The sequence below is a fragment of the Shewanella sp. ANA-3 genome (assembly GCF_000203935.1).
GTDB lineage: Bacteria > Pseudomonadota > Gammaproteobacteria > Enterobacterales > Shewanellaceae > Shewanella.
Genome location: NC_008577.1, coordinates 1,035,769 through 1,151,111, shown reverse-complemented (window position 1 = coordinate 1,151,111; position 115,343 = coordinate 1,035,769). Strand labels below are relative to the sequence as shown.

Sequence of the window (115,343 nt, the reverse complement as noted above, 5' to 3'; positions counted from 1 at the left end):
GCTTGGGACTCGGCTAATCCAGCTAGATAGTTACCCCCAGCTTTATCCATCGCCGCGATAAGCTCGTCGGCGTGTTCGCCTAATTCCTGGCGCAGCCAAGCCAACTTATTGGGAGAAAGGCAAAAACGCATTAATTGCATACTTCGTCCTTGAGCACTGAAATACTCGCAGCGAGCACCTTGGTACTCGCGCAACTCGGGTTAGCTGACTCAATAATGGCCAGCAATAAAGGATGAAAAATGGATCAGCTCCGCAGCTTTTGGAATCCCGTCATCAGCAGCACCGCCACCGCGCCCGCTGCAATACCAAAGAGCGCGTTGAGCACACTCGGCGTCAGTAACCCAAGTACAGGGCCGACGACGGCAATGGTTTCCACAAATTGCTCGGCATGGTGAATTTGCTCGCCGACCCAATGTAATCCATGGGTCAGAATGCCGCCGCCCACCATAAACATGGCGGCAGTACCAATAATGGTTAAGCTCTTCATCAACACGGGAGCCGCGCTAAGCAAGCCAAAACCCAACTTACGATTAAAGCGAGTGAAGCTCGACTCGCCCTGACACTGGCTCAGATATAGACCCGCATCGTCCATTTTGACAATCGCCGCCACCAGACCATAAACACCTATAGTCATCACAATACCGATAATCGCGAGGGTAAAAAATTGCGTCGTCAGCGACTTATCCGCGACTATGCCTAAGGTGATGGCGATAATTTCTGCCGACAGCACAAAGTCGGTGCGGATCGCGCCCTTCACCTTTTCCTTCTCATAGGCCGCGAGATCGCTTATCTCCGGTAAGTCAGATTCGCCCTGCTCCGCATGTTTGTCTTTTCGATGGCTATAGCTGTGGTGCAATTTCTCAAAGCCTTCAAAACATAAAAACAAGCCGCCGAACATCAATAAGGGGGTCACAGCCCAAGGAATAAAGGCGCTGATCAACATGGCTGCGGGCACTAAAATCAATTTATTGCGAAACGAGCCTAAGGCGACCGCCCAAACCACGGGTAATTCACGGTCAGCACTCACACCTGTGACTTGCTGGGCGTTTAAAGCCAAATCGTCCCCTAATACCCCAGCGGTTTTCTTGGCCGCGACCTTACTCATCACCGCCACGTCATCCAAAATGGATGCAATATCGTCGAGTAAGGTTAATAAACTCGCCCCAGCCATACATGCTCCCTTAAATAAATAATGCTGTTCTTATCAATTCTGCTTTCGCCAATTCTGCTTTCACCATAGTAACTTAGTTAGATTAAGCCCGCCTAGCGAATCGTCAATAGCCAAATGGGCTTTATCTTAGGCGCATCACTCATTTTAACGAGTTCACTTAGTGATTAAATCTGTAAGCACTGTAAACAGGACACTGCACGAGATCACCGCCCAAGATCACAGCTACAGTGCAATAGCACCACACACTTTGATGGAAAAGAGTATACTAAGCCCAGAATTTTTTACTCATTTGCCATTACAGGATGTCAACATGACTCAAGATGAAATGAAAAAAGCCGCTGGCTGGGCTGCTCTCAAATACGTTGAGAAAGACAGCATTGTGGGTGTAGGCACAGGCTCAACCGTCAATCACTTTATCGATGCCCTCGCCACCATGAAGGCCGATATTGAAGGTGCGGTATCAAGCTCAGAAGCCTCAACCCAAAAGATGAAAGCCCTTGGCATCCCAGTTTATGACTTAAACAGCGTCGATAAATTATCTGTGTATGTCGATGGTGCCGATGAAATCAACGGCCATATGGACATGATCAAAGGCGGCGGCGCGGCATTAACCCGCGAGAAAATCGTTGCGGCTGTGGCTGAAAAGTTTGTCTGTATCGTGGATAACACTAAACAAGTGGATATTTTGGGTAAATTCCCACTGCCCGTTGAAGTGATCCCAATGGCGCGCTCTTACGTGGCCCGTGAACTGGTCAAACTCGGCGGCGACCCTGTGTACCGTGAAGGCGTTGTCACGGATAACGGCAACGTGATCCTCGACGTTTACAACCTTAAGATCATCAATCCTAAGGAATTAGAAGAGAAGATCAACGCCATCGTCGGCGTAGTCACCAACGGCCTGTTCGCAAAACGCGGCGCCGATGTGTTATTGGTTGGCACCCCTGAAGGTGTAAAAACCTTTACCGCTTAAGGCAAGGTGAGTCAAAAGACTCCCATGCGAGAAACAAAAATGCCGGTGCAGTTGCACCGGCATTTTTTATGACCCTAGGGCTATTAAGCGATTACCACACTCGAGCCACTAAGCCCTTGAGGTAAAAACCTTCTGGGAAGGCGCTGCCAATCGGGTGATCGCTCGCCTGGCTTAAACGCTCAATAAATTGGATCTCACGTTTGGCATCTAATGCTGCATCGGCAACGATTTTTTGGAACAGATCCGCAGGCATTAATCCCGAGCAAGAGAAGGTCAACAGCACCCCGCCCGGATTTAATAATTGCAGCGCAATCATATTGATATCTTTATAGCCGCGGCAGGCGCCATTGAGCTGCGACTTATTGTCGGCAAACTTTGGCGGGTCGAGTACGATCACATCGAAGGTTTTACCCTCATCGCGGTACTGGCGTAGCAACTTAAACACATCGGCTTCGTTGTAATGCACATTGTCATCATTTAAGCCATTGACTCGCATGTTCAAACGCGCGGTATCGAGGGCAAGCGCCGATACATCGACGTTTTCAATGCTAGCAGCGCCGGCATTAGCGGCATACAGACCAAAGGTACCCGTGTAGCAAAAACAGTTCAGAACCGATTTGCCCTTCACAAACCGCGCCGCCATGGCACGGTTGTCGCGCTGGTCGAGGTAGAAGCCAGTCTTATGACCCTTAGTCACATCGACGGCAATCTTAATACCGTTTTCTTCAATAATGACGGGCATCTCAGGCAACGTGCCATGGAGTAAGCCCATGGTAGAGGCTAAGCCTTCTTTCTTACGGGAATCGACGTCAGAGCGCTCGTAAATCGCGCAATCGGGATACAGCTCGGCGAGCACATCAACAATAGTGTCACGCCATACATCGGCGCCCATGCTCAGCAATTGGCAGACCAACACATTGGCGTATTTATCAATAGTAATACCGGGCAAACCATCGGACTCAGCGGCAATTAAGCGGTAACCGGTTAAGCCTTGCTCACGAATGAGATCGTCGCGGCCCGCTTGGGCACGCAGAATACGGCGCTTAAAAAACTCACGGTCGATTTCTTCTTCGCGATCAAAAGTCCAAATCCGCACTTGGATTTGAGACTCAGGAGACCAGGCGCCACGGCCCAACCAATGACCATCATGGGCAACCACATCGACGGTCTCGCCCGCTTCGGGCTTACCTTTAACGTTGTGGATCCCGTTGGAAAAGACCCAAGGATGACGACGCTCAAGGGACTTTTCGCGACCGGGTTTAAGTTTGATTCTGACTGCCATAGTACCGCCTTAAAAAAGTACCGCCTTGCTAAATTGAACCGCCACAACAAACTGCGTTAAGTTCGTCAGGCGCCGTCTTCAAAAAATGGAAGCGGATAATATACCTAATATCGTTTGAGCGCGAGCCATCCACCGTAAACAACACACGTCCACCGTCAACCACGCGCGATAGTGCCGCGCTAAGTGATGGCGATCATAGCTTAGTTTTCGCCGTAAAACCCAGTTGTCACAGCCGATTTTTGGCAAGCCAGCGCGATTATAGATGAGATAAACAACATTGCGCTGAAAGATATTCTCCTCCCTTAAGGTCTTATTCCAGTAACAGGACTTAAGCAAAAGCTGCATAAGCAACTAGGCTTATTCCTGTATTTATCCATCCGCTTTATATGCTGCCTATTGGTGCTGTCGTTATAAAAGCAAGCTAATCAACAAGATACTCATATCGTCAGATATGCAAAGGAAGAGACCATGAATAAGAAAGCCCAAACCGCACTTTCAGGTGTAGCACTTGCTATGGCCATGGCTGGTATGGCAAGCCAAGTCAATGCAGCAGAACCCATGACCAGCGCCGACAGTAGCGACCTCGTCCACTGTTATGGCGTGAATACCTGTAAAGGCCATAACGATTGTAAAACTGCAGACAATGCCTGCGCCGGCCACGCCAGCTGTAAAGGCAGTGGATTTGTGGCTATGCCATCCAAAAGTTGTGGCGATGTCGGCGGCAAAGTAGCCGATGATTGGGTGGGCAAAATCGCCAATACCGAGCTAGTGCACTGCTATGGCATTAATACCTGTAAAGGCCATAACGACTGCAAAACCGCAGACAATGCCTGCGCAGGACACGCCAGCTGTAAAGGCAGTGGTTTTGTAGCCACCCCAGCCAAAGCCTGTGGCGACTTAGGCGGAAAAGTCGGCGCTTAAGACAAATAGGTGTTTATCGATAAAGAAGCGGTCGGAATGTGGGCCGCTTAAGCCATTCAGTCAGCATAAGGTTTATACATGGATAAGCAGAGTCTCACTCACCTCACCCTAGGTTTTGGTTTAGGACTGCGAACCCAACACTTCGATCATGTGCTTAGGCATCAGCCCGAGGTCGACTGGTTCGAAATACTCTCGGAAAACTTTATGGTCGCGGGCGGAAAACCCCGCTATTACCTGAGTGAGATTGCCGAGCGTTATCCGCTGGTGATGCACGGCGTATCTTTATCCATAGGCAGTACAGATCCGCTGAATATGGATTATCTTAAGGCGCTAAAACAACTCGCGAATGAAGTGCAGCCCCAATGGATTTCGGATCATATTTGCTGGACCTCTATTCACGGCATCAATAGCCATGACTTACTGCCCCTACCCTACACCGAAGAAACCGTGAGACACGTGGCCGAGCGCATCGGCATAGTGCAGGACTTTTTAGGCCGCCGTATTCTGATGGAGAACGTCTCCAGCTATTTGTCCTACCAAGATTCCACCATGAATGAATGGCAATTTGTTAACGCGGTAGCCGAGGAGGCCGATTGCCTATTGCTGTTAGATATCAACAACATCTACGTCAGTGCCCGTAACCATCAGTTTCCCCCTGAGGATTATCTGCTGCAAATCGCACCTAATCGGGTGCAACAATTTCACTTAGCGGGCCACTCGGATTACGGCGACTATGTTATCGACACCCATGATCACGACGTTTGCCCCAGTGTGTGGGAGCTGTATCGGCGGGCATTAACCCGCTTTGGCGGTGTGAGCACTATGATCGAGCGCGATGCCAATATCCCCGAATTTGATGCATTGGAAGCCGAATTGGCGATTGCCCGTAACATCGCCCGCACCACGTTAGGCGAGTCACATCCTCTGGTCCACAGACCGCGGCAGGAGACGGTGGCATGAGTCAACTTCGCGAGATCCAACAGCAATTTATGGATTATCTGCTGGCAAGTGCCGCCCAAACGCCGATACCAGAAACTATAGAGAAATCCTTTAGCGACAAGGTTGCCGAGCAAGGCGGCGTTGGCCGTGATATACGGATGCAGATTTACGCCAATGCCTATCGCATTCGCTTAACCGAAGTCCTCGATACCGACCATGAAATACTCGGTCTGTATTTAGGCGATGACTTATTCGCGCGGATGGCCAATGGCTATATCGCCCACCAGCCCTCACGTTTAACCTCGCTACGCCAATTTGCCGATGCCCTGCCCGACTACTTAGCCAGCGACGCTTTTTTTAGTCAGTATCCGATTATCAGCGATATCGCCAGATTCGAGCGCCGCCTACTCAACGCCTTCGATGCCAAGGATGAACAACGCGCAAGCTTTGCGGCGCTGCAATCTTTACCTGCCGATGCTTGGCCCTATTGCCAACTGCGTTTTCACCCTAGCGTGCAGCTATTTGAATGTGCCAGCAATGCGGTAGAAACCTGGCAAGCCTTAAAGCATCAACAAGTCCCGCCCGCGCCCGATTATCAAGGTAAACGCGCATGGCTACTCTGGCGCGGCGAGAGCCGTTTAACGGAGTTTATCTCCCTTGCAGAATACCAATTAGCCTTGATTCAAGGATTTATTCACGGGGCCAATATTGCCGAGCAATGCGAATTGATGCTGAACTTTTTTGCGCCAGAAGAGGCCATGCAGCAGCTGTTACAAGCACTGCAAGCTTGGTTTCAGTTGGGCTTGATATTGAGTGTTCAGCCGAACGATTAAAGTTTGAGATGCTAACGCCGCAGTGCTAATTCCACCATCACGGGCGCATGGTCGGTGCTATAGGCATCACGCTCATATTCCGGCCTGACTAAGTGTCTATCACAGGTCTGATAATCCACCACCTGCGCCAAACTGCGGCTATCGCTGGCATCAAACTCATTGGAAAGCAACACATAGTCCAGCACAGATCCTTTTGGGCCATAGTAATGGGTGGGGGCCCTATGCTCTCGATAATGGACGGCGTTATCAACTACATTGGCTTCGATAAACAGCTCATAGGCATCTTGTAATCGATAGTGGCCAAACACTTGCGCTAACGCCGCATCGGATAAATGCCCAAGCCCAGCGGCTTTAATATCGTTACTGTGCAGCGCTTCGCCTTGGAGCGTTAACGCATCTAACGCGCCTAAGGACAAACTATCGTTAAAATCCCCCATCAGGATCACCGGATATTTGGCACTCTGCCTTCTGGCGAGTATGGCATGGAACAGCAATGCCGCCTCGGCGCCCCGCTGCATGGTCGAGGCCCAGCGCCCGAGGGCCTGTTCGGTTAATAACTTAGTCTCGGCGTGTAACTTAAGATCCGACGGCGCATTTAACGACAAGCCCAAAGGATGCGGCTCAAGAGCCAATCCTGCCCGCTTAGATTTAAAATGCACCACATAGCAATCACAGGGGCCAATCTGCGGCACCGCCACCGTCGCCCGTAACACTTTACGGCTAAAGCTAAATTCGCTCGACAGCCCCATCGCCGCCACTAAGTTCGCCTCAGGCTCGATAGCGTGTACCTCAAGGATAGGGAAGCGAGACGCCAGTGCCACCACAGGGCTTTGGTAGATATAGTCACTGACCAAGGTCGCGCTATCGACCACCGCAAAGTGAGTGAGTCCCTGCTGCAACGCAAGCTGGCGTAACGGTTCGGGGCTAAAGACCTCCTGAAACCCGACAATATCCGGATGATGTTGATTCAACAACTCGCTAAACCATTGGCACTTTTTCTGCCATTGGCCGTGGCTATAGATATTCTCAAAGTCGTAAAAGGCTGAGGGCGGCTCGATAAAGTTAAATAGATTCACGGTCGCAATTTTAATATTCGATTGCGTTGACTCAGTTAAACTCGACAATTCTGGGGAATGCTGCGCCACGGTATTATTCCTCTTTAGCCAAATCATGCACTCAACAGCGCCTTTAACGGATTTGCGCGTCAAAATACCTCTTTACCCAACAACTTAGGCAAGAGATGCCATCTTAAGGCGTGATACCCAAGGTTATACCTAAATCGATTGGGTCATCAATCACAGCATGCTCATTGCCACCAGCGACCTAGGCAGGAAAGTCCATAAAACCAACAACAACCCCACTCGCAGAGAACATTTAGTCACCAAGGCACAACAAGATTAAAACTAACCAACTCAATTCACCCAAAAATAAAAACCATATTCAAACGTAAACATGACGAATTGGCGTTCGGGTTTGACTTTGCGTTTTCGCGGTTTAGAATCTAGCCACTTTTATCATTGCGGAGACCCACTGTGGGCACACACATAAGTGACAGTAGATGCCCTGTCCAAGTGACAGGATTAAACACCTAGCACTAGCCCGCAATGTTTTTGCTGCTACCTGCTAGGCAGGGTAGTAGCGTGACGCTTTCTCACTCCACTCCCATATATTCAATTTAAGCCTTTACTCATGGCCAATCATGCCCGTGCATGTGCTCGGCTATTGGTTTTATCCGGCCTTGCGCTGGAGCTAGAGTGCTGGCCATTGAATATATCTTCACACATGTTTTGCCCCAGTAGGCTTCCCTTACTTTGGGAGTTTACCTATGGCTTATATCAAGCACACATCCACCTTAGCTCGGCAACCTTTGGCTCTATTTGGGCTATGCCTTAGCGTCACGGCGAACGCTTCTTTGTTGGACCTTGATGATCCTGGCATCGCCGAGCGCTGCGAGCTGCAACTCGGCTGGCAACAACCTAGGTCCGATCACTCTGCGACAACGCTCAAAACGGCGGCGACCTGCAACCAAGGACAATGGGAATGGCACTTAGGTTTTGAACATCAACATCTAAGCGTTGAAGATCAAGCAGACAGCAGCAATAGCGAACAGCAAACCGAGCTGGGCATTAAATTGCCCTTGCACGTTGGCACGGGCCCTTGGCAGAGCGCGCTGGCCATGAATCTGCAACACCATCATCAAGACCATCACCCCATTAGCGCAGAAGTGCTCGGCATTATGGGATATCAGATGGCGGAGCGGGATTTACACCTCTATAGCAATTTAGGCTTTTATCAGCATGCGGCTCAGTCGCCGCAACTCATCGCAGGCATCGCCATTGCCTTAGCGCCAAGCGAAGATCAGCAATGGGTCGGCGAAATTTATCGCAAGGCACCCGAGGCACACGCCTACCGGCTTGCCTATCAATGGTTACTCAAAAGACAGTTGCAACTCGAATTCAGCCTAGGTAACGACCTTAAGGGAAACGCCCAGCAATTCGGTGCAGATATCACTTTTTTCTTTGGCTAATAGCTCGTTGGGAGAATGACCTATGAACATGAACAACAACCAAAAAAACACTAAGCAAATCATCTTAGCCCTGCAAATCATCCTAGAACAACGCGACAGCGCGAGCATGGTCGCCTTGGCCAAAGAGCGCCATCCCGCGGATATTGCCGCCGCGCTCAGCACCTTTAGTCAGTCGCAGCAATTAGTATTTTTGCAACTGGCACCGGCAAAAGTTGCCGCCGATTTACTGCGCTATTTAAGCGATGAGCAGCAAGCCGCATTAGTGCAACAGCTTGATAAAGCCACACTATCGTCGCTCTTGCTGACGATGGCGGCGGATGAGCGCGCCGATCTCTACAATCTGCTCGAACCTGAGCAGCAACAACTCTTCTTGCCCGTGTTAGCGCAGGCTAAACGGGAAGATCTGCGCACCTTAGCCGCCTACGATAAAACCAAGGTCGGTGCAGCGATGACATCGGACTACACCTTGCTCAATAGTCGACATACCGCCACCCAAGCGATTGATATGCTTCGCACGGAAACCGCCGACAAAGAAACCATATATCAAGCCTATGTGGTTGATATGTTGGGGCGCTTAATTGGTACCGTCTCGCTACGGCAATTACTACTGGCCCAGCCAGAAGAACGGGTGGTCGATTTCATGAAACCCAACCCCATTGCCTTAGATGCTAACGCCCAATGCCAAGAAGCGGTGCAGATGATCGCCCATTACGATCTGCTAGCTTTGCCCATCATCAATGGCAAGGGGCAATTAGTGGGGATTGTGACCTATGACGATGCGATGGATATTGCCAGCTCACAGGCCGATCTCGAGTTCACCAAAACCGCGGCCATAGGCAATATCGAGCACAATTTAAAGACCGCAAGCATAGGACTACTCTACCGTAAGCGCGTGGTCTGGTTGGTGATTTTGGTCTTTGGCAATATCTTCTCAGGGGCGGGCATCGCCTTTTTCGAAGATACGATTTCGAGCTATGTGTCTTTAGTGTTCTTCCTGCCCTTACTTATCGACAGCGGCGGTAATGCTGGCTCACAATCCGCGACCTTAATGGTGCGAGGCTTAGCCACGGGCGAAGTGATACTCAAGGATTGGCTCTCATTGCTAGGGCGCGAGTTAGGGGTTGCGGGATTACTCGGTGCCAGCATGGCACTGGCGGTGTCCTTGCTCGGTTTCTGGCGCGGCGGCCCTGAAATTGCCCTCGTCGTCGCACTGACCATGCAAATTGTGGTGCTCATTGGCAGCTTGATTGGTATGTCACTGCCCTTTTTACTCAGCAAGTTAAAAATGGATCCCGCTTCAGCCAGCGCGCCACTTATCACCTCAATAGCCGATATCATTGGTGTGCTGGTTTACTTTAGTATTGCCACTCTGATACTCGACTTACCGACGGCATAGGTAAATTGAGACTTAAAGTGCCGTTGCTCAATACACTCACCCAAAGGATAACGGCACAGCTCTAGGCTCAAGATTGATGATGGGAATACAAGGTATTCAGCAATAACTGACTTGTATTCCCTCATTATTAAGCATTTATTTGCTCAAGCTCATAAATCCACTGTTCTTTTATCAATGAAGCTTGGGCATACACTAATATTTAACCACCAGCAGCTTGCGATTTATTTCAACCTCGCTGGGGTTGCACCATAAAATTAATAAGCTGTCGCCATAACAATAACTAGAGGTTTATATGTGGTTTAACGCTCAACTCAAGTCTGAAAATAACGCTCTCAAGCAACAGCTCATTCAATTACAACAGCAGCATCAACAAGAATTAGATGAACTAAAAACCATCATCCATGAACACGAAACAATGAAACAACAGTCACGCCAAGCGGCCGATCTGTTTACCGAGGTCATAGCCTGTCAAAATCAGGGCGGCGAAATGTTAAATGCGATCCGAGATGGCTTAGCGGGCAGTGCGACTCAACTCACCGAAGAAAAGGATTCTCTCTCCGAACTTGATGCCATTTTCGATCAAACTAGGCTCGCCATTGCGAACTTAGGCCAAAGGGCACATGAGATAAACACTCAGGCTAGCCAAAGTATGGAAGCCGTGACCGCTCTTAATGGCACGACAGCGTCCATCAACCAGTTTGTTTCTGCCATTCAAGGGATCTCAGAGCAAACCAACCTACTTGCCCTCAATGCCGCCATTGAAGCTGCCCGCGCGGGCGAAGCAGGCCGCGGTTTTGCCGTGGTCGCCGACGAAGTTAGGCAACTAGCGAGTAAGGCTCACGAGGCCAGCAGCCAGATTGAAAAGTTGGTAAAACAGATAGTTACCCAAGCAAGCGAGATTAAAAATATTGTTCATACCAATCAATCCAGTGCCAGCGATATTGCCGCCTCATCGACACAAATCGGCCACGTGGTTGAGGATGTCCTTCAGCGGTCACATAAAATGCAGCAGGTGATCCATAATGCGGCAACCACCTCTTTCCTAAACACCACTAAACTCGACCATGCAGTCTGGAAGAGTAATGTTTACCAACTAATTGAAAAACCAAAGCATGATCATAGCGTTAATTCACATACCGAATGTCGCTTAGGCCAATGGTATTTCAAAGGATTTGGCGCGGAAAATTATCAGCATTTAAGCAACTTTAAAGCCCTAGATACTCCCCATAAGGCGGTACACGATGCGGGTAAAGCGGCGTTGGCAGCGAGACAAAAAGGCAACTTGTCCGACATGGTTAAACAACTCCATGTGATGGAAGACGCCAGTATGCGGGTAGTCCAGTGCATAGACCATTTGATGCATGATGTGTATCAGCGTTAATGGATTTTAGTCCCCCAAAGAGCACTCGCTGCTCTTTGGGTTTATTTATCCTGTAAAAGGCAAATTAGTAGCTTAGCCGAGATACTTTTTTCACATTGCTATTTACAAAATAATCTCGGTTAGCTATTGATAGCCGTACACTTATCATCTTTAATTCATTCAGAGCACGCCGTGAGACTCTAATATAACGTTCTAATTTTTTTAGGGTTATTAATGAAATTTTTCACAGGCCTACTGCTATTACTCACCGTTGGCGCCTTTCCCTTGCGCGTAGCAGCCACACTGAATATTTATACCGAAGAATGGGCCCCCATTAGTTTTTCCGTCGACGGCAAACCCGATGGTTTAGCGGTACAAGTGGTGCAAGAAATCCAAAAGCGTGTGAATAATCAGGATCCCATCAAGGTGGTGCCCTGGGCACGCGGCTGGAAAATCATGACGGAACAAGCTAATACAGTGCTGTTTACTATGACTCGTACCCCCGAGCGAGAACAGCTGTTTAGTATGATAGGCCCAGTCGCCGTTGGCACGACAAACTTCTACGCACTCAAAAACAGTCAACTCAACATTAGCTCGATTGATGATGCTAAACAGGCTAAAGCCGTAGGAGTGTATCGCTCCTCCGTTGAGGAACAATTATTAATGGAGCATGGTTTGACGAATCTCGCTCCCTCATCGACACCACTACTGAGCGCTAAGCAACTGATGAAGCGCCGAATCGATCTCTGGTGCAATGCCAATCTTACCGCCCCAAGTATTCTCGCCGAAGCGGGTGCGAGTATTGATGATGTCAAATCCCTCTACACTATCAGTGCGAATCATCTATACATTGCCTTTTCGAAGGGAACGCCAAGTGAAGAAATCGATAAATGGAAAGAGGCACTTATCAGCATTAAGGCCGATGGCACCTTTGCACAAATCTATCACCACTGGCTGCCCAATGATGCGCCGCCAATGGAAACCGAGCGCATTGGGCAATAAATTTGAGCGTAAGTTTTTGAACGCAAAAACAAAGGCCGGATAACTTAAGTTATCCGGCCTTTTGATGACAGAGGCTTATGGCTTATTTAGCCAATACGCGCTGATGCAGCTCTTGCACTGAGGTCACGTTAGTGCGGTCGTCCGCAGCGTGTGCCATACAAGTGGCGAATGCTGCGTTCATGGTCGTGGTGTAGTTCACTTTGTAACGCAGTGCACCGCGACGTAATTGACGAGAGTCTTCAATCGCTTGACGGCCTTCGGTGGTGTTCACGATATAGGTGTACTCACCGTTCTTGATGCGGTCAAGAATGTGTGGACGGCCTTCGTGTACCTTGTTCACTAAGCGTGGGTTGATACCCGCTTCACCTAGGATAACCGCGGTACCGTGGGTGGCATCAATTTGATAACCCAGCTCAATCAACTTAGCGGCTAAGTCGGCAACACGTTTCTTGTCGCTGTTACGCACAGACAACAGAGCACGACCAGACTTAGGCACTTCAGAAGTCGCACCTAACTGCGCCTTAGCATAGGCTTCGGCGAAGGTATCGCCCACGCCCATCACCTCACCTGTTGAGCGCATTTCAGGGCCTAACAGTGGGTCAACGCCAGGGAACTTGTTAAATGGCAGTACCACTTCTTTCACTGAGTAGAAAGGTGGGATCACTTCTTGAGTGAAGTTTTGCGCCTTCAAGCTTTGACCCGCCATCACACGGGCGGCAATCTTAGCTAACGGTACACCTGTCGCTTTCGATACGAATGGCACGGTACGCGCTGCACGTGGGTTAACTTCAATCATGTAGATTTCGTTATTCTTCACGGCAAACTGTACGTTCATCAGACCGACAACACCCAGCTCCATCGCAAGCTTACGCACTTGTACGCGCATTTCGTCTTGGATAGCTTGGCTTAAGGTGTAAGGAGGCAGTGAACAGCCAGAGTCACCTGAGTGAACACCCGCCTGCTCGATATGCTCCATGATCGCGCCGATAACTACAGTTTCACCGTCACATACGGCGTCGATATCCACTTCGATAGCATCGTCTAGGAAGTGGTCTAACAGTACTGGCGAAGCGTTAGATACGCTTACCGCTTCGTTGAAGTAACGCAGTAAATCCTGTTGGTCGTACACGATTTCCATCGCGCGGCCGCCCAGTACGTAGGATGGACGAACAACTAATGGATAACCGATACGCTCAGCGGCAATCACAGCACCTTCAACTGTGGTGACTGTATCGTTTTCAGGTTGCTTCATTTCCAAGCGTTGAATCGCTTGCTGGAAACGCTCACGGTCTTCTGCACGGTCAATCGCATCAGGGCTAGTACCAATAATGGGCACACCTGCCGCTTCAAGGGCACGAGCCAGTTTCAGCGGAGTTTGACCACCGTACTGTACGATAACGCCCTTTGGCTTCTCGATACGGACGATTTCTAATACGTCTTCTAGGGTAACAGGCTCGAAGTACAGACGATCTGAAGTGTCATAGTCGGTAGAAACGGTTTCAGGGTTACAGTTAACCATGATAGTTTCATAACCGTCTTCACGCAGGGCTAATGCCGCGTGCACACAACAGTAATCGAATTCGATACCTTGACCGATACGGTTTGGACCGCCACCTAACACCATGATTTTCTCACGGTCTGATGGGTTCGCTTCACACTCTTCCTCATAGGTTGAGTACATGTAAGCAGTATCAGTAGCAAATTCAGCCGCACAGGTATCTACGCGCTTGTACACTGGGTGGATGTCGAAACGGTCACGCAGTTTACGGACTTCAGTCTCGTTTACGCCAAGGACCGCCGCCAGACGCGCATCGGCAAAGCCTTTACGCTTAAGCTTACGCAGCAGCTCTTCGTTAAGACCGGCTAAACCACCTTCGGCCACTTGGCCTTCCAGCTTAATCAGCTCTTCAATCTGAACTAAGAACCATGGGTCGATGTTGGTTAAACGGAAGATTTCATCCAGGGTTAAACCCGCACGCATCGCATCGGCGATGTACCAAATACGGTCACAGCCTGGCTCTTTCAGCTCGAGGCGAATACGCGCTAGTGCATCGGCTTTGGTTAAGTCAGTGATTGGGTCAAAACCGTGACGGCTCACTTCTAAACCGCGCAGGGCTTTTTGCAGTGACTCTTGGAAAGTACGGCCAATCGCCATGACTTCGCCCACTGACTTCATCTGAGTGGTTAAGCGATCGTTTGAGCCAGCAAACTTTTCAAAGTTAAAGCGAGGTACTTTAGTCACGACGTAGTCGATAGCTGGCTCGAATGACGCTGGCGTACGGCCACCAGTGATGTCGTTCATCAGCTCATCAAGAGTGAAACCGACCGCTAACTTGGCGGCGATTTTCGCAATCGGGAAGCCCGTTGCTTTAGACGCCAGTGCCGATGAACGTGATACGCGTGGGTTCATCTCGATGATAACCATACGGCCATCTTTCGGGTTGATACCAAACTGTACGTTCGAACCACCAGTTTCAACACCAATCTCACGCAGTACCGCCATAGAGGCGTTACGCATCAGTTGGTATTCTTTGTCAGTCAGGGTCTGCGCTGGGGCAACGGTAATAGAGTCACCGGTGTGCACGCCCATTGGATCAAAGTTTTCGATAGAACAGACGATGATGCAGTTGTCGTTACGGTCACGAACCACTTCCATCTCGTATTCTTTCCAACCAATTAAGCTCTCGTCGATGAGTAGCTCTTTAGTTGGCGATAAATCTAAACCTTGAGAACAGATTTCTTCGAACTCTTCCTTGTTGTAGGCGATACCACCGCCCGAGCCACCCATAGTGAATGATGGACGGATAATACAAGGGAAACCAACGAGGTCGAGTACACCATAGGCTTCTTCCATGCTGTGGGCGATGCCCGCGCGTGGGCACTCTAAGCCGATGCTCTTCATGGCTTTGTCAAAGCGGCTACGGTCTTCTGCTTTATCAATCGCATCGGCGGTTGCACCGATCATTTCAACGTTGAATTCAGCCAGTACGCCTTTGGCTTCAAGCTCAAGGGCGCAGTTCAGCGCGGTTTGACCGCCCATGGTTGGCAGAATCGCATCAGGACGTTCTTTCGCGATAATGTTACGTACCACTTCCCATTGGATTGGCTCGATGTAAGTGGCATCGGCCATTTCAGGGTCGGTCATAATGGTGGCAGGGTTAGAGTTCACCAGAATGACGCGGTAACCTTCTTCACGCAGGGCTTTACAGGCTTGAGCGCCTGAATAGTCGAATTCACACGCCTGACCAATAACAATTGGGCCTGCACCTAGGATAAGAATACTCTTTATATCTGTACGTTTTGGCATTGCTTCTCTCTTCTCCTAGCTTGCGTATTACTTAGCGTTCTGACGGTATTGTTCAATAAGCTCGATAAAGTGATCGAACAGTGGGGCCGCATCGTTCGGACCTGGGCTCGCTTCAGGGTGACCTTGGAAGCTGAACGCAGGTTTGTCCGTTAGATGGATACCTTGCAGTGAACCATCGAACAGTGACTTGTGGGTCACTTTGATATTGGCAGGTAATGTGGCTTCATCGGCAGCAAAACCGTGGTTTTGGCTGGTGATCATCACGTTACCTTTTTCGATATTGCTCACTGGGTGGTTAGCACCGTGGTGACCAAACTTCATCTTTAAGGTTTTCGCGCCTGATGCCAATGCCAGTAACTGGTGGCCTAAACAGATACCGAAAATCGGCGTATCAGTTTTCAGGATTTGTTGAATCGCTTCAATCGCGTAGTCGCATGGCTCTGGGTCGCCAGGACCGTTAGAGAGGAACACACCGTCTGGGTTCATCGCTAACACGTCAGCAGCCGATGTTTTTGCCGGAACAACGGTGACGTCACAGCCACGGTCAACCAACATACGCAGGATGTTTTGCTTAACGCCATAATCGTAGGCAACGACTTTGTACTTCAGCGCTTCGGCAGGTGTATCTTCAGGCAAGCCGCCCACTAAACGCCAGCTACCCTTGCGCCATGGGTAAGCTTTGTCAGTCGTCACTTCTTTTGCTAAATCCATGCCCTTTAAACCTGGGAAGGCTTTAGCCGCAGCCAGTGCTTTCGCTTCATCTAAGTCAGCACCTGCCATGATGCAACCCGCTTGGGCACCTTTTTCACGGAGGATTCGAGTTAATTTACGAGTATCGATATCTGCGATGCCAACAACATTGTTCGCTTTGAGATAATCACTGAGGGTTTGCTGATTGCGGAAACTACTTGCTACGAGTGGAAGATCGCGAATGATTAAACCACAAGCATGAACCCCATTGGATTCGACGTCTTCATTATTGGTACCAGTGTTACCAATGTGGGGGTAGGTTAAAGTTACTATTTGGCGTGAATAAGAGGGATCAGTTAAAATTTCTTGGTATCCTGTCATGGAAGTGTTAAAAACAACTTCACCAACAGAGAGACCATCGGCACCAATTGCTGTGCCAGTGAATACGGTTCCATCTTCGAGTACGAGTAAGGCAGACTTTGTCAACGCGACCTCCATAAAGAGCCAAGCCACTGAAATATAATGTTTTTATGCTATGTTAAGATACCAATTTCCGCTTATTTACGAAATTTTGACAAATTCCAGCGAGTTTACAGGATAAATCCAAACTCGTCTACACCTTGGTATCTGAGTGCAAAAAAAAACGCCAATATGGCGTTTTTTCTGTTAATTCAAACCTAATACCTGCTGCATATCATACAGACCCGGTTTTTGCTCCACTAACCAATGGGCGGCACGCATAGCGCCATTTGCAAAGGTCATACGACTAGAGGCTTTATGGGTGATCTCTAAACGCTCACCGATATCGGCAAACATGGCGGTATGCTCACCGACTAAGTCGCCCGCGCGCACAGTCGCAAAACCGATAGTTTCACGGTCGCGCTCGCCAGTGATCCCTTCGCGGCCATAAACAGCGCATTTTTCGAGATCACGACCTAAGGTCTTAGCAATCACTTCACCCATTTTTAGTGCCGTGCCAGATGGCGCGTCTTTCTTATATCTGTGGTGACCTTCGATAATTTCGATATCGGTGTAATCGCCCATGACCTCTGCGGCCAACTCGAGCAATTTCCACATCAGATTGACACCCACAGACATATTCGGCGCCATCACTACCGGCGTTTGCTCGGCAAAGGCATTGATCTGTTCTTTTTGAGCATGATTGAAACCAGTTGTGCCGATCACCATGGCTTTCTTATGACGCACACACCAGTCTAAATGGACAATACTGGCCTCTGGCGCAGTAAAATCAATCAGCACATCAAAGTCATCGGTCGCATAGTCGAGCGAATCCATGATAATGACATTTAACTTACCCACACCCACGAGTTCGCCCGCATCCACGCCGACTAAGCTTGAACCGGGACGCTCGATAGCCGCGCCTAAGCGAATGTGCTCTTGATGATAAGCCGATTCAATAAGAGTCCGTCCCATGCGTCCACCCGCACCGACAATTGCAACTCTCACTTGTCCACCCATTTCAATCTCCTCAAACCTGTTCATCACTTCCATACAAAAACGCCTAAGACTGGCTTAGGCGTTTCAATCACATTAGACGATGTCTAATAACTCGACTTCGAATACTAACGTTGAGTATGGAGGAATAGAAGCACCCGCACCACGCTCACCGTATGCTAAGTGATGTGGAACGAATAACTTTAACTTGGTACCAACTGGCATCAGTTGCAGAGCTTCAGTCCAGCCAGCGATAACGCCAGATACTGGGAATTCAGCTGGTTGACCACGAACAACAGAGCTGTCGAACACGTCACCATTGATGAAAGAACCATGGTAGTGAGTACGTACTGTGTCTTCGTAGGTTGGTTTTGCACCGCTACCTTGAACTAATACTTCGTATTGCAGACCAGAGTCAGTCACGATCACGCCTGCACGCTTAGCGTTTTCAGCTAAAAAGGCTTCGCCTTCGGCAGAAGCTTCTGCTGCAGCTTGCTCTTGAGCCGCTTGAATGCGACGGCTGATCTCAGTGAATGCAACTTGCATATCTTGCATAGATACAGCGCTTTCAACGCCAGCAAATGCATCGGCTAAACCTGCTTGAACGGCAGCAATATCCACACCTTCAAAAGAATTAGCAGCCAGTTGCTCGCCCATTTGACGACCTACACCATAGCTTGCTTGCTGTTCAACAGTACTGAATTTATCAGACATAATTAACGACTCTCAATGTTCAATGGAATTTTGCGCGCCAGTTTATCATAGTTCCACGCCCTATGCTGATAAACTGACTGCTTATTTAACTTTGGCGGCGATTTTACGTAACCGATGCGTATTTATCCAGCAATAGCGCCTAATTGCGGCAAGATAAGGCCTGCATCTAAACGAGCGCCACGCCCTAAATCGCTATTTCGGCAACACGCATTGGTTTTTAACACTTGCCTTTGCGCTCTGATACAAAGGCTGCATTTGCCCCTGTAATTGCTCGAGTTGGGCGATACGATTGCTGTTGGATGGATGCGTTGATAACAGCTCTGGCCCTTGGCTACCACCCGCTTTCGACATATTGTGCCACAGCACCACGCTCTGCGCTGGGTCGAATCCCGCCCTCGCCATCAGCTCCAGCCCCATCACATCTGCCTCACTCTCCTGAGCGCGACCAAAGGGTAAAATCACCCCGACCTGCGCCCCCAGTCCTAAGGCAGACATATATAAGTCACGGTTTGAGACTCCACTCGCGCCAAGGGCTGCATCGGCGATTTGCATCCCCATGCCCGTCATCTGCGCCCGAGAGACCTGTTCATTACCGTGTTGGGCTAATACGTGGGCCACTTCATGGCCTAATACGGTCGCCAGTTGGTCCGGAGTACTCGCGACGTTAAGTAAGCCGGTATACACACCAATGTGTCCGCCAGGCAATGCAAAGGCGTTAACTTGCTCGGAGTTGAACAAGACGACATCCCACTTCTGGCTTTGATCGGGCAGCACTGCAGTGACGCGATTCGCCACGCAATTTACATACTGAGTCAGCTTTTTATCGCTACTGATCTTTTGCTGCTTTTTCATTTCTTCAAAAGAAGCATCCCCCATTTGCTGCATTTGCGATGCCGAATACAGCAAGGTTTGACCCCTCCCCGTGGGCGATTTAGTGGTCGCGCAGCCCGATAATCCTAACGTGAGTCCAACCGCCACTAAGGCGAGTGTTGTTGCTTTCATAGGGAACTCCTTAATCCGAACGAGGCCGAACCTAGCTAATCATGATTAAGATTTTACTGAGATAGCAAGCAGAAGCCAAACGACATTCAGAACTTGCCTTAAAGCCGAGTGAGCTTTGAGCCCGTTAAGGTGCAATATAGTCTCCCCTTAACATGGCATAGAGGTATTCATCGCCCCATGCGCCCTTAAAGAAGATATTTTTGACATAATGGGCTTCGCGCCGAAAACCGAGTTTTTCGAGTAATCGACAGCTGGCAAGATTTTGAGTATCGGTTATCGCAATAACACGATGCTTATCTAATTCCACAAAGAGGTAATCCAGTAATGCGCTGACTGCCTCAAACGCAACCTGCTGACCTTGATACTCAGGCGCAATCGTAAAGCCGATTTCCATTTGCTGCTCATCAATAAAATACAGCGCCAAATCGCCCACTAAGGTGGCAGGCGTTACAAGCGATGCCGCAGTGACAATCGCCAATTGAAACCAAGTGTCCGCCGCGCCAAATTGTGCGTAATCCATGTTCTCGAATAACGCGACAGCATCGCTATAAGAGTAATCCGTCCAGCTTTGATATTTGGCGACCTTAGGCTCGGCTCGATAGGCAGTAAAAGCCTCGAGATCCGCTCGCTGAAATGGCCGAAGCCTAAAACGTTGAGTGATTAACCCGTGATTGACCATGTGGTGAAGTGCGTTACTTATCGCTAATGTCGACGCCATGCCGGATCCTTTAATCAGAGTAAGCCTCTAATGTGAGTAAGCTTCTAATATGAATAAGCACACAGGTAAACAGCAGCCAATAAGTGCTAGCAATTTATGGATAGCAATTTATGGATAGCAGCACAGGCTCTCTCAACGCTTACCTTTAAAGGCTTTTACACTGTGCTTATTAAGACTGCGACGATTTGCCTGTTTATCCCGAGGTGGGCGCTTAGGTGCCACTTTATTATCAGTACCGCCCTCTCTGGCTCTTTCGCTCGGCTTATCAGTCACAGGAAAGTCCGCCAATGATGCTAACGGTAACTCACGCGCCGTCAAGTTGCGGATCGCGGTTAAGCTTAGCATTTCACCATGACACACCAAAGAGATGGCGAGCCCATTAGCGCCCGCCCTTGCGGTGCGGCCAATGCGGTGCACATACACAGGCGCACTCGTGGGTAAGTCTAAGTTGATCACCACAGGCAAGGCATCGACATGAATCCCACGGGCCATTAAATCCGTCGCCACCACCACTTGAATGCGATGGGCTTTAAAGTCGGCCAAGGTCTGACTGCGCACAGTTTGATCTTTTTCGCCGTGCAGCGCAGCAGCATTTATCCCCGCCTTAAGTAGCCGTTTCGCTATCGCATCCGCATCGTCGCGGGCACTGATAAACACCAGCACCTGCGGCCATCGATACTGTTTGAGTAATGCAATCAATGCCTGCGCCTTGCTGCCCTTATTGACTAAATACAGTCGCTCTTCGATGTCGGCGGCGACAGCATTGCGCGTACTGGCCTCAACCCGTTGGGGATTATTGGTCAGCAATTTACCCGCCAAAGAATCTAAAGCCTCTGGCAAGGTGGCAGAAAACAGTAAGGTTTGCTTACGCTTAGGCATCATTGCCATCAGCTTTTGCACATCTGGCCAAAATCCCATTTCCAGTAAGCGGTCGGCTTCGTCTAACACTAGGTATTTAATCGAGTCGAGACTGATATGGGACTGTGTGCATAAATCCAATAACCGCCCAGGGGTTGCCACGATAAGCTGCGGTTTAGCGGTGAGTTCAACTAATTGTTCTTCCTGCGCTATGCCGCCACAGAGAAGCTGAATATTCAAAGGGACAGGTGATAACTGAGTCGCCAGCGCTTGCAGTGCCATAGTTACCTGCTGCGCTAACTCCCGTGTCGGCACGAGCACTAAAGCCTGCGCCTTGCAGGCCGAGGATGACACTGACTCGAGTTGTTGATGGATGGCTTGCAGCAAGGGCAAACCAAAAGCCAAGGTCTTACCGCTACCGGTTTGCGACAGCGCTAACACATCTCGCCCCGCAAGAATCGCCGGAATCGCTAATTGCTGCACCCGTGTCGGATGCTTGAGCCCGGCAGGCAATACCGAACATAACGCCGAATTGATGCCAAGCTCAGCAAAGGTTAACGACTCAGGAGAAGGCTCTGGGGAAGTAGAAGGCTTAAGAATGGTCATCGCAACACCAATAAAAACATGGGAGCGAAAGTTTACGCAGAGTTGGCGTTGAATACCAATGTTGTTTCGGCTTTGACTAAAGCCTTGGGATAGTTGTTTCGTCATATCCAGTGACGTATCGAATTACCAACTATCGACAAGCAATCATTGAGTTAAAGGTTTTTAAATCAAAGTCGTGGGTCTTCAACCCACACCCGACCAAGCGAAGTTACATGCATTAGAGACTAGCTTCGTGCTTATTCGAAAATCGCTAACGCTTCCGATGGTACATCCTGTACCCCGAAAGCTAACTCGGCATCCATGCCTCGCTCACGCGATTTCCTTCAACGCCCTTCAGCAACTTCGCAGGGGAAGGTGTATACCTCTTGTTTTGTGTTCGGCTGTAAATTTTTCAAAAGAGAATAGCTTACTCGTCCCGAACATTTGATTTTTATAAACCTAAAGTGTGCACAAAGTGATCAATGTTGATTTTTTGGTACAACGTTCTGATATAGGCTATGTTTGTTTACTGAGTCAAACTATGAGGCCAATAAGATGGATTTTATTGAACGTATAAATGTTTTAGCAAAACGTATTCCACAAATTCAAAGCAATTTGCAGACTGAGGAAGCTACAAAAAACGCCTTAATTATGCCTTTCTTAGATAAAGTATTAGGATGGGATGTATACGACCCAACGGAAGTTATTCCAGAGTTTACTGCTGATACGATAAACAAAAAGGGTGAAAAAGTTGATTACGCTTTAATGAAGGATGGAGAGGTTCAAATACTCATCGAATGTAAGAAATATGGTGAAAAGCTTACAATTAAACATGCTTCGCAATTATTTAGATATTTTTCAGTTACTAATGCCCGTCTTGCAATACTTACTAACGGTTCAGAATATCAAATATTTACTGACTCCGATGCTCCAAATAAAATGGATGAAAAGCCATTTTTGAAATTTGATTTAGAAGATATAGATGAACATATTATTCCAGAAGTTAGGAAACTCGCTAAATCTGTATTTAATATTGATTCTATTGTAAGTAGCGCTGGAGAGTTAAAGTACCTCAGTCAAATTAAGAAAATTGTGGCTGAGCAATTCAAAGAGCCAGAGGAGGAGTTTGTAAGATTTTTTGCTTCAAGAACGTATGAAGGTACTTTAACACCAAAAGTGAAGCAACAATTTCATGATATAACGCAAAAAGCTTTGATGCAGTTTTTGAGTGATAGCATTAATGAAAGAATAAAAACAGCATTAAATAATGATAAGTTAACTGAGGTACCACAAACCGATGTACCTTCAACTCCCGAGGAAGAAAAGAATAAAGTAATAACGACAGAAGAAGAGGTTGAAGGTTATAACATTATCAAAGCTATCCTAAGACAGAAGGTTGATTTGAGTCGTGTTGTTGCTAGGGATACACAAAGTTATTTCGGTATATTGCTTGATGATAACAACCGTAAACCACTCTGTAGATTACATTTTAATGCAAAGCAGAAATATCTAGGCCTTTTAGATGCTGAAAAGAATGAAACAAGGCATCCAATTAATAACTTAGATGAGATATTTAACTTTAGTGAGCAATTGATGAATACAGTCAACTTTTATGAGTAGTCAATGTCTACTCGAAATGTGATGTGTATACCATCCCCTCGGAGTTGCCGCAGGGCGAATAGGCAAATTGCGTGAGTCTCGCCATGGATGGCGAGCTAGCTTTCGCAGGTGCAGGGACGCATCCTTCGGAAGCGATAGCAAATTTGGCAATGAGCACAAGGGGCTTTCAACTCCGTTGGGGACGCCGGGGGATATCCAAAAGGGGAACAGGCGCTTTTCCCCTTTTGGTCGGGTGTGGGGTGAAGCCCCACGACTTTGACTTTGCTTTAAAGCCAACGAAATCTCAAACTAGATTTGAGATATAAAAAAGCCCCGCTAGTGTTAAACACTGCGAGGCTTTATTTATCTAGTGCGCAGCTAACATAACAGCGGCGCCAGCAAACCTAATTAGCTATTCAGGTCTTGGAAAAACTTCTTCACGCCATCGAAAAAGCCTTCAGCCTTTGGGCTGTGCTTCTTTGATTCGCCAGTTAATGTTGCCTCAAACTCACGCAGTAATTCCTTCTGACGCTCGTTTAGGTTGACAGGCGTTTCCATCACGACTTTGCAGAGCAAGTCGCCCACGGCATGACTGCGAACCGATTTAACCCCTTTACCACGTAGACGGAACATACGGCCCGTTTGCGTTTCGGCTGGGATCTTCAGGCTGACTTTGCCGTCCAGTGTTGGCACTTCAATCTCGCCGCCGAGCGCCGCTTTGCTGAATGAAATTGGCACTTCGCAGTAGAGGTTGTTGCCATCACGCACGAAAATAGCATGTTCACGTACTGTGACCTGAACGTATAAATCGCCCGGTGGCGCACCAAACTCGCCCGCTTCACCTTCACCCGCTAAGCGGATACGGTCGCCAGTGTCGACACCCGCTGGGATCTTAACTGACAGCGTTTTGGTCTTCTCGACACGGCCATCACCATGGCACTTAGAGCAAGGATCTTTAATGATCTTGCCGCGACCATGACAGGTTGGACATGGCTGTTGTACGGTGAAGAAACCTTGGCGCATTTGCACTTGGCCTTGACCATGACAGGTGCCACAGGTGGTCGCCGAAGAGCCTTTTTTCGCCCCGCTGCCGTCACACACATCACAGCTGGCTAAGGTTGGAATACGCAGTTCTTTGGTGAGGCCTTTGACGGCTTCTTCCAGTGATAACTCTAGGTTGTAACGTAAATCTGAGCCGCGGGCCGCTTGGCGTTGACCGCCACGGCGTCCACCGCCGAAAATATCGCCAAAGACATCACCGAAAATATCGCCGAAATCTCCCGCGCCGCCGTAGCCACCACCGCCGCCGCGATTCGGATCCACACCCGCATGACCAAATTGGTCATAGGCCGCTTTTTTGTTGGCATCGGTAAGGATTTCGTAGGCTTCTTTAACTTCTTTAAAGCTCGCCTCGGCAGCTTTGTCGCCAGGGTTGCGATCGGGGTGAAACTTCATCGCCAAACGCTTGTAGGCTTTTTTAATTTCACGTTCGCTGGCGTCACGACCAACGCCTAATACTTCGTAATAATCTCGCTTTGACATAATCTCATGCTTCTCAGCTTAAGTTGAACGAACGGGCGTTAGGGTTTCCCCGTAACGCCCGCCTAGAAATTAACTATTTGAAATCAATCAATTTGATTGAGAGCAAATGTTATTTCTTGTCGTCTTTCACTTCTTCAAATTCAGCATCGACAACGTCATCGGCAGTCGCGTTAGACTGTTTTGCAGCACCTTCTTGTGCGCCGCCTTGAGTTTGAGCTTTAGCCTGAGCAATTTCCATCAGCTTAGCAGACGCTTCAATCAGCTCTTGAGTCGCTTTCTCAATGGCTTCTTTGTCGTTGCCTTTAGTTGCAACTTCAACTGCGCTCATTGCCGCTTCAATCTTAGCTTTGTCGTCTGCTGGCAGTGCATCGCCCGCTTCTTCAACTTGTTTCTTAGTTGCGTGAACTAAGCCGTCAGCTTGGTTGCGAGATTGCACTAACTCTTCAAACTTCTTGTCTTCTTCAGCGTGTGCTTCAGCGTCACGTACCATTTGCGCCACTTCTTCTTCGCTTAAGCCTGAAGAAGCTTTGATGGTGATGTTTTGTTTCTTACCGGTTTTCTTGTCGGTGGCAGAAACATGCAGAATACCGTCAGCGTCGATATCGAACATCACTTCGATTTGTGGCATGCCACGTGGTGCTGGCTCAATACCGTCAAGGTTGAACTGACCTAATGACTTGTTCGCGCTCGCTTGCTTACGCTCACCTTGCAGTACGTGAATGGTTACTGCACTTTGGTTGTCATCGGCTGTTGAGAACACTTGCTGTGCCTTAGTCGGAATAGTCGTGTTTTTCTCAATCAGCTTGGTCATTACGCTGCCCATGGTTTCGATACCCAGAGACAGTGGTGTTACGTCTAACAGCAGAACGTCTTTCACGTCGCCTGACAGTACGCCCGCTTGAATCGCGGCACCTACGGCTACGGCTTCGTCAGGGTTTACGTCTTTACGAGGTTCTTTACCGAAGAAGTTAGAAACCGCTTCTTGAACCTTAGGCATACGGGTTTGACCGCCCACTAAAATCACTTCGTTAATGTCTGATACTGATAAGTCAGCGTCAGCCAGTGCCACTTTTAATGGCTCTAAGGTACGAATGATTAAGTCTTCAACCAGTGACTCTAACTTAGCACGGGTGATTTTCACCACTAAGTGCTTAGGACCTGTTGCATCGGCAGTGATGTATGGCAGGTTCACTTCAGTTTGGTTGGTGCTTGAAAGCTCAATTTTCGCCTTTTCAGCCGCTTCTTTCAGACGTTGCATTGCTAATGGATCTTTACGCAGATCTAAGCCTTGCTCTTTCTTGAATTCGTCAGCTAAGTAGTTGATTAAACGGTTGTCAAAGTCTTCACCACCTAAGTGAGTGTCACCGTTAGTCGCTAATACTTCGAAGGTTTGGTCGCCGTCGTTGCTGTCGATTTCGATGATAGAGATATCGAATGTACCACCACCTAAGTCGTACACGGCAACGATGTTGTCACCTTGCTTCTTGTCGATACCGTAGGCCAGTGCGGCAGCCGTTGGTTCGTTGATAATACGTTTAACTTCAAGACCCGCGATGCGGCCCGCATCTTTAGTGGCTTGACGTTGTGAATCGTTAAAGTATGCAGGAACGGTAATTACCGCTTCTGTCACTTCTTCACCTAAGAAGTCTTCTGCAGTTTTCTTCATCTTTTTCAAGATTTCAGCAGAAACTTGTGGTGGAGCCATTTTGTTGCCACGTGATTCAACCCACGCATCACCGTTGTCGGCTGCAATGATTTTGAATGGCATGATGTTCACGTCACGTTGAACTTCGTCGTCTTTGAAGCGACGACCGATCAGACGCTTAATCGCGAAGAATGTGTTATTTGGGTTAGTTACAGCTTGGCGTTTTGCTGGCTGACCCACGATGGTCTCATCATCGGTGTAAGCGATGATAGACGGGGTTGTGCGATCGCCTTCAGCATTCTCTAATACGCGTGCTTTGCCACCATCGAGGACAGCTACACAAGAGTTTGTTGTGCCTAAGTCGATACCAATAATTTTACCCATGAGGTCCTCCGAAAAATTTCTGTCTAACTAAATTTATAAGTTGGTTTTGATATGGGGCCGGACGGTTTTTTTTCAAGTCCACTGTTAGCCACCTTCTCTGCCTTAACACCTATATTGGGACAGGGAATTTAATTACAAGGGCCGATAAAAAATTTTTCTGATTTATCTTTTCAAAGTGCGCGACTGTATAAAATATTCAAAACCGCAAAATCCGCTTGCTTATCAGCAATAGCTGTTATTCAATCTGCGCACATTGAGTGATGTTTAAGCGCATAGGGTAATAGTGTGAAATCTTCAAATTTGGCATATGTGTACGGCATGGCCGCGGTATTCCTCTGGTCGACGGTGGCAACCGCCTTTAAGATTGCCCTCGGATTTTATAGCCCATTGCAGCTGGTGTTTGTGGCGGTACTCACCTCAATCATCGCCCTAGGTGCTATTCTCGCTTGGCAGAAAAAACTGCCACTCCTTAAAGCGCAGCTCCTGCGTCGCCCGGCGTTTTATCTGGTTACCGGGCTGATAAACCCTTTTCTGTATTATGTAGTGCTGTTTAAAGCCTATTCACTGTTACCCGCCCAGCAGGCACTCTCACTCAATTACACTTGGGCGGTATTGCTGCCGCTGTTAGCTGCGCCGCTCTTGAAACAACATTTGCGTAAGAGCGATATGATTGCGGCACTGATCGCCTACTCAGGGGTCTTCATTATCGCCACCGGCGGCGATGTCAGCGGTTTTCGCTTCGACAGTCCGCTCGGGATTGGTCTTGCATTAACCAGCACTTTGCTCTGGTGCCTATATTGGATTGTGAACACTAAAGATCAAGGCGACCCCGTCGTCAGCCTACTATTGAGCTTTTTAATTGGTTTACCTTTTATTACCGTGACACTGCTGCTGACCGATACCCTACCCAGCTTTAGTTTGAGCGCCGTGATGGCGGGGATGTATGTTGGCTTATTTGAGATGGGCATTACCTTCGTGCTGTGGTTAATGGCACTTAAAACCGCGACTCGCACGGCCAATATCAGTACCTTAGTATTCTTATCGCCAGTAATGTCGATTGGCTTTATTGCCTGGATTCTGCAAGAGACTATCGCCACCGCAACGTATATCGGATTAGGTTTTATTTTGAGTGGCATGATGTTGCAGCAGTTATTCCCGCGCTATCTGGAGCGCAAAACCAAGCTCAATGCCAAGCTTGCAGACTGAGTAAGGCATATCGGGCATAGATAATTTATGCCCGAGCTAACATTTTAACGCCGCAGAAAGGGCTACTATGGCGGACTTTTATTGCCCCTAGACTTTTATTGCACCTAATTGGGGCGCGAGGACGAGAGCATGACACCAGCCGTACAAATGGCAAAGAAAGCCAAAATTCCCTTTGAAATCTTAGAATACAGTCACGACCCACACTGCGCCGCCTACGGCGAAGAAGCCGCCAATGTGTTAGGGCTCGCCCCCGCGCAGGTATTTAAAACCTTACTGGTCGCGACCGATAAAGCCCATCCGCCGCTTGCTGTTGCGCTCGTTCCAGTTGATCATCAACTCAATTTAAAAGCCGTCGCTAAATGTTTAGGCCTGAAGAAACTGCAAATGGCCGATGCGGATTTAGCGCAAAAATCCTCTGGCTACCTCGTTGGCGGCATTAGCCCCCTAGCTCAGAAAAAACAGCTGCCAACGCTGATCGATGCGACGGCTCAGCAATTCGATAAAATCTATGTCAGTGCCGGCCGCCGCGGCCTTGAAATCTGCCTTGCGGCGAATGACTTAGCGAAATTATGCCGCGGATCATTTGCGGATATTAAAACCCTTTAAGGCAAAACATCAGATATTGCTAAAATATGCTGAGAGCGTCACAGCATTTATCCTCAACAGAGTTGAAAACTGCAGCATATCCGTCTATAAATTGAACTGTACGCAGACGACTAAGGATAGTCAGATGGAAAAATCAACTCAATGGAATCAAGAAGATGGCATAAGCCCTATCGGTTGGGTCGCCATGCTCATTTGTATTGCCCTGTTTATCTATGAGCATTTTTTCGGAAATGGTTTCACAACCATGGTGGTGATGCTCTATTGCACTTTTTTACTCCCCTCGGTACTGATCACCCGCAGAGTGCAGGAGAAGTATTTTTTGTATACCTTGGAGTACATTAGAGCCTTTCGTAAGTTCACCACTGCGATGTCGGTAGCATTTCTGTGCCTATGGTTAATTGCCACTTACACCCCGCTTATCCATTAACCGAGATATTTGCCAACAAAAAAAGCCGCTATTGCGGCTTTTTTAATGGAACGATTTGATAAAACGATAAGGACTAAGCGCGGCTAGTGTAATCACCCCATGCTAACCACTTATAGGTGGTCAGCGCCTCAAGCCCCATAGGACCACGGGCATGGAGTTTTTGTGTGCTCACGGCCACCTCCGCACCCAAGCCAAATTGGCCGCCATCGGTAAAGCGGGTACTGGCATTCACATACACAGCAGCCGAATTCACTTCGTTCATAAAATGCGTTGCCACGTGGATATCATCGGTGAGAATCGCCTCAGAGTGCCCACTGGAATAGGTACGGATATGGGCAATGGCTGTATCTATATCGCTCACCACTTTAATGCCTAAGGTCAAAGACAGCCATTCGGTCGCAAAGCTTTGCTCTGTTGCTGGGGAAATATCAAAACCCAGCCCATCGAGCAGCGCATAGCTTTGTTCACACACCGAAAAACGCACACCTAAGCGGTGTAAGTACTCGGCAATTTGCGGCACAAAGCGCTCGGCAACCGCGGTATCCACCAGCAAGGTGTCTAACGCATTACACACCGTGGGGCGCTGCACTTTTGCGTTAGCAATCACCTCGAGTGCGCGCTCAAGATCGGCATGTTTATCGACATACAGATGGCAAATCCCTATGCCGCCTAAAATCACCGGAATCGTCGCTTGCTCGGCGCAAAGACGCTGCAGTGCTTGTCCGCCACGGGGGACTATCATATCGACATATTGGTCGAGCTTGAGTAGACCTGTGACTAAGGCTCTATCGGGAGAATCAATCAGCTGCACCGCATCGACTGGCAGACCTTGGCTCGCAATCGCGCCACGGATCACTTCACTAATCAGTTTGTTAGATTCGAGCGTCTCTTTTCCGCCGCGCAAAATCACTGCGTTACCGGTTTTCAGTGCCAATACCGCAATATCGACCGTCACATTCGGCCGCGCCTCATAAATAACCCCAATTACCCCCAGCGGTACGCGGCGGCGCGTGAGCCTTAACCCATTGTCCAACACGCGGCTGCCAAACTCTTCGCCAACGGGATCGGCAAGACGCACCACATCGCCGATATCACCGATAATCCCCGCCAGACGCGACTCGTTAAGCAACAATCTATCGATCATCGCATCATTCAAGCCTTCAGCCTTAGCAGCGGCAACATCTTTGGCGTTAGCCGCAAGAATCGCCTGAGTGTTCTGCGTCAGGGCCTCGGCAATCGCCTCGAGTAAATCCGCTTTCTGTACGGCGCTTAGATTGGCCAAGGCATAGCTGGCTTGCTTAGCCTGACTGCCCAGTTGTTGTAAATATTGCGCTTGATTAGTTTGACTCAAAACAGACCTCGCTTATAAGACGACCATGTCGTTGCGGTGCACTATTGCGTCACCATAATCGTAACCGAGCACTGACTCGATTTCGTCGGAATGTTTACCCGCAATTAACCCTAAGGCCTCACCACAGTAGCGGGTGATGCCTCTGGCAATGATTTTGCCTTTTTGGTCAACCAATTGCAGGGTTGCACCACGTTCAAATTCCCCTTTAACGCCAATAATCCCCTTAGAGAGCAAGCTGCGACCTTTTTCGGTCACGGCTTTCACCGCGCCCGCATCGAGCACCAGTGAACCTTGGGCGGCAGGTCCCGCTAAAATCCACTGTTTGCGGCTCTCTAACGGATTTTCGATGGCACTAAAATGCGTGCCGACAGATTCTTTGCCGACAACCTTTTTAATCACATCGGGGTGATGACCCGAGGCAATCACCACTTCAATACCCGCGCGGCGAGCAATATCCGCAGCTTCTAGCTTAGTCGACATTCCGCCCGTACCTAAGCCAGAAACCGAACCACCCGCTAACAGGCGCAGACTGTCGTCAATTTTCTCGACCTGCGAAATCAGCTTAGCATTAGGGTTAGTGCGCGGATCGGCATCGAATAAGCCCTTTTGATCCGTCAACAAAATCAACAGGTCGGCATCACACAGCAGTGCCGCACGCGCCGACAAGTTGTCGTTGTCGCCCACTTTGATCTCATTAGTAGCAACGGCATCGTTTTCGTTGATGATTGGGATAATATTGTTTGCCAGCAAGGCATTAAGCGTATCGCGGGCATTCAAATATCGCTCTCTATCGTGTAGGTCAGCACGGGTCAGCAGCAATTGCCCCACATGCAAACCATAGATGCTAAAGAGTTGTGCCCAAGCGAGAATAAGCTGACTCTGCCCGACAGCGGCTAATAACTGTTTATTGGCCATAGTGTCGGGCAATTCCGGGTATTGGAGATGTTCGCGTCCGGCGGCAATTGCGCCAGAAGTGCATAATACGACTTCGACCCCTGATCTCATCAGTGCTGCCATTTGACGAGCAAGCTCAACCATATGGGCTTTATCTAGCTGTTTACTGCCAGACGTCAGCACACTCGTCCCTAACTTCACTACCACGCGGCGATACGCAATCTCACTTAAATTCATTATTCATATGTAGAAAATAACCGGATAATCCTTATACCTAATCCGCAGAGCAATTGGTAGTTAGTGGGCCGGATGTTGGTAGAAATTTTCAATTCTGCTTGGGATCGCGCATAAAAAAGGGCCATCGATTAGATGACCCTCAAAAAAACCGTCTAATTGGCGACTGGCTAAGTATCAGCCGTAAATAAATTTCGCAATAAACATCGCCGCGAGCACAATCACCCCGATATTTAAATCGCTAAAACGGCCTGTTAACAGTTTGATGGCGGCATAGGAAATAATCCCCAGCGCAATCCCTGTCGCGATAGAGAAGGTAAGCGGCATTAGGATACAGACCACAACTACTGGCGCTGCTTCTGTTAAATCTTCCCATTCGACGTGAACCAGTCCGGACATCATCAGAATCGCCACATAGAACAGCGTACCAGCCGTGGCATAGGCAGGGATCATCCCTGCTAATGGTGATAGAAATAAGGCCAAGATAAACAGTAAACCAACCACGACAGCGGTTAAGCCAGTACGACCGCCCGCGCTCACCCCTGCGGTACTTTCGATATAACTGGTGGTAGTTGACGTGCCTAAGGCTGCGCCCGCAATCGTGGCTAAACTGTCAGCGGTTAAAGCACGGTTTAAGCGAGGTAAACGGCCTTTCTCATCGAGGAAACCACCACGCTGCGCCACCGCAACTAAGGTGCCAGAGGTATCAAAGAGATCCACAAATAAGAAGGCAAATACCACAGACAGCATTGTCACTTCAAATACTTGGGATAAATCCATCGCCATAAAGGTCGGTGCGACTGAAGGCGGCATAGAGACGATACCGTTGTAATGCACATCACCGAAGATTAATCCCAGTCCTGTGATGATAAGGATGCTTAAAATCACTGCCGATTTCATGCCACGTTGCACCATGGCGATGATCAGGAAGAAACCTAACACGGCCATTACCGCAGGGAAGGCGGTAATATCGCCCATGGTCACTAAGGTTGCAGGGCTTGCTACCACAATGCCAGCACTCTTAAGACCGATCAGCGCGAGGAATAAACCAATACCCGCGGCAATACCGATACGCAGCGACATAGGAATACTGTTCACAATCCACTCGCGAATACGCACTAGAGACAGAATTAAAAAGCAAATTCCCGACAGGAAAACTGCGCCGAGTGCCGTTTCCCAGCTATAGCCCATTTCACCCACGACTGTGTAGGTAAAAAAGGCATTGAGTCCCATACCTGGAGCCAGTGCAATGGGATAGTTCGCCATGACACCCATCACAATACAACCCACCGCCGCCGCTAAACAGGTGGCCACAAACACGGCGCCATGATCCATACCCGCATCGGCTAACATCATTGGATTCACAAAAATGATGTAGGCCATAGTCATAAATGTTGTCAAACCTGCTATCGCTTCCTGCTTGAGGCTCGTTTGATTTTGTTTCAGTTTGAACAGCTTTTCTAACATGGAACTGGGTTCCTTTTCTTTTAAAGTAGGTAGGGTCAAAAATGTAAACACTATGTAGTCGTGTTTTTCGCTGGGGATTATAGGGAGTTTGTGCTGGTCAGGCCAGAAAATTGATGGAGATTTTCTTGATAGAAATCGCTAAACAGAACAAAAAACCACCGAGCTTAATTTACATTAAAGCTCACGCTAAATAGGGGTTAGCAAGCCAATCTTAATACCGGGAAAATTCAAACGTCGTTCAGGATGAATAGCACATTGTTTTTAAAGCGAAATAATCACAAAACAGCACAATGCTTATCCCATGCTGGCATACTCGGTCGCATCTACGCCAAAAATCGTAGTGAAGTCGATAGCAAAAAGCCGGTGCCCTTAAGTGCACCGGCTTTTTGAGTTCAACGGGGAAAATGCTTAGAAGCGATAGTTAAAGCTAACGGTAAAGTTACGTGGCGCACCGTAGTGATATACGCTATAAGCTTCTGGCAAATAACTAGAGGTTGACATATAGGCGTAATATTTCTCATCCAGTAAATTCTCTACGTTAACCTGCAGATCCATATTTTCAGCCAGATCGTAGCGCGCCATCAGATTCACCAAAGAATAGGCATCCTGCGTGATAGTGACATTGCCACCTGTAGAATAACTGTCGCTTTGCCAATTCACTCCACCACCAATGGTTAACTCTGGTAATAAATCCACAAATTGATAGGTAGTAAAGAGTTTAAATTGCTTACGTGGACTGGTTGTATCCAGCTTATTTCCTTCAGCATCTTCGGCTTTAAATTGTGAATAGCCTGCTGAAATATTCCAACCGTCGATAAACTCCCCAACAACTTCTAACTCGAAGCCCTTACTTTCCGTACCTTGGATAGCATAGTATGCGGTCGTTTGGCCGTTGGCGATTTGCTCTTCAGTCGGTACAAAGTCCGGATCTTGTTTACCAAAGTTATCCTGCTCGATTTTAAACAATGCTAGCGATGTATGCAGACGGTCATCTAAATACGCACTTTTTAAACCAATCTCATATGCTTTCCCCTCTAATGGGTCAAGATAATCGCCACTCGCATCCTGTTTATTCTGCGGATTAAAAATCCCGGTATAGCTGGCGTAAATACGGTGCTCTTCATTGATATCGTATAAGGCACCAACATAGGGCACAAACACACCATCATCGCCAAAGTTAGTATCGGTACCATAGCTCACGCCTTCACGGTTCCAGCTTGAGATACGCCCACCGGCAATCAGTTTGAAATCATCGGTGATGGTCAGGCGAGTCGCCGCATAAAAGCCTTTTTGCTCGGTATCCATATTGAGCTGACGGTTCGCATTGGTCGACCATTCAGGCTCAGCAAACTGATTTTGTTGCCATTCGTAGAAGTTATCGACCACTTGTGAGTCCCAACCCGTCATATCGTCACGGATAGGCTCATAAGTATCGGCGTAGGATTTTTGCTTACTATATAAGGCGCCCGTCACAAACTCATGGGTTTGACCAAAGAGGTCATAGTCGCCCTTAAGCTGCACATCAAAGTTATTCGAGTTACTTTCACCATGGCTGTGATAACGCTGACCACTGAGCCCAGCACCCGTGTCTTTATCGAGTAAACCCGACATGTAGATCATCTTAGTTGTGGTTTCATATTCCATGCGGTTGTAGTTAGCCACCAGTTGCCAACCATTGCTGAAGTAATGATTTAGGTTAGCAAAGTAGTTGATATTCTTGGTTTCCCAGCGGCTCCAATCGGCGGCTGTGGTGGCCGAAGTATCCCAATCTGTGGCTGAGCCATCGCTAAAGACGGCGGGCAACGCGCCCCACATCGCGCCTTTTGGATCGTTGTGGTTATAGCTAGCACCGACACGCAGTAAAGTGTTGGCGGTGATATCGCTATCAACCACACCATAGAGAATGGTTTTACGGTCTTGATACAGATTTTGGTAAGAATCGCTATTCACATACTTAGCGACTAAACGGCCACGGACACTGCCGTCTTCATTCAAACCATTGGACACATCCGCAGTGACTTGTTTTTTATCCCAACTTCCCGTTGCGACATCCACATAACCTTTAAGATCTGAGCTGTCGGCATGCTTACGCACTAAGTTAATCGAGGCAGAAGGATCGCCTGCACCCGTTAATAAACCGGTAGCACCACGCACAACTTCAACACGCTCGTAGATAGACACATCCGATACCGTTTCGCCAGCATCGCCGCCTAAACTCCAAGATAAAGGCACGCCATCAATTTGATAGTTTTGTACGGTAAAACCGCGGGCCGAAAAACCGTTACGCACGTTATCGGTTTTTGAAGAAGACAGGCCCACAGTGTTATTCACCACGTCGACCACAGTATTTAACGCCTGATCTTCAATCCGATCCGCCGTCATGATGCTGACCGACTGTGGCGTTTCCCGTAATGTGAGTCCGAGACCTGTCGCTGTATCAATATTTCGACTCACAGTGTATTTACCCATCACGGTGATTTTTTCGATATTTTGATCTTGTGTCTCTGTTTTAGAAGAGGTTTGTTCTTCGGCCATCAACGCCAAAGGATTCAATGCTAGTGTTACCGCAGCCGCAAGAGGAAGTAGATTAAAACGCATAGTCGTTCAGCAAGTTTTGTTAAGGTGCGCATACGGTAACACCATTGAGAACGATTTGCATTTGTATTTTATGTGATAAATATAACAAATTTGTCATTCTTAAGTCGTATCAAATAAAAGCCGCGCTCACAAAAAAGTTTTACGCTTTAAAAACAAATAATTAAAGAAACTCATCAACACAGGACATTTTTTGCCATTAGGCAAAAATTTTTTGACGAGATACTAGGATATGAGCGAAATCAGTTATCTAAGCTGAAAAACAGGTAAAAAAAAGCCTGCTCAATGAGCAGGCAAGACATATTTCAAGCGTCCCTTTCGGGGAAGTACATTACCGCGCTAGCGGAAAAACCTGGCATACCCATGCAAAAACACCGATATGCTACTTGAGTCTAAACACGCCAAAAAGGCGATACAAAGGTTGATGGATGATGGAAACTAGGTTTAAAGGGATAGTTAGCCCTTAAAGCTCATAGCGAATAAACCGCCACGCAAAACATCTGAGTTAATCCAAGTGTTTTGCCAAACAAAGTGATTCTTGCCTGTATAAGACATAGTCAATTACTCCTAAGTAAAGTTGAGATTAAGTACTCTAGTAAAGCTTGGCTCGGTTCCTTGGAACTAGAGATTCTCAAATCCGTTGAGACGACTTGTCACTCGGGTCCTTGGAGAAGGATATCCATCCTGGATAGACTAGAGGGGATGGGCGTATTGCCCTGTCCACGAAAACTATTATATGGTTTCGTAGTTTTATTACAAGCTTTATTTGTATTTTTTTTAATTAAGGCTTTTTAACGTAATTTTATTACGTAAAACCATCAAAAATCTTGGCGACCTGCGTCACATAAAAACAGAAATAACCCTGTAACCACCTAATAAGTAAGATATTACAGAATTATTTCTATTTATTACGTTAAATTGTTAACGATTGATCAGATATTGATACAGACCGACTAAGGGACTCGCAGTGGGTTTACCATAGAGCGGATCGCCCTCAGTGGCACTGCCTGCGATATCTAAGTGTGTGTAAGCTAAAGGAATTGCGGCGTTAATACCGTGATCAAACAATCCCGAAGCCTTGAGCAGAAACGCCGCAGGATATTGATGCCCACGGGCCGTCACCGAAGATGGCGCATTGTTAGAAGATAAAATATCGGCCGCCCCCGACACTTCGCGGATCTTGGCAAAGTCATCGCGACGTAATGTAGAAACCTCAAAGGGTTCGCCCCATTGGCTCGCCTGTAACGCGAGTGTCTGCGCACACTGGGCGCCACTGGCGACCGCATTTTCAACCGCAGCAGGATACGACCCGTAACAACGCACCACGTGACCCGTCAGCGTCGCGACCGAAAACAGCTCTGGTTGCACCGCCGAGACCGCTTTAATGCGCAGATGACTTAACAGGTCTGCCAAGACTAAGCGCCCTTCCGCATCCGTATTACCAATGCGTACCCGCACGCCCGCATGGCTAGTGATAATTTCATCGGTGACAAAGGCTTCGCTGCCAATGCTATTACGCACTAAGCCCAGTTCGGCGATCACTCGGATCCCTTTAGGCTTGAGCATAGACAAGGTTTTAAATAACCCCGCCACGGCAGAGGCGCCGCCTTTATCGCGGCTCATGCCGGCCATTGCGCCGCCGACTTTCAGATCGGCACCGCCCGTATCGTAGACCACACCTTTACCAGCAAATAAGAAGGTACGAGTAATCTCACCTTCGGGCTGATATTCGAGTTTCACCACCCGCGGTTGATGCCGGCCAACGGCAAAGGAAGAACGCGCCACCGCACTTAACAGCGGATAATCTCGCTCGAGAATATCCCTATCTTCCACCACTGCGGTTTTAATCACGCTGCCTTTAAAGGCTTGCAAACAATATTCGGCAAAAGCCTTAGCCGACATGCGCTCAGGTTCAGTGCCACATAAATCCCGAGCCAATACACGGCCAGCTTCTAATGCGTTGAGCAAGTGGCTCTTTTCAGATGATAAAGACAACAACCCTATGGCTTCAAAGGCTGGCGTTAAGCCCGTTGCCTCGCGCAATTCTAAGGTTTGCCATAATTCTTGGCCGCAGGCGAGCGCCGCAACTTCACTCGCAAAACCAAACTTAGGCGTGGCAGAAGGCACCACATACAGTAGGGGGCGCTTAGCCCCCGCGTCTTTAGCGATGGCAATCGCGGCTCTTGCCGCATCGCCATAAATACGCACATCGGCATAATCATCAGCCACTTGAGTGACGGGCGCTATGATTAAACGGCCACCGGCTAAACCGGGGGCAAACAGTAACGTCGGGCTCTTACCGACACGCTTATCGACCTTAGCGCCATGCTCGGCCAATAAACTGATCTCATCAATTCCGATAGAAACGAGATCCGGAGTGACCACCACAACCGCATCCCAACCTTCGCCATCAAAAATGGCATTTTCTGCTTGTACATCAACAAAGTTAACTTGAAACATGACCCATCCTTTTTCATTATTGTGCCTGCATTATTCCCGCTATAACGCTTAATTACCAATCAAAAAATCCCTTTGTCCCCATCGAAAAGACTGAGGCTGGCAACTTTCGCTGCCACAAGCACACAGAGGCTTATCGAGAAGATTAATCGGCCGAGCAGAATGTGGTAGGATCAAGCCAAATTTGCCCTATACCCACAAGACCTGATGAGGGACCTCCTGTGACAGCGTTAAGTCAGTTATACCCACAGCCTTTATGGCAATGGTTCGAACAAATCTGTGCAATTCCCCACCCTTCCAAACATGAACAAGCACTCAGCCAACACATCCAAGCCTGGGCTAAGAGTAAACAACTCGATGTCGTGGAAGATGCGGTCGGCAATTTAATCATTCGCAAACCCGCAACCGCGGGAATGGAAGATCGCAAAATCGTCGTGATCCAAGCTCACATCGATATGGTGCCGCAAAAGAATGCCGACAAAGTGCATGACTTTACCAAAGATCCTATCGAAGCCCATGTTGACGGTGACTGGGTAAAAGCCAAAGGCACGACCTTAGGCGCCGACAATGGTATTGGCATGGCGTCGGCCTTAGCGATTTTAGGTAGCGACGACATCAAACACGGCCCACTGGAAGTGCTGCTTACAATTGATGAAGAAGCGGGCATGACAGGCGCCTTCGGCCTGCAAGCGGGTATGCTGGATGCTGAAATCCTGATCAATACCGACTCAGAGCAAGAAGGTGAAATCTACATGGGCTGCGCTGGCGGCGTCGATGCCCAGATCACTCTGCCTATGGTATGGCAAGCGTCGGAGCAAAGTTACGCATCATTTAGCCTACATTTATCGGGCTTAAAAGGCGGTCACTCAGGGGTGAACATCCATTTAGGTCGCGGTAATGCCAATAAGCTTCTGGCACGCTTCCTGTTTGAAAATGCTGATGAATTAGCGTTGGAATTAACCCAATTTACCGGTGGTTCACTGCGTAATGCCATCCCACGCGAAGCCAATATCAGCTTTATGTTACCCGCTGAAAATGTCGATGCACTGAATGAAAAAGTGCGTGCTTTTGAAGCCTTAGTCCGCGCTGAGCTGGCCATTGCCGACCCAGACATGCGTTTAGTGTTGAGCGAAATCCCAACGCCAAAACGTGTGATGAGTGAAAACAGCCAAAACACGCTTATCGACCTGCTGCATGTATGCCCTAATGGCGTGATGCGTATGAGCGATGAAGTCGCGGGCGTGACCGAAACCTCACTCAACGTAGGCGTGATCAGCACTAATGATGAAGAAGTTAGCATTCTGTGCTTAATTCGCTCGCTCATCGATTCGGGCCGCACTCAGGTTGAAGGCATGCTCAATGCACTGACCAACCTCGCTGGCGCTGAAATTGAATTCAGTGGCGCTTACCCAGGTTGGAAGCCTGATAACAGCTCACCCGTAATGGCGATTGTGCGTGAGACCTACGAGTCTATCTACCATAAAGAACCTGTTATCATGGTGATCCACGCGGGTCTTGAATGTGGTCTGTTCAAGAAGCCTTATCCAGAAATGGACATGGTGTCGATTGGCCCTACTATCCGCTACCCACATGGCCCGGATGAAATGGTCAATATCACCACAGTTGGTCAATACTGGGATCTGCTCCTTGCTGTGCTAGAACGCATTCCCGCTAAAGGTGAATAATCACTCCAGCTGAATAGTCGCTAAGCAGACTTAAATAACAAAGGCCGCAGAGGGTTTACCAATGCGGCCTTTTTGTGGCTTCTATTTGCGCACTGCGTAAGGCTGATTATCGCGTTATCTAAACTAAACTAGGTTAGATTGGCGCGGAGCCAGATCCGCTCTGATTAGATTGACACTAAAACACAAAATCCAACTGCTTCGTTTCGCGTACCATGAGCGGCGAAAGCGTGTCTTTACTCTCGGCGAGTCCAACAGAAACCCCGAGTAACCGAATTCCACGGCCCTCTTGCCTAGCCATTGCTTGGCTCAGTAGCTCATAGAACATCACCACGGAGACCTCGTCACTGCGATGCTCGATGGTGGTCTGTTTAAAATCATTAAATTTAAGTTTGACCACCTGCTTATGGATTTGCCTCCCCTTAGCGCTTCGCCCTAAACGGCTGGACAGCTCTTGAATTAATCCCGGCATCACCTGCTGACACTGCTCAAGCGTGTAAATATCCTGAGCGAGTGTGGTCTCAACCCCCACAGATTTGCGCTCGCGGCTAACCGAAATTCCACGTTCATCGATGCCATGGGCCCGCTCGACTAACACTGTGCCAAACTTACCAAAACGAGCAATCAACTCTTGCTTAGGATAAGCCTGCACATCGGCGCAGGTATTTAAGCCTAGTGAAGACAGTTTTTCAGCGGTCACCTTACCTACTCCGGGAATTTTCCGCAGGGATAAGCTTTTAACGAACTCGGCAACCTCATCGGGTGGAATAACACATTGCCCGTTGGGTTTATTTAAATCAGAGGCGACCTTAGCGAGAAATTTAATCGGCGCCACGCCAGCCGATGCCGTCAGCCCAGTTTCGGCCAAAATATCCCGGCGAATTGCCTCGGCGATTAAAGTGGCAGAGCCCTTAAACAGCTTACAATCGCTGACATCTAAATAGGCTTCATCGAGGGAAAGCGGTTCGATTAACTCTGTGTAGCGGCAGAAAATGGCGCGAATTTGCTGTGAGACCTCTTTGTAAACCTGCATACGACCGGGAACGAGGATAAGATCGGGACACAATTTCAATGCGTAGCCCGTCGCCATGGCAGAACGCACACCAAATTTGCGCGCCTCATAATTACAAGTGCTGATGACGCCACGCTGCACCCGACTGCCGCCGACGGCCAAAGGCTTACCGCGGTATTCGGGAAAATCCCGCATTTCCACCGCAGCAAAATAGCAATCCATATCGATATGAATGATTTTTCGCACCTTGCATTCCTCCGACACTCAAAATACTGTATATAAAAACAGTAATCAAGTGTCACTTATCAATTTGCAACGGTGCTGTTTGCGCTTGGATTGTAAGCGCCCAAAAAACAAAGGGAGCCCTAAGGCTCCCTTGATTTACAACTATTTGAATTAAATCTTAAATTGGCCAATGTTGCGGGTCAGTTCGTGAGTAGCTTGCTCAAACCCCTGCAAACTTTGGGATAAATCTTGGCTTGAGAGCAAAGACTGATCGGATAGACCACGCACGCTAACGACGTTTTGTGCCACCTCTTCAGCCACAACGGCCTGCTGGCCAATCGCAACGGTAATTTCCACCGTTTGCTGCTGAATCGACACAATCGCACTGGCGATATCACTTAAGGCTTGCTCCACTTGCGTGGTCAGGTCTTGCCCGACTCTTGCCTGCTCAACCCCAGACTCCATCACCTGCTCGGCTTGTAGCGCGCTCTGCTGCAGGGTTTGGATAATGCCTTGAATGTTGGCGGTAGAATCTTGGGTGCGGGATGCGAGAGTTCGCACTTCATCGGCCACCACAGCAAAACCTCGACCTTGCTCACCCGCCCGCGCCGCCTCGATGGCAGCATTGAGCGCCAGCAAGTTGGTTTGGTCGGCAATGTTGCGGATCACGCTTAACACTTCGCCTATTTGCTCAGAGCTGCTACGTAACTCCTTGATGACTTTGGCCGCCTCAATCACTTGAACCGATAATGCCTTCATGCCTTCGGTCGCGCGGGATACGATTTGGGTACCGTCATGGGCCTGAGTCTGCGCCTTTTCGGCAAAATCATTCGCCCGTTGAGCGCTTATCGCCATTTCTTGGCTCGTCTGTGCCATTTGGGTGGCGGCCGTGGCCACAGAATCGATTTGTTGTTTCTGCGATGACACCGAAGAGACCGCTAAATCACAAACTTGGCGTGCATCCATCACCCCTGTTCCAACCTCTTGGGTTAAATTGCGAGTATGCAACAGCATCTGCTGCACCTTTTCGGCAAAGCGATTGAAGGCATCGCCCAGCTTGCCTAACTCATCTTCCCGTTCCATTAGAATGCGTTGGGATAAGTCACTGTCCCCCTCGGCAATGTCTTCCATCGCATCGAGTAACTTGCTGAGCTGGCGTCTAAAGGGCAATAACATCAACCATACTGTGATGCCGACTAAGAGCATAATCCCCAAGGCCACAAAACAGGCATTCCAAAAGGCTTCGGTTACAGGCGCTTCAATCACCTCATGGGGCAACATAAAGGCTAAGTGCCATTTTTGCTTAGGATAATCACCGCCCACAGACACAAAGGTTACCCGCTGTGGCACACCGTTAAAGGTGACTTCGGCAAAGCCCTGCGCTTCGCGCTGCATTTGCTGTCTTAAGGCGGTAAAGCCTGAGGTGTCCTTAAACTGGCTATCGATTTGATTCGCAAGTGAGCCCGGCGGGAACTTATCCGAGAATCCGGGGAAATACACCAGCTTACCTTCATCCGTCATCAGGAAGGCTTGACCATAGTTACGGTATTTGATTGGCGCTAACAGGGTTTTACCAATGGTATCGATGAGAATATCCATACCACCAATCCCGATGAGCTCGCCATTGGCACCGTAGACAGGGGTTTTAACTGTGGCCGAAATCGAGCCATCGTTCGCATCGACCGCAGGATCGCCCACAAATAGGCCGCGCTGATCAATAGCTTCCTGCCACCAAGGACGTTTATTGGTGTAATAGTTTGGATCGCCATCGAAACGGCCATTAAGGTCGAAATATTCGAAGGTATTTGCCGAGCCGAAGAACACTGACTTCACATCGGTATCACGGTCGGAAAACGAGCGGAAATAACGAATAATATCTTGGTACTGCTGGTCATTGGCTAGATTACTGCCACGGGCATGGTATTGGCTAAACCAGTTGATAAGCCCAGGCTCGGCAAAGACCGAGTGGATCACTTGCCCCTTAGCCACAAAATAACCACCAATCTCATTGGCCTTTAAGGCAACGAGCGCCGAAATGTCCGCATCCACTTGCTTACGTGTGTTATTACTTTCTTTATTCACGAGCAAAGCGGCAACTAAAGTAAGAAGTACAGCAAGGGCACCGACGATAGTGACCACTAACTGCAAACTTAGAGAACGTTTTATATATCTCATTCATCTTCCCGTCTGGCTGACCAACCACTTAACAAAAAATCACGCAAAAACAGTTTCACACGGTAACAATTTTTACCAGTCAACAACAGATGAAAATGTGAGAAAAAACGTAAACAAGTATTTGTAAAAAATAGACATTAACCCAATAACAGGAATCACTAAAGATTGAATAACACTCAGAACATCAGATTGCATAAGCAATATTTTACAGAGTGTTAGACTAAATACTCGAAATAAAAAAACAAAGGCCAGTCATTTCGTGACTAGCCTTGGTGCTTGAGCCGCGCAACTGGGCGGTATTACATCTTAGTTTGCAGGTAATTCGCTAAACCGATACGGTCAATCAAACCGAGTTGTTTTTCTAACCAATACATATGGTCAGATTCGGTATCGTCGAGTAAGACTTCTAAGATCTCACGGGTTTGGTAATCTTTCTTCGATTCACACAGGGCAATCACCTTACGCAAATCATCGGCCACCTTGTACTCATAGGCCAAATCGTTACGCAGCATCTCTTCGACGTTTGCGCCGATATTGAGCGCTTCCCGCGCGGCCACATTCGGCACGCCTTCGAGGAATAAAATACGTTGTACCAGCTTGGCCGCATGGTGCTTTTCATCATCTGACTCATGGGCAATACGTTCATAGAGTTCATTCAGGCCCCAGTCTTCGTACATATGGGCATGCACAAAATACTGATCCATCGCCGATAACTCTCCCGTTAGGAGTCGATTCAACGCGTCGATGACTTCTTTATCACCTTTCATATTCTGCTCCTATGACTCACTAATTTGCGATTGAAGATAGTTTTGAATGCCGGTTAAGCTAATCAGCTCCTGTTGTGACTCGAGCCAATCTAAGTGCTCTTCTTCATCTTCAAGAATATCTTCAAGCAGATCGCGACTCACATAATCCTGCTCCGCTTCGCAGAGGTTAATGGCATCCCGTAACAGAGTGAGTTGTTCCTGCACCATGGCTAAATCGCAATCGAGCATCTCTTGAGTGTGCTCGCCAATACGCAGTTTTTCGAGCTGTTGCAGATTCGGTAATCCCTCTAAAAATAATACCCGCTCGATAATCTTATCGGCGTGCTTCATATCTTGGATGGATTTCTTGTATTCGACGTGATTTAGCTTCTCGAGGCCCCAATGTTTGAACATTCTGGCGTGGAGAAAATATTGATTAATGGCCGTTAACTCACAGGTAAGTACCCGATTGAGTTGTCCCACCACTTTAGGATGACCTTTCATAAGTAACTATCCTTGATATGAGTGAAAGATTGATCTAAATCAAGCTTCTAGCCTAGTACAGTTTTCAAGCCAACTCAAATTTTCTTTATTTTTCACAAACTTAAAGATAAAAAGCATTCTCATTATCGCTTAGATTAGCCCGCTATCCTCCTCATATATCAAGGATTAATTTTGCCAATGCTAAAATCGAGGCAAAAAAATAGCCTCCAGAGGAGGCTATTTCAGTTGAAGCGGATAATTAAATGATCCTGTCTTTCGTTAACTTCTCACGGCGCGCTTCTTCTGCGGCCATACGACGCTTACGCTTGTCGCAGGGATCATCACAATCGCAGGCTTTTTCAATCCCTAATACACCTAAACCGCCACAGCTTCCTTCAACGGCTTTGCGCTTGATGAGATAACCTATCGACATAAGCAAAAAGAACAGTAATAAAATCACAAATGCCGCGATAAAAGTGCTCATGTTAACTCCAACTACTTAAGGAAAGGCTTGAAGGCGTCACTGTAGTAGACTTTAAATCCTTCGCCTTGCTTTTCTATTAGCATTATCGCCAAGTGTTCTTTCTTGGCAAGCTCCAATGACGCTTCTGTGCCTAAAACCATCATCGCCGTCGCAAAACCATCGGCCGTCATACATTTCTTATGCAAAACGGTCACAGATGCTAGCTTATGATTAATAGGCAAACCGGTACGTGGATCAATTATATGAGTAAAGCGCTGACCTTCTTCCTCATAATAATTACGATAATCCCCCGACGTTGCCATCGCCATAGTGCCAGGCTCAATCACCTGTTGCACCGCCATGCCATCGTCGGTCGGTTTCTCTATCGCGACGCGCCACGAACTGCCATCGCCTTTAGTACCTTTAATGCTCAGCTCGCCGCCAATTTCGACTAAGTAGCCACTTGCATGGTACTTATCTAAAATCGAGGCCACTTTATCCACGCCAAAACCTTTGGCGATTGAAGACAGGTCCACATATAAATGCGCATTGTGTTTGCTTAAGCGATTACCTTCGATAGAAAGCTCACTGATACCGGTTTTGGCTTTAGCCGCATCGATATCTGCTTGAGTCGGCACTTTGGTTGGGCGCTTATCGGGACCAAATCCCCATAGGTTCACCAGCGGCCCTAAGGTAATGTCTAAGGCTTTGTCTGTCACGTTATACAAACGCATGCCTTCTTTAACCACTTTGATGGTATCAGGAGAGACTTCTACACTCTGCTCGAGCGGTAACTGGTTGAAACGAGACAATTCTGAATTGGGTCGATAGGTCGACATCTGGTTATTGACCAGCTCTAAGGCTAAGTCAATTTCGGCCTGCAGTAACTGGGCCGTCGGCATTTGCTCATTGGGAACCACTTTAATGTGGTAGGTCGTGCCCATTGTGCTGCCCGCGAGGGAGATAACCTCATCCTGTTTGCTACAGGCTGAAATAAAAAAGGCTAGACCTACAAGGACCAGCCAGCTCACTGAATGCTTTAACACTGAGGTTTTTAACACGGGGGTTTTTAACGCTAGGGTTTTAAACATAGTGACTAACAACTCTTTTGGATGCCCTTTAATGCAAAAGTTGCAGATGAGAGCTCTACTCCACATCTGCAACTCTTCTCACCTTGGGCTAATTCACATTAGCCGCCGAAGTCATCCAACAGGATGTTTTCGTCTTCGACACCAAGATTTTTCAACATACCGATCACGGCCGCGTTCATCATTGGAGGTCCACACATGTAGAACTCACAATCTTCTGGCGCTTCATGGTCTTTCAGGTAGTTTTCATACAGTACGTTATGGATGAAACCTGTGTAACCATCCCAGTTGTCCTCTGGTTGAGGATCAGACAGGGCCACATGCCATACGAAGTTGTCGTTTTCAGCCGCTAGGCCGTCAAAGTCTTCCACGTAGAACATTTCACGCTTAGAACGTGCACCGTACCAGAAGCTCATCTTACGCTTAGACTTCAGACGCTTCAGTTGATCGAAAATGTGTGAACGCATTGGGGCCATACCCGCACCACCACCGATAAACACCATTTCTGCATCGGTATCTTTCGCGAAGAATTCACCGAATGGGCCAGAAATCGTGACTTTATCGCCAGCCTTCAGGCTCCAAATGTAAGATGACATCTTACCGCATGGTAAGCTCAGGTTACGTGGAGGTGGCGTTGCGATACGCACGTTCAACATGATGATGCCAAACTCTTCTGGGTAGTTAGCCATTGAGTAAGCACGGATCGTTTCTTCGTCAACTTTAGATTCTAACTTGAAGAAGCCAAAGTGTTCCCAGTCACCACGGTATTTTGCAGGTACGTCGAAATCAGCATATTTAACATGGTGTGCAGGCGCTTCGATCTGGATGTAACCACCCGCACGGAACGGAACAGATTCACCATCAGGAATTTGCAGCTTCAGTTCTTTAATGAAGGTCGCCTTGTTATCGTTAGAGATAACAGTACATTCCCACTTCTTAATACCGAAGATTTCTTCGTCAAGCTCGATTTCCATATCGTTCTTAACGTTCACCTGGCAAGACAGACGGCAACCTTTACGGGCGTCACCCTTGCTGATGTGGTCTAATTCTGTTGGCAGAATATCACCGCCGCCAGACTTCACCACTACGCGACATTGGCCACAAGAACCACCGCCACCACAGGCGCTCGATACGAAGATACCACTGTTCGCTAGCACGCCTAACAGCTTGCCACCGGCACCGGTTGTAATCGCTTTTTCAGGATCGTCGTTGATGCCGATCGTGATGTCACCGCTAGACACTAGCTTAGATTTAGCGAATAAAATCACTAACACTAAGACGAGGACGATAGCAGTAAACATACTCACACCGAGGTAAACCTCGAGCGGAGTAGATTTAAAAATACCAAGAATATCCATTAACTTATCCTTAGAAGGTCCAATTCAAGAAGCCGTTTGGTGTCTCTTACAGAGACACACCAGAAAACGACATGAAACCTAAGGCCATTAAACCAGCGGTAATAAAGGTAATACCTAAACCACGCAGGCCATTCGGCACATCGGCATACTTCAGCTTCTCACGGATACCGGCCATCAATACGATAGCTAATGCCCAACCTACTCCAGAGCCGAAACCAAACACCACACTTTCGCCCAGCTTGTAGTCACGCTCAACCATGAATGATACCGCACCGAAAATCGCACAGTTCACAGTGATCAGAGGTAAGAAGATACCTAACGCGTTGTACAAAGGAGGAAAGTACTTATCCAGTGCCATTTCCAGAATTTGAACTAAAGCCGCAATCACACCGATAAAGGTAATGAATTTCAAGAAGCTTAGGTCAGCTTCAGGTGCACCAGCCCAAGCCAGTGCGCCAGGTGCTAACAGCCCTTGGTAAATAACTTGGTTAGCAGGAACAGAGATAGTTAACACTACAACTACCGCAATCCCTAGGCCCATCGCGGTAGTCACTTTCTTCGATACCGCTAAGAAAGTACACATACCTAAGAAGAAGGCCAGTGCCATGTTTTCGATGAAAACAGAGCGAATTAACAGGCTAATATAATGTTCCATCTCAAATTACCCTTTTGCTTCAACTTGCTCTGGCTTATAGGTACGAATAATCCAAATCAGAATACCGATCAGGAAGAACGCACTTGGCGGCAGTAATAACAGACCGTTTGGTTGATACCAGCCACCTTCAGAGATCTTGTGCAGGATTTGAACACCGAACAGAGAACCGTTACCAAACAGTTCACGCACGAAGCCAACGGCTAACAGAATCGCACCGTAACCTAAACCGTTACCGATACCATCCATAAAGCTCATCATTGGCGGTGTTTTCATCGCATAGGCTTCAGCGCGACCCATTACGATACAGTTCGTAATGATCAGGCCCACGAATACCGATAACTGCTTAGAAATCTGATAAGCATAAGCCTGCAGCAATTGGTCAACCACGATTACCAAAGAGGCAATAATGGTCATCTGTACGATAATACGTACGCTGCTAGGAATATGGTTACGGATCATTGAGATAAACAGGTTAGAAAACGCTGTTACCGCAGTTAATGCCAACGCCATTACCAGTGCAGTTTCGAGTTTGCTCGTTACCGCTAACGCACTACATACACCAAGGACTTGTAATGCAATCGGGTTGTTGTTGACGATAGGTCCAGTCAGAACCTGTTTCAGCTCTTTAGCGTCAGACATTAGCTGAGACCTCCATTGCGTGCTTTTTCAATGAAACTCGCAAAACCTTCTTTACCTAACCAGAATGTCAGAGAGTGTTGAACACCGTTACTGGTCAGAGTCGCGCCGGATAATGCATCCACACCGTATTCAGTGCTAGCCACAGCTGGGTTTTTAGTTACGCTGATAGCAATGTTACCTTGCTCATCAAATAACTTTTTACCGTGCCATTTCGCTTTCCACTGAGCGTTTTGCACTTCACCACCAAGACCTGGGGTTTCACCTTGCTCGTAGTACACTAAGCTTTGAATCGTGTTCAGATCAGCATCTAACGCGAGGAAAGCATACATAGTCGACCACAGGCCATAACCATGAACTGGCAGGATCACGCTGGTTAACTTACCTTGTTCATCACGCACTAAATAAACCACTGCATCTTCAGCAACACGCTTAACCGAAGCGATGTCGTTTTCAGGTACAAAAGAGGTTTTCACATCGCGAGACGCTTTGCGTTGATCGAATGTGTTGGCATCAACACCTTCAACCCAATCACCGGTTTTTAAGTTAACTAACTTAGCTTCAATGTGCTTGCCGTAAGTATCCAAAATCTGAGCTTTGGTTACTTTGCCCGCTTTCGTGTCAATCAGACCCGCAGCTTCGAGGATGTACTTTTGCTTATCAAGCAGCTTGTTTTCTGCTTGAGTTGGGCGCAGTAATACTGCCGCAGTCGACACGAATATCGCACAAATTAGGCATAAGCCAACGACGATAAATAACGTTCTGCCGAACGAATCTTTATTACTAGCCACGAGCAATCCTCCGCTTGATATTTGCCTGAACCACGAAGTGGTCGAACAATGGCGCGAACAAGTTAGCAAACAGAATCGCTAACATCATGCCTTCTGGGAATGCAGGGTTAATCACGCGGATAAACACAGCCATTGCACCAATCAAGATACCGTATGCCCATTTAGCTTGGTTAGTGAATGACGCAGACACTGGGTCAGTCGCCATAAACATCATGCCAAATGCAAAACCACCTAACACTAAGTGCCAGTACCAAGGCATTGCAAACATTGGGTTAGTGTCGCTACCGATCACATTTAACAGTGTAGAGATAGCAATCATACCGACCATCACGCCGCCAACGATGCGCCATGAAGCGATACGGGTATAGATGATAACCAGACCACCTAACAGAATCGCCAGAGTCGATACTTCACCCACAGAGCCTGGGATGAAACCGAAAAACGCATCCCACCAGTTTTGGTTGAATGTGTAATCTAAGGTACCCGCTGCCGCTTGGCTCAGAGCCGTTGCACCAGAGTAACCGTCAGCCACAACCCATGAAGTGTCACCAGACATGTTCAGTGGGTAAGCGAAGAACAGGAAGGCACGACCGGCTAATGCTGGGTTTAAGAAATTACGACCCGTACCACCGAACACTTCTTTAGCCACAACCACACCGAAGGTGATACCTAAGGCCACCATCCACAATGGGATAGTTGCAGGCAGGGTTAACGCGAACAGGATAGAGGTAACGAAGAAACCTTCGTTAACTTCGTGGCCACGGATAGCGGCAAACAGCACTTCCCAAATACCACCCACGGCGAAGGTCACCGCGTAGATAGGTAGGAAGAAACAGGCGCCGTACCACATCAGTGCAGGCCAGCCAGAGTTGGCGGTCAGTTCGGTACCGAACATGCCGAACAGGCTCACTTGCCATACGTCAGGCGTTGCAAAACCCGCGATTAACGCAAGTTGTGCTTGCAGACCGACGTTGTACATACCCACGAACATCGCTGGGAAGGCACAGGCCCAAACCGTGATCATCATACGTTTCAGGTCGATGTTGTCGCGAACGTGGGTTTTACCCTTGTTCACTTTACCTGGCGTATAAAAAATGGTGTATGCCGCTTCGAAGAGGGCATAAAACTTTTCGTATTTACCGCCTTTTTCAAAGTCGGGTTCAATACGTTCGAAAAAATCTTTCAAGCTCATTAGCCTTCCCTCTCGATCGTATCTAAACAGTCACGCAGATATGAACCGTAGTCATATTTGCCTGGACATACGAACGTACACAGTGCGAGATCTTCTTCATCCAACTCTAACGCGCCTAAAGTGGCAGCACCGTCAAAGTCACCTGAGATCAGGTCACGCAACAACATAGTAGGAAGAATATCCAATGGCATTACACGCTCGTAGTTGCCGATTGGCACCATAGCGCGGTCTGAACCACCTGTGCTCGTTGTCATGTTGAACAGACGAGAAGCGCTTAAGTGGCCAAGGAATGCACGGGTAATAGAGTATTTGTTTGAGCCTGGTAACACCCAACCAAAGAATTCTTTTTCAGTGCCTTCTTCTAACAGACTCACCTGCGCGTGGTAACGACCTAAATATCCTTGAGGACCTACAGCAGTACGGCCATTCAGCACAGAGCCTGAAACAACACGTACGTTACCGTCTAAGGTTTCGCCCGCGGTCAGTTCAGTCATGCTTGCACCTAAAACAGTGCGAACCAGACGTGGCTTAGCCGCTTTAGGACCGGCAATTGCGATCACACGTTCGGTATTCAGTTGACCGGTAGTAAATAGCTGACCAATGGCTATTACATCTTGGTAACCGACATGCCAAACAGTACGTTTTGCAGAAGCAGGAAGTAGGAAATGGATATGAGTACCAACAAGACCCGCAGGGTGAACACCGGCAAATTCTTCAACTTGGGCATTAGCGGCAGGAATATCGGCGCCAGGCGCTTTACAAAGGTAAACTTTACCTTCGGTAAGTCTTGCTAAGACCTTAAGACCATTAGCAAAATCTTCTTTATGCTCACGGATCACTACAACAGGATCGGCGGCATGGGGTTGCGTATCAATCGCGGTGACGAAAATACCAGCGGCAGAAGAATCTACGGCAGGCACTTTGCTGAAAGGACGTGTACGCAATGCAGTCCATAAGCCTGATTCGATCAGGTTGTCACGGACCAGTTGCGAGTCTAGCGTATCGAGAGCAGTGGCGTCATACTTAGCAAAGGCAACGCTTTCGTTCCCTTCTACTTGAATAACAACAGACTGCAGCACACGCTGGGCGCCCCGGTTAATGTCTAATATAGTACCACTGGCTAAAGCCGTATATTTTACGCCAGGATTTTTCTTATCTTCGAAAATCACCTGACCTTTTTGAACTTTGTCGCCCACTTTGATCTTCATCGTTGGACGTAAGCCAATATACTCTTCACCCAAAGTAGCTACATGTTTAATGGCTGGGCCATTATGGATAACTTGCTCTGGTCCGCCTGCTATAGGCAGTTCCAATCCTTTCTTAATTGTAATCATATCCACAAGCACTACGTTTTGAAGGAAAGACAATGCGCCGCGTTCCTGCTAAATACTGAGGTTTTAAACAAAACCTACTGCATTGAGCTAGCGCAGATTTATCACAGAAATGCGATCGCAATCACGCTGGTCGCGCGCATTTTACCCCAATTGCCGTGGCATCGCCACGAAAATTATAGGTGATTTCAAACCTCAAATAAGGATTTAAAAGAATCATGCGCTACAGCGTTCACCTTCCGACCGAGTGAGGGTGCAGAAAGAGAAAATATTACGGTCGACAAATACTATAACATTAATTTTTAAAGAAATAATTTAGCGAAAGGTCGATACCTCTTTATGACGATAGCTAAAACGACCTTTTCGCTTTCTCTTTGAATAATCTTTAAACAAAATTTAATTCAGTTTAGAAACGCCACTGATAACCCAAATAGCTGATCCGTCCATTTTCAGTCCGAATTCCGCTATTTGATGCTGCGGTCACTAAGGACTCATCGAGGAGGTTTTCTACCCTAAAATACAACCTATGGTGTTTATCAAAATCATAGTTTGCCGCTAAATCGACCCGCCATTGGCCTGATACCCGTTGCAACTCACTGCCAAATTGGCTGAAATCGCGCTCAGATTGATAGGCCGCCTCAAGATTTAATTGATATTCGCCATAGTTAACCCCTGCACTCAACTGCAATTGATGTTCGGGTAACCAAGCTAATCTATCGCCCTCTAGAACACAGCCTTGAACATCGGTACAAGTACTGGTTTGATACTCAGCGCTAAGATATTGATAATTTAGCCCTAAGGGTAGCTCTACCCCACCCAAGTCCCAGCGATAGCCAAGGCCAAGTTCTACACCATAGGTGAGTACATCGGGAATATTCTCTTGGGTTAACAAGCGTGCATCGGCGCACATCGAATAGCTATCGCAGTCCACATGCAAATTGTCGAACTCTTGCACATAGGCCCGTAAATCGGCTTTTATCCCTTCACGCGCATATTGGGCGCTCACTTGATAGTGCAGCGACACCTGAGCCTCTTGTGTAGTATTTCCCGCACTCGCCGCAGTCCATGCCCTACGGATATCGGTACTAAAACGCCAATCGCCCGCATCATAAAGCACACCTAATTGCGGCATCCAATCACTGTCGGAGAAATCCGCTTCATCGAGTCTCGCAACAGGCTGATTCACTTCACGATTAACACTCACATGCTCGTAAGTCAGGCCTAACTTGATTTGCATGCCTTGCCAGCGAAATAGCGAATCAATGGCCGACGTTAGCGCAGTGGCATCATCGGTATAAGCGAACAACGCGTTTGACTCATCAACCGCAAGGCTTCTATCCGCTTGCCATAACGCCGTTTGCTCGCCAAAGCGCATTTCCGCCTTATCCGTATGATAACGAGCGCTGTAAATGATCTGATGTTCGCCGTACTGGTTTATGGCTTGGGTCTGGGCGCCAAAGGCACTGTAATCGTTATCTTGGACGAGCAGATTTAAATCGGCGCCATTTGCACTTGGAGCTCGATCAAAGGCGGCGATATCGGCAAGCGTTGCTGTGTCAATCTCTTGCCCATTAAACAACCCAAGTTGTGCCAGCTGTTGTGAATAGGACTGATAGTAAAAGTCACTGATCACTTTACTGCCGCCTAAATCCACTTGGTGTGAAAGCTGATACTTGTGCTGCCGCCCTTTATGCTTATCCTGCGCCGTTGCCGAGTACAAGAGTAAGGGATCCTGCTGCCAGTCCGCCGTGGTGACACCAAGCTGCGAGCGATAACTGTTATCATCGATAAATTGGTAGGTAAATTCCGTCTGCTGCGGACTGCGTGCGCCAAGCAAACTTGCCGCATTCACCTTGAACAACATATCCGTTTTGGTTCTATCGGCATCGCTGCCATTGAAAAAATTCGCATCACCTTGTTCTTTCTGGTAATTCGCTGCGAATAATGCGCCATATTCTTTTTGCTTAACGCCCCAACTCATGCCGGCATTCAAATCCGACTCTGTCGAACCTTCAACGAGAAAGCTGCCCGACTGAGGTCGGTTAGCTATTTCAAGGCTCTGATAATTCACCACACCGAAAGCGCCCTGCCCGCCTACCGTCATATCCGCCAGTGGTATGCTAGTAACATTTTGCTGTAGTAAAAGGTTAGGCAATAACTGCAACTGCGGCGCCGAATAAGGCGCGGGTGAAAAATACACCCTATCTTGCATCACGGCCACACCTTGGCTAGCGGAGCGCATACTGATATTCGCGGTATTTCCACTGTGGTCGGCCCGCAATAAGGTTAAGCTATTTAAGTAACTCAGCTGCATCCCATCATCACTGGAGTGATATTGGTCATTGAGCTCAATCAGATCGAGTGTTTGAGAATAGAGTGGGTTTGCTTTGAGGGGATGAGTGTAGACACAGGAAACCGCAAGCGCGGTCAGCGACATGACAAAGTAGCGACTAGACATACCAAGCTCCCAAAAGTGTTTGTTAGCGTACGGCGTTTTTGTTGTTATTTTGTAAAATAGCTGAATTTGCTCGAAAAAAAAAGCGACGAATGTCGCTTTCTTGACGCTAAGGCCTTAAGTCTAGGCACCACACCTTGTGATGCCTTAGCAAAGCTTAGAGCTGACCTAAGATCTCATCGCTGAGTTTTAAGTCATCATTACGGTTAACACTCACACCTGCGGCGATAATGTTACGGGCGATATCTTGGGCTTGTTCTAACGAGTGCATCTCGTAAGTGCCACATTGATACTCGTTAAGCTCAGGAATTTCAGATTGCTCAACCACTTTGAGCACATCTTCCATTGAGGCAAGCCATGCATCGGCCACTTGGCGCTCACTCGGCTCACCAATCAGGCTCATGTAGAAACCGGTGCGGCATCCCATTGGTGAAATATCAATAATTTCAACATCGCTGCCGTTTAGATGATCACGCATAAAGCCTGCAAACAGATGTTCTAGGGTATGGATACCACGCTCGCTGAGGATATCTTTATTCGGTGCACAAAAACGTAGATCGAATACGGTAATCGCATCGCCTTTTGGGGTACTCATATGTTTGGCAACACGCACGGCTGGCGCATTCATCCGAGTATGGTCAACGGTAAAGCTATCAAGTAATGGCATAGGAAACTCCAAATTCTTAGGGCGATACAACCGCTATCGGTTTATGGGCGCAAGCATAACACCAAATGGATTAGGTCGATAACAAGATAATGTAAGATGAAATCATCTCACATTAATCAGACGCTAATATGAACATTTTGTTCAAATTATCGGCATTAGTGCTGGCGCTGCTGGCTGTAAGCATCCTCTGAAATCTTATGATACTCACGCCCCCCCTGCTCATAGGCATGGTAAGCGCGATACACTTTGCGCATCATAGGATCCTGCTCGGCCTGCTCTTCAATGACCTGCTGTGAAATACGTTCAAGCTCGGTGAGCACCTGGGGCGGAAAAGCCTTAAGCACCACACCTTCATCTTTGACTAAGGTGTCAAGCGCAGTCACGTTACGCGTGGTGTATTCGTCCAACATATCTTGATTGATGGCGCGTGCAGCCGTTTTGACTATGGCTTGTAAATCTTGGGGAAGACTCTCGAACGCACCCTTATTAATCAAAAACTCCATATTGGAGCCAGGCTCGTGCCAACCGGGGTAATAGTAATATTTGGCGACTTTATGTAAACCAAAAGCGAGGTCATTGACAGGCCCAACCCACTCAGCCGCATCGATAGACCCCGTTTGCAAAGCGCCATAAAGCTCCCTGCCCGCCATATTGACGGGTACGGCACCAACGCGTTTTAGCACTTCGCCCCCCAAGCCCGGCATACGGATCTTCAAGCCTTTAAAATCGGCAATGCTATTAATAGGTTTATTAAACCAGCCGCCCATCTGCATCCCCGTATTGCCACCCGCTAATGGAATGATGCCAAAGGGGCGATAGACCTCCTCCCACAATGCCATGCCGCCACCATAATGCAGCCAGCCGTTCATCTCTTGGGCCGTCATACCAAAGGGGATAGAAGAAAAAAACTGTGAGGCGGGCGCTTTCCCCTTCCAATAATAGGAGGCGGCGTGGGCCATTTGGATTTTACCTTGGCTTACCCCGTCGAACACCGCAAAGGCGGGCATTAATTCTCCCGCGCCATACACATGAATTTGCAAGCGGCCATGGGACATCTCGTTCACCAGCTTGGCAAAACGCTCAGGTGCCATACCTAAACCAGCAAAGTTTTTCGGCCAAGACGTGGCTAAACGCCACTCGATAACATCTTTAACGGGAGTCGCATCGGGATGAGGTGCTGCAGTCTGCTCGATATGCTGGGGCGCGGGATTACACCCTCCGAGACCAATAAGCAATACCGCAAAGATTAGGCACCCCAAATGACGCATCGAACACTCTCCCTGAATGCGAAGTTAGTTAACAGTATGAAAATTAGCGCTCTTAAGTATCGACTGCTCTAAAGCACTCTTGTTTAGATGCTTACTACTTACACTTCAGTCGCAAGAAACAGTGAGCACTAATTCAGTACAAAATAGAACATATTGTTAACACAGAAAATTCAACAGGGAAACCGCATATTGTCGTCTATTTGACCTAAAACAAAAAAGCCACGTTGATAACGTGGCTTTTATAAAGTTCAGGGGCCGAATTAACCGCGGCAATTTGGCGTTTTAGGCACTTCAACATCCTTAGCCCATTCACTCTGAGTGAAGGTATGGATAGAAAGTGCATGCACACCGTTCGCTAACTCGTTGGCTAAACAGTTATTAACCAAACGATGGCGGGCGAGCAAACGAAGCCCATCAAATTCATCACTGACGACAACCACTTTAAAGTGAGTCTCTGAATTAGGCGGAACATGGTGACGGTGACTTTCGTTAAGGACTTCTAAATGAGTTGGCGAGAAGCTTTCAGTCAGCTTCTGATCAATGGTCTGTGCCACTGTGCCCTGCGCATGGGTATTGGACATATTCTAATCTCAACATGGGAAAATCCAGTGGCCGCAGAGTACTGCTTCAAGTACAAAAGATCAAATCCCAACGTCAGCTTTGCAGCTTTAAACTGAGCCAATTTAGCAACAGTATGAAATAATTTAGCTTTCAATCAGCCATGATAATTAACAATCAATTGCCTAAAGGTGTAGTTCCAGCGGGGTTCCTTAACCTTTAAGCGCTTAGGCACGCTGTGTAACCAATCTTGCTGCATTGGCCAGTGCATAATCAGTAAGTCACCACTGTGTAAGCTAATCGTGTATTTCACCTTGCTGTGTTTATGTTTAATCACAAAATCCCGCGAGGCGCCAAGGCTGATAGAGGCGATATCACTGCCGCTTGCAATCTCGGGCTCATCATCGCTGTGGGCGCCCATGCAATCTTGACCATCGGCATAGCGATTCACTAACACACCATTGCTGCCCAGGCCAAAATCCCGCTGCAACTTGTCACGCAATTTTTGCAAATACTTAGGCCAAGGCAAAGCACGAATAAATAGCCCCGAATATAAATAGTCGCATCCCAAATCGCCATACCAAACCTGCTGCCTTGGAATGGCATGATATTCCCCAAATACTTGAATTTGTGGGCGGTTCAGAGGGTAAGATTCGGCCTCCTTGATTAGGGCATTCTGCTGCGCCACATTCAAATAATCCCTAACTAAGGTGATAGGCGGCTCGACTTGTGCCGCATCTTGATGATGGGCGCAAGAGATGCCGCTATCAGCTTCAAGATTGGCCTCAGGTTCGAGTCCTAAATCGACTTGTTTCATACAGTACCTTATACCACTGACGACTTGATTGACCCCATCCAATCACCCATAAATGCACGAGCAGATATACAACCTCAGGCAAGCATCGCACGATAAGGGGAAATCTGCGATAATCTGCGCCTTATTTAATTGGCGCTGTTTTAATGGCAGCGTTTTTATTCGCACTGTTTTTATTGGCTTAGCACAAAGATGACGACACAATTTTCAGTGGCAGGGATTGAGCTTGAACTCTTTCGCTACCCCGCTTCGCAGGAATCCAATCTCCAAGCTTGGGATGCGGCAGACGAGCATTTGATTAACACCCTAGTAGAAGGCGGACAAACCGCGGTGCCAACGGCCATTATCAACGACAGCTTTGGCGCCTTAAGCTGCGCCCTATCGCGACTTAATCCCGATTGGCCACTGAATGTCGAAACCGATGCCAGAACCAGTTTTTTAGGTGCAGAGCAAAATCATCATCGCAATCAGTTACCTATGGATAACCTAACCAGGTTTACCAGTCGCGATGCCTTGCCTTGCGATCTCGCCCTCGTATTGATGAAGCTGCCTAAAAACCTTACTTACTTTGCCCACCAGCTGATGCGCTTATCGCAAGTGTTGCCCGCGGGCTGCAAAGTGTTGGTTGGCGCAAAAGCCAAGTCCATCAACGCGAGCTTATTGGAAGTATTCGCGACACACTTAGGGCCAGCAAGCGCCAGCCTCGCTTGGAAGAAAACCCGCGTCATCACCTGTATTAGCGATGGCAAGCCACGCGCCTTACCGAAGGAAGTCACTTGGGATATTCCCGAATTCAACCTCCACATCAGTAATTTAAGCAATGTGTTTGCCGCCAATAAACTCGATATCGGTGCGCGCATTATGTTGGATAACCTCCCTCAGGGCGACTTTAAAACGATTGTCGACCTAGGTTGTGGCAATGGCGTGCTAGGTCTGCGTGCGGCCCAGTTATACCCTAATGCCGATATCCATTTTATTGATGATTCCGAAATGGCGGTGGCCTCGGCAAAAGCCAACTGGGCAAACAACCAACTCCCCGCGGAAAAAGGCCATTTCCATTGGGATGATTGCATGACCCATTTACCCGATGGTGTAGAACCCGATTTAGTGCTCTGCAATCCGCCCTTCCATCAGGGCGAGGCGATTACCGACCACATTGCTTGGCAGATGTTTTTAGACGCGCGGCGCCGACTCAAAAATGGCGGCATTTTACATATAGTGGGGAATCGCCACTTGGCTTACCACGTCAAATTGCAGCGTTTATTTAAAAACTGCACCACAGTCGCCTCCAACGGCAAATTTGTGATCCTGCAAGCGCAGAAATAACCGCTTTAGCTCAGCAAAGATAGGGCAAAATCATTGCGCTATCTTTGCCTCATCTCCTCCACTTTCGCATTCGCACATACTGAGTAACGGCTTTTTACTAGCCGTTATGCCTAGTTGTCAGTACAATCTTTCACAGTAAAAGCATAGAAGTGAGTCACTTAGACTTTTATGCCCCATGGAGATGGAAAGCATATTTAGGATATTGAGATGCCGTTAAAGGATGACGTTGACCAACTCAAGGCAGAATTGGCGCAGTTAAAACTGCAGCACCTGTCGCAGCAATCTTCACTCAGCCGCCAACTGGCAGAATTCTCGGCCAAGCTCGACAGCATCAGTCTTCAGCTTGAGCAACAAGACAACGCCACTCTCACCACCGCATCCACCTGCACGGACGATATCACAACGCCATTCGGCACGACGATTGAGCCAAGGGATGGGCGCGCCTCACTGCAAACTGAAGAAATGGCTCCCCATATCCAACCACAAGCGCCCGAGGCAAATCCTTGGCAAGACGATCCTTGGCAGCGCCACGCAAAGGCTCCCTCAAAAGCCGTGCATTCACCAGTGGATTCGCAGCAGGATGATTTGCAGCAAGATAAGGCCTTTTCTCAGCAAGCCGGACTTGAAGTGGGTGTGCAGGCCACAAGTCAGTTAGGGACCATCTTATCCCAAAGCGTTGCCGCCATTATGGCGCCATTTGCAGCCATCACTGAACAGGTCAAAGGCTTTTATCAACATTATCAAGCCAAGGGTCTAGGCCCAGTGTTTTTGATGACGGTCGCGGGCATCATCACCCTCACCCTAGGTTTTGGCTACCTACTGCAATATTCCATCAACCATTGGTTTTCCGAACTCGGTAAAGCCCTACTAGGTTTTGGCTGCGCCAATGCGATTATTGCGGGCGGGATTTTTATCCGCCAAAAAAGGGCGGGCATGGCCGACTTTGGATCTGGGGTTGTCGGATTAGGCCTTATCCTAAACTATCTCTGCGCCTATTTTATTGGCCCCTACTTTGAGATTATCCCTAACAGTGCCAGCTTTATCCTGCTGCTATTGATTACCTTAGCGGGCTATGGCCTGTCGATGCGACTCGATGCCAAGGTCATTGCCGTGATAGCTTTAGTCGGCGGCTCAATGGCGCCTATGATGTTGTTATCCCAAAGCTATGCGCCGCTACTGTATATTCCCTATCTGCTACTGATAGGTGCGGGCGCCCTCGCCCAAAGCCGTAAATTACACTGGCCATTACTGCTGGAAATCACCGCCTTCCTGCATATCGCCTGCATCGAAGCCTTCAGTTATTTTATCGATTTACCGCTCACTCAATGGGGCGGCGCAGCAGTGCTCGCCCTAGTGAGCATTAACGCACTGTTTTATCTCTATGGTCTATTTGGGTTTATGGTGAATCCTTCAACGACCTCACTTAGCCATAGAGCCTTAGTTCTGCCGATAGCCCTACTGGCCTTTGTTATCTTCGAACTCACCCAATTTACGCCATTTGCAGGGGAGATATTTATTGCCAACGCACTCATCTGCGCAGGCTTATACGTTAAGCTCAAGTCTCGACTCGCCCCGTCCCAGCGCAGTCTCTTGTTAGTCTTTGGCGGCAGTTTTGCCGCCTTTGCTGCCCTTTATCTATTAAGCCATGATTTCCTGGGATTAGTGCTCATTCTCGAAGCATTGCTCCTGCTATGGATTGGCCTTAAGGAGAAACTGATTTCGGTGCGCGCCGAAGCCTACGTGTTATTGCTGACAGGGCTGGTTCTCAATTTATATGCGGTGCTGACAGGTTTTTCCTTACTCGGACTTGGCGAGCAAACGATGATGGCGGCGCTTGGGTTCCCGCTGCTCGCGCTAGCCTTAAGCGCGGCGGCCCTGCTCTTTGTTATCCGCCAAGTTGGCAATGATGAGTTGCCACTGTCGCGGCTCGAGCGGCAATTGAGTTATTTATTCAAAGAGTTCCTCAGCGGCTTTTATGTGGCGACCCTTTTGCTGGCGGCTTACCTTATCAGCAGCGATTATTACCTCGCCATCATCCCGCTCGTGAGTCTGTTGATGTTGTATTTAAGTGGTAAAGACAAGTTGATGGTCAGCGAATTTGCCGCTTGGCTCTTGCTGCTGCCGCTCTTGTTTTCTGTGGTCGAAGGAGTGACCCTCACTGGCAGCCTGAGCTTTAGTGCGCAGCCACTGATGGCCAAACTGGCACGCATTGAATTATTCGCCGCCCTGTTGCTGGCCCACTATTGGTATCGTAAGCATTACCCAAGCTCGCTGTTCGCCCAGGCCGCCAAGCAGATACAACTCGGCTGTTATCTGCTGCTGCCGCTAATCTTATTGCCTAAGGTGATGCGCAGTTATTGGGAGTTTACCGCGGTTGCACTCTGGCTCAGCAGCTTGTTCAGCCTCGCCCTTGCCTATGTTATCAAGCATAAAGCCCTTGAGATTGAAACCAAGATTTTGACTTGGCTAGCGATCCTCACCACCGCCAGCTTGTGCCTATTTGAAGTTTGGCAAGGACTTATCGCACTGCTCATTGGCGCCCTAGCCATGGGCTTTGTACTGCTGCGTTATCGCAAGCTTGCCAAGCCTTGTGCATCACTGCTAACCCTGCAATGGCAACTTAGCCCTTATTATTTCGCGCTGGTGCTGGCCGTATTGGTCTATGGATTTAACCGCGTCGATGTAGTGGCATGGTCGATGACGGCATTAGCACTGAGCGGCTACTTTGCCCTCTTGCTCCAAAGACGCACCAAACATGGCTCAGTGCAAACGGGATTGATGGCGCACTTAGCCATCGAAATCCAAGCCGCGGTGCGCTCAAGCTACAGCTTGGCCTACGGGCTTTGTCTAGGGCTAGTGCTGCTGCCGATAATGCTGCATTTTGAGTTGTCGCTAAGACTCGATCTGGATAACGTGTTATTGATCCTCTGTGAATTGATGGCATTAGCACTGCTCGCGCTACTTATCTTACGCCGCGGCGTCGCTATTCGTTTGCATCAGCGTTTCTTACCGCTGCAATGGCTCAAATGGGGCTGGCATGGATTGCTCGCGCTGAGTTATCTCACCTGGAGTTATGCGTTCGATAATATGATTGCCGCGCCACTCAGCGCCATTTTGCTCGTCGTCCATGGCAGCGTGTTAATGTTTATCAGCCTAAAACCCCAGCATGGGGATATGATCCGCCTCGCCGCTGGACTCTTTACCTTAGCCACACTCAAAGTGTTATTGCTGGATATGGCGTCCTTCGAGCTAGTGCAAAAGGTTATCGCCTTTATGTTGATTGGGGTGATCTTACTGACCGTATCTTACTTCTATCAAAAGGCGCGTAATCGCCTACAAGAAGCAAACCAATAAGTCGTCAGTTATGCAAAGTAAAAGGCCGCTAACATTAGCGGCCTTTTTCATTCGAATAATCAAGTTAATACGTTAAGCCAAGGCTTTTTCCAGCGCCTGCGCCACATCGGCAATAATATCGTCGATATGTTCAATGCCGACGGAGATTCGAATTAAGTCCTCAGACACCCCGGCTCTAGCAAGCTCGTTCGCGTCCAACTGTCTGTGAGTGGTGCTGGCGGGATGGCAGGCAAGCGATTTGGCATCACCTATATTCACTAAGCGCAAAATCATCTGCAGCGCGTCGATAAACTTGCCACCAGCGATTTTACCCTCCTCGGGAGTGGCCGCTTTAATACCAAAGCTGATAATCCCAGAGGCTTTACCACCGGTGATCTTTTGGCAATTTTCACGGTAAGGGCTACTCGGCAAAGCACCGTAATTCACCCAGCTGACTGAAGGATGCAGTATCAAGTATTCGGCCAATGCCAAGGCATTCGAGCAGTGGCGTTCCATACGCAGACTCAAGGTTTCCAGCCCTTGTAGCAGCAAAAATGCACTGTGAGGTGAGAGCGCCGCCCCAGTATTACGCAGCGGCACCACGCGGCAGCGTCCAATAAAGGCTGCGGCACCAAAGGCCTCGGTATACACCACACCATGGTAGGAAGGATCGGCTTGATTGAGCAGGGCAAAGCGTTCTTTGTTCGCCACCCAATCGAACTTGCCCGAGTCAATAATCACGCCGCCAATTGTCGTTCCATGGCCGCCAATGTATTTGGTCAACGAATGGATAACGATATCGGCGCCATGTTCAAACGGGCGACATAAAACAGGGGTGGCAACAGTGTTATCGACAATTAAAGGCACGCCGTGTTTATGGGCTATCTCGGCTAAACGTTTAAGATCAACAATATTGCCAGCAGGGTTACCTATGGACTCACAGAATAGCGCCTTGGTCTTAGCATCAATTAAAGCATCGAGCTCTTCAAAATCATCGAAGGCTGCCATCCGCACTTCGACTCCTTGGCGCGGCAATGTATGGGCAAACAGATTATAAGTGCCGCCGTAGAGCTGACTGGTACTGACAATATTGTCCCCCACCTGAGTAAGCGCTTGAATCGCATAGGTAATGGCCGCCATTCCCGAGGCAAGCGCCAGCGCGCCTATGCCGCCTTCAATGGCCGCAAGTCGCTGTTCGAGCACGCTGCTCGTCGGGTTCATAATCCGCGTATAGATATTACCTGCGACTTTTAAGTCAAATAAATCAGCACCATGTTGGGTATCATCGAAGGTGTAGGAAGTGGTCTGATAGATAGGTACCGCAGCGGCTTTCGTGGTCGCCTCTGATTCATATCCGTGGTGTAATGCCAGTGATTCAAGTTTCATCTTTGTGTCCTTCCCCAATAAATTCCCCGAACAACGCCAAAAACAGTTCCCTAAACTGTTCTCAAAACATAGCCACTCCCCAAGTCAAATTGAGGGGGAGCGTTATCCTAACCCATGCTCTAATCGCACAAGATTTGTGCACTGCACTCAAGCTAACAGATAGACATCTAGAAGTCTAAAAATTTTTAAATCGCCATTAAAATTGACGCAACGGCTCACACTTTGGCCTATTAATTCGGGGAGTGCTCTAGGATCTGCGCGAGCGCTTTTACCGCACGCACTAACTCGGGTGAGCAATCGTAGGAGGCATTAATGCGCATAAAATGGCGAAACTCTGCTTGATTACTAAAGAGATTCCCCGGCGCGATACTGATCCCTCGCTCAAGTGCACTATGGTATATCTGCGTCGCATCCATATGACTAGGCAACGCCAGCCAGAGGAAATAACCGCCCGGCTCAAAGTTCACACTTACAGACTCCGGCAAGTGAGCCCGCAGCAACTGATACATGGCAAATTTGCGATCCGCTAAGGTGTGGCGTAAGCGCTTTAAATGACGCTCATATTGGGGTGACTGAATAAAATCGGCGATGGCCAGTTGCATAGGCGCACTGGTTGAGAGGGTCGACATTAATTGCAAGCGTTGCAATTGCGGGGCATGGCGCCCCGCGGCAACCCAACCGACTCGATATCCCGCAATCAAGGATTTAGAAAAGGAACCACAATGCAGTACGCAGCCTTGAGTGTCTAAGGCTTTAATCGGCCTAGGCGCACTCGAACCGACATAAAGCTCTTGATATACATCATCTTCAATCAGACTGACATTATGTTCACAAAGCAGTTGATAAACAGCCTGTTTTTTCTGGTCAGACAAACTACAACCTAAGGGGTTTTGATGCAGACTCATCAACCAACAGGCTTTGACGGGATAGGTCTTAAGTACTTCAGCCAAAGCGTTAAGATCAATCCCTTCGCGGGGATCCGTCGCGACCGCAATCGCCCTCAGCTTGAGGCGTTCAATGGCTTGCATCGCACCATAAAAGGTAGGCGATTCAATCACGACCCAATCCCCCGCCTGAGCCAAGGCCGCTAAGCTCAAGTTCAGCGCCTCCATCGCCCCCGAGGTAATTAAAATTTCATCGGGCGCCACGCTCATGCCTAACTTGGCATAACGTTGGGAAATCGCCTTGCGTAACCCAGCATTACCGGGGGGAAGATTATCGGCCGCAAACGACGGCGACATCTGCCGAGTGACCTTGACCAACGAGCGCGCCAAGGCTTGCTGTGGAAATAAACTGGGATCGGGGAATGCTGAGCCAAAGGGCACAATCCCCGCCTGTTTCGATGCCTGTAATACGTTAAACACAAACTCGTTAATATCGAGCCTATCGGAGAAATAGATTTGTCGTTGAGTCTCTGGATAACGAAAGGCTTCGGGCTGAGGCGCCACTATGTAACCGGATTTTGCCTGCGCCAATATCACGCCTTGGCTTTCGAGCAACTGATAGGCGTTAAGCACCGTCATTAAACTCAGCCCCGAATCCGTCACGGTTTGCCGCAATGAGGGCAGTTTATCCCCCGCCTGCCAGACACCTTGAGAAATTCGGTTTTTGAGATCCTGCGCTAACTGTTGGTATTTAGACATCTGTTATAGCTAACTCAGTTAATTCTGTATCTGTTATAGCCAGGTTACCCCATGGTCTAATAGCGCACAAGCCATCAGCGGTACGAATCCGAGGCGCTGAGCGACTTGCATTTACACATCCCTTTGCTGCACGCCTGAGGACACTATGTTTGATTTTGATGCCACCGTACTCGCGAGGATCCAATTCGCTTTTACCGTTTCTTTTCACATTATCTTTCCCGCAATCACTATTGGGTTAGCCACCTATTTAGCCGTGTTAGAAGGACTCTGGTTGAAGACAAACAATCAGATTTATCAGCAGCTTTATCAATTCTGGGTCAAGATTTTTGCCATTAACTTCGGCATGGGCGTGGTCTCAGGCATAGTGATGGCATACCAATTTGGCACCCACTGGAGTGGTTTTTCGGCCTTTGCGGGCAGCGTAACCGGCCCTCTGCTCACCTATGAAGTGCTGACAGCATTTTTCCTCGAGGCGGGATTTCTCGGAGTGATGCTGTTTGGGCAAAATAAGGTTGGCAAAAAGCTGCACTTTTTTGCCACTTGCATGGTGGCCACGGGCACTGTGATTTCAACCTTTTGGATCCTCGCCTCCAATAGTTGGATGCACACACCTCAGGGGGTTGAAATCATTGATAACCGAGTCGTCCCCATCGACTGGTGGCAAATCGTGTTTAATCCTTCATTTCCCTACCGTTTAACCCATATGACGGTTGCCGCCTTTCTCTCCTCGGCCTTCTTTGTTGGCGCCTCCGCCGCGTGGCATTTGCTCAAAGGAAACGATACTCCCGCGATTCGTAAAATGCTTTCCATGGCCATGTGGATGGCATTGATTGTTGCACCGCTGCAAGCAGTGATTGGTGACTTTCACGGGCTAAATACCCTTGAGTATCAACCAGTAAAAATCGCGGCGATGGAAGGCCACTGGCGTAATGAAGGGGATGAACCTACGCCGCTCATCTTATTCGCGATGCCCGATATGGATAAGCAAACCAATCATTTCAGTTTGGAAATTCCAGGATTAGCCAGTCTGATTTTAAAACACGATATAACCAAGCAAGTGCCAGCACTCACTGAGTTTCCTGCCGAGGATTGGCCCAATGTGTCCTTAGTGTTTTGGAGTTTTAGGGTGATGGTGGGCTTAGGCGTGCTGATGATTTTGGCGGGCGTCTGGAGCCTCTACCTTAGACGCAAGCAGACGCTATACAGCAATCGCCTGTTCCTGCGCTTGGTACTCTTGTTAGGTCCCGCGGGATTAATCGCGACCCTCGCGGGCTGGTTTACCACTGAACTTGGCCGCCAACCTTGGGTTATCCAAGGGTTAATGCGCACTCAAGATGCGGTTTCGTCCCACAGTGTGACCCATTTAAGCATCAGCCTGATGATGTTTGTTATCTGTTACTTCGGCATTTTTGGCGTGGGTTATCGCTACATGATGCGGCTCATCAGTAAAGGGCCGATAGCGCAAGGGATTGAGCACCATGGATAACAAATCCAGTTTTTTAGCATATCAATTGATTAATCAACCCATTTAAAGGCACAACATGGAATTCGACTTACCCCTGATTTGGTTTGGGATCATCATCTTTGCCACACTCATGTATATAGTGATGGATGGCTTCGATCTTGGCATCGGCATCTTATTTCCCTTCATCCATGATGAGGACGATAGGGATGTAATGGTCAACACCGTCGCGCCAGTGTGGGATGGAAACGAGACTTGGCTGGTACTCGGTGGTGCTAGCCTGCTCGGCGCCTTTCCTCTCGCCTACGCCATAGTGCTCGAAGCCCTGACCATTCCCTTACTGATCATGCTACTCGCGTTGATTTTTCGCGGCGTCGCCTTTGAATTTAGGTTTAAATCCAGCGCAGAGACCAAACCCTTTTGGGACAAAGCCTTTATGTTCGGCTCGATTATTGCCACCTTTGCCCAAGGCGTAGTGCTCGGCGCATTTATCTCGGGCATTTCGGTAGATGGACAAAGGTTCAGCGGTAGCAGCTTCGATTGGTTATCGCCCTTCTCACTCTTCTGTGGTTTTGGGCTGATGCTGGCCTACGCGCTGCTTGGCGCAACTTGGTTAGTGAAGAAATGCACAGGCACACTCAAGACGACCATGCAGCAACTTGCTAAAGTCCTCGCTGTTTGCCTGCTGATGACCATAGGAATCGTCAGTTTATGGACACCCTTCGTACAACCCAATATTGCCCTGCGCTGGTTTAGTCTGCCGAATTTATTCTATTTTGCGCCTGTACCTCTGCTGGTATTACTCTGCACTAAGGCACTTATTCGCGCTTTAAATACTGAGGATGACTATCGCCCCTTCTTGCTAACGCTCGCGTTAATCTTCTTAGGCTTTAGTGGCTTGGGCATCAGCATCTGGCCACATATTATTCCGCCAACGATCAGCCTATGGCAGGCGGCTGCACCTGAGAGCAGCTTAGGTTTTATGCTCATCGGCGCACTGATGATTATCCCCTTGATCTTGGCCTACACCTTTTGGAGCTATTACGTGTTTCGCGGCAAAGTCACCAAGGATGCGGGTTATCACTAAAACGACTTCATGCAGCCGATATCGACTCGGCTGCCAGCAACACAACTTAGGAGATTGCAATGACGACTCAGACTTCATCGCTCCCCAAACGGCTCGGCTGGTTACTACTGATTTGGTGCACCAGCGTCAGTTGCCTACTGCTGGTTTCCCTCTGCCTTAAAATTATCCTGCAAGGTGCAGGGCTAACAACTTAGTGGCTTAACATTCAGCCACGTTAATCAATTTATGCGCTAATAATTGCCTAAAAATATCGCCGGTTATTAAGAAAATATTTTTATTTAATAGGAAAACGTCATTCCAGAAATAAAGAGCCTAGAGTTAAAACATGGGTTGCTTTATTTTTTCAGTTGGCCTATGGTATGGACAGTTTATTAGTCATTAATCATCAACCCAATTGGATGATTAATTTAGCCTTAATTTGATATGGAGATGTAGCAACATGTTAAACAATGCATTTTCATCTATCACATTTGAATCATCGCCTTTTACGCTAAATAAGCCTCATTATTTATCCCGCTTTGTACGCCTTTCACTTAAATTTCCAGTTTAAGCCGAGTGCCACTCGCACTCGGCATCGAATTCCCATATTTTAATTTATCGCTTCCATTTTTATTTTGGGGCACGGCAGTTATCTAGCTCATATTTTGAGGTAGTTATGTTTTATTCTTTTTTTAGCAATCTATTTCAGTCTTTTATGTTGAAAACTGAAACCTATTACCTGCAAAACAGTTTTAATGCCTCACTGCGCCCGACTTCATTAGCTGCGGTGATCGCAAAACTGGATCAACTTAAGAGTGAAGAAACCCAAGATAAAGTGACAGTTGGTCGAGAAATTTTACTGGTTAACCAACAGGACCAGCAGGAATACCGTATCGAGCTGGTGTATCCGCCCAGGCACAAACCCAGAGCGGGACGTTATTCGGTGATCTCTGACCTCGGCGTAAGCTTACTCGGGCGCACAAAGGGCGAATATGCCGAAGTCAATATTCTAGGTAAACCTGTATTATTTATGGTGAAAGACATCACCCTCAGCAAAAAATAAATTAACGGTAAAAATAGTTTTATCAGAATAAAGTATGCTCAAATTTCAGTGGCAGCATGCTTTTAGGTCGCTATTTGCGGCGGCATCTAGCATTGGCATATAAGGAAATAGGGAGAGCGCTATTTTGAAGTCATTAACAGGCCGCGAAACAAATTAAAGCCGATGAGCCAAGGCTTAGACCTCTTGCATATTTACCGAGTATGGCAGCGCTTATGTAAAAACCATCAAGAGGTATAAGTTTATTTATCTGGCTCATACGGCTTTTCATGAGTTAATTTTGCCGACGGGTAATATTAACGACACTATCGGTAAGAATGCGGCGCTACAGTCGATAGTCTCATTTTATGAAGTTTCACTTTACTAAGTATCACTTTGCTGAGTTTAGATTCAGTTAGGAGTCATTGTCATGAGTAAAGAAAAAGCGAAAAAACCGCCGATGAAAACCTTAAAAGAGAAACGTCAGGATAAACGGAATCGACAGAAAAACTCCGATTAATCCCTGTGTAAAAAATCCCTTAAATCCTCTCTTTATGAGCAAGAGGGCGTGGTGACTATCACGCCCTCTTTTTTATCCCAATTGTCGGCGATATTGCTCAGGCGAATATTGAGCATATTTTTTAAACATCACAATATAAGGTGAGGTTTGGTTATAGCCCAAGGTCAGCGCCACCTCCTTGATTGCCAATCCTTCACGTAATAGCTGTAACGAATAAATAAACTTATGTCGCTGCCGCAGCTCAGTAAAACTCATCCCAAGGCTGTCTTGGCATCGCCGAGCCAGAGTGCGCTCTGTGGTATGCAGCTCGCTTGCCCAACTCTTAAGGCTCTTTTGGCTGGCGGGGTCGAGTTCGAGTTGCTGCAAAATGGGCTGTAATAATTTATCGCTACTCGAAGGTAAAAATTGCGGCTGTGCCTGACCTAAAATCAACTGATCGATTAACACTTCAACTAGACGTTTATCTGCGTCGCTCTCGGCCACTCTGATTTGCCGCTCCCTCAGGTCGTTCACTATCGCCAGTGCGATGGGCGTGACCGCCAGCAGGCAGGTTTCATTCGGAAAAGCCCCAGCACGACTAGCAACTATATTCATCGAGCAATAATGAATACTGCGGCGAGTAAAACTCTCATGTTCAATCCCAGCAGGTACCCAAATCGCATATTGGGAAGGTGATAAAAACCGCTGCCCTGCGGCATGCAGCTCCATAATACCACCGCTGATCAGCTGCAACTGCCCCCAAGTGTGACTGTGTTTTGGGGTGATGGTATTAGGGAGAAACGCTTCATAGTTGAAGAAAATATCGGCAACAGGCGCTTGTTCAGCCTTGAGCGGATGATAAACGGGACGCATCAGAACTCCAAAAATAGGCTGGCAAATTCGAGGCGAATACTGAGACTTAAAAAGGATTGTCCGCCGACGAACTGACATTGTCTTTTAAGCGATATTTATATCATAAAAGACCAGAGATAATAGCAGCAGCCTAAAACATCGGGTTTAAGCCCCTTCGCCTAACCCCGTCTCCACACCAATTAAGACTGACCTATGCTGTATTTATTTCCCCTGCTCGCCGTCGTGATTTGGGCGGGCAACGCCATTGTTAACAAACTCTCCTTTGGGATCATCGCCCCCGAAGCGATAGCCTTTTATCGCTGGTTTTTTGCGATGCTAGTATTAACACCTTTTATGCTAAAACCCGTCTGGCGTAAGCGTAAAACGATTGCACCATTACTGCCCAAACTCGCCACCTTGGCCGCCTTAGGCATGGTATTAAACCAAAGCCTAGCTTATTTTGCGGCGGCAACCACAACTGCGACCAATATGGCCCTAATCAACTCGCTGGTGCCTATGGTGAGCTTGTTCTTGGCCGTACCACTACTCAAACAAAAGCTGACGCCTCTTGTCTTTGGTGGCACTGTGATTTCGCTCTTGGGCTTAGTGTTCATGTTAAGCCACGGCGATATGGCCAATCTTGCCATCGGCGTGACCCAAGGGGATTTACTGTTACTCATCAGCGCCTTTGTATACGCACTTTATGGGGTATTGCTTAAACGCTGGCAATTGCCGATATCGACGTGGGAGTCAGTGTATATTCAAGGGCTTATCGCGGTGTTGATGTTAATCCCGCTGCTGTTTAGCGCGCCAAGTACAGCCATTAGCAGCCAAGCCGCGCCGTTAATACTCTATGCCGCTCTGGGGGCCTCACTCATCGCACCTTGGGCCTGGATTAATGGCATCAGCAAGTTAGGGGCCGAGCGCACCAGTATTTTCTTCAACTTGATGCCGATCCTCGCGGCAATCTTAGCGGCGATTATTCTGAATGAAACCTTAGCCGTTTATCACTATATAGGTGGTGCTATGGTCATCTTTGGGGTGATGTTAGTACAGGTAAAACCTAAACCGAAAACACCAGCGCCTATCGCCTGCACCGAATAAATCGCTTAACTCAACGCCCCAAAACCTTGGGGCGTTTTTTTATCATCGCTTCTAATACAGACTTTTCGCAGGCTGCTGCAAACAACCAAATAGCGACTAAGCTATTTAATAAGTCGTTTTGTCAGAGAGTTATGGAGAGTCCCATGTTTAATAGCATTAGAGTCAAGTTTTCGCTGATGTTTGCCATTATGGCCACAGCCTTAATTGTGATGGCCGTGACGGATGCGATGCAGAACCGCACCACCCTCAAGCAAATGCAGGAGTTTAGCCAACGATTTAATCCGGCGATTTCGGCTATCCTCAACGCCGACCGCGATCTCTATCAGGCCCAATTGAGTGAAGAAGTACTGCTTAGGCCCGAGCTCAGCAGCGAGAACCGCAAGAGTGAGATAGACAACTGGCAGGAAAACGTCGACCAAGCGCGCGATCGCATGGGGGAATTTAAAAATTATCTGCAAGACCATTTAGAAGTTATCAAGTCCACCAGCGGTTTTGAGGCGCAATTTTCACTCTGGTATCAAGCCTCATCGGAAGTGATCAATGCTGTGAAAAACAATGACTTTGAACTGGCAAGACAACTCCATGAAAACAAATCTAAAAAAGAGTTTAAGGCCTTAAGGAGTATCTACAACGCCGCCGGTGAAGCCGCCGATAACCGCGTTAAGGAACTGGATTTACAGGCCTCAGAGCAGGCCACCACGCAAACCCAAATTTCGGTCACCATAGCCACCTTAGTCGCGATAGTAGCTCTCGTGATCGCCTACTTTGGTCCCAAAATCATAGTCAATGCGATCCGCGATATTACCGACAGGATCAACGATATTGTCGATGGCGACGGAAACTTAACCCAACGAATCCCCATCACCCGTCAAGATGAAATTGGCGAGCTAGCCAATGCCTTTAACTTGTTTGTGGCCCAATTGCAGCAAATGGTTATCGCGATTATCAGCCAAACCAAAGATGTCAGCCAAACCGTTGAAAATCTCGCGACAAAATCAACCACCACCATAGGCATCAGTTACGAGCAGGAACAGTTTGTCGATACCATAGTCACGGCGGTGAATGAGATGAGCGCTGCGGTGCGAGAGGTGGCCAGCAACGCCCTGCATACCGCCACCGAAATAACTAAAGTCAACGACCAAACCATTGAGGGTAAAAATATCCTTACCCAGTCGGTTAACCATATTCAGCAACTGTCTGAGTCGGTGAAACAAGCCGTGGCGGTTATCGAAAAACTCTCAGTGAATTCCGCCAATATCGCCTCGGTATTGGATGTTATCCGCTCGATTGCAGAGCAAACTAACCTACTCGCCCTCAACGCCGCCATTGAGGCGGCCCGTGCGGGTGAGCAAGGACGCGGCTTTGCGGTGGTTGCCGATGAGGTGCGGACACTGGCGAGCCGCACCGAAACCTCGACCCAAGATATTCAGCGTATGATTGAGGAGTTACAACGGGGTGTAAATGATGCAGTTAAGAGCATTGAATCGGGCGCCAGCCTCACGAACTCGACCGTGACCCTCGCCAGTCAGACACAGGATGCCTTAGATGAGATCCTGAACTCCACCTCTAAGGTCAGTGAGATGTCGACCCAAACCGCCACGGCCACCGAAGAGCAAACCCATGTGACCGAAGAAATCAATCGCAACTTGACCGAGCTGTCTGACAAAACCCGCTACTGCAATACCGTTATCCAAGAGACTCAGCAAATCGTCGTCAACACCCAAACCATTTGCAGCAACTTACAAAAAGAAGTGTCACGCTTTAAAGTCGCTTAACGAGAGTAACGCGCCCAGATGTCCCTGACTTCGCGTCGCTCAAAGACAGATAAAAAAGAGTGCCTAGGCACTCTTTTTTATGGATTAGAGGATACGCTGACGCGTTAAGGATTGCTGCCGAATTTGCTGGCCGTGCCAGTAATGCCAGCCAAAGCCGCCACAGAGTAATAGCCCTAAAAAAGTGTGCAATAAACTCGCGGCCAACTGCGCCGATTCTGAGCTCAAGTAATACAAACCCACGCCCGTTAACGCTAATGCCAACAAACTGAGTGACATCACTAATCCACTCTTATGATTAAGCTTTTTACGCCAGCCTGCACGGATATGGCTATGCCACAGTGCGCCGAGCAAGATGAGCATCAGCCAGCCCAGCAGCACATGCATCACAACCGCGGGTAAACGCAGCTCCCCGCTCAGGCCAAAATCCACATCCCACTGCAGTTTAAATTCCATCACCCAAGGCAGCATAAATAAGCCTGTAAGGCCCGTTACTGTGATGGCAAGAATGATCAACCAGAAAAACCAATTGGGATAACCACTTAATTTTTTCATTTTTATTTATATCGTCAAAAATACTAAAGATTGATGAAAGCTTTGTCCGCAAACCTTAGAGCGCGAAGTTGACTAAATCGCCACCCAACTGCTGAATTTTTGTCGCGGCGGTAGCATCGTCAAGGTAACCCGCGACCTTGGTTAACGCATCGGCGCGCCAGGCAAACGGTGCGCGCACACTTACAACCCTTTCTTGGTCGCTGGCACACTGCTGCTCGTCTAAATTGCCCGTCGGTAACAATAACGCGGGATAATCATGGCTTAAATGCTGGGAAACCCGCGAACTGGCAAGGGCGGTATTGCTGACATTGATCTTTTGACTCAATCCGTTCGGACCACGGCACAACACATTTAATGAAGCGCTGCCAAACACTTTTAAATCACCACCCGCATTCACCCAGCCACCGCACACGCCGGCCCGTCGCAATTCAGTGACAGCCATATCGACCGCATAACCTTTAGCTATGCCATCTAAGGTCAAAATCAGTGGACGAGCTAACCTTGCTTTATCCGCTTGGATTTCAATATCTCGCCAATCCCCCTGCAACAGCAGCGGCATCCCGAGATAGGCAGGCAAGGCGCCGCGGGACATCATCTCGCCGCCCACAGTGCAGTTGAAGAGGTTGTCACTAGCCCTGCCAAACCACTTGGCGAGCTTCAACACCCTCAGGCTATCAGGGCTTAAGGATATCCACTGCCCCGGCTGGCGATTCAGTAGATTAAGCTCACTGTCCTGCTGGTGAAAACTGAGTAAGCGGCCAATATGGGCCACACGCGAAAAAGCCGCTGTTATAGCGGCTTGAAGGGCAGGCTCATCAAATGAAGGATGAGCATTGTGCTCGGCAACGGACTCAGCGGCAATTTCGACTAAGGTGCCGAGTAAGGGTTTGGCTCTACGTATCACTATGCGACTGACTGCGACAAAAAGAGTTGATGGATAACAAGTAACCGTTTTACGCCATCGAGTAAATTACGGCAACTTAATGTGGCACCGCTAATATTGCTGACATCCTCATCGAGTTTAAAGGGATCTTTGAGGGTTTTACCGTGGAATTGATCGCGCCAACTCGCTTCACGCACTTGGCCACCGTGGGTTTCACGATAACTGAGCACCTCTAACCCGAGCACTTCGCCCTGCGGACTGATGCCGATAGCGTAGGTAATATACTCATGTTTACCGACAACATCATCCACCACAAACCAACCGAGAAACTGACCGTCCTTTTCAACTTTCCAGATAGGCTGCTGATCTTGGCGTTGGCGAACGCCCGATAAATCTTTGATCTGATCTTTCGCATCGGAGCTCAGTAAGGTTGGACGCTCACTAAATACCGCTGCCTTATCAAAAATCAACGCCTGCGCTTGGGCCACTGTTAAATAATCCGCAGAAAATGCAGGGGCGGCCACGACGACCATTGGCATAAACCACAAGCTATTCAGATATGTATGCGCCATTTCAATACCTAGTGTTAAAGCAAAAGCTTGATTCATCGCAGGCAGAGCAACGCTGCCCTGCCTATGAGTAAAATACAAATTAGAAGTTAAATGCCACTTTTAATCTGACTTCTTGTTCTGTTTTTTCAATCAGATGCAGACTGGTGTCCTTTTGACCTTCGTACTGCTCACCGCCACCACTTAACTGAGGTAACCAAGTGAGGGTCGCCCACCAATCGGCGCTACCATAGTGCAATGAAGGGCCGGCGAAGAATGACCAACGCTCTTGACCAATCTCAGTCTCAAATTCGGTCTCGAATAACACTTCGGCACTGATAAACCAGTTAGGCGCGAAACGGTAGCTCAGGCCAGTGCCCATTTTCAGCTCCAGTTCCATCTCAGGGTCGGTTGACCAGTCAAAGTCTTCAGGCAAATTCGCAATTGGTGCGCGGTCGGCATAGGTCGATTCCATGCCAAGGTTGCCAACCCAAATTAACTCGCCTTCGAGCATGTACTTTTGAGTCTGTAAGCCTAAATCGAGTGACAGGGTGTCTTTGTCTTGACCAGAGTGCACATCAATCCAGTCATAGTCTAAAGAGGCAGTCATAGACAGACCGATATCATCCTTGGCAGGGCTTAAAAACATGTAACTTAAGCCAACTTCAGCGCCAGAGGTGGCAAAACCAATGTTTTTCTCTTTCGGCAGGTAACCATCAATGATTAAGCCGCTGGTATCTAGAGACATAAACTTAGCCGAACCCGATACCGCAAACTTGTCGGTCACACCGTATTCCAGCTCAGTTTCGTAATTAATACCACGGTAAGTACCTTGGCCTTTGTCGTTACGCAACGTCACTTTTTGATAGAGTTCAATGGCTTCTTTAGGCATAGCCTCAGCGCCTTTGACATAACCAAATAAATCTTCACCCGCAGTGGCTGTGTGGCAGATACCGAGTGTTAGCACAGAGGCTGCGACGACACTCAGGCGATGACGAGAAGATGTGCGCATTTAAACAAAGCTCCAAAGAGTTATTAACATAATTTGGAGGCGATTCTAGTAGAGCAACAAAAACAACGCAAATCATTATCATTAGTGTTTTATCAGATAAAGTACCAAATAATAAGGATATTTCATTTAAAACATGATGTTACAAATTAATGTTGAATTAATATTTTTTTGCTATGCAATCGGCTAATGGCCTAAATCGGCACATTTCTGCCTAAAGGCTATACTCACCATAGCATTTGTAACAGGTCACCCCCTATACAGCTTTCATGCCCTGTATCTTTTCGAAAAAAGTGCTATAGGTAATAGATTGATTAATAAGGTCTAAAATGGCTATCCACCACGATTTAAACCTCTTTTTAACGAACAGATCACAATGGAAGTAAAAACATCTAGACGTCTAGATTGACAGTAAAATGGCAATCCAATATGCTTGGCACCAAGTTGCTAGGATATGATGCCAAAGCGGCATAGATTTTAAGCGAGTTCGACTGCCAAGGATCCCGCGGAAAACCCGCCGAGTAAAAGAGACATTACATTGAGTCAATCAGCCCAAACCACTGCACCGAGTAGCCCGGCATCCTTTATTGCCCTGTTACCCTTATTCGTTTTTTTAAGTCTGTTTATTGGCGCAGGCGTCTATTTCCAAAGCCAAGGTGTAGACTTTGCCTTCTATCAATTACCGAGTGTGATTGCCATTCTGCCAGCCATAATTCTGGCCTTGGTATTATCAAAACAAAAACTCAATCAAGCGATTGATACCTTTATCGGCGGTATTGGCCACAGCAATATTATTGCTATGTGTTTGATTTACTTGCTGGCTGGCGGTTTTGCTGCGGTAGCGAAAGCCACTGGTGGTGTCGATGCGACCGTTGCCTTAGGTTTATCCCTTATTCCTTCAAACCTATTACTGCCCGGCTTTTTTGTGATTGCCGCCTTTATTGCCACCGCAATGGGTACCTCAATGGGCACAATCGCCGCCGTGGCACCTATCGCCTTAGGCGTTGCCGATCAGGCACAAATTGATTATGCCCTGATGGCGGGCGCCGTGATGTCTGGCGCACTGTTTGGCGATAACCTTTCGATTATTTCGGATACCACTATTGCGGCCACTCGTACTCAAGGCTGTGATATGAAAGATAAATTCCGCGAGAACCTGATTTTTGCGATCCCTGCTTCACTGCTAACTTTTGTCGCCTTTGTGATTGCAGGCCAAGGCCAAGCCGATCTAGCCGCTCAGGATATCGACTTTATCAAGGTGATTCCTTACCTGACGATTCTGGTATTAGCAGTCGCAGGGTTAAACGTGTTCGTCGTCTTGACCTTAGGCATTCTGCTGGCGGGCGCTGCGGGATTCCTGACCATGGACTATGGCGTTATCCAATTTGGTAAGGATATCTACGCGGGCTTTAGCAATATGCAGGAAATCTTCATCCTGTCGATGTTAGTCGGTGGTTTAGCAGCGCTGATGCAGCAACAAGGTGGTTTAGCCTTTGTGAGCAAACAGATTGAAAAGCTCATCACCCGTTTCTCAAAAGCTCAAGGTGAAGCCTCATGCCGCGCGGCCGAATTAGGCATGGCAGGGATTGTGGCCGTCACCAACAGCTGCGTTGCCAACAACACAGTGTCTATCGTAGTGACGGGTGATATTGCTAAAGATCTGGCAGAAAAACACGGTGTTAGCCCTAAGCGTGCGGCCAGTGTACTCGATATTTTTGCCTGTATTATCCAAGGATTAATTCCCTATGGCGCCCAAGCACTGCTAATCGCTTCAACCTTTAGCATCACACCGCTGGCGGCTGTATCCCACGCTTGGTACTGCATGATCCTAGCGGCTGTCGCGATTGCGATTGTGATTTTCCGTAAGCGCCACTAATCTTATTCGACTGTCGATAACACCAAGGGAGCTATTAGCTCCCTTTGTTTTTATCAGCCGAAAGATCAAATCAGGCCGAGACTTGCCATCAGTTTCGGATTCAGGCAAGTTACAGCGGGTTATTCGCGCGGTATGAAGCTTAATTTACGCCATAGTCATTCACCACAAAATGCATCCATCACAATATGAATCCGCAGCATGAACCCAGTTTTTACGACTTACATCGCCTGATCACATGGTTGATTGTGGGCGCGGCGCTGCTGAGTGCCACAGGGGTTATCATCGCGCTCTACGCCGAATATCAAGTTGTAGGCACTCCCGCCCTGTTTATGCGTGCCGATTTTCTCGGTGACTATATCAACTCGCCCCTCGCCTATGTGTTTAACCTCGGATTACTCGCCGCAGGGATTTGTATGTTGAGCTCTATGGCTGGGCTCTACTTACTTAAACTCGACACCTTTAGCCAATATATTGCGCTCACCGGCGCCTGGGTTGGCACCTCGGTGATTTTGATGGGTATTTTTCCGATTAACTTTTTAACCATGCACAGGCTGGTTTCGACGAGTTATCTGTTAAGTACGCTAACCCTGCATGCCTTGGTGATTATCGCGGGAATCGTGCCTAAGCTTATCTGCCCAAGACCCTTGTTTTACTTAAGCTTATTAAGCTTTATCAGTGCCGTTAGCCTGAGCTTACAACTGGATTGGAGCCAGCTAGATTTCCCGCCCTGCGAGACAGGCAATCACTTCTGTTTTGTCGCCGCCAATATGTGGCTGCAAACAAACCTTAATATTATTTGGTGCTTAAGCCTCGCATTTGCCATGCGCCGTTTATCCAAAATCCTGTATTATCGCGCCCAAGTCCATCACCCGTTTTAGCTTAGTCATTTATGCGTCTCGCCAAATACCTTGCCCAATGCGGCATTAGTTCACGCCGTGAAGCCTGCCGCTTGATTGAGGCCGGACGCATCAGCCTCAATGGCAAGATAGCCAAGCATACCGATGCCGTGCATTTCGATGCTGACGGCCAATGTCTCGATAGCCTCTGCTTAGATGAAAAGCCCATTTCGGGCGCCGAAGCACTCAGCTATTGGATCTTCAATAAAGCCGTGGGCACAGATTGCCGTTTGTTAGACGCCGATAAATCCAGTTTGCTGCATTTACTGCCAACTACGCCAAGACTCTACCCTGTTGGCAGATTAGACAAGGATTCCCGCGGTTTATTATTGCTGACTAACGATGGCGAACTCACCCATAAACTGATGCACCCTAGTTTTGCCCACAGTAAAACCTACCATGTGCAGCTCGATAGACCCTTCAACGATGCCTTTATCGCGCAAATGGCCAGCGGCGTGCAATACAAAGAAGTACGCACACTCCCCTGCCAAGTCACACGGTTAAGCGCAGACCGTTTTGAAATTGTGCTCACCCAAGGGTTAAATCGCCAAATTCGGCGCATGTCCAACGCCTTGGGTTATAAGGTGATTGACTTACAACGCGTCGCGTTAATGACATTAACCCTAGCATCCTTAGCCGAAGGCGAAATGCGCCCACTCAGCCCAGAGGAAATTACAACACTTAAAGCCGCAGTGATGATTTAGTGAGGACAAGTAGCGAATGCCCTCAAGCAGCTAACCTCAATATAAGACAAATGCCTGCGCGAACAATATCTTCCGATGAACGCCAATACCAGTAAAAACGCCTGAGATGGCTCAGGCGTTGTTAATGAAGCTAAAGTAGCCTTTCAAGCTGATGAAATAGAGCTACTTTTTATCGGAACGAAGCACTAACTCCACTCTGCGATTCAACTTTTGTCCGGCATCATTAGTGTTACTGGCCACAGGGCTGTATTCCCCGTTACCGTGGGCGGTTAATTGGGCTGACGGAATTTTAAACCCGTCACTCAACTGCTTAATCACTGCTGCGGCGCGGCGCTCCGATAAGCTTTGATTGTAACTCCGCTCGCCCTTGTCATCGGTATGTCCGACCACATAAAAACTCAGCTTCGGATTCTGCTTAAGATAACTCGCGAGGACCTCGAGTACAGGCTTAGACTCGGGCAACATACGCTCACTGTCATAATCAAACAACAATCCCTCTAATGTTGCCTTGCCAGTTTGGCTAATCGCATCGGTCAGGGCATCGAGATTAATCGCCACACGATCATCCTTCAGAGTAGAAAGCTCCATTACCCTAAGCGTAGTATCGGCAGGTGTGCCATCGAAATATCCTTGGGAATAGATATCGAAGTAAACATCTCCCTTGGCGTGACTCAGCTTAAACAGCTGATACTCCTGCCATTCGTCTTCTTTATCATCCTTGATTAATTTGATGGCATTAATCAGGCTATCATCGTCACCGCAGGCCGTACCTTTACAGTGGAACACCCGCTCAGCCTGCAGCTTTTGTGCTGCTGCGGCATAATTGCTGTTGATTTCAAACAACGAGTAGCTTTCAGGCATCTGATAAGTTATTTGGGTAAGCTTGGCGTCCAGCGGTTTGGTTTGATAATCTGCGCCCGAGATCCCCACCAATACAGGCACTTGAGTAAAGTTAGTTTGTTTGTAACTGGTAATATAACTGCCGGGTATACGCCCCAGCAAAGGATGGTCTGTCGCGCCTTGAGCGTCGTCACTGCGCCTATCTTTAATCTCAATGTCCTTCGGCGCCTGCTGTAAAAAGTCACTATTCGCTTGGATCAAATCCAGCGGCTCAGGGATAGCGTCGAGGATATCGACCTGTAGATAGGTGTATCTATCCTCCCGATTGACGACATAGATACTGGTGTAAACCTCACCACGAGAGCCTTTCAGTTTTGCCGCCACATAAGCACTGTGATAGTCGGCATTCACGCTCTTAAGCGGCTTTAGCTGAGTTTGCATGGCTTGACCATCACCACAGGTGGCAGCCTTGCAGCTAAATAACACTTCAGCATTCAGTTTTTTAAGCTGTGCCAAATAGTTATTGATCACATGTTCAGGACTATACCCCTCTGGTAACTCAACGCTTTGTCGAGTTAATTTCCCCGATACAGGCAACAGAGTGAACTTGTCACCATTCACTGCGGTGATAAGCTCAAAGGGCGTAAAGTGGATGCGCTTTTCTTCATGCGATTTGGAATCCGGGAAGGGAGTAAACAGCGATTCAGCATTCACCGCAAAAGTAGCGACACCGCAGGTTGCAGTCAAAAATACAGCACTCAATAACGTCTTATGTCCCATAAAAAATCCTTTTCTGTGGGGGAAAGTTAGCCCTCGCGAACCAACTAACTAGATAAAAAATAGTGACGGGATAATACGATAAAAATATTTACCTAGGTATTAAACGACATAAAAGTAATACTTTTTATTGAAAAGGAAATACGGGAAATACTGCGAAGAAATAAAGAAAAATAATATAGAAGCCCCACCTTTAAATAGCACACAGAAATAGAAATACCACGTTCATATGAATGTGAAATAGCAACCATGCTACTAACGGTCACAGTTGTAACAGTGGCAATCTTAACAACCATTGAACTGTTCATCTGGCTAAAAGCTTTTACCCCCAAACAAGACTGTCGAATCGGATATTGGGTTATATGCATTGCCACTGTTTCCCCAGTGAAGCGCCCCCTCTTCATTTAACAAGAAGTATCCCTATAGGCTCGACGGCGGCATCTAATGTATATGGATTTACGAATGTTGCGATCACATGGATGTGAATAAGCAACCATGCCGCCAACGGTCACTGTTGTAACAGTGGTAATCTTAACGACCATTGAACCGTTCATCTGGCTAAAAGCTTTCTGCCCCATTCCGTATTTCGGCTCGTTAGCTCAACCGAAAATTCCCACTCCAGTTGCCATACAAATTCTTAACTATTTGCCTAAGTTTGGCCATACCAGAAATCGACTAACAATGTATGGGTATACAGTCATATTTAAATTTAGGTATTTTTGTATGATTTTAAGACAAGAACAGTGCGCACTAACTCCAACCGAAATAAATAAAACGCTATAAAATCAGTTAAATATAGTGACTGAATTTTAGTTAATAGGTTTGGAAAACGCGCATGCGCGTTTTTCCAGATAGTGTATTTGGCAGAAAGCTGATAAGTTCTTTGCATACAGATAGTTAACCGTGCGCGTTTTCACTAGTCCAACGAGGCAAACGCGCATGCGCACGAATAAAATGTTATAACCCTAGGTAGCTATGAAGTTAGACATTACCAATAGATACAAGACGGACTCTCTTATACTTCTCGAAGAAGAGTATGGTTACCGGCGTTGGTTTTGGTTTCCTAGTATGTCTCTAGAGGAATTAGAGCTTTGGTGGCGGAATCTAGAAACTGTAGAGCCATACTTTATGACACCTGAACCATTGCCAGGTGATCTATATAAAGCAGAAAGTGAAGACGAGTTTGATCTTTTTTATGAGCTAGAATCATCTTCAGATTATTATTTCGCGCACATTCATTGTGATGACGATAGTGTTTTAATGAAGCCAGATAAAACTAAGGTTTTTCACAAAGGCTATGAAGATTAGTTGGGTTATAACAAAGCAAATTAAAAAGGACGGACAAAAAACAGTTGGCTTTGTTCGTACCTCACAAATTTTAGCCAACTATTTTTAGCCGTTTATTTGCAGCGTTATATACACAAGGAGTACAAGCATTGTTCAATAAATTAATTCCAGTTTCGCTGATAGTTTTGTTATCAGCTTGTGGTGCAACTCAACCACCACCTTATCAAAAAGATAGAAACTCCGTAGATAGAGATCAATATAACGGTGTAGAAGGCATGGCTCAGTTTCAAAAGGATCAGAGTTACTTAGCTAGTAAAGAGCTATCTGATAAATGTAAAAAAGCTAAAATTGACTTAGCAATTGCAGAAACAGAAAAAAATGCTAGTGAAATTAAAAAGCAAAATGCATTAATTAGTAATACGTGCATATAACCATCGCCATCAAAACGCCGCTTTGCGGCTCGACTCGCAACAAGTTGCTCGCGTTTGTGCGGGCGTTACCCATAGAAATTTTAATCCGAAACAGACGTGTAAGAGCAAAGGGTCTATGACGCTTTCGTCTCAAAACGAGTCACTATCTGCTTTAAAACAAACAGGCCACACCGATGTTAAACAGGAGAACCATGGTAATTAGCGAGACGACCGTCCGCCCCATGGCCGCTCTTTGGCATTCATGCCATCGCGGCATTCGTGAATCCATTCACATCAGACTGGGCGGCCCTACATCCACGGATGGACTTGAACAACATCCCTGTTTAACGGCCAGTTCGCCATCCATGGCTCTCGTTCATAAGCTTAGAAACCCTAGGTTTCTATTCACCGTGTCGGTGAGCGAATACCATGGCTCGCCTAGCAATACTGTTTTCAACAATTATCGGCAAGTCATTACATACAAAAAAGCGATAAACCACATTGGCTTATCGCTTTTTATTATCTTGCGATTGCTACCTAGTTATCACGTAAATCATATGACATAAGCAACTTCGCAATCATATTCGCCGCACCTGTGCGATGCGGTGATGGATTACTTAACGATTTCCATCTCGGCTAATAGGTTGTCGGCATTATCTAAATACTTCATTACCCATAGCATATAACGGCTATCGACTTGGATTGAGCGGTTGATATTGTCGTCGTACGCCCAGTCACCGATGATGCTTTCATATACGCCATCGAACAGTAAACCTACTAATTCGGCGCGGCCGTTTAGGGTTGGGGAGCCTGAGTTGCCGCCGGTGGTGTCTAAGGTCGACAGGAAGTTTACCGGCACAGAATCGATGGCTTTCACATAGAAATCACCGTATTGCTTCTGCTTGATAAGCTCTAACTGCTTTTTCGGCGCATCGAATGGGTCAACGCCAGTGTCTTTTTGCACTATGCCTTCGAGGCGAGTAAAGGGCTTAGCCACTAAACCATCTTTAGGTTCATAACCTTTAACATGGCCGACGGTCACGCGCAGGCTAGAGTTCGCATCGGCATACACTGGCTTACCTTGCTCACGGTTATAGGCGATGATGGCATCCATATACTGCGGACGCACTTTCATCAACTCGCCATCTAACTCTTTCTCTTTCTTCTCTTCGCTCATGTTGGTGTCATACATGGCCACGGCGAATTGAATAAAAGGATCCTTAGAGGCTTTGAAGTCATCAACGGATTTTTCCATCCAAGCTAAACGCACATCTTTATTGCCCAACTCGGTTTTGGCGTACATTTTGTCTAAGGTCTTCGCCAGTTTAGCTTCGTTAACCTTTTTATCGATACCAAAGGCTTTATCCATAGCAGGTAAGCGCTGCGCCTCGGGTAATGCGGCATAACGTTTAAGCATATCCAAGAGCACGGCCTTATCGACACTTGGCGCATAACGACGATCGATACGCTCCATACTGGCCTTGAAACGCGTCATATCGCGGTCTTGGAAGCCGGGTTCGCGTTGCATATCAGGCAGTTGCTTCTCATGGGCTAAACGGTACAGATTGGTCGCCGTTGGCACCATAGTGGTGTTGCCAATGTAGCTTAAAATCATATCCCGTTCTTGATGGGCTTTGCTCTTGGCGATCAGCGCGTCTAACTCGCTTAAGGTTTTACCGTATTTGGCTTCGCGGCTGCCGTCTTTAGCAATCCATGCGGCGAGCTCGGCTTCACGGGCCTTGCGGTCGGCTAACATGGTGGATTTGCCATAAAACTCGATCATCGAAGTGAAGTTTTTAGCGTAGTTCGCTAAGCCTGCAATTTGGCTCTCGTACTTAATGCGCTCGTCGCTGCCTTCTGGCGCGGTTTCTTTGATGATTTCAATAAAACGTTCGCGCAGCATCTTGCCTTCTGGGTAAGCCCATTCGAACTGATTTTGCACTTCGTTCGCGGTGCGGTATCTGTTGGTACGGCCGGGGTAACCCGCCACCATCACAAAATCCCCTTCGCTCACGCCTTTGGCCGAGACTTTTAAGAAACTCTTTGGCTCGTACGGCACGTTGTCGGCGCTAAATTCGGCAGGTTTACCGGTTTTAGACACATAGGCGCGGTAGAAAGAAAAGTCGCCCGTGTGGCGCGGCCACATCCAGTTATCGACATCGCCGCCGTATTTACCAACGCTGCCCGCTGGGTTATAGACTAAACGTACGTCGCGGATTTCTAACTGTTTTACCAGATAGTATTCTAAGCCACCGTGGAAGCTATACACTTGGCAGCGGTAGCCTTCATCCTTTTCACACTCGGCAACGAGTGCTTTTTCTTGGTTCTCAACGCCTTGATAAAACTCACGGCCCGTCTTGTTTTCAAGCCCAGCGTTGACGCGCTCAGTCACGTTGGTGACATCTTCGGTGACATAAACGCGAGAACCAGGCGCCGCAGGTAATTCATCGGCAAAGGTCTTGGCTAAGAAACCGTCCTGTAACAGGTTTTTCTCTGGAGTCGAGTTATATTGAATCGAACCATAGGCACAGTGATGGTTTGTCACGACTAAGCCTTTTGGCGATACAAAAGATGCCGTACAGCCACCTAGGCTAATCACGGCATTCATGGGGAATTCGGTCAGTTTGGAAATCGATTTCGCATCAATCTCTAAGCCTTTCGCTTTGAGTTCATCGGCCATTGCGGGCAATTGGTGTGGCTGCCACATACCTTCATCGGCATGGGAGGCAAAACTCGCCGCCACGGCAACTGAGAGTAACCATTTTTTCATTATCTTAAGTCCGTTTTAGGTGAAGAAAGCCGAGCGCTTGCGAGGCCATTTCTTATATTTATTGGGATTACATGCCGCTTTGGTTAACGCTAAAAAGCAAAAAGTCAGGCACTGGGCCTGACTTTAGCATATCGCACGCACTCTATAACAGAGTTAGAAAAATTCGCTTACAAAGCAAATACATTCATCATAGATTATCGGTTTCACTCTACCGTTTCAGCGCATTAAACAACCTTAAGTTACAGCGCGACAAATAGCTGAGCGCCGATAATCACTGCGCCTAGCAGACCGGCAATGCCGAGGGAAAATGTCCCGCCGGACACTTGATATCCCTGTGGCGTAGCTTGGCGCTGACGCAGTGCCATCACGATCGGCAGGAAGATAATCATCACCACCAGCGGCACGGCGGCAAAGCCTAATACGGCAACAAAACCTTCGGGGACATAGAGCGCACATAACAGCGGCGGCACAAAGGTTAACAGCCAAGTTTGAGCGCGGCCGAGGAAGGTCTTCTTCGCGCGGGTCAGTTCAGCCACAAAATCATACAGGCTTAAGGTTACCCCGAGGAAAGAGGTGATTAAGGCTAAATCCGCAAACAGCGAAATACATTTGCTGATCCAAGGCGTGTGAGCAATCTCTTGTAATGCACTGATAAGCGCAGGTAAAGAGCCATTAAAGCTGCTGATTTCGGTGCCCCCCACAGTGCCTAAAGTCACCAATAACCAGAAGATATAACAAGCGAGTGGAATGGTTGAACCTATTAATAATACTTTGCGCAGCGAAACAGCATCGCCATCCAAATAACGTACTAAAGTCGCGATACACACGTGGAAACCGAAGGAGGTAAACACCACAGGAATCGCCGCCATCCAACTGCTGGTCATGGACTCGGCCACCGCACTGGTTGCCATACTCGAGATGCTGACTTCGGGTAATAAAAACAGCACGACCACAATCAGCAATAAAATCATCAGCGAAAACAAGAAACGCGAGGCTTTATCGACCCAAGCCACCCCTAAGGCTGCAAATCCACCCAACACTAAGGTAAACAGCACCACAGCCAGTTGGTTGTCTAACACGAGGTCGAACATATTTTTGGCTTTAAGCACTAACAGCGATGAGCCGCCCGTCAAATAGGCTGCTGTTAAAGCAAAGAGCAAGCTGAGAAATGAGGCGCCTTGCACCATTTGGCCTTTCTTGCCGAGGAGTTTGCCCGTGATAGCGTGGACGTTATCACCGACGCCAGAGCGCAGGTTAATCTCAAGCATTAACAATGAGGTATAGGCTGACAAGCCCCAAATCACCACCATTAACAAAATGGCTGGCACCATGCCTAAAGCGGCCGTGGCTAAGGGTAAGGCTAACATTCCCGCGCCAATGGCGGTCCCCGCGACAATGGCTATCGAGCCTAACATTTTTGAATTCACACAATTATCCTGTTCAAGTATTAATTATTATTTTTTAAGGTTTTTTGAGTAGATTTGAAGGATAAAGCCTTGCGCACTCTGTGATTAAGCCAACAGCAATCTCAAACGAAAAGCGTCACTAAACTTAAAGCATCCAATCCGATCTCAAAGAGCAGATCAATTGGCCCCAATAGCTTTTGAATATTTCAACCCAGTCGCCATTGAGGCTAACTAAATCGTTTGCAGAAAAGTGACATTAATTTCAACCGTGATTGCCTTAGCAAAGCAGCGACATCGCGCGTAATAGAAGATAGCTAGGGACATTAACAGAGCCTATCCCAGCGGGCAAGCCAGTTATAGACAAAGATGACGCCGCTTTGGCTATCCGAAGAGGAAATGTGAGTAAAAGATAAAAAATCGAGGCGGATCTGTTATCAAAACAATAACCCCTGCAACACCTGTGGCATTGCAGGGGTTATCTATTGGCTTTGCGATTCGCTCAGGGGATACGGGATTGCGCTAACGCGGAGTAACACGACTCACAATCCGCTTATTCCCCTGTTAACCAATTACAGCTCAGTCCAAGCCATATTCCAAGAGCCGCCGACACCCGGTTCAAACCCAGTTGCCGTTGGCGACCATTGCATGCAATAACCACTGTAGGGCCAAGGTTTACATTGATAGACCTTGCCAGTTTTAGGTTGCAGCACTTTAGTACCCGCCACATAGTTTTTAATGCCCTCGGGGAAGACAAAGTCGGCATCGGGTGCTGTGGCTTGGTCCTTTAAGAACAGATCGAAGTTTTGCTGGATAACCTCACCTTGCTTTGGCTCGCCCTTCACTTGTAAGTGATAATGGCCCGCCTTTGGCGCAACGACATCCAGCACTAAACTCGCGCGGTATTGTTGACCGCTTGCGTCACATACCCTGCTGCCGTGCCATCATGGCTAAACAGGTAAGCCGAAACCTGCATATCGGTATTAGTGCTAACATCGAAACCCACCTTTGCGGCGCCATCGACAATGGTGTAATCATCGGCCAGTGACGTGACATCGAGCTGATTGCCCGGCGCAGGCGCAATATCAAAGCTCACTTCCACTCGCTCTAGGCCCGAATTTGGCGCGGCATAAATTTCATTTTTACCGTAAACGGGCGAGATCACCCCAGAGGCATTCTTCTGCCCCGCCTTAAGTTGTGGCTGCTGGGCATTAATCGCGCTGGCTAACAGGAATGGCCAATTTTGCTTGGCGCCTTGGGTGGCATCGGCAATGGTTATCTGGGTTTGCTTAGCAGTTTGCTCGCCGTTGGCGTCAAACACCCGAGTCATCACCTTATCACCCGCCTTAAGATCGAGTGACGGATTGATATCACCAATGTCGGTCCACTCGCCCGGCACCACGGTGCCAGAGCTAAAGTTCACATCGATGGCATTGTAGAAACTGTTGGTGGTGTCCCCCACTTCCCACACGGCCAAAATCACGTGATAACCGGTTCTATCTTCAGGCACATAACAGTTATGCGTCACTAACTTAGGCGGCTGCACCATGCCACCATCGATCACACAGAAGGGCGCTAAGTCAAAACTTGCACGGCTCAACGCTTGGTTTTGATCCCAACCTTGGCGAGTTAAATAGTAACGCCAATTGCGGGTCACATGGTTAGCGGTGAACTGCCAAGAAAAGTCATTCCAACCCGACTTGATATCACGTTTGGACCAACGACTTGGACTCTGTTCATCCAAGGGAGAAAATGCCCCGTTGGCTGCGCTGGCAATTTTACCGTCGGCAGGGCCTGACTCCGGAAAACCTGATGGGCCTTCGACACTTTGCGGTTCCCACTGAACGGCGCCGCAGTTTAAATTGCTGCCGGTTTTACAGGCGTACGAGCGTGACTCAGGTGATACTACATAACCGTGGGCCGACGCCGTTTGACTGACGATCGCACTCGTGGCGCTTAAAGCTAAGGCAATTAGGCTTAAGCGAGCCAGTTGCGGACGTTTGAGTTTAGCGTTTGTGATTGGTGAAAAAGCAGTTTGATGTTCCACTTTCATGTACTCCGTAGGGTGCCTTTCTCGACGAGATTGGCATAGGTATAAAAGTGGTATTTAGGCAAAACAGCATTAAGCAAAGCCGTTTATTTTTCAAAGAATTGAAAGCATTAAATCAATTCAGAGGCAACCCCGCTATCTTAGTTACAACATCCCTTTACAACCTTAGACCGGAGGCTTTGCGTCCTAATTTTTCAATTAGTTTGCCAAATACGGTGGTTCTCCATTCAAGTTAACAATATGTAACTTAAATTGAGACAGGGCTAACCTAACAATAAAAGACAACGTTGTCAAAAATTAAAATGTTACAATTCAATGCATTACAAAACGTCGAGCGGTATTTTATTGGCGTTTGTCATATTATTTGCGCTTAAGCTTAATGACTTTACCCTTGAAACAGACTCTTACTTGGGTATAATGCCCTCCTCGCTTCGGGGGAGTAGCTAACTGGATTTCGAGCCGTCGATATTCAGGGTGAACATCAACATACTTGGCCGCATGCCATGGTGTTCACAGCAAATCATCGATTTGTCCTGCAAGACCTGAGCACAGTAACCGCACCTAGGGGTGGACGGTCTATTGTGCTTATGTCAAAAACCACCCCTAAAAGGATCACACTTGGAAGCGTTACTCGCCTCAACCTTTACGGTTGCCATCGCCGAGATTGGCGATAAAACCCAACTGCTTGCCCTATTGCTCGCTGCAAGATTTAAAAATAAAACCGCGATTATCTTGGGTATTTTACTCTCAACCCTATTTAACCATTTTGCCGCCGCTTGGCTTGGTCAATGGGCGATTAACTGGGTAAGTCCAGATGTAGCACGCTACTTGGTTGCCGCTTCCTTCTTTGCGATTGCGCTATGGGTGTTAATCCCCGATAAAGTAGACGCCGAAGAAAGCCGTTTCTATAAGATGGGGCCTTTTATAGCGACCTTTATTCTGTTCTTTATTGCCGAAATGGGCGACAAAACCCAGATCGCGACTGTCGTATTAGCCGCTAAATACGATGCCTTAGCCATGGTGGTTGCAGGGACCACTTTGGGTATGTTGCTGGCGAACGTCCCAGTGGTGATTGCAGGGCATTTTAGTGCCGAAAAACTACCAATGAAGTGGATCCACAGGGGCTGCGCGGTTTTATTCGCCCTGTTAGGTGTCGCAACGTTAGTGCTTTAACCAATTGATTAAATTTAGATAAACAAAAAGGCCAGTGATAACACTGGCCTTTTTTATGGGTTGATTAAGCTTATAACCCGAGTGCAGTTTGGATTCGTTGACCGTAATCCGCATCGGCCTTGTGGAAATGTGCCAGCATACGTTGCTGTACATCCAAACTCGCCTGACGCAGTGAGCCAGAAATCGTTTCCACTAAGCGCGCTTTCTCTGCTTCGCTGAAGATGCGATACAGATTACCCGCTTGCGTGTAATCATCCTGATTGTAACGGCTGTAACGCGCCGCTTCGCCATCTAAACGAAGTGGTGGCTCGGCAAAGTTTGCCAGTTCAACTAAAGCCCCCGCAGTGCTGTTTGGACCATAGTTAGCTGTAGCATCGCCACCGGTTTGGCTACCATGGTATGGGCATTGCGTTCCCGCCATAGCGCCAGCACGTTGGTGATGATTCGCTTTAGTCGCATGCGGGCAGTTTACTGGTAACTGGTTGTAGTTCGCCCCAATACGGTAACGCTGCGCATCGGCATAGGCAAATAAACGCGCCTGTAACATCTTGTCGGGCGATGCGCCCACACCTGGTACTAAGTTGCTCGGTGCTAATGCCACTTGCTCGACTTCGGCAAAGTAGTTTTGCGGTAAACGATTCAGCTCTAACACACCAATCTCAATTAACGGGTAATCGCCATGTGGCCACACCTTAGTTAAATCGAATGGGTTGATATGGTAAGTGTTGGCGTCGCTCTCAGGCATAATCTGTACGTTCACAGTCCAGCGTGGGAAGTTGCCATCGGTCACTGCCACCACCATATCGCGCTGGGATGAGTCAGGGTCGATACCCTTTAACTTATCGGCTTGCTCGTTGGTTAAGTTCACCACGCCTTGCTGCGATTTGAAGTGGAACTTCACCCAGAAACGCTCACCTTTAGCATTCCAGAACGAGAAAGTATGTGAACCATAACCATGCATTTGGCGGTAGTTTGCCGGAATACCACGGTCAGACATCAGTATCGTCACTTGGTGCATGGCTTCAGGGTTTAATGACCAGAAGTCCCACATAGCTTGTGGATCTTTTAAATTCGTCAATGGGTTACGCTTTTGGGTATGGATAAAATCAGGGAACTTAATCCCATCACGCAGGAAGAAGGTCGGCGTGTTGTTACCCACTATGTCGTGATTACCGCGAGCGGTATAAAAGCGCAGACCAAAACCACGGGGGTCACGTTCGGCATCGGCAGAGCCCATTTCACCGCCTACGGTAGAGAAGCGCACGAAGGTTTCAGTTTGCTTACCAACACCGTTAAAATGGTCGGCAATGGTGTATTCGCTTAAGTCTTTGGTCAGGGTGAAAGTACCGTATACGCCAGTGCCTTTGGCATGCACAACACGCTCAGGAATACGCTCACGGTTAAAGTGGGCAAGCTTTTCAATTAAATGCCAATCTTGCAGTAGTAAAGGACCACGCTCGCCCGCTGACAATGAGTTTTGATCGTCAGCAATTGGAGAACCGCTTTGGCTTGTTAAATACTGTTGACTCATACCTTGCTCCTCATTCTTGATTGGTGTTAACCCAAGATTCAATTAAATCGTAAATTGTGGCCATGGCTTATCTCCTTGGCGGGGCGACGTTTTGTCGATGGAGTTAGAATAGACAAAGATACAAATTCAATAAAACGATTAATATAGATTCAAACAATCTACATTTCAGATTAACGAAGAGTGCTTAGATCATTCAGGGAGTAAAGTTCACTCCCCGTATGCGATGAAATAGCCAGCGACAGAATAAAGAGTATGCCAGCCGTAACGCAAACCGACTTGGCAAAAATGAGAACTCGAGCTTAAGACAAACTTAAAAAATACTTCAATTGATTCAAAGTGCTACATATTACTCATTGACAGAAGCCGCCTGTTCGCGATAGATGACGACCAAATAATAGGCATCGATTATCACGATAAAAAAGTTAACCGCCGCCACAGGGTAAGCTTGTATCGCCACCCCATAGGCAACGAATAATGCCGACCCCAGCAAGTTCCACCAGCGTAACTTTTTGATGTTAGACATCATCAAAGAGATGGCCACCACTACAGACGCTAAATAACCAACCCATTCCCACATCATTGCACTATCCATATCACGTCCTTATTTATCGATTGATACAACTAAAACAGGTTGGTTGAGCCTTCTTAGCGTTTTACTACCGCCGCCGTCATCCGTGAAATACAGGTCAACTCCCCTGCACTATTATGGATTAAGATTTCCCACACCGAACTGCGTTTCCCCAAATGAACTGGTTTAGCCGTCGCTGTCAGTACGCCATTACGCGAAGCGCGTAAATGGTTGGCGTTAATCTCTTGTCCAACACAATAATATTGCTCGAAATCCACCGCAAAGTTTGCGGCATAGCTGGCAACCGTTTCGGCCAGCGCCACGTTAGCACCGCCATGAACTATGCCTAAGGGATTATGTACGGCGGGCGTGGCAGGCATAGTCGCCTTCATGTAGTCATCGCCAATCTCGCTGATCTCAATCCCGAGAGTCTGCATCAAGGTGCCTTTGCCCCCCATACCAGCATCTAAACGGGCACAATCCTCTAAGGTGACAGGTCTAAACCAAATACTCATTTCAACATCCTAGTAAAGAAAACCAGCTAGCAGTTTACTAAGAAGTGACTGAAGTTCAACACATACGCATTGGCTTAATCAGTATAAGACGGCAAGGAGTCGCTACGCCTAAGTTAACCAATGCTTTGTGACAGCCAAACGACTAAACCAGACTAAAAACAGCCCCCACAGGATCACCACACTCGGCATCATAAGGGCATCGCTGCCTAATACCGCTGCCGCCTGCTGAATCCCAAATACATAGCCCATCTGCACCAATACGGCGACCAGAGACGCGAGCAACACTTTATAAGAAAAGGCTTTTTTAACGAGTAACAACAGACAACCGATAACGCCAGAAACCACCGCAAAACCAAACACAAAGTCGAGCCAAGCGGGTGTCGATTCATAGAGTTTTATCTGATCTGGGCTCATCTGCGCCATAGCCTCAGGCGTCATGGTCATTTGAATAACAAATGCCAATAAGCCCATGATGTTCCATAACAAACTGATGAGTGCGACAAAATAAAACCACAGTGGCGCTTTTGCCACTTCGATTGAATGGTAGGAACCAGTCACTGCCATCTTCTCTTCTCCGTTTGACTAACCTTCTCGACATTTCACCCGATGCGAGCCATAAAAAAGGGATGGTAAAACCATCCCTTAGCTCTGAGTTTAGCTCACAAACTTAGCCGTAAGTATGCAAACTCTCGATTAACGGCGACGGCGTTGCAGACCGAATAGGGATAGTAAGGCTAAACCTAAGTATCCTAATGCACCACCATCATCCTTTGGCTTTGGCTCAGGTTTTGGTGGCTCAACTGGCGCTGGGTAGCTCAATGCCACAATCACAGGGTCATGGTCAGAGGCTGAGAAAGCATTCTCAGATTTGGCCAGTTCGCCAGAGAATTTTTTGCCATATTCGAACAGGTTAGATTCAACCGAGTTGATATGCCAATCTTCGATATCCACTAAACGCTTGGCAAGACTGGTGTTTGCTAAGGCATGGTCTAGGTTACCTAACTCACCGTTGTAGCTGTATGAGTAAGTACCTGCGCCATGGGCCTTGGTATTGAGGTTGATTAGGCCATAGCCCTTCTCAATCTTGCTACCTTGGCGCTCAAACACTTTGCCATCAAGAGTAGTCCATGAGGCCGTCATGATATCGCGCTCAGACTTGCTCGCATCGTAATCGGTCAATACGCGGATAGGATCTTCCATGCCGTAGGCATTCATATCACCAATCACCAGCAGATCGCCTTTAACGTCTTTTAAGGCTTCGCCGAGCACTTTAGCCGCCGATACACGGAAGGCGTTACACTTGCCTTGTTGATCGGCAGGATCGACTGACTCTTCGAAGTTGACCCAATCTTCTAAACAGCCTGAACCTTTTGATTTCAGATGGTTAACAACAACTGTTAAGTTTTCATCATGGATCTTAAAGGTTTGCGCTAAGCTGTGACGTTGGTAAGCATCGTTACCTGGATTAGTCTCAGTCTTGCCGTCTTTAGTGCGAGTCACACTGCCAGCTGTCGCGTGTTGCTCAGGGGTATCAATCGCACGAGCCGCACCCGCTAGGCTCACTTTACCCGCGCGGTAAAGCATACCCACAGTAATGGCATCGCTACCGAAGTACTTACCGTCGTATTTATCTTCATCGGTGATTTCAACGAAGCTGTAAGCATTGTCAGCGGTTTGCTTCTCGTTTAAGGCATCGACTAAGTTCTTAATCGCGCTCTTTTCACCAAAGCCGTTGTTAGCGATTTCCATTAAACCGACGATATCGGCGTTCATGGCGGTAATCGCGCTGACGATTTTCGCGCGTTGCAGCAGCATTTCTTCTTCAGTCAAGGCGCCGCGGTTACTGCCCGATGGGTTAGTATCTCCGCCAACAACATCGTTAAAGAAGTTCAGTACGTTAAAGCTAGCAACACGGATATCGCCCTTAGTTGCCACACTTGGCGCGTCGGTTCTATCGTCACCGCGGATAAAGTCACCAGCGGTAATGGTGTTAGTTGCCACCAAACGGTAAGCACCGTAGCTATAACCAATCACCCCTTCGAGGTTAGTCAGTTGGTCACCCACACGGATATAACCAGTTTCGACGTTAAAGTCAGGGAAGTAAGGGATAACACCGTCGGCTGGCTTGTAGTCAGATTCGATAAACAGCTGATTTTCAAGGTTAGATTTAACTAACGCCGTCGCTTCTGGTGACAATGCTGGATAGAGCTGAGTCGGCTTCATCAACGGCGCCTTGTAAGACACCAACATGTTATTACGACGGCCCGCATAATCGTAACTGAAGGTACGGCTGATCTTCAGATCGCTACCCGCATCCAGTTTCACGTTCATGCCTTCGTAGCGCTCTAATGCCTGCGCTAAGGTTTCGCCATCGGCTACGTAGAATGGTGTTGCAGCTGGGACTTCGCCCTTAGCACCCACTTCAAATTTCTTATCGGCTTTAATATCGATTTGGGTTAGGCCGAAGTATTCCTTCACCTTACCCTGAACACAGACTTCAACGCCTGGTTGAATCGCTTCTGGTGGATTCTCACCTAAAAACACGAACACACCGTCGGAGGTGTATGGCGAGTTATCGCCTTTCACTTCTTGGAGGTAGAAGCCTTTAAATAAGCTCTCGCCACGGGCAGTCACTACGCCGCGAACCGTCACTTCGGTTTCAGACTCGAATGCGCCTTCAGGTACATAAGGGCTGGATTCACCCGCACCTTGGACTTGATAAATAGGGACGATTTTCGCACCGCTGCAGCTAAAGACGGGCGTTTCAGGCTCAGTCGCCGCTTCTAGCGAACCTAAACCGGTGAAAGTGTCCTTAGGTAATTGTTCCCACTGGGCAGGATTAAAAACAGTGTTGGCGACTAATGAATCGAGTTTACGCTGCAGGGTGACATCGAGGCCCCATCCTGTCGGCGTAGGCACATCACCGATAATATCGACTACGGCACCATCTTTGACTAAGGCAACCGCATCACCACCGTTAAAACTTAAAGAACCCGAAAAACTATCGACACCTTGAGGAAGAGTAATGACTGCGCTTGAGTTTAAAATCACTTTTGTGGATTTTGGCGCAATACTTTGTCCATCTAATGCTTGCATATCTAAAGCATCAGTGGCGCCATCTTTATAACGAACGAGTTTATAACCCGCCAGATCAATTGCCGTATCACCGCTGTTATACAATTCGATAGCTTTGTTGTTCGAGCTACCTTCAACATATTCAGTGATCATCACATCAGCGCTTGCCATCATTGGCAAAGCTGCGGCCACAGCTAAAGAAATAGCCGTTAACTTATTAACATTATCCATATTATCAACCCCATTATTATAATATCGCCGCTAATTTTTATTAACGTGCGGGCGGATTATTCCAGAGTTGAAAAGCTAAAAAAAGAGGGGAAGATCCCACTATGCGCTCATAAGATATTGATGGAAATGAAATTTTACAACTCAAACTGTCTTGTATACAGAACAGTGATATAACACAAAAGTATTAAGCGGTAAGAAAACAATAAGTAAGATAAAGACATCACAGTGATATATCAGAGTGAAAACGAGCAAATAACAATCAAAAAATAAATGTGATATTTTGATGATATTTTTAAGAATGCCATACCGAATAAAATAGGCGTTTTCGATAATTTCAATTATGGCAATTTATTTAAAACTTAATTATTTGATCATTATTTTGAAATATTATTCGTCGTCAAAAGAATACGCCTTTATCCATCTTTTAAACGCTAATTCGATTTAAAAAGCCTAGCCCTTGGTCGTTTGCGAGATGCTGTAAAACGGTTAAACGAGTTGCCCCATGGTTTTATGTGTATCGCTTACAGCATTGCTTAGTCATTTCGACTGCAAAAAAATACCGCCCTAGGTGGGCGGTATTCTATGAGTGCAAAACTTAACCCGAGTTAAGCCGTTACACTGTAAATTACTTTTTAGCAGGCTCAGCAGCAGGAGCCGCTTGTGCTTTCTCAATTGATTTCAGTTCAACTTCAAAAATCAGGGTTGAGTTTGGTGGAATAGTACCAGTATCACGGTCGCCGTAAGCTAAGTTTGCAGGGATCACAAACTTGTACTTAGCGCCCACAGGCATTAACTGTACGCCTTCGGTCCAGCCTGGAATAACGCGGTTTAATGGGAACTTAGCCGTTTGACCACGTTTGTATGAGCTATCAAACTCAGTGCCGTCAAGCAGAGTACCTACGTAATCCACTTCTACAGTGTCTTCAGCCGCTGGCTTGTCACCAGAACCTGGTGTTAACACTTCGTATTGCAGACCCGATTCAGTGGTTACTACGCCAGGCTTAGCTTTGTTTTCCTCGAGGAACTTTTTACCGTCCTCGATGTTTTTCGCTGCAATGGCTTTAGCTTGTTCTGTACGTTTGTCGTTTAACTTTTTGTCTAAACCTTGAAGAATGGTTTGCATTTCTTCTTCGGTTAATTTCAGTTGGTCATTCAGACCGTTAGTAAAACCAGTCACGATCAGCGCACGGTCAACTGGCAGGCCTAATTCTTCTTGCTCTTTGATATGGCCAGACATATAACGACCGATTGAAGCGCCAACACTGTAGGCTTCTTTTTGTGCTTCAGTCGTTAATTCAACATTTGTGCTTGCATTTGTTGCTTTTTCTTCTTGATTACAAGCAGATAGGCCAATAACAGCCAATGCAACTAACGATAATTTATAAATCGATTTCATTAAAGCTTCCTCAGCATCCTCAAGCGGTTACAATAACCTAAGCGCGACAACTGTATACTAGTTATCTGGGTTATACCAACTAGATTCTGTTATGTGTTAACTGTGATTAATCTCACTCTACCGGACTAGAGACACCAACTTTAGGAGCAAGTTCATGAAGAAAACCCTACTGCTGGTATTTTGCACACTTTTTTTAGCGGCCTGTCAGCCCAAAGCCGATGATATTCGAGTGCTTTCACAGGAACCCTCATACAGCGCCAGCCTCTCTAGCGACGGCAATATCGCCATTGTCGCCACCCAAAGCCAAGGAGTGCAATGTTGGGACTTAACCACCCACAGCCTCAAGTACCAATGGGTGCATGGCGACCTCAACACTGGCGTCACGGCCACCGCTATTTCCCCTAACGGCGAGTTCGCCGCCTCGTTAAGCCGCGATTCAGTTGCCCTGTGGACAATAGCCGACGGCAAATCCCGTGGATGGTGGTCGCTGCCCGCCTCGGGTGAGAGTGTGGCGGTAGCTAACAATGGCGCTTTACTGATTGGTTTGAACGATGGCAGCGTGATGTCACTCAATGCCGCTAAAACCGCATTGATAAAATTCTTAGGGCATAAGGAAAGAGTGAATACGGTTGCGCTTTCCGCCGATGGACGCATTGCCCTCTCGGGTTCCAATGATATGCAAGCTATCCTGTGGCAGGCGCAAACTGGGCAGCCTATCCACACTTGGGATGTAGGTAGCCGAGTAACTAAGGTGGCACTCAACGACAGCGGCACATTAAGCTTTACCAATGGCAGTACCAATGAGGCGAAGATTTGGGACAACACTAATGGTAAGCTGTTAAATCAATTAGAGATTAAACGTCGGCAAATGACCTTCTCGGCGGTACGTTTCGCCAAGCAAGATACTCAGTTGCTCACAGGCACGCCCGCACGCGAAGTCATACTCTGGCAACGCCAAACGGGTAAACCTATTGCTAAGTGGCAAATTGCGCTGACTAAAAACAGCCAAAACCGAGGAGCCGTTGTATACTCTGTGGCAATTCGAGATACCAATAAAGTGGTTAGTATCAGTAGCCAAGGCCTAGTTGAGACTTGGCAGGAGTAGAGGTTAGTCATGCAAGGCGTACAAGAACAGATTGAAGAGCTGCAAATGAAATTGGCTTTTCAAGAGCTCACGGTCGAAGAGTTAAACCAAGAGGTCATTAAGCTGAACCAGCTCATCGCCAATCAGCAACATCAAATTCAGTTATTGATTGGTAAGTTAAAGGCGATGGAGCCCAGTAATATTGCGACTCAAGCAGAAGAAACACCACCGCCACATTACTAATTCAATAACGGATAATCCAATCCATTAACGACAATATGACCACTAAATATCCAGGGAATGCGATGTTTAAAGATGAGATGTTACCAGCCCCCAATCAGCCACTACCAATAGCCTTGGTGGGTGAAGCCATTTTAAAACAGCAGGCGGATGAAGTACGCGACTTTGATGAAAAGCTCAGTCATTTAGCATCGCAAATGGTGGCAAGCATGGTTGAGGCAAAAGGTGTCGGAATTGCCGCTCCTCAAGTCCATAGCCCACTCGCCCTGTTTATTATGGCATCCCGGCCAAACGAGCGTTATCCCGATGCGCCGCTAATGGACCCTGTCGTGGTGGTTAATCCACAGATCTTGTCTGCCTCTGCGGAATTAGTTAGCGGTGAAGAAGGCTGTTTATCGGTTCCCGGCCAAAGGTTTAGCATTTGGCGCCACCAGACGATTGTCGTGCGCTATCAAGATCTTGCAGGACACTGGCAACAGACTGAGTTAACAGGTTTTATCGCTCGTATTTTCCAACATGAGTTTGATCATCTACAAGGGATCACTTTGCTTGAACGCTCTCAAATGCCAGAACAAAAACTAATGGCAAGAAGGTAAACCACAGGCATGAAAACCACCTTCATATACTCTTTTATTAAACCCACACTTAGCACGCTAATGCTCGCCGCCATCTTAGGCTCGAGCGGCTGTGCCTATAACAGTATTTTTATTAATTATCCGGCACAAATTGCACCGATAAAACAACAGCTCAATACCGCAACGCCCATGGCGGATATCGACAAACTAGCCAGCAATATCCAAGGTAATGATGGCCTGCTCTACGCCCAAGAAGCAGGACGTGTAGCGCAGGTGGCCGGCGATTTTGCCAGCAGCCGTAAGTACTATCAGCAAGCGGTTGAGGCCTATACTGCCTTCGATGATAAAGCCAAGATTAGCGCCAGCGATATAGGTGCAACGGCCACCAGTTTAGTATTAAACGATAATGCCATTCCCTATCGTGGCCCAGGCTACGAGCGCATTATGCTGCACCAATATCAAGCCTTGAATTACCTGTTCAGCGGTGACTATCAAGGCGCATTAGTGGAGGTTCGCCGCAGTAACGAGCTGCAAGGCTCTGAGCAGGAGCGTTATCAAAAGTCACAAAAATCCGTACAGGCCATGGCCAATGGCACCATAGATGCCGAAGTGAATAAGCTAGGCCAAGCCGCTGGCACAGTGACCAGCTCCTTCCTCAATGCCTACAGCTACTACACTACGGGTCTGTTGCATGAAGTATTAGGTGAGCCAAACGATGCCTTTATCGACTACCGTAAAGCGGCGCAAATCACTCCAGATAACACTTATCTGCAACAGGATTTAGTTCGTCTTGCCAAGCAACTCGGCATGCCGCAATACGATGAGTTTAAAAGGCGCTGGGGCGATGCCAAGCTTCCCAAGGCGGGTGAAGGCCAAGTGATTCTCATGGTCGAAAAGGGCTTTGTACCTGAAAAACAAGCGCTCACAGTGCCCTTCACTATCCATGGCAATTGGCAAACCGTCTCTTTGGCAACCTATGGACCGAACAATAGTTTTGTTGCCGAGGCTCAAGTGCAAGGCTTAGGCTCAGTGCTGAAAACCGAGCCTATCGCCAATATCGATGCCCTAGCGATTAACGCGCTCAAGGAAGATTTGCCCGGTACTTTGGTTCGCCAAGTCGCGCGGGTGTATGCCAAATCGGAAATGGCCTATCAGGTCGAAAAAAGCGGTAAGCCTGGCAATAATGCTGCCGATATTGGCAGTATCGCGATGCAGATTTTTAACGTGGTCACCGAGCAGGCGGATCGCCGCAGTTGGTTGACCCTGCCGAAACAGGCGCAAATTGGCAGACGTTACCTCAATCCGGGGCAATACACGCTACAGTTGGACAAGGCACCACCGGCCAAAATTGACGTTGCCGCAGGCAAGACCACCTTGGTCTGGGCAATTGATACTGGTAATTACACCCGAATTTATTCAATAATCATTTAACCTAGCGGTGAATGTTTGAATAAAACGAGTGTCATTAAGTTTTTACAATCACAAAATGGAACTGACTATGAAACAATTTAAACTGATTTTTGTGCTGGCTGCCGTAATGGGTCTGGCTGCATGTCAATCGAAAGTCGAGTATGGCGATGCCACAGAAGTGGAAACCGTTAACGAAAACTTTGGCTCAACGGATCTGCAAGCCATCGCCGCTAAGATGGTCGATAGCATGATGACTTTCCCACCTATCGTGGCCATGACGGCGAACAACCGCCCAATTTTGTTTGTCGATAGCATCAAAAACAAAACCTCTGAGCATATCGATACTGAGTCAGTGACCGACTCTATCAGCAACAAGTTACTGCGCTCAGGCAAGTTCCGTTTTATCGACATGACAAAAGTAGATTCAGTTCGTAAGCAACTGGATTACCAAAACAATACCGGTATGGTTGATCCATCAACCGCCATCAAGTTTGGCCGTCAAATCGGCGCCCAATACATGCTGTATGGCAACCTGTCTAGCATCGTTAAGCAAGATGGCAGCACCAAAGACGTTTACTACAAGATGACTATGCGTCTGATGGACTTAGAAACAGGCCTGATCGAATGGTCTGACGAAAAAGAAATCCGTAAGACTAAGTCTAAGTCTTTCTTAGGCATGTAATCCCGTTAAGCCCCATGGGCTAAAGCCGAAATACTTAAAAAAAGCCAGCATTTTCGCTGGCTTTTTTTTACATTTTTAACATTGGTTATCCCTGCTAAATAAGGTAGTGTACTCGGCCAAAATACCCAGCATGGGTGCCGCTTTCAAATGGGGATAAGTTTGCTAGGCCACAGAGCCTAAACTTGCCAGCCTGCGCCGCATCCAAGCCATAAATAAAGTAAATCGTTGAAGGATTGAAGTCGTGAATTTGTTCAAAGCCAGCCTAGTTGCCATCACCTGCTCGGCACTCATGTCGTGCGCCGTCCAAAGTCCGTTAAATACGGGCCCAAGGGATGCAAGCCCCTATATCAGCCAATATCAGGCGAGCTTACGTTCTCAGGTGATTTCGAATGTGCATTATGAGCTGGATTTTCAACTGACTGGCGACACTGAGTTTAGCGCAACGACTAAGGTCAACTTCAATCTCAGCGAAGTGCCCAAGCAATTGAGCCTCGATTTGAACAAGGCACAAATTAAGCGCTTTTTGATCAACGGCACTGCGGTTTACCCCAACTACAACGGCGCCTATATCAGCCTGAATACTCGTTTGCTGTCCTCGGGTGACAACACCATTGAAGTGCAATTTACTCGCCCCCACAGCACCAATGGTGAAGGCTTGCACCGTTTCCAAGATCCCGTCGATGGCAAGGTCTACCTGTATTCACACTTCGAACCTGCTGCGGCGCAGCAAATGTTTGCGGTGTTCGACCAACCCGACTTGAAAGCCAACTATAAAATCAGCGTGACCGCGCCGAAGGACTGGCAAGTGATCAGCACCATGCGCGAGTCCTCAGTCACACCAGCTGGGGCCATGAATCGTTGGGATTTTCCTGAAACGCCTAAGTTAAGCCCTTATAACTTCTCGATGCATGCCGGCCCGTACCATATGTGGCAGGACAACTCTGGCCGCTATCCGATGCGCCTGTTCGCGCGCCAATCGGTGGCTAACCAAGTCACGCCTGAAGATTGGTTTACCTATACCAAACAAGGCTTAACCTTCTTTGATGCCTATTTCGGTATTCCTTATCCCTTTAAAAAGTACGACCAACTTCTAGTGCCTGATTTCCTCTACGGCGCAATGGAAAACGCTGGCGCCATCACTTTCGCCGAAGATCGTTTCCTCCACAAAGCGGCAATGACCGCTGAGCAAAAACAAAGCTTAGCCGGCGTTATCATGCATGAGATGGCGCACCAATGGTTTGGCGATCTCGTCACCATGAAATGGTGGAATGGCCTGTGGTTAAACGAGAGTTTTGCTTCTTTTATGGGCACACTCGCCACCCAAGAAGCCACAGAATTTACCAACGCTTGGCGCAGTTTTTACGCCCAAGGCAAACAGCGCGCCTATGAGCAAGACAGCCTAGTGACCACGCATCCTATCGAAGTGCCCGTGGCGACCACGCAAAATGCCTTCGATAATATCGATGCCATTACCTATCAAAAAGGCGCCTCGACCCTCAAGCAGCTACGCCATTTGCTCGGCGATCTGGTGTTCCAGCGCGGCGTGAGTAACTATTTAAAGCAATACAGCTATCAAAATGCCGAGCTAGATGACTTTATCAATAGCCTCGCCAAAGCCGCTGGCCGTGACTTAAGCTCCTGGACGAAGGACTGGCTCTACAGTGCGGGAGTCAACACCATTAAGGCCGAGTATCGCTGCGACGGTAACCGCATCAGCGAATTTAGCCTGTTGCAGTATCCTGCCAGCAGCGAGTTGCCGACGCTGAGGGAACAAAAAGTCCAAATCGCCCTGTTCACTAAGGGACGGTTCGATTTAAGACATGAAACCACAATACCAGTTACCTACAAGGGCGAACGCACTGAAGTGAAGCAATTAGTCGGTGAGCGTTGTCCAGATTTGGTTTACCCCAACTACGATGACTGGGGCTTTGTGAAGGTGCAACTCGATGACAAATCCTTCGACACCGCTAAGCAACAGCTAAGCCGTGTTACAGATCCGCTGCTGCGTTCTATGCTGTGGCAAAGCCTATGGGATAGTGTGCGTGAAGGCAACCTGAGCCTAGATCAATACTTAAGCACAGTATTCGTCAACGCCCCTGCGGAGAATGACTACACTGTGGTCGGCCAGATTATTTCGAGCTTGCTACGCAGTAAAGAATACCTCGCACAAATCGCGCCGATTCAGCAAAACTATGCTGAAAACGCGGTCAAAGGCTTAGCACAAATGAGCCTTCGTAAGACCATGGAGAGTCGAGGCGACAATGACTTCCAGCGCCGCTGGTTCAATGCCTATATTCAGTTGGCTGGCGATCGCGACAGTCTGCGCCACTTAGCACAATTGCTGGATGGCACAACCAAAATCAAGGGCTTAACTTTAGACCAAGATCTGCGCTGGGCCATCATCACTCAGCTGAATCGCTACGACTTCCCGAATGCGCAGCAACGTATTAGCCAAGAAGCCGCTCGCGATAACTCAGATTCGGGTGAAAAAGCCGCATTGGCCGCACAAGTTATCCGCCCAGAAGCTGCCGCAAAACGTCGCTGGTTGAGTAAAGTCCACGCCGACGCCCTGCCGTTTGCCAAACAGCGCATCATTATGGAAAACCTCTATCCTGCGGAGCAAAAACTCTTAAGCGCCGCGACCGCCGAAGAGCGCCTCGCCAACTTAGGGGATATGGATAAAAAAGGCCCAGTATTTATGCGTAGCTACAGCCGTAACTTGATCCCAACCGACTGTAACTACACCAGTATTGCCGCCTTGGATAAAGTGCTAGATCGCCAAACTGGATTATCGAATCTTGCCCGCCGTACCCTGTTAGAAACTCGCCAAGCCGAGCAGCGCTGCGTATTGATTAAGAATAAAATGACCCATTGATAAATCGGTTCATTATCCACAAAAAAAGAGGCTCATAGGAGCCTCTTTTTTGTGCGTCCATCTTACTTTTTATTGGATAAGTTCTGGTAAAACGTCAGCAAATCCTCAAAGGCCAAAGGTTTCGCATAAAAATACCCTTGATGTTGATATACCCCTTTGGCGGCCAAATACTCCACCTGCGCTTGGGTTTCGACACCTTCGGCCACCATATCCATCTGTGACTCACGGCCAAAGGCGATAATGGCATCGAGTACAGCGCCCTTTAAGTCCTGCGTGCCTATGGTGTCAGTAAACATCTTATCGATTTTGATGCTGTTAATCCCAAGGCGCTGCAAATAACTAAAACCACCAAAGCCTGTGCCAAAGTCGTCCAGTTTAAAGTCATGGCACAGGGGGTGACCGCCTTCATTTCGGCCAAGGCTAATTCGAATTGAGTGATGGGTTTGCGCTCGGTCAACTCGAAGGAAATACGCTTAGCCCTAGGATCGGGATGAGACGAAAACCATTGGCTGAGTAAACCCAATTCTAAATGTTGGGCGACAATATTGACGCTGACCCAGCCCTTAAGCTGAGGCAAGTCCTGATATACCTGCTCCAAAATCAGATCGGTGATCGGCAGGATTAATCCCGAATCTTCGGCATAGGGAATAAACTGATTCGGCTGTACGAGTACACCATCGAACCTTCGCCAACGGACTAACATTTCCTGACCGACCACCTCGCCGCTGCGACAATCGATAATAGGTTGATAGTAAGGAATAAACTCTTTACGACTAATGCCCTTTTGGATCAGCATTCCCATAGACACCCGAGCCGATTGCCAATTCCAATAAAAAATCACCGCTAAAAAAGCCACAATAAGCGCAGAGATAAACAATACAACCCCAATCCGAGAAGCCTCTCGCCAATAAAGCTCATCCCCCGCCCTCAAGGTCAAAGTCACATCTAATACGCTGATATAACGCGAATCTTCGATAAAAGTTTGGGTTTGCAGTAAATCTTCAACGCCTCGCTCGAGGGAAGAAAGACCTTGGTAACCAATCATTAATTGGTAACAACCGTGGCATAGGGTAGATAGGGTTTCGTTATAGACAGAGCTATTAGTGAGCACCACTAACCTCTGCTCACCAAGATGAAAAATGTAAGCGATGCTGCGGGCTCTATCATTGGCGGCGACTGTGGTGGCAATATCCACCAATTGCGAATCGATAAATAGGCTGCGAAATCGGTCAAACTGATAATGCACCGGCGGGCCAATATTGGAGCATTGCCGGCCATCGGCGAGTTCGAGTTGAATAAAGCGTACGATTGCGGGGCTCAGTGAGGGGCTATTCAGTAGGGCAATATCCTCTGAATCACAACTAAAAGATAACTCGGCAAAAGCTTGTTCAACATTGCGCTGCTCAAAACCATCTAAACCACTCGCAAAATCGGTGGCAATATTATCGAGATCTTGGGTAAATCTTTTCTCCATGCTGTAAGACGTTAACCAAGGTTGCAGTGCGCTCGCCAGCAGGATAGGCAAAATAAATAACAGGCTTGTATGTAGCCAAGGATTTAAGCACCAGCGCGGAAAATTCCATTTCATATAGGGCCACTCATTGTATTAATCGGTGCTGTTTGCACTAACTGATCGTTCCCTCAGCGTATGCTCCATAGCGGCTAAAAGCTGTGCAATAAATCAAATTCGTCATGTTAGCGGTATAAACTCCTATAAAAGCAATTAGCTAACTCAATTGGCTATTTGCCGAGATTACACTCACAGCGCCATGAATTCCAATTTCAACCGTCATAAAAAGAGTGACTTATCTATTCATGCTTTCACACTTTCAGCCGCTATACTCTATTAACGTTAGACAGCTAACGGAATTTAAAGGAATTACATATGAGATCAACACTCAAAACCCGCTTACTCTTTAGTAGTCTCTTCGCCGTTCTCATTACTGTCGCAGTGCTGGTAAGCATTTCAAGTTACTTCATTAGAAATAATGCCTTAGAAAATACTCAACATGAAATTGATCAACTGGCGAACACCTTTGCCGAAGGTATTGGCCTGTGGATGCAAGATAGAAAAATGGCCATCACTAGTCTTAAAAAGACCATAGAGGCCGATCCCAGTGTGCAGATCACCCCCTATTTATTACAAGCCCATAATGGTATGGGATTCGCGCTGACCTATTTTGGAGATGAACAAGGCAACATGTATCGCCAAGATCCTGCGCTTAACGTCGCTAACTATGACCCCAGAATTCGTCCTTGGTATATGGATGCCAAAGCCGCCAATGCCATTGTGATGACCGCGCCCTATGTCAGCGCCACCTTAAAAAAACAAGTAGTGACCATTGCAGAACCTGTGACTGTCTCTGGTAGTTTGTTCGGGGTTGCCGCAGCTAACCTCACCATAGACCAACTCACAGATGCGGTGCAGCGCCTTCAAGTGCCAGGCAAAGGCTACACCATCATGGTGGACAAGACAGGGCTTATCATTAGCCATCCTAAAAGCCAGCTCAATAACGAACAACTCAATAAAATCGATAACAGTTTTACCCCGAGCTGGTTATCTCAACGTGCCAACGCCAATACCTTAGAAGAGCGCGAACTCGATGGCGAGACCCAACTTATTTATGTTGCGGCTGTACCATCCACCGATTGGGAATTAGTTTTCGTAATGAATAAAGACGAAATCATGTCGCAGGCCACCACACTCGCCTGGTGGATGTCCGCCGTCGGTGCTGGCTTACTGGTGATTTTCGGCTTAGTCCTAGTCGCCATCTTCAAGATCCAATTTAAAGACTTAGAACGCGTTGCCTTGGCACTCAATGATATTGCCGAAGGGGATGGTGACCTGACGGTGAGAATTCACACCGCCAACAGCCACGACGAGATTGGCATCTTAGCTTCGGGCTTTAACCGCTTCGTCGAGCGTCTACACGGCATGATCTCAAGAATGCACAAGATTGCGGGCCAACTGGAATATCAAGCCCAAGGCAGTAGCGCCTCGGCCACAGATAATAGCCAGCGCATCGCCGTGCAGCAGGACGAAGTGACTATGGTTGCCACCGCAGTGACTGAAATGGCGAGCGCCACCGAAGAGATTGCCAGCAATGCCGAACACACAGCGCAAACGGCGCAGGATGCGGTAGGGTTGTCGAACCACGGCCAAAAACAAGTGATGCAAAGTCAGCAATCAATCCGCAACTTAGCCAATGAGGTCGAAACTGCGGGTCGTATTATCAGCGAGTTGAACGAACACTCGCAGAAAATTAATAGCATCCTGCTCACCATCAGTGGCATTGCCGAACAAACCAACTTACTGGCGCTGAACGCCGCCATTGAAGCCGCCCGCGCTGGTGAACAAGGTCGCGGCTTTGCTGTGGTGGCTGACGAGGTGCGCGTGTTGTCGCAGCGTACTCACTCCTCGACCCAAGAAATTCAAGCCATGATCGAAACCCTACAACAAACTGCGGGTAAGGCGGTTAAATCTATGACTCAAAGTCATGATATGGCTGAAACCAGTGTCGCCGACGCTAATTCGGCCAGTGAGAGCCTGCTACAGATCAGCAAAGCCATTAATGAGATCTCGGATATGGCGAGCCAAATTGCCACGGCCGCAGAGGAGCAAACCTCGGTCACCAGCGAAATTAACCGTAATACCGAATCGATTCGTGAGGTCTCTGAAAATCTCTCTATCGAAGCACAAAGCTCTATGGTTCAGGCGCAGGAATTGGCTCACTTAGCCGCCTCGCTGCAACAGGAAGTCGGCCGCTTTAAGCTATAAATGCACCAACGGCTTATGCCGTAACGCATAGCAACGCTATAAAAATCCCCGATAATCTTAAACTTATCGGGGATTTTTATTTATGCTAAAACTATCTCTTTTACGCTTAGAGATGATGCGGGCTCAAGGATTCAAAATAGCAGGTCTTTAAGCCTTGATAGCCCATTTCAACCCGATTCCCCCCATTACGCTTCGCCTTATACATCGCCGAATCGGCGCAGGACAGCAGCTGTTTTTCATCCTTACCATGTTCGGGATAAAGGGCAATGCCTATGCTGGGCAAAATATGGATCTGTTGATTGACTAATTCGAAGGGGTGGTTAAGCACTTCAAGAATTTTTTGGGCAACGAGCAGGGTATTCTGCGCCGAATCGACACGTTCCAATAGGATCACAAACTCATCGCCACCAAAACGAGCAACCGTATCCGAGTTTCTGACGCATCCCAAAATCCGCTGGGCGGTGATTTGCAGTAACAAGTCGCCCACACCATGGCCATAGGTATCATTCACCCATTTAAACTTGTCTAAGTCCAAATAGAGTAAGGAGAAATAGCTCGACTCACGATTCGCGCGTGATAGCGCCTTCTGGAATCTGTCATAAAACAACTCACGATTTGGCAAATGGGTGAGTTGGTCATAAAGCGCAATATGCTCTAAACGCGCCAACATCTGCCGCCGCTCAATCGCAAAGGCAATTTGGGTCGACACAAATTCCACCAGCTCGCAATCTTGCTTAGTGTAGGCCCGAGAATCCGGAGTGCTATGCATGATCAGCGCGCCAATTATGCCCTTTTGTAGCTTTAACGGGACCCCAAGCCAGCTAATAGGTTGATTTTGAAAATCTTGCTCCTGAGCATGGGAAACTGGCATGGCAACCGGACAAATCAGCAGAGACTCGGCGCTTTGGATCACTTGCTCGGTAAACAGATCGAAGCTGGCACACTGCGCCCGATTCTGCTCGCCAACCCCAACACGATAAGGAAAATCCAGGTCATTAAGATCTTGATCATAAAGCGCAATGGCAAAATTCGCCGCCGGTAATAACTTGGCCATGATCTGATGAATATGCCGATACAGGGCTAAGAGATCTTCGGCCACATGCACGGCTTCTGAAATTTCATAGAGCGCGGCTTGGCGCCGCTCGGCAATTTTATTCTTAGTGATATCACGAGCCACGGCAATCCGCTGCTGACGGTCCTCGGACCAACGGGCGGACCAAAGAATATCGACAAGAGTACCGTCCTTTCGTACATAACGGTTTTCAAAGTCGAGCTTAAAACGCCCTTCCATGATGTCATTGGCTGCGGCGAGAGTCCGTTCCCTGTCCGGTGGATAGACAAGATCTAACATCTGCATGCCGAGCATTTCGTCCGGGGTATAGCCAAAAATACGTTCGGCCCCCGCACTAACAAACTCAAAGTGCCCCGTTTTATCGACGACACAGATGGCATCCAATAGCAGATCAACAAATTGGCTTAGGGAAGTATAACCATCGTTTTTCACACAACTCTCCAACCATGCCTGCGGCTCATTTACATCATCATACTGAGGCAATTTATCCCCAGTCGTTAAAGCTCTCACCACACAATAACATACTATTAGAGTAGGTTAATTATTATGACAGTTCCACGCAGGCTTAAACACTAAACCAAGCACTGTAAGTTGAGGGTAAAAGCGATTTGACCTAGATAAAGGGATTTGAGCACAATACTCACATAAAGCGGCGATGATAAGCCCGCAACGCTGTTTTATCCATTGAATATCAGGCAATAAGTTTAACTAGGAGCATTTTTGGCATCACTCAAGTCCCCTTGCCATACTGCACAAAATTTACGTCTCGGGCTTGCCATGTGGTCGCATAACCATTGGCAAGAAAGTGTTTATGGTTCAAGCACTAAACAAGCTGAAAGACTTGCTCGCTATGCCAGTATCTTCAACACAGTGGAAGGCAACACCAGCTTTTACGCGACGCCAAATGCGCAAACAGTGATGAATTGGCACAGCGCCACTCCCGATGATTTTCGCTTTACCTTTAAACTGCCACAAACCATCACCCATCAAAAGCAGTTGCAGGATTGTCAGCAGGAGTTATTGGCCTTCTTCCAAGTGATGTCGCCCTTGGTTGAAAAAACTGGCTTGTGGAAAATTCAGCTTCCCGCTTCCTTCGGCCCCGAACAGCTGCCAGTGTTAGCAGGTTTTTTTGATCTTTTACCGCAAGGTTTAAACTATGGCGTCGAGGTTCGCCATTTAGCCTTTTTTGCCAAGGGAGACGCCGAGCGAACACTGAATCGCCTGCTGATGGACAGACAAATCAATCGCATCATCATGGACAGTCGACCGCTGTTTGCCCTGCCGCCCGCCAACGAGGCGATTATTGATGCTCATAAGAAAAAGCCACAGGTGCCCGTTCACGCTATCGCGACCGCCCATACGCCCGTGGTGCGTTTTATTGGCCAAACGGATGGCACGATTGAAGCATTGGCGGCGAGTAACGATAAATTGCAGGTGAAGAATAACGATAGCTTTTTTAACAACTGGCTAAGGCAACTCGCACTCTGGATAAAAGAGGGGCGCGAGCCTTATCTGTTTATTCATACGCCCGATAACCAGACCGCGCCCGAATTAGCGGTACGTTTATACCAGCAGTTGCAGCAACAACTGGCCGATGAGGTCAGCTTGCCCACTATTCAGTTGCATAAAGCGTTGGCAGAGTCTGCCGCGCAGATGCAACTGACGTGGTAAAAGGACTTTAGCTTAACCCCAGAGCGCGTTAGCCAAGATAAACACCAATGCAGATAGGAGCATGGTAATCGGCAGTGTCAGTACCCAAGCTAATAAAATCTGCTTAATGGTTTGGCTTTGTAGGCCTGAGCGATTGGCCACCATAGTGCCCGCCACCGCCGAAGACAGAATATGGGTGGTTGAAACTGGCATCCCCGTCACGCTAGCAATCCCAATCGATGCCGCCGCCGTCACCTGCGCCGCAATCCCTTGGCTGTAGGTCATCCCCGAGGAGCCTATCTTCTCACCGACGGTATAAACAATGCGGCGCCAACCCACTAAGGTGCCACAGCCCAAGGCCGTCGCAATGGCCACTATCACCCACAAAGGCGCGTATTCGGTTGACTTAGTTAAGTCCTTACGCCATTTATTGAGTGATGTTAACTCCTTGGCGGGTAAGTCTAATTTTGCCACTTTACGCGCAGTATCATCGATACAGAGCAGCAAGCGGCGCACTTCACGACGTTCTTCGACACTCATCTCTTGAAAACTGCTGGCCTTATCTAAACGGCGATCGAGCAGCGACATAGCCGGTAATACGGTTTGTGCCGAGCAGTGGCTCAGTAAAGTGTCAGTCACATTCACTTGGGCTTTAACATCCACCAGATCGCTAATCACAGCTTGATTGCGACTGTAGATAGCCATAATGCGGCGGTTAGCATCCTGTGTTCTTTCTAAATCATAGGATTGGCTACTCATGTCGAGGGCAAAATACGCTGGCGCCATACAGATCAGTACCAGCATCACTAAGCCAATGCCCTTTTGGCCATCGTTAGAACCGTGGGCAAAGCTCACCCCCATGGCCGAGGCAATCAAACTGACGCGCGCCCAGAACGGCGGATGGCGTTTGCCATTAATCTGAAATTGTTCATCGGGGGTGCGGTGGATCTTGTGCTTTTGCCACACAAACTTCATTAGCAATAACAGTACCCCCGCCAACACAAATCCCAGCGTGGGCGAAATGATCAACGACAGCATAATTTGCGTGGCTTTGGTAAGATTAATGCCGTGCAGTACAGGTTCATTGTGTATCCAGGCGAATGCGCCGCCAACACCCATAATCGAGCCAATCAGAGTGTGGGAACTGGAGGCCGGAATACCAAAATACCAAGTCCCTAAGTTCCAAATAATGGCCGAAAAGAGTAGTGAGAACACCATCAACAGCCCTTGGGTTGAATCCATTCCCAGTAAAGAATCGACCGGCAAGAGATGCACTATAGCGTAGGCGACGCCAAGTCCACCGAGCAGCACTCCGGCAAAGTTGAACAGGGCTGAAGAAATCACCGCGAGGTTGGCAGGCATTGCCTTGGTGTAGATGACTGTGGCAACAGCATTGGCGGTATCGTGGAAACCATTGATAAATTCGTAGGCCAGCACAAATAACACCGCCAGCACTAAAGCTACCGACCAACCCAGGCCGATAGAAGTCAATATCTCAAACATGAATCGCTAACCTATAACGAGGACGCCACAGGTTACGCCTAAGGTTGGCCTCTTTGACAGTGAAAAATTATTTAGATTTGCAAAAAGTGAATCAGTCCTCAATAACTCTGTTACATACTTGCATTTAACACTGGCTTGATTTTATTCTGCGCCCATGAACACTCAGGCCAAAAAGCACTCAAAATATTGATTAAATTTAATAAATTCTAACTGGATAGAGCATTCTTTACCATAAGTCGTAATAGCGTTATATCCCATGATCGCCTAACCGAAATCGCTGTGGCGTCATCCCAAAACGCTCCTTGAAAGCTTTGATATAGGATGAATCATTTTGATAACCAATTTGGTGGGCCACATTCTGTATTGATAGGTTAGTGGCCAATAGTGATAGCGAATAGATCAACCGTAAATGTTGGCGCCATAATCCGAAGGAAGAACCAAACTCCCTAACAAATAACCTCGACAATGTTCGTTCCGATGCCCCAACCATCTCACCCCATTTCGCTAAAGATAAATCTAAAGCTGGCGTTTGAGTTAAGTGCTCAAAAATCAATTTTAGGCGCCTATCTTGTGGTATCAATAACTTAAAAGTCTGTCCCTCTGCACTATTAATTTGATCGTATAACACCTCAAGCAAACGCTGTATTGTCGGCAGAGCTATTGGTTCAACATTCATTGAGGTATTAAAAACACATTGTTTTCTGATCGTTAACACTAATTCCCTTAGAAAAGCACTCATAGCGACGGGTTTTATCGTGGCGCCATAATCTCGACCACACATTGGATTCAGATAGACACCAATAAAACAAGTATCAGTAATCGCAACAGACTCATGTATCACCCCTGCTGGCACAAAAAGCGCTGTGGTATGGGGAACTAAGAACAGTGCCCCATTTGCTTCTGTCTGTAACAGGCCTTGAAGCGGAAGAATAAGCTGATGCCAACAGTGCTTATGTAAAACATCCACATACCCCTTCTGCATCTCAATCGTTTTTACAAAGCAAGGCATATTAGGTGCTTGCTCAATAATAGTATTAATCGAATCAGGTTGGCGACTTAACATTATTACTTGTCCATATGACGTTATTCGGCCAAATAAAAGAATTGTAGCATAGCGTAATCCCATAAAAGACACAGGAAAACTCAATGCAGATTCATTGCATTATTCATGAAAGCTATGAAGGTCCAGGATATTTTAATGATTGGGCCGCCAGCAAAAACTACAAAATGAGCTTTAGCAGAGTCTATCTAGGTGAAGCCCTCCCCGAAGATACTGATGGTTTTGATCTGTTAATTATCCTCGGAGGCCCTCAGTCTCCCGCCACATGCCAAAGCGATTGTCCATATTTTGATAGTCAAGCAGAACAAAGACTTATCAGGCAAGCTATTCAAACAAATAAAGCCGTTGTGGGGGTTTGCCTTGGCGCACAATTAATTGGCGAAGCATTAGGCGCCCGTTATCAAAAGAGCCCACATGCCGAGATTGGTTATTTCCCCATAGAGCTAACAGCAGCAGGTAAAAATGATATTAACCTTAAGACATTTTCGACAACCGAAATAGTCGGCCACTGGCATAACGACATGCCAGGCCTCACTCCCAATAGCGAAGTACTCGCCACCAGTGAAGCTTGCCCACGACAAATTGTGCGTTACACAAATTTAGTTTATGGATTCCAATGCCATCTTGAATTTATCAGTAGTCAATTAACGCCACTCATTGCCCAAGAACAGGCTTTTTCCAGTACGCATACCATGCCATACATTCAAAGCCCTGAGTTCATCCTGGAGCAATCAACGACTCAGATGAATCAGTTGCTAGGGCATTTTTTAGATAATCTAGTCTTAGCCTATCAAGCGGTATAAACACCATACTGAGTAAAAAGTAGCTAAGGCCAAAACAAAAACGCCAGCACAGGGCTGGCGTTTTAAGATTTAAAACTGAGTCACGGCTTACTGCAGATGACCGGCGTTATGCAGCTCACGCTCGTTCACTGGTGGTGGTGTCCACTGGTACATCCAAGTCTCAGTTAACGGCTGACCATCTACCTCTAAGTAAACTCTGAGGTTAATTGGCTCAACGCTGTCTTCTGGCGGCACTAGGTCAAACATAGCGCGGTAACCGTTAATCGCATGTTGTGGGCGAGCAGATTCGATTTCTACACGACCCTGAGAGGTCGAAATCACCGCTTTCACTTGGGTATCTTTACCCAGCATAGGTAAGGAACCACCAGCAAAATCAATCACAAAGCGCTTGCTATAGTACTTACGCTTTTGACCAACCACACCACCAATACCGGTAAAGGTATCGACTACGCGGGCACGGGGTGACTGCACGGGTGGAATACCGCCCCAGTACATGTTGTAGCTGTAGAGTAACTCTTGACCCGGTTGAATGGGCTCAGCAGGGTTCCAAAACGCCACGATATTGTCGAAGGTTTCATCCAGTGTTGGAATTTCCACTAACTGCACCGAACCTTTACCCCAGTTACCAGTTGGCTCAATCCACAGGCTTGGACGCTTCTCGTAGAACACACCATCATCTTGATAATGGTCGAAGTTACGGTCACGCTGCATTAAACCAAAGCCCTTTGGATTCTCATCGCTGTAGGCATTGAAACGCAGGTTGCTTGGGTTGCCCAGCGGACGCCAAATCCATTCACCGTTACCCGTGTGCATGGCAAGACCGTCTGAATCGTGGATCTCTTGGCGCCAGTCGTAACCGGTGCGGCGATCGTTTTCACCCACCATGTACATACTGG

93 protein-coding genes, 1 pseudogene and 1 riboswitch (2 of these 95 only partly in view) are annotated in these 115,343 nt (G+C 47.8%); of the genes and pseudogenes, 36 read left to right on the top strand and 58 right to left on the bottom strand.

Features of this window, described 5'->3' with window-relative positions; translation table 11 throughout:
- Together SHEWANA3_RS05110 and SHEWANA3_RS05105 are read right to left on the bottom strand one after the other, a co-directional pair.
- Positions 1 to 140, bottom strand: partial view of a 3'-5' exonuclease gene (locus tag SHEWANA3_RS05110; protein WP_011716106.1) — the 5' portion only. The gene continues 772 nt to the left of window position 1, outside the view; the window shows 140 of its 912 coding nt (coding positions 1-140); it begins with the start codon at positions 138 to 140; its stop codon lies beyond the left edge, outside the window.
- A gap of 104 nt (positions 141 to 244) precedes the next feature.
- Positions 245 to 1,171, bottom strand: coding sequence for a DUF808 domain-containing protein (locus tag SHEWANA3_RS05105; protein WP_011716105.1), 927 nt, complete (start codon positions 1,169 to 1,171; stop codon positions 245 to 247).
- A gap of 310 nt (positions 1,172 to 1,481) precedes the next feature.
- On the opposite strand from SHEWANA3_RS05105, the gene rpiA reads away from it, so the two are divergent.
- Positions 1,482 to 2,141: a ribose-5-phosphate isomerase RpiA gene (gene rpiA, locus SHEWANA3_RS05100; RefSeq protein ID WP_011716104.1), complete on the top strand. Its 660-nt coding sequence runs from the start codon at positions 1,482 to 1,484 to the stop codon at positions 2,139 to 2,141.
- Between the two features lie 91 nt (positions 2,142 to 2,232).
- On the opposite strand, the gene SHEWANA3_RS05095 is transcribed toward rpiA, so the two are convergent.
- Positions 2,233 to 3,423 carry a class I SAM-dependent methyltransferase gene (locus SHEWANA3_RS05095; protein WP_011716103.1) on the bottom strand — a complete coding sequence of 397 codons (1,191 nt, stop codon included), beginning with the start codon at positions 3,421 to 3,423 and terminating at the stop codon, positions 2,233 to 2,235.
- Positions 3,424 to 3,891: 468 nt separating this feature from the next.
- Between SHEWANA3_RS05095 and SHEWANA3_RS05090 the strand changes: the two genes are divergently transcribed.
- The 3 genes from SHEWANA3_RS05090 to SHEWANA3_RS05080 all read left to right on the top strand — a co-directional run bounded on the left by SHEWANA3_RS05090 (position 3,892) and on the right by SHEWANA3_RS05080 (position 6,116).
- Complete coding sequence (locus SHEWANA3_RS05090; RefSeq protein ID WP_011716102.1) at positions 3,892 to 4,344, top strand: hypothetical protein; 453 nt, start codon at positions 3,892 to 3,894, stop codon at positions 4,342 to 4,344.
- Between the two features lie 78 nt (positions 4,345 to 4,422).
- Positions 4,423 to 5,304, top strand: a complete 882-nt coding sequence (locus SHEWANA3_RS05085; RefSeq protein ID WP_011716101.1) for a DUF692 domain-containing protein — start codon at positions 4,423 to 4,425, stop codon at positions 5,302 to 5,304.
- The gene (locus SHEWANA3_RS05080; protein WP_011716100.1) at positions 5,301 to 6,116 is read left to right on the top strand and encodes a DNA-binding domain-containing protein; all 816 of its coding nucleotides are present in this window, start codon (positions 5,301 to 5,303) and stop codon (positions 6,114 to 6,116) included. Before SHEWANA3_RS05085 ends, SHEWANA3_RS05080 begins: the two co-directional genes overlap by 4 nt.
- 11 nt (positions 6,117 to 6,127) lie before the next feature.
- Here the strand turns inward: SHEWANA3_RS05080 and SHEWANA3_RS05075 are convergent, their stop codons facing one another.
- Positions 6,128 to 7,261 carry an endonuclease/exonuclease/phosphatase family protein gene (locus SHEWANA3_RS05075; protein WP_011716099.1) on the bottom strand — a complete coding sequence of 378 codons (1,134 nt, stop codon included), beginning with the start codon at positions 7,259 to 7,261 and terminating at the stop codon, positions 6,128 to 6,130.
- Between the two features lie 680 nt (positions 7,262 to 7,941).
- Here SHEWANA3_RS05075 and SHEWANA3_RS05070 point away from each other — a divergent pair.
- The 4 genes from SHEWANA3_RS05070 (at position 7,942) to SHEWANA3_RS05055 (ending at position 12,401) form a co-directional block, all read left to right on the top strand.
- Complete coding sequence (locus SHEWANA3_RS05070) at positions 7,942 to 8,643, top strand: hypothetical protein (protein ID WP_011716098.1); 702 nt, start codon at positions 7,942 to 7,944, stop codon at positions 8,641 to 8,643.
- A 22-nt stretch (positions 8,644 to 8,665) separates the two neighbouring features.
- Positions 8,666 to 10,039, top strand: a complete 1,374-nt coding sequence (gene mgtE / locus SHEWANA3_RS05065; RefSeq protein WP_011716097.1) for a magnesium transporter — start codon at positions 8,666 to 8,668, stop codon at positions 10,037 to 10,039.
- 292 nt (positions 10,040 to 10,331) lie between these two features.
- Positions 10,332 to 11,420, top strand: coding sequence for a methyl-accepting chemotaxis protein (locus SHEWANA3_RS05060; protein ID WP_011716096.1), 1,089 nt, complete (start codon positions 10,332 to 10,334; stop codon positions 11,418 to 11,420).
- 213 nt (positions 11,421 to 11,633) lie between these two features.
- Entirely contained in the window at positions 11,634 to 12,401 is a 768-nt protein-coding gene (locus tag SHEWANA3_RS05055) for an ABC transporter substrate-binding protein (RefSeq protein ID WP_011716095.1), read from the top strand.
- An 82-nt stretch (positions 12,402 to 12,483) separates the two neighbouring features.
- Here SHEWANA3_RS05055 and carB read toward each other — a convergent pair whose 3' ends face one another.
- The 7 genes from carB to SHEWANA3_RS05020 form a co-directional block, all read right to left on the bottom strand.
- Complete coding sequence (gene carB / locus SHEWANA3_RS05050; RefSeq protein ID WP_011716094.1) at positions 12,484 to 15,708, bottom strand: carbamoyl-phosphate synthase large subunit; 3,225 nt, start codon at positions 15,706 to 15,708, stop codon at positions 12,484 to 12,486.
- 27 nt (positions 15,709 to 15,735) lie between these two features.
- Positions 15,736 to 16,896, bottom strand: a complete 1,161-nt coding sequence (gene carA, locus SHEWANA3_RS05045; protein WP_011716093.1) for a glutamine-hydrolyzing carbamoyl-phosphate synthase small subunit — start codon at positions 16,894 to 16,896, stop codon at positions 15,736 to 15,738.
- 168 nt (positions 16,897 to 17,064) lie between these two features.
- Positions 17,065 to 17,877, bottom strand: coding sequence for a 4-hydroxy-tetrahydrodipicolinate reductase (dapB, locus tag SHEWANA3_RS05040; RefSeq protein WP_011716092.1), 813 nt, complete (start codon positions 17,875 to 17,877; stop codon positions 17,065 to 17,067).
- Between the two features lie 72 nt (positions 17,878 to 17,949).
- Positions 17,950 to 18,567, bottom strand: a complete 618-nt coding sequence (locus tag SHEWANA3_RS05035; protein ID WP_011716091.1) for an FKBP-type peptidyl-prolyl cis-trans isomerase — start codon at positions 18,565 to 18,567, stop codon at positions 17,950 to 17,952.
- 192 nt (positions 18,568 to 18,759) lie between these two features.
- Complete coding sequence (locus tag SHEWANA3_RS05030) at positions 18,760 to 19,569, bottom strand: M48 family metallopeptidase (RefSeq protein ID WP_011716090.1); 810 nt, start codon at positions 19,567 to 19,569, stop codon at positions 18,760 to 18,762.
- A gap of 124 nt (positions 19,570 to 19,693) precedes the next feature.
- Positions 19,694 to 20,287, bottom strand: coding sequence for a GNAT family protein (locus SHEWANA3_RS05025; RefSeq protein WP_011716089.1), 594 nt, complete (start codon positions 20,285 to 20,287; stop codon positions 19,694 to 19,696).
- Positions 20,288 to 20,419: 132 nt separating this feature from the next.
- Positions 20,420 to 21,751, bottom strand: a complete 1,332-nt coding sequence (locus SHEWANA3_RS05020) for a DEAD/DEAH box helicase (RefSeq protein ID WP_011716088.1) — start codon at positions 21,749 to 21,751, stop codon at positions 20,420 to 20,422.
- A gap of 534 nt (positions 21,752 to 22,285) precedes the next feature.
- On the opposite strand from SHEWANA3_RS05020, the gene SHEWANA3_RS05015 reads away from it, so the two are divergent.
- On the top strand, positions 22,286 to 23,350 hold the full coding sequence (locus SHEWANA3_RS05015; RefSeq protein ID WP_011716087.1) for a type I restriction endonuclease: 1,065 nt from the start codon (positions 22,286 to 22,288) through the stop codon (positions 23,348 to 23,350).
- Between the two features lie 387 nt (positions 23,351 to 23,737).
- On the opposite strand, the gene dnaJ is transcribed toward SHEWANA3_RS05015, so the two are convergent.
- Entirely contained in the window at positions 23,738 to 24,871 is a 1,134-nt protein-coding gene (gene dnaJ / locus SHEWANA3_RS05005; protein WP_011716086.1) for a molecular chaperone DnaJ, read from the bottom strand.
- 109 nt (positions 24,872 to 24,980) lie between these two features.
- Complete coding sequence (dnaK, locus tag SHEWANA3_RS05000) at positions 24,981 to 26,900, bottom strand: molecular chaperone DnaK (RefSeq protein ID WP_011716085.1); 1,920 nt, start codon at positions 26,898 to 26,900, stop codon at positions 24,981 to 24,983.
- 285 nt (positions 26,901 to 27,185) lie between these two features.
- Here dnaK and SHEWANA3_RS04995 point away from each other — a divergent pair, with 285 nt between their 5' ends.
- From SHEWANA3_RS04995 to SHEWANA3_RS04985, 3 genes are all read left to right on the top strand, one after another.
- Positions 27,186 to 28,106, top strand: coding sequence for a DMT family transporter (locus SHEWANA3_RS04995; RefSeq protein ID WP_011716084.1), 921 nt, complete (start codon positions 27,186 to 27,188; stop codon positions 28,104 to 28,106).
- A gap of 129 nt (positions 28,107 to 28,235) precedes the next feature.
- Positions 28,236 to 28,712, top strand: coding sequence for a Cys-tRNA(Pro) deacylase (gene ybaK / locus SHEWANA3_RS04990; protein WP_011716083.1), 477 nt, complete (start codon positions 28,236 to 28,238; stop codon positions 28,710 to 28,712).
- 124 nt (positions 28,713 to 28,836) lie between these two features.
- Positions 28,837 to 29,139, top strand: coding sequence for a hypothetical protein (locus SHEWANA3_RS04985; protein ID WP_011716082.1), 303 nt, complete (start codon positions 28,837 to 28,839; stop codon positions 29,137 to 29,139).
- Positions 29,140 to 29,212: 73 nt separating this feature from the next.
- On the opposite strand, the gene SHEWANA3_RS04980 is transcribed toward SHEWANA3_RS04985, so the two are convergent.
- From SHEWANA3_RS04980 to SHEWANA3_RS04955, 5 genes are all read right to left on the bottom strand, one after another.
- Positions 29,213 to 30,490: a glutamate-5-semialdehyde dehydrogenase gene (locus SHEWANA3_RS04980; protein ID WP_011716081.1), complete on the bottom strand. Its 1,278-nt coding sequence runs from the start codon at positions 30,488 to 30,490 to the stop codon at positions 29,213 to 29,215.
- Positions 30,491 to 30,502: 12 nt separating this feature from the next.
- On the bottom strand, positions 30,503 to 31,621 hold the full coding sequence (gene proB / locus SHEWANA3_RS04975; protein ID WP_011716080.1) for a glutamate 5-kinase: 1,119 nt from the start codon (positions 31,619 to 31,621) through the stop codon (positions 30,503 to 30,505).
- A gap of 174 nt (positions 31,622 to 31,795) precedes the next feature.
- Positions 31,796 to 33,085 carry an NCS2 family permease gene (locus tag SHEWANA3_RS04970; RefSeq protein WP_011716079.1) on the bottom strand — a complete coding sequence of 430 codons (1,290 nt, stop codon included), beginning with the start codon at positions 33,083 to 33,085 and terminating at the stop codon, positions 31,796 to 31,798.
- Between the two features lie 408 nt (positions 33,086 to 33,493).
- Positions 33,494 to 35,683, bottom strand: a complete 2,190-nt coding sequence (locus SHEWANA3_RS04965; RefSeq protein ID WP_011716078.1) for a TonB-dependent siderophore receptor — start codon at positions 35,681 to 35,683, stop codon at positions 33,494 to 33,496.
- Between the two features lie 918 nt (positions 35,684 to 36,601).
- Positions 36,602 to 38,140 carry a peptidase M17 gene (locus SHEWANA3_RS04955; RefSeq protein ID WP_011716077.1) on the bottom strand — a complete coding sequence of 513 codons (1,539 nt, stop codon included), beginning with the start codon at positions 38,138 to 38,140 and terminating at the stop codon, positions 36,602 to 36,604.
- A gap of 218 nt (positions 38,141 to 38,358) precedes the next feature.
- Here SHEWANA3_RS04955 and SHEWANA3_RS04950 point away from each other — a divergent pair, with 218 nt between their 5' ends.
- Entirely contained in the window at positions 38,359 to 39,822 is a 1,464-nt protein-coding gene (locus SHEWANA3_RS04950; protein ID WP_011716076.1) for an aminoacyl-histidine dipeptidase, read from the top strand.
- Positions 39,823 to 39,997: 175 nt separating this feature from the next.
- Here SHEWANA3_RS04950 and dinB read toward each other — a convergent pair whose 3' ends face one another.
- The 17 genes from dinB to SHEWANA3_RS04865 all read right to left on the bottom strand — a co-directional run bounded on the left by dinB (position 39,998) and on the right by SHEWANA3_RS04865 (position 57,739).
- Positions 39,998 to 41,077 (bottom strand): DNA polymerase IV, encoded by a 1,080-nt coding sequence (dinB, locus tag SHEWANA3_RS04945; RefSeq protein ID WP_011716075.1) that lies wholly within the window; start codon positions 41,075 to 41,077, stop codon positions 39,998 to 40,000.
- Positions 41,078 to 41,227: 150 nt separating this feature from the next.
- Entirely contained in the window at positions 41,228 to 43,231 is a 2,004-nt protein-coding gene (locus tag SHEWANA3_RS04940) for a methyl-accepting chemotaxis protein (RefSeq protein ID WP_011716074.1), read from the bottom strand.
- A gap of 299 nt (positions 43,232 to 43,530) precedes the next feature.
- Positions 43,531 to 43,998, bottom strand: coding sequence for a bacterioferritin (gene bfr, locus SHEWANA3_RS04935; protein WP_011716073.1), 468 nt, complete (start codon positions 43,996 to 43,998; stop codon positions 43,531 to 43,533).
- Between the two features lie 9 nt (positions 43,999 to 44,007).
- Positions 44,008 to 44,481, bottom strand: coding sequence for a bacterioferritin (gene bfr / locus SHEWANA3_RS04930; protein ID WP_011716072.1), 474 nt, complete (start codon positions 44,479 to 44,481; stop codon positions 44,008 to 44,010).
- Between the two features lie 238 nt (positions 44,482 to 44,719).
- Entirely contained in the window at positions 44,720 to 44,944 is a 225-nt protein-coding gene (nqrM, locus tag SHEWANA3_RS04925; protein WP_007645837.1) for a (Na+)-NQR maturation NqrM, read from the bottom strand.
- An 11-nt stretch (positions 44,945 to 44,955) separates the two neighbouring features.
- A complete protein-coding gene (locus SHEWANA3_RS04920; protein WP_041412560.1) occupies positions 44,956 to 46,014 on the bottom strand; it encodes an FAD:protein FMN transferase in 1,059 nt (352 codons plus the stop codon).
- Between the two features lie 98 nt (positions 46,015 to 46,112).
- On the bottom strand, positions 46,113 to 47,369 hold the full coding sequence (nqrF, locus tag SHEWANA3_RS04915) for an NADH:ubiquinone reductase (Na(+)-transporting) subunit F (RefSeq protein WP_011716070.1): 1,257 nt from the start codon (positions 47,367 to 47,369) through the stop codon (positions 46,113 to 46,115).
- 46 nt (positions 47,370 to 47,415) lie between these two features.
- Positions 47,416 to 48,024, bottom strand: a complete 609-nt coding sequence (nqrE, locus tag SHEWANA3_RS04910; protein ID WP_006080469.1) for an NADH:ubiquinone reductase (Na(+)-transporting) subunit E — start codon at positions 48,022 to 48,024, stop codon at positions 47,416 to 47,418.
- Between the two features lie 6 nt (positions 48,025 to 48,030).
- Entirely contained in the window at positions 48,031 to 48,663 is a 633-nt protein-coding gene (locus SHEWANA3_RS04905) for an NADH:ubiquinone reductase (Na(+)-transporting) subunit D (RefSeq protein WP_011621733.1), read from the bottom strand.
- Entirely contained in the window at positions 48,663 to 49,451 is a 789-nt protein-coding gene (locus SHEWANA3_RS04900) for a Na(+)-translocating NADH-quinone reductase subunit C (protein WP_011716069.1), read from the bottom strand. Before SHEWANA3_RS04900 ends, SHEWANA3_RS04905 begins: the two co-directional genes overlap by 1 nt.
- Positions 49,444 to 50,643: an NADH:ubiquinone reductase (Na(+)-transporting) subunit B gene (locus tag SHEWANA3_RS04895; RefSeq protein WP_011716068.1), complete on the bottom strand. Its 1,200-nt coding sequence runs from the start codon at positions 50,641 to 50,643 to the stop codon at positions 49,444 to 49,446. The genes SHEWANA3_RS04900 and SHEWANA3_RS04895 overlap by 8 nt, the downstream gene beginning before the upstream one ends.
- Entirely contained in the window at positions 50,643 to 51,977 is a 1,335-nt protein-coding gene (locus tag SHEWANA3_RS04890; protein WP_011716067.1) for a Na(+)-translocating NADH-quinone reductase subunit A, read from the bottom strand. The genes SHEWANA3_RS04895 and SHEWANA3_RS04890 overlap by 1 nt, the downstream gene beginning before the upstream one ends.
- A 403-nt stretch (positions 51,978 to 52,380) precedes the next feature.
- Positions 52,381 to 54,432, bottom strand: coding sequence for a TonB-dependent receptor (locus SHEWANA3_RS04885; protein ID WP_011716066.1), 2,052 nt, complete (start codon positions 54,430 to 54,432; stop codon positions 52,381 to 52,383).
- 154 nt (positions 54,433 to 54,586) lie between these two features.
- Positions 54,587 to 55,096, bottom strand: a complete 510-nt coding sequence (gene luxS / locus SHEWANA3_RS04880) for an S-ribosylhomocysteine lyase (RefSeq protein ID WP_011716065.1) — start codon at positions 55,094 to 55,096, stop codon at positions 54,587 to 54,589.
- A 155-nt stretch (positions 55,097 to 55,251) separates the two neighbouring features.
- Entirely contained in the window at positions 55,252 to 56,364 is a 1,113-nt protein-coding gene (locus SHEWANA3_RS04875) for a TRAP transporter substrate-binding protein (RefSeq protein WP_011716064.1), read from the bottom strand.
- Positions 56,365 to 56,624: 260 nt separating this feature from the next.
- Positions 56,625 to 56,945, bottom strand: a complete 321-nt coding sequence (locus SHEWANA3_RS04870) for a BolA/IbaG family iron-sulfur metabolism protein (protein WP_011716063.1) — start codon at positions 56,943 to 56,945, stop codon at positions 56,625 to 56,627.
- 134 nt (positions 56,946 to 57,079) lie between these two features.
- Positions 57,080 to 57,739, bottom strand: a complete 660-nt coding sequence (locus tag SHEWANA3_RS04865) for an alpha-ketoglutarate-dependent dioxygenase AlkB (protein WP_011716062.1) — start codon at positions 57,737 to 57,739, stop codon at positions 57,080 to 57,082.
- A 189-nt stretch (positions 57,740 to 57,928) separates the two neighbouring features.
- Here SHEWANA3_RS04865 and SHEWANA3_RS04860 point away from each other — a divergent pair, with 189 nt between their 5' ends.
- Positions 57,929 to 59,062: a methyltransferase gene (locus SHEWANA3_RS04860; RefSeq protein ID WP_011716061.1), complete on the top strand. Its 1,134-nt coding sequence runs from the start codon at positions 57,929 to 57,931 to the stop codon at positions 59,060 to 59,062.
- A 207-nt stretch (positions 59,063 to 59,269) separates the two neighbouring features.
- Positions 59,270 to 62,416 carry a DUF2339 domain-containing protein gene (locus tag SHEWANA3_RS04855; RefSeq protein WP_011716060.1) on the top strand — a complete coding sequence of 1,049 codons (3,147 nt, stop codon included), beginning with the start codon at positions 59,270 to 59,272 and terminating at the stop codon, positions 62,414 to 62,416.
- A 72-nt stretch (positions 62,417 to 62,488) separates the two neighbouring features.
- On the opposite strand, the gene SHEWANA3_RS04850 is transcribed toward SHEWANA3_RS04855, so the two are convergent.
- Together SHEWANA3_RS04850 and SHEWANA3_RS04845 are read right to left on the bottom strand one after the other, a co-directional pair.
- Positions 62,489 to 63,781, bottom strand: coding sequence for an aminotransferase class I/II-fold pyridoxal phosphate-dependent enzyme (locus tag SHEWANA3_RS04850; protein ID WP_011716059.1), 1,293 nt, complete (start codon positions 63,779 to 63,781; stop codon positions 62,489 to 62,491).
- 230 nt (positions 63,782 to 64,011) lie between these two features.
- Entirely contained in the window at positions 64,012 to 65,424 is a 1,413-nt protein-coding gene (locus SHEWANA3_RS04845; protein WP_011716058.1) for a PLP-dependent aminotransferase family protein, read from the bottom strand.
- A gap of 145 nt (positions 65,425 to 65,569) precedes the next feature.
- Here SHEWANA3_RS04845 and SHEWANA3_RS04840 point away from each other — a divergent pair, with 145 nt between their 5' ends.
- The 4 genes from SHEWANA3_RS04840 to SHEWANA3_RS04830 all read left to right on the top strand — a co-directional run bounded on the left by SHEWANA3_RS04840 (position 65,570) and on the right by SHEWANA3_RS04830 (position 69,015).
- The gene (locus SHEWANA3_RS04840) at positions 65,570 to 66,910 is read left to right on the top strand and encodes a cytochrome ubiquinol oxidase subunit I (RefSeq protein WP_011716057.1); all 1,341 of its coding nucleotides are present in this window, start codon (positions 65,570 to 65,572) and stop codon (positions 66,908 to 66,910) included.
- 55 nt (positions 66,911 to 66,965) lie between these two features.
- Positions 66,966 to 67,973 carry a cytochrome d ubiquinol oxidase subunit II gene (cydB, locus tag SHEWANA3_RS04835; protein WP_011716056.1) on the top strand — a complete coding sequence of 336 codons (1,008 nt, stop codon included), beginning with the start codon at positions 66,966 to 66,968 and terminating at the stop codon, positions 67,971 to 67,973.
- 59 nt (positions 67,974 to 68,032) lie between these two features.
- Positions 68,033 to 68,167 carry a DUF2474 family protein gene (locus SHEWANA3_RS23135; protein ID WP_084294915.1) on the top strand — a complete coding sequence of 45 codons (135 nt, stop codon included), beginning with the start codon at positions 68,033 to 68,035 and terminating at the stop codon, positions 68,165 to 68,167.
- A 461-nt stretch (positions 68,168 to 68,628) separates the two neighbouring features.
- Positions 68,629 to 69,015: a GreA/GreB family elongation factor gene (locus SHEWANA3_RS04830; protein WP_011716055.1), complete on the top strand. Its 387-nt coding sequence runs from the start codon at positions 68,629 to 68,631 to the stop codon at positions 69,013 to 69,015.
- Positions 69,016 to 69,583: 568 nt separating this feature from the next.
- Here the strand turns inward: SHEWANA3_RS04830 and SHEWANA3_RS04825 are convergent.
- Positions 69,584 to 70,363, bottom strand: coding sequence for a helix-turn-helix transcriptional regulator (locus SHEWANA3_RS04825; protein WP_011716054.1), 780 nt, complete (start codon positions 70,361 to 70,363; stop codon positions 69,584 to 69,586).
- A gap of 192 nt (positions 70,364 to 70,555) precedes the next feature.
- Between SHEWANA3_RS04825 and SHEWANA3_RS04820 the strand changes: the two genes are divergently transcribed.
- Both SHEWANA3_RS04820 and SHEWANA3_RS04815 read left to right on the top strand, forming a co-directional pair.
- Positions 70,556 to 71,446, top strand: a complete 891-nt coding sequence (locus SHEWANA3_RS04820) for a DMT family transporter (protein WP_011716053.1) — start codon at positions 70,556 to 70,558, stop codon at positions 71,444 to 71,446.
- Positions 71,447 to 71,589: 143 nt separating this feature from the next.
- Positions 71,590 to 73,221, top strand: a complete 1,632-nt coding sequence (locus SHEWANA3_RS04815; RefSeq protein WP_011716052.1) for a methyl-accepting chemotaxis protein — start codon at positions 71,590 to 71,592, stop codon at positions 73,219 to 73,221.
- A gap of 84 nt (positions 73,222 to 73,305) precedes the next feature.
- Here the strand turns inward: SHEWANA3_RS04815 and SHEWANA3_RS04810 are convergent, their stop codons facing one another.
- From SHEWANA3_RS04810 to SHEWANA3_RS04795, 4 genes are all read right to left on the bottom strand, one after another.
- Positions 73,306 to 73,773 (bottom strand): hypothetical protein, encoded by a 468-nt coding sequence (locus SHEWANA3_RS04810; RefSeq protein WP_011716051.1) that lies wholly within the window; start codon positions 73,771 to 73,773, stop codon positions 73,306 to 73,308.
- 55 nt (positions 73,774 to 73,828) lie between these two features.
- On the bottom strand, positions 73,829 to 74,677 hold the full coding sequence (locus SHEWANA3_RS04805) for an FAD:protein FMN transferase (protein ID WP_011716050.1): 849 nt from the start codon (positions 74,675 to 74,677) through the stop codon (positions 73,829 to 73,831).
- Positions 74,677 to 75,228 (bottom strand): FMN-binding protein, encoded by a 552-nt coding sequence (locus tag SHEWANA3_RS04800; protein ID WP_011621715.1) that lies wholly within the window; start codon positions 75,226 to 75,228, stop codon positions 74,677 to 74,679. Before SHEWANA3_RS04800 ends, SHEWANA3_RS04805 begins: the two co-directional genes overlap by 1 nt.
- A gap of 79 nt (positions 75,229 to 75,307) precedes the next feature.
- On the bottom strand, positions 75,308 to 76,216 hold the full coding sequence (locus SHEWANA3_RS04795; RefSeq protein ID WP_011621714.1) for a DUF6662 family protein: 909 nt from the start codon (positions 76,214 to 76,216) through the stop codon (positions 75,308 to 75,310).
- A gap of 535 nt (positions 76,217 to 76,751) precedes the next feature.
- On the opposite strand from SHEWANA3_RS04795, the gene SHEWANA3_RS04790 reads away from it, so the two are divergent.
- The 3 genes from SHEWANA3_RS04790 to SHEWANA3_RS04780 all read left to right on the top strand — a co-directional run bounded on the left by SHEWANA3_RS04790 (position 76,752) and on the right by SHEWANA3_RS04780 (position 79,689).
- Entirely contained in the window at positions 76,752 to 78,089 is a 1,338-nt protein-coding gene (locus SHEWANA3_RS04790; protein WP_011716049.1) for a Na+/H+ antiporter NhaC family protein, read from the top strand.
- A gap of 185 nt (positions 78,090 to 78,274) precedes the next feature.
- A complete protein-coding gene (locus SHEWANA3_RS04785; protein ID WP_011716048.1) occupies positions 78,275 to 78,967 on the top strand; it encodes a hypothetical protein in 693 nt (230 codons plus the stop codon).
- A gap of 11 nt (positions 78,968 to 78,978) precedes the next feature.
- A complete protein-coding gene (locus SHEWANA3_RS04780) occupies positions 78,979 to 79,689 on the top strand; it encodes a 23S rRNA pseudouridine(2604) synthase RluF (RefSeq protein ID WP_011716047.1) in 711 nt (236 codons plus the stop codon).
- A gap of 162 nt (positions 79,690 to 79,851) precedes the next feature.
- Here SHEWANA3_RS04780 and SHEWANA3_RS04775 read toward each other — a convergent pair whose 3' ends face one another.
- Complete coding sequence (locus SHEWANA3_RS04775; protein ID WP_011716046.1) at positions 79,852 to 81,309, bottom strand: OmpA family protein; 1,458 nt, start codon at positions 81,307 to 81,309, stop codon at positions 79,852 to 79,854.
- Positions 81,310 to 82,281: 972 nt separating this feature from the next.
- Here SHEWANA3_RS04775 and SHEWANA3_RS04770 point away from each other — a divergent pair.
- On the top strand, positions 82,282 to 82,614 hold the full coding sequence (locus SHEWANA3_RS04770; protein ID WP_041412559.1) for a hypothetical protein: 333 nt from the start codon (positions 82,282 to 82,284) through the stop codon (positions 82,612 to 82,614).
- Between the two features lie 128 nt (positions 82,615 to 82,742).
- On the top strand, positions 82,743 to 83,024 hold the full coding sequence (locus SHEWANA3_RS04765; protein ID WP_011716045.1) for a hypothetical protein: 282 nt from the start codon (positions 82,743 to 82,745) through the stop codon (positions 83,022 to 83,024).
- Positions 83,025 to 83,616: 592 nt separating this feature from the next.
- On the opposite strand, the gene SHEWANA3_RS04760 is transcribed toward SHEWANA3_RS04765, so the two are convergent.
- From SHEWANA3_RS04760 to gbpA, 3 genes and pseudogenes are all read right to left on the bottom strand, one after another.
- On the bottom strand, positions 83,617 to 85,773 hold the full coding sequence (locus SHEWANA3_RS04760; protein ID WP_011716044.1) for a S46 family peptidase: 2,157 nt from the start codon (positions 85,771 to 85,773) through the stop codon (positions 83,617 to 83,619).
- Between the two features lie 239 nt (positions 85,774 to 86,012).
- Positions 86,013 to 87,188 carry an aromatic amino acid transport family protein gene (locus tag SHEWANA3_RS04755; RefSeq protein WP_011716043.1) on the bottom strand — a complete coding sequence of 392 codons (1,176 nt, stop codon included), beginning with the start codon at positions 87,186 to 87,188 and terminating at the stop codon, positions 86,013 to 86,015.
- 560 nt (positions 87,189 to 87,748) lie between these two features.
- Positions 87,749 to 89,223 (bottom strand): annotated as a pseudogene (gene gbpA, locus SHEWANA3_RS04750) (N-acetylglucosamine-binding protein GbpA).
- Between the two features lie 125 nt (positions 89,224 to 89,348).
- Positions 89,349 to 89,444: riboswitch (cyclic di-GMP riboswitch) on the bottom strand.
- A gap of 400 nt (positions 89,445 to 89,844) precedes the next feature.
- Between gbpA and SHEWANA3_RS04745 the strand changes: the two are divergent.
- The gene (locus tag SHEWANA3_RS04745) at positions 89,845 to 90,399 is read left to right on the top strand and encodes a TMEM165/GDT1 family protein (RefSeq protein WP_041412558.1); all 555 of its coding nucleotides are present in this window, start codon (positions 89,845 to 89,847) and stop codon (positions 90,397 to 90,399) included.
- Positions 90,400 to 90,469: 70 nt separating this feature from the next.
- On the opposite strand, the gene katB is transcribed toward SHEWANA3_RS04745, so the two are convergent.
- From katB to fkpA, 6 genes are all read right to left on the bottom strand, one after another.
- On the bottom strand, positions 90,470 to 91,930 hold the full coding sequence (gene katB, locus SHEWANA3_RS04740; RefSeq protein WP_011716041.1) for a catalase KatB: 1,461 nt from the start codon (positions 91,928 to 91,930) through the stop codon (positions 90,470 to 90,472).
- A 346-nt stretch (positions 91,931 to 92,276) separates the two neighbouring features.
- Complete coding sequence (locus tag SHEWANA3_RS04735; RefSeq protein WP_011716040.1) at positions 92,277 to 92,522, bottom strand: YgjV family protein; 246 nt, start codon at positions 92,520 to 92,522, stop codon at positions 92,277 to 92,279.
- Positions 92,523 to 92,575: 53 nt separating this feature from the next.
- Positions 92,576 to 93,013, bottom strand: coding sequence for a hotdog fold thioesterase (locus SHEWANA3_RS04730; RefSeq protein WP_011716039.1), 438 nt, complete (start codon positions 93,011 to 93,013; stop codon positions 92,576 to 92,578).
- Between the two features lie 108 nt (positions 93,014 to 93,121).
- A complete protein-coding gene (locus SHEWANA3_RS04725) occupies positions 93,122 to 93,577 on the bottom strand; it encodes a hypothetical protein (protein WP_011716038.1) in 456 nt (151 codons plus the stop codon).
- Positions 93,578 to 93,706: 129 nt separating this feature from the next.
- On the bottom strand, positions 93,707 to 96,319 hold the full coding sequence (gene exeM / locus SHEWANA3_RS04720; RefSeq protein ID WP_011716037.1) for an extracellular exonuclease ExeM: 2,613 nt from the start codon (positions 96,317 to 96,319) through the stop codon (positions 93,707 to 93,709).
- Positions 96,320 to 96,944: 625 nt separating this feature from the next.
- On the bottom strand, positions 96,945 to 97,715 hold the full coding sequence (gene fkpA, locus SHEWANA3_RS04715; RefSeq protein WP_011716036.1) for an FKBP-type peptidyl-prolyl cis-trans isomerase: 771 nt from the start codon (positions 97,713 to 97,715) through the stop codon (positions 96,945 to 96,947).
- Positions 97,716 to 97,869: 154 nt separating this feature from the next.
- On the opposite strand from fkpA, the gene SHEWANA3_RS04710 reads away from it, so the two are divergent.
- The 6 genes from SHEWANA3_RS04710 to pepN all read left to right on the top strand — a co-directional run bounded on the left by SHEWANA3_RS04710 (position 97,870) and on the right by pepN (position 104,581).
- Positions 97,870 to 98,820 (top strand): hypothetical protein, encoded by a 951-nt coding sequence (locus tag SHEWANA3_RS04710; RefSeq protein ID WP_011716035.1) that lies wholly within the window; start codon positions 97,870 to 97,872, stop codon positions 98,818 to 98,820.
- Between the two features lie 9 nt (positions 98,821 to 98,829).
- Positions 98,830 to 99,042, top strand: coding sequence for a SlyX family protein (locus SHEWANA3_RS04705; protein WP_011716034.1), 213 nt, complete (start codon positions 98,830 to 98,832; stop codon positions 99,040 to 99,042).
- Between the two features lie 62 nt (positions 99,043 to 99,104).
- Positions 99,105 to 99,635 carry a peptide deformylase gene (gene def / locus SHEWANA3_RS04700; protein WP_011716033.1) on the top strand — a complete coding sequence of 177 codons (531 nt, stop codon included), beginning with the start codon at positions 99,105 to 99,107 and terminating at the stop codon, positions 99,633 to 99,635.
- A gap of 9 nt (positions 99,636 to 99,644) precedes the next feature.
- Positions 99,645 to 101,045 carry a hypothetical protein gene (locus SHEWANA3_RS04695; protein WP_011716032.1) on the top strand — a complete coding sequence of 467 codons (1,401 nt, stop codon included), beginning with the start codon at positions 99,645 to 99,647 and terminating at the stop codon, positions 101,043 to 101,045.
- A gap of 67 nt (positions 101,046 to 101,112) precedes the next feature.
- A complete protein-coding gene (gene lpoB / locus SHEWANA3_RS04690) occupies positions 101,113 to 101,706 on the top strand; it encodes a penicillin-binding protein activator LpoB (RefSeq protein WP_007645693.1) in 594 nt (197 codons plus the stop codon).
- Positions 101,707 to 101,947: 241 nt separating this feature from the next.
- Positions 101,948 to 104,581: an aminopeptidase N gene (gene pepN, locus SHEWANA3_RS04685; RefSeq protein ID WP_011716031.1), complete on the top strand. Its 2,634-nt coding sequence runs from the start codon at positions 101,948 to 101,950 to the stop codon at positions 104,579 to 104,581.
- Between the two features lie 62 nt (positions 104,582 to 104,643).
- Here the strand turns inward: pepN and SHEWANA3_RS23885 are convergent, their stop codons facing one another.
- Together SHEWANA3_RS23885 and SHEWANA3_RS23880 are read right to left on the bottom strand one after the other, a co-directional pair.
- Positions 104,644 to 104,916 carry an EAL domain-containing protein gene (locus SHEWANA3_RS23885; RefSeq protein WP_279587693.1) on the bottom strand — a complete coding sequence of 91 codons (273 nt, stop codon included), beginning with the start codon at positions 104,914 to 104,916 and terminating at the stop codon, positions 104,644 to 104,646.
- The gene (locus SHEWANA3_RS23880) at positions 104,859 to 106,169 is read right to left on the bottom strand and encodes an EAL domain-containing protein (protein ID WP_279587692.1); all 1,311 of its coding nucleotides are present in this window, start codon (positions 106,167 to 106,169) and stop codon (positions 104,859 to 104,861) included. The genes SHEWANA3_RS23885 and SHEWANA3_RS23880 overlap by 58 nt, the downstream gene beginning before the upstream one ends.
- 297 nt (positions 106,170 to 106,466) lie before the next feature.
- Here SHEWANA3_RS23880 and SHEWANA3_RS04675 point away from each other — a divergent pair, with 297 nt between their 5' ends.
- Positions 106,467 to 108,359, top strand: coding sequence for a methyl-accepting chemotaxis protein (locus SHEWANA3_RS04675; protein WP_011716030.1), 1,893 nt, complete (start codon positions 106,467 to 106,469; stop codon positions 108,357 to 108,359).
- Between the two features lie 106 nt (positions 108,360 to 108,465).
- Here SHEWANA3_RS04675 and SHEWANA3_RS04670 read toward each other — a convergent pair whose 3' ends face one another.
- Positions 108,466 to 109,863: a diguanylate cyclase gene (locus SHEWANA3_RS04670; protein WP_041412557.1), complete on the bottom strand. Its 1,398-nt coding sequence runs from the start codon at positions 109,861 to 109,863 to the stop codon at positions 108,466 to 108,468.
- A 345-nt stretch (positions 109,864 to 110,208) separates the two neighbouring features.
- Here SHEWANA3_RS04670 and SHEWANA3_RS04665 point away from each other — a divergent pair, with 345 nt between their 5' ends.
- The gene (locus SHEWANA3_RS04665) at positions 110,209 to 111,102 is read left to right on the top strand and encodes a DUF72 domain-containing protein (RefSeq protein ID WP_049796043.1); all 894 of its coding nucleotides are present in this window, start codon (positions 110,209 to 110,211) and stop codon (positions 111,100 to 111,102) included.
- Between the two features lie 12 nt (positions 111,103 to 111,114).
- On the opposite strand, the gene SHEWANA3_RS04660 is transcribed toward SHEWANA3_RS04665, so the two are convergent.
- Positions 111,115 to 112,584, bottom strand: coding sequence for an inorganic phosphate transporter (locus SHEWANA3_RS04660; protein ID WP_011716027.1), 1,470 nt, complete (start codon positions 112,582 to 112,584; stop codon positions 111,115 to 111,117).
- A 247-nt stretch (positions 112,585 to 112,831) separates the two neighbouring features.
- A complete protein-coding gene (locus tag SHEWANA3_RS04655) occupies positions 112,832 to 113,647 on the bottom strand; it encodes a helix-turn-helix transcriptional regulator (protein ID WP_041412556.1) in 816 nt (271 codons plus the stop codon).
- A gap of 83 nt (positions 113,648 to 113,730) precedes the next feature.
- On the opposite strand from SHEWANA3_RS04655, the gene SHEWANA3_RS04650 reads away from it, so the two are divergent.
- Complete coding sequence (locus SHEWANA3_RS04650; RefSeq protein WP_011716025.1) at positions 113,731 to 114,447, top strand: GMP synthase; 717 nt, start codon at positions 113,731 to 113,733, stop codon at positions 114,445 to 114,447.
- Between the two features lie 87 nt (positions 114,448 to 114,534).
- Here SHEWANA3_RS04650 and SHEWANA3_RS04645 read toward each other — a convergent pair whose 3' ends face one another.
- Positions 114,535 to 115,343: the 3' end of a glucan biosynthesis protein D gene (locus tag SHEWANA3_RS04645; protein WP_011716024.1), read on the bottom strand. The gene runs 868 nt beyond the window's last position; 809 of the gene's 1,677 nt are visible here — the last part of the coding sequence; the start codon falls outside the window, past its right edge — the gene reads right to left on this strand; it ends in the stop codon at positions 114,535 to 114,537.

Bases quoted from the DNA above. Each gene is read 5' to 3' on its own strand.
- SHEWANA3_RS05015 (WP_011716087.1), top strand. From the start codon at position 22,286: ATGGATTTTATTGAACGTATAAATGTTTTAGCAAAACGTATTCCACAA.
- fkpA (WP_011716036.1), bottom strand. From the start codon at position 97,715: ATGAAATCGATTTATAAATTATCGTTAGTTGCATTGGCTGTTATTGGC.
- SHEWANA3_RS04890 (WP_011716067.1), bottom strand. From the start codon at position 51,977: ATGATTACAATTAAGAAAGGATTGGAACTGCCTATAGCAGGCGGACCA.
- SHEWANA3_RS04865 (WP_011716062.1), bottom strand. From the start codon at position 57,739: ATGAAACAAGTCGATTTAGGACTCGAACCTGAGGCCAATCTTGAAGCT.
- SHEWANA3_RS05030 (WP_011716090.1), bottom strand. From the start codon at position 19,569: ATGAAAGCAACAACACTCGCCTTAGTGGCGGTTGGACTCACGTTAGGA.
- cydB (WP_011716056.1), top strand. From the start codon at position 66,966: ATGGAATTCGACTTACCCCTGATTTGGTTTGGGATCATCATCTTTGCC.
- SHEWANA3_RS05105 (WP_011716105.1), bottom strand. From the start codon at position 1,171: ATGGCTGGGGCGAGTTTATTAACCTTACTCGACGATATTGCATCCATT.
- SHEWANA3_RS23135 (WP_084294915.1), top strand. From the start codon at position 68,033: ATGACGACTCAGACTTCATCGCTCCCCAAACGGCTCGGCTGGTTACTA.
- SHEWANA3_RS04820 (WP_011716053.1), top strand. From the start codon at position 70,556: ATGCTGTATTTATTTCCCCTGCTCGCCGTCGTGATTTGGGCGGGCAAC.
- carA (WP_011716093.1), bottom strand. From the start codon at position 16,896: ATGGAGGTCGCGTTGACAAAGTCTGCCTTACTCGTACTCGAAGATGGA.
- nqrE (WP_006080469.1), bottom strand. From the start codon at position 48,024: ATGGAACATTATATTAGCCTGTTAATTCGCTCTGTTTTCATCGAAAAC.
- SHEWANA3_RS04920 (WP_041412560.1), bottom strand. From the start codon at position 46,014: ATGTTTAAAACCCTAGCGTTAAAAACCCCCGTGTTAAAAACCTCAGTG.
- SHEWANA3_RS04785 (WP_011716048.1), top strand. From the start codon at position 78,275: ATGAATCCGCAGCATGAACCCAGTTTTTACGACTTACATCGCCTGATC.
- SHEWANA3_RS04655 (WP_041412556.1), bottom strand. From the start codon at position 113,647: ATGTTAAGTCGCCAACCTGATTCGATTAATACTATTATTGAGCAAGCA.
- SHEWANA3_RS04705 (WP_011716034.1), top strand. From the start codon at position 98,830: ATGCAAGGCGTACAAGAACAGATTGAAGAGCTGCAAATGAAATTGGCT.
- dnaK (WP_011716085.1), bottom strand. From the start codon at position 26,900: ATGGGTAAAATTATTGGTATCGACTTAGGCACAACAAACTCTTGTGTA.
- SHEWANA3_RS04775 (WP_011716046.1), bottom strand. From the start codon at position 81,309: ATGGGACATAAGACGTTATTGAGTGCTGTATTTTTGACTGCAACCTGC.
- SHEWANA3_RS04695 (WP_011716032.1), top strand. From the start codon at position 99,645: ATGAAAACCACCTTCATATACTCTTTTATTAAACCCACACTTAGCACG.
- SHEWANA3_RS05070 (WP_011716098.1), top strand. From the start codon at position 7,942: ATGGCTTATATCAAGCACACATCCACCTTAGCTCGGCAACCTTTGGCT.
- SHEWANA3_RS04650 (WP_011716025.1), top strand. From the start codon at position 113,731: ATGCAGATTCATTGCATTATTCATGAAAGCTATGAAGGTCCAGGATAT.
- SHEWANA3_RS04940 (WP_011716074.1), bottom strand. From the start codon at position 43,231: ATGAGATATATAAAACGTTCTCTAAGTTTGCAGTTAGTGGTCACTATC.
- lpoB (WP_007645693.1), top strand. From the start codon at position 101,113: ATGAAACAATTTAAACTGATTTTTGTGCTGGCTGCCGTAATGGGTCTG.
- exeM (WP_011716037.1), bottom strand. From the start codon at position 96,319: ATGGATAATGTTAATAAGTTAACGGCTATTTCTTTAGCTGTGGCCGCA.
- SHEWANA3_RS04755 (WP_011716043.1), bottom strand. From the start codon at position 87,188: ATGTTAGGCTCGATAGCCATTGTCGCGGGGACCGCCATTGGCGCGGGA.
- SHEWANA3_RS04815 (WP_011716052.1), top strand. From the start codon at position 71,590: ATGTTTAATAGCATTAGAGTCAAGTTTTCGCTGATGTTTGCCATTATG.
- SHEWANA3_RS04780 (WP_011716047.1), top strand. From the start codon at position 78,979: ATGCGTCTCGCCAAATACCTTGCCCAATGCGGCATTAGTTCACGCCGT.
- bfr (WP_011716073.1), bottom strand. From the start codon at position 43,998: ATGAAAGGTGATAAAGAAGTCATCGACGCGTTGAATCGACTCCTAACG.
- SHEWANA3_RS05095 (WP_011716103.1), bottom strand. From the start codon at position 3,423: ATGGCAGTCAGAATCAAACTTAAACCCGGTCGCGAAAAGTCCCTTGAG.
- def (WP_011716033.1), top strand. From the start codon at position 99,105: ATGTTTAAAGATGAGATGTTACCAGCCCCCAATCAGCCACTACCAATA.
- SHEWANA3_RS04800 (WP_011621715.1), bottom strand. From the start codon at position 75,228: ATGGCGCATACATATCTGAATAGCTTGTGGTTTATGCCAATGGTCGTC.
- SHEWANA3_RS05035 (WP_011716091.1), bottom strand. From the start codon at position 18,567: ATGTCTGATAAATTCAGTACTGTTGAACAGCAAGCAAGCTATGGTGTA.
- SHEWANA3_RS04830 (WP_011716055.1), top strand. From the start codon at position 68,629: ATGTTTTATTCTTTTTTTAGCAATCTATTTCAGTCTTTTATGTTGAAA.
- SHEWANA3_RS05060 (WP_011716096.1), top strand. From the start codon at position 10,332: ATGTGGTTTAACGCTCAACTCAAGTCTGAAAATAACGCTCTCAAGCAA.
- SHEWANA3_RS04675 (WP_011716030.1), top strand. From the start codon at position 106,467: ATGAGATCAACACTCAAAACCCGCTTACTCTTTAGTAGTCTCTTCGCC.
- dnaJ (WP_011716086.1), bottom strand. From the start codon at position 24,871: ATGTCAAAGCGAGATTATTACGAAGTATTAGGCGTTGGTCGTGACGCC.
- SHEWANA3_RS04855 (WP_011716060.1), top strand. From the start codon at position 59,270: ATGCCGTTAAAGGATGACGTTGACCAACTCAAGGCAGAATTGGCGCAG.
- SHEWANA3_RS04970 (WP_011716079.1), bottom strand. From the start codon at position 33,085: ATGTTAGAAAAGCTGTTCAAACTGAAACAAAATCAAACGAGCCTCAAG.
- SHEWANA3_RS23880 (WP_279587692.1), bottom strand. From the start codon at position 106,169: ATGAAATGGAATTTTCCGCGCTGGTGCTTAAATCCTTGGCTACATACA.
- SHEWANA3_RS05080 (WP_011716100.1), top strand. From the start codon at position 5,301: ATGAGTCAACTTCGCGAGATCCAACAGCAATTTATGGATTATCTGCTG.
- SHEWANA3_RS04825 (WP_011716054.1), bottom strand. From the start codon at position 70,363: ATGCGTCCCGTTTATCATCCGCTCAAGGCTGAACAAGCGCCTGTTGCC.
- SHEWANA3_RS04965 (WP_011716078.1), bottom strand. From the start codon at position 35,683: ATGCGTTTTAATCTACTTCCTCTTGCGGCTGCGGTAACACTAGCATTG.
- bfr (WP_011716072.1), bottom strand. From the start codon at position 44,481: ATGAAAGGTCATCCTAAAGTGGTGGGACAACTCAATCGGGTACTTACC.
- SHEWANA3_RS04875 (WP_011716064.1), bottom strand. From the start codon at position 56,364: ATGCGTCATTTGGGGTGCCTAATCTTTGCGGTATTGCTTATTGGTCTC.
- SHEWANA3_RS04665 (WP_049796043.1), top strand. From the start codon at position 110,209: ATGTGGTCGCATAACCATTGGCAAGAAAGTGTTTATGGTTCAAGCACT.
- SHEWANA3_RS04710 (WP_011716035.1), top strand. From the start codon at position 97,870: ATGAAGAAAACCCTACTGCTGGTATTTTGCACACTTTTTTTAGCGGCC.
- nqrF (WP_011716070.1), bottom strand. From the start codon at position 47,369: ATGGATATTCTTGGTATTTTTAAATCTACTCCGCTCGAGGTTTACCTC.
- mgtE (WP_011716097.1), top strand. From the start codon at position 8,666: ATGAACATGAACAACAACCAAAAAAACACTAAGCAAATCATCTTAGCC.
- SHEWANA3_RS04660 (WP_011716027.1), bottom strand. From the start codon at position 112,584: ATGTTTGAGATATTGACTTCTATCGGCCTGGGTTGGTCGGTAGCTTTA.
- SHEWANA3_RS04885 (WP_011716066.1), bottom strand. From the start codon at position 54,432: ATGTCTAGTCGCTACTTTGTCATGTCGCTGACCGCGCTTGCGGTTTCC.
- carB (WP_011716094.1), bottom strand. From the start codon at position 15,708: ATGCCAAAACGTACAGATATAAAGAGTATTCTTATCCTAGGTGCAGGC.
- SHEWANA3_RS05090 (WP_011716102.1), top strand. From the start codon at position 3,892: ATGAATAAGAAAGCCCAAACCGCACTTTCAGGTGTAGCACTTGCTATG.
- SHEWANA3_RS04760 (WP_011716044.1), bottom strand. From the start codon at position 85,773: ATGAAAAAATGGTTACTCTCAGTTGCCGTGGCGGCGAGTTTTGCCTCC.
- SHEWANA3_RS04955 (WP_011716077.1), bottom strand. From the start codon at position 38,140: ATGTTTCAAGTTAACTTTGTTGATGTACAAGCAGAAAATGCCATTTTT.
- SHEWANA3_RS04860 (WP_011716061.1), top strand. From the start codon at position 57,929: ATGACGACACAATTTTCAGTGGCAGGGATTGAGCTTGAACTCTTTCGC.
- SHEWANA3_RS04730 (WP_011716039.1), bottom strand. From the start codon at position 93,013: ATGAGTATTTGGTTTAGACCTGTCACCTTAGAGGATTGTGCCCGTTTA.
- SHEWANA3_RS04810 (WP_011716051.1), bottom strand. From the start codon at position 73,773: ATGAAAAAATTAAGTGGTTATCCCAATTGGTTTTTCTGGTTGATCATT.
- SHEWANA3_RS04905 (WP_011621733.1), bottom strand. From the start codon at position 48,663: ATGTCTGACGCTAAAGAGCTGAAACAGGTTCTGACTGGACCTATCGTC.
- SHEWANA3_RS05055 (WP_011716095.1), top strand. From the start codon at position 11,634: ATGAAATTTTTCACAGGCCTACTGCTATTACTCACCGTTGGCGCCTTT.
- SHEWANA3_RS04840 (WP_011716057.1), top strand. From the start codon at position 65,570: ATGTTTGATTTTGATGCCACCGTACTCGCGAGGATCCAATTCGCTTTT.
- SHEWANA3_RS05025 (WP_011716089.1), bottom strand. From the start codon at position 20,287: ATGGCGTCGACATTAGCGATAAGTAACGCACTTCACCACATGGTCAAT.
- SHEWANA3_RS04735 (WP_011716040.1), bottom strand. From the start codon at position 92,522: ATGGATAGTGCAATGATGTGGGAATGGGTTGGTTATTTAGCGTCTGTA.
- nqrM (WP_007645837.1), bottom strand. From the start codon at position 44,944: ATGAGCACTTTTATCGCGGCATTTGTGATTTTATTACTGTTCTTTTTG.
- SHEWANA3_RS04870 (WP_011716063.1), bottom strand. From the start codon at position 56,945: ATGTCCAATACCCATGCGCAGGGCACAGTGGCACAGACCATTGATCAG.
- SHEWANA3_RS05085 (WP_011716101.1), top strand. From the start codon at position 4,423: ATGGATAAGCAGAGTCTCACTCACCTCACCCTAGGTTTTGGTTTAGGA.
- luxS (WP_011716065.1), bottom strand. From the start codon at position 55,096: ATGCCATTACTTGATAGCTTTACCGTTGACCATACTCGGATGAATGCG.
- SHEWANA3_RS04895 (WP_011716068.1), bottom strand. From the start codon at position 50,643: ATGAGCTTGAAAGATTTTTTCGAACGTATTGAACCCGACTTTGAAAAA.
- SHEWANA3_RS04770 (WP_041412559.1), top strand. From the start codon at position 82,282: ATGAAGTTAGACATTACCAATAGATACAAGACGGACTCTCTTATACTT.
- dapB (WP_011716092.1), bottom strand. From the start codon at position 17,877: ATGGGTGGACAAGTGAGAGTTGCAATTGTCGGTGCGGGTGGACGCATG.
- SHEWANA3_RS04795 (WP_011621714.1), bottom strand. From the start codon at position 76,216: ATGCGCACATCTTCTCGTCATCGCCTGAGTGTCGTCGCAGCCTCTGTG.
- SHEWANA3_RS05020 (WP_011716088.1), bottom strand. From the start codon at position 21,751: ATGACCATTCTTAAGCCTTCTACTTCCCCAGAGCCTTCTCCTGAGTCG.
- SHEWANA3_RS04845 (WP_011716058.1), bottom strand. From the start codon at position 65,424: ATGTCTAAATACCAACAGTTAGCGCAGGATCTCAAAAACCGAATTTCT.
- SHEWANA3_RS04850 (WP_011716059.1), bottom strand. From the start codon at position 63,781: ATGAAACTTGAATCACTGGCATTACACCACGGATATGAATCAGAGGCG.
- proB (WP_011716080.1), bottom strand. From the start codon at position 31,621: ATGAATTTAAGTGAGATTGCGTATCGCCGCGTGGTAGTGAAGTTAGGG.
- ybaK (WP_011716083.1), top strand. From the start codon at position 28,236: ATGACACCAGCCGTACAAATGGCAAAGAAAGCCAAAATTCCCTTTGAA.
- SHEWANA3_RS04725 (WP_011716038.1), bottom strand. From the start codon at position 93,577: ATGGCAGTGACTGGTTCCTACCATTCAATCGAAGTGGCAAAAGCGCCA.
- rpiA (WP_011716104.1), top strand. From the start codon at position 1,482: ATGACTCAAGATGAAATGAAAAAAGCCGCTGGCTGGGCTGCTCTCAAA.
- SHEWANA3_RS04985 (WP_011716082.1), top strand. From the start codon at position 28,837: ATGGAAAAATCAACTCAATGGAATCAAGAAGATGGCATAAGCCCTATC.
- katB (WP_011716041.1), bottom strand. From the start codon at position 91,930: ATGAGTCAACAGTATTTAACAAGCCAAAGCGGTTCTCCAATTGCTGAC.